The sequence below is a fragment of the Pantoea sp. PGP6 genome (assembly GCF_053474785.1).
On record NZ_JBQBMA010000001.1, the window covers coordinates 3,192,336 to 3,303,467 of the forward strand.

Below are 111,132 nucleotides of genomic sequence, written 5' to 3' on the forward strand. Positions count from 1 at the left end.
GGCAGGGTGTCAGTAGCCTGCGCCAGGCTGGCGGTCAGACTCAGCGCCAGCGTTAAGGCGGTTACGCGGTTAATCATGGTTCGTCCTCCAGGGTCAGGGGTGTCAGTTCAGCTCGGGACGGGCGAAACGACGATTCTCCAGCACCGGCAGCACGCGGCGGGCGTAGGCGATGCGGTCAGGATCAATATCGGCAAACATCAGCGTCGGCGATTCTGCCGCATTAGCGATCACCACGCCCAGCGGATCGACCACCAGACTGTTGCCGATATTGCGCGGACCACATTCCCCGACAGCCACCACGTAGCAGGTATTTTCCAGCGCCCGGGCGCGGTTCAGCAGTTCCCAGTGCATCTCTTTCAGCGGTCCTTTTACCCACGCGGCAGGCAGCACCAGCAGGTCTGCACCATCCAGCACCAGCCGGCGCGCCAGCTCCGGGAAGCGCACGTCATAACAGGTCATCAGACCGACTTTTAACCCCGCCACCTCGACCAGCGGCGGAATGACATGGCCCGGATTCACCCGCTGCGACTCCTGCATGGCGAAGGCATCGTAGAGATGCAGTTTTTCATAGGCCGCAATGATTTTGCCGTTGCGAATAGCGATCAACACGTTGAGGGCTTTTTGCTCTGCGGCGGGAACATGCACGCTCATCATGGTGGTGAGGGCGTTATGCTGGCTGGCCGCCAGCAGCTGGCTGACAAACGGGCCGTCCAGCGGTTGCGCCGCCTTTAACACTAAATCGGGATCGGTAATATCACGCGCCAGTACCCCTTCCGGCAGCACCAGCAGATCGGCACCGCCCGCAGCGGCCCGCTGCATTAACGTCAGGCAGAGGGTGGCGTTCTCCTGCCATTCACGGCTGACGGCAAATTGTCCCATCGCAACTTTCATCATTTCTCTCCTCCTGCCAGCGGAAATATCGCTTCCGGCGTCAGTAATCTGTGGGTTAATCCCTGCTGGAACAGTTCACGGCCAAAATCCGCAATCATCTTTCTATTAGCGGCAAAACCATTCTCATTCCAGCTGGCCGGTAATTCCTGCGCGGTCCGTCGCAAATCGTCCAGCAGCCACGGCGTGGTGTCGGCATATTTCTCCCTTTTCTGCATCCACAAAGCATAGGAGCGATCGATCACCTCACTGAGTGCGGCAGGCAGCCACGGATGCTGCGCCGCCAGCGCCGGTTTTATCGCCAGAATATGAATGCCGGGCACATAGCCGACGCGGTTGAAGTAGGCCCGCTCAGCCTGATAGAAGTCAGGCTGGAGCTGACGCAGACCGGACGCCGGCAGAAAAAAGCCTTCCGGCATAAACGGGGTAAACACCGCATCCAGCTCACCCGCTTTCAGCAGCTCAATCAGGGGGCGCTCGCCTGGCGCAGGCTCAATCCGGCCCGGTCGGCCAAACCCCGCCAGCCGGTCGACAATCGGATGATCGGCTGTCAGCCGCCCGGCAAACCAGCGGACGTCATCAATCCCGACTCCCGCTTCGCGCAGCACCGTACGCGTCCAGGTATTGCCCGAATCCTGCCAGCCGGTAACACCGATTCTTTTGCCCTTCAGCTCTGCAGGCGTCGTGATGGGACTCTCCGCCGTGGTAATGATGCAGCGCTGACGAAAACCGCGCATCAGGAAGTGCGGTAAGCCCAGCAGTGACGCATCGTCTCTGGCCCGCGCCTGGGCGTAACGGCTGAATGACACCTCACCGGCGTCATAATCGGGGCTGCTGGCGAGGTCATTAACCAGCGTTCCGACCCGATCGATCTGCAGATCAAAGTCGTCCGGTGTGATATCGCCCAGCGCCAGGGGCGTAAAGTAGTCCCAGTCGCGCACTGCCAGTCTGATACTCAGCCTTGCCATGATCTCTCCGTTTACGCCGTGCCGCGAGGCCGGGCGGGTTAATGCATCAAATAGTGCTTGAATTTGATACTAGATCCGGAATACTGACCTGAACAATCATTAATTTGTTACTGAACAAAGTATTTTCTTATGACGCAAATGGTCGATCTGAACTGGTTTTGTAACCAGATAACTACTCCATCAGTAAAAGGGATTGCTCAGGCGGCATCAGGCCTGATTCGTGACGGGCAGATTGCTGTCGGGATGCAGATGCCGGCGGTACGGGAGATCGCGGAGCGGCTGGGGATCAGTCCGGCAACCGTTTCTGCTGCCTGGTCGCAGCTAAGGAAGCATAAAGTGCTGGCGGGTAAAGGACGCAGCGGTGTCTGGGTCAGCGGCAATAGCGTCATGCCGCGACCGATCCGCTTTGAAAAGATCGGCAATTATGGCGAACACATTCGCGCCGATCTGGCGATGGCCTCCCCCGATCCTGCTTTGTTACCTGAGCTGCAAAACGCACTGCAGGCGGCGTTGCGATCGTCACAGCTGAACAGCTACACCCGTGAAGCCATTTCAGCGCCGCTGCTGCAGGCGATAACGCCGCGCTGGCCTTATCCGGCGGAAGCCTTCCTGGCAACCGACGGCGGCTTCGATGCGATGAATTTGCTGGTGCAGACGCTGGTTTCCCCTGGCGATCGGGTGATCATTGAAGATCCCACCGCCACCCGCCTGCTTGATATGCTGGATAATGTCGGCGCTGAGATTTTGCCACTGGCCTGTGATGATGAGGGGCCGTTGCCTGAGGTATTAAGCACCCTGCTGACACGCGCGCCGGTGATGCTGATTTATCAGCCGCGCACCCATTCCGCCACCGGACGGACAATCAGTGTGGCGCGGCGTCAGGCGCTGGCACAGGTGCTGGCGAACAGCAGCACGCTGATTGTGGAAGATGATGGCATTGGTGATCTTTCGGCCGCGGAGAGCTGGAGTCTGGGGACGCAGTTTCCCGAGCGTACCCTGCACGTCCGCTCCTTTTCCAAAGCCTACGGACCCGATTTGCGACTGGCGGTATTATCCGCCACGGCGGAGATGGTAAAGCGTATTCAGGCGTGGCGAAACTTTGGCGTTAGCTGGACCAGCCGTATTTTGCAGGATGCGGTAGCGTGGTTGCTGGAGGATGAGGTGACCCAGCAGCAGATAGCCACGGCACGACAGGTTTATCATCAGCGTCGCGAGCAACTGCGGCAGGCGCTGGCGCAGCGTGGACTGATGCTGCCGCCACAGGATGGACTGAGTCTCTATATTCCGGTGGCCTCAGAGCAATTTGCCATGATTACGCTGGCCGCGCGCGGTATCGCCGTGCTACCCGGTGAGCGTTGCCGGCTGGGACCGACGCAGTTTATCCGGGTCAGTATTGCCAGCCTGAAAGATGAACAGCGTGAGATGATCGCTGAAGCGCTGGTCATCGCGTCCGGCCGTGAAGCTAGCGCGCGGGCAGATCTTTAACGTGGTAGCGCGGCGATTCAACATAACCCTCACGGGCATAAAACTGATTCGCCTTGAGGCGGGATTGATGACAATGCACTTCCATCCGATCGCATCCGCGCTGAGTTGCCAGTGATTCGGCGTGCTGTAACAGCTGCTGGCCGACCCCTTTGCTGCGCTCACCTTCCGCAATGCAGAAGTAGCTGATGCGGGCAAAATCCCCGGCCAGCGCCAGTTGCGGGATAAAGTGCATCGATAAAAAGCCGAGCACCTGATTGCCGAACTCGGCCACCAGCAATACTTCACTGGGATCGCTGCTTAACTGCGCCAGACGCTGCTCAATGAAATTTTCGGTGCCGCCATAACCTAACTCACTCAGCAGTGCACTGAGCGCAAAACTGTCTTTTAAATCCGCCTGACGTATATTCATCCTGTTTCCTCAGTCGCCCGCTGCCGTCACCTTGTTATATAGCGTTGGACAATAAAAAGCTGCAAGTAAGGTTGTTAGGATTATGTTACGAGGATTTATTGTGAAGCGCCGCGCAGTTTGTGCGGCCAGCACGCCGCTGCAGGGGCTTTTGATGCGGAGGTGTCGCGGATGGCAGCCATAAAAAAACCCGCCATAAGGCGGGTTTTTAGAATTCTGACTGTTAACTTACAGACTGATAACGTTAGCAGCAGATGGGCCTTTCGCGCCGTCGGTGATTTCAAACTCAACGCGCTGACCTTCAGCCAGAGTTTTGAAGCCGTTGCTCTGGATTGCAGAGAAATGTACGAATACATCTTTGCTGCCATCTTCAGGAGTAATGAAACCGAATCCTTTAGATTCATTAAACCACTTAACGTTACCTTTGATCTTAGACATCTATATTACCTTTACATGAAAAATGGACACTAAACTGTGTCGCCATCTAGTACAGCAATTGCGGAGGGATTTGTCCAGTGCGATTTGATGAAAAAGTGATAAATTTCGACTTTCTGCTTACCCATCACACTTTCCTACTTTTTACCTTGCCAAAAAAACCCTTTTTGTTGCAGGGGAATAGTCATCAAGCCGGCGGTAACCCGCTGGAAACTGGATGATTTTTCGCTCAGGGTCCCAGGTTGAGTTCAGGCTTAGCTCAGGTTAAGCATTAAAATCCATTTTGCTGATAAGCAGACCATCCGGCGATAAACATCGCATTGTCGCCGCCATTTCAGCCGATGACATCGCTGCCGGTCAGGCCGTTTTTGTCATTTTTATCCGCTTTTCAGCCCATTTTCCTCTTACGGCCCGCCTGCGGCAGCAATCACCTGCCAGAGATGCGACTTAAGCGCTGGCGTCACTGTCAGTTAAATCTGCTTTTTACCTGTTCCAGATCAGGCTGTGGTGCCGCAGGAGACCCCACAGACCGCCTGCCTGCTCATATTTCAGGCTAAAGATTAAAAACATTGATTCAAATCAAAGAAATGCCTTTCTGCTATTCAATACGCATTTGGCAACAAACAATAGCGGTCATAAGACACTATTTTTTTCTGCACCCGGCAGGATAATATTGGCAGGGAATAAATAAGGAATGTTTACCTGTCGGATTGATCAGCGGCTAAATCCACCTTTGTGACTAACAGGGAGAAGAGCATCAGGATGGTAATGAAAATTCGTTGTAACCAATGCGGAAGTGCCCGGTTTATTTTTACTGAACGCGATGGTGAAGCTTTCACTTTCCACGGTGCCTGTTGTGCACACTGTAAGAAGCGACTGGAGGCGAAAGATCTGCTGCCTGAAACGCCGATGGACCCGATCGCCCATTGCCTGATTGATCAGCATAAAAATGCCTCGGGCACCTGAGTAAGGTGCCCGCTGAAGCTGAAACCGAAAAGCGCGATCAGAAAATCAGTTTGAAGACCCCTGTCAGGGTGAGCAGACCCACGATAAAAATGATGGCAATAATCCACAGAATAATTTTCATTTCCTTCTCCCTCACCAATAAAAAAACCTTTCCCGTAAACAGTATAGCCAAAAAAATGACCTTTGCCGCTTCCCTTGCCCGGCCTTCATTCTGACGGCGGCTTATCGCTGCTTTAATCGAAATTCTGCGGAGCGGATCGCAACGCGAAATTTTTGCGGCGGCTGTTTTTCGATTTGCAGATAAATCCTGGCTAAAATTTAACCGGCAAGGCAGGCCTCTTTGGTTATCACCTGAATATGCTTAGCAAGGAGATCTTATGACCACCATTAATACCAGCATGGGCCGCTACAGCCTAAAGGCAAAAAACAGCGGCGATCACATCAAAGGCTCTTTCGCCATCAATGATGAAGGCGGCACTCAACTCACGATGCAGGAGTTTGAGGAGCATTACCTTGATGATGTGGTGAACAACGTGATTTATCCGGTCACTGGCGGCAACCGCGAGATTGCGCGTGCGCTGCGGGAACAAATGATTAAAGCTGGTTTTGAACAGCCACATTAAGCTGTTCTGCCGCATTCTGAGAGAAATTCCGGGCCGCACACTGCGGCCCTTTTCCGGCTTAAAAACTGACTTGCCGTTGTCCCTTTTTCGCCGCAGGATGACCTATCCCACTGAAAAGGAGTACAACGTGAGCACCCTACTTCACATTAATGCCACGCGCCTGCATCAGTTCACCGAAGCGATCTGGCTTGCTGCCGGTAGTCAGCAGGAAGAGGCGCGTCTGGTGGCCGATCATCTGGTGGCCGCCAACCTGGCCGGACACGATTCGCACGGCGTCGGCATGATCCCCAGCTACATGGCGTCACTGAAACAGGGACATCTGCAACTCAATCAGCGTCCCACGCTGGATAAAGACAACGGTGCGGTGCTGACGCTGAATGCCCATCAGGGCTTTGGTCAGGTCGCCGCCTGGGAAGCGATGAAGCTCGGTATCGAACGGGCGGAGAAACTGGGCATCGCCGCAGTCGGTCTGCACCATTCGCACCACATCGGCCGTATCGGTCACTGGGCCGAGCAATGCGCGGCGGCGGGTTTCGTCTCCTTCCATTTCGTTAACGTGATGGGCGACCCGATGGTCGCGCCATTCGGCGGCAGCGATCGGCGCTTTGGCACCAATCCATTCTGCGCCATTTTCCCGCGCCCGCATGCCCGGCCGCTGCTGCTCGATTTCGCCACCAGCGGCATTGCCTATGGCAAAACCCGGGTGGCATGGAACAAGGGTGTCGAAGTCGCACCGGGTTACCTGATCGATGCGCAGGGTCAGCCGACGACCGACCCGGGCGTGATGCACCAGTCACCGCATGGTTCGCTGCTGCCCTTTGGTCTGCACAAGGGCTATGCGCTGGCGACGCTGTGTGAAATTCTCGGCGGAGCGTTGTCGGGTGGACGCACCACGCATCAGGCCACCTTGCAGAGCGGCAATGACGCCATTTTTAACTGCATGACCACCATTATCCTCAATCCGGCGGCGTTTGATGCGCCCGCGATGCAGGATGAGGCGGAAGCTTTTCTTGACTGGGTTAAAGCGTCGCCACCCAGTGGTGATGCGCCGATTCAGGTACCGGGTGAATGGGAAGAGGCCAATCGTATTGCCCGCGATCGTGAGGGCATTCCGCTGGATAGCACCAGCTGGCAGCAGATCTGTCAGGCAGCAACAGAGGCGGGGATGTCGGCGGAGGAACTGGCGGCTTTCCGCGCGCTGGCGGTGTAACGCAGGCGGGAACAGCACGCCGCTGGCAGATTGTCTGCCAGCGGCTGCGGGTTAAATCACCATCGACAGCAGTAAGCAGCCAATCAGGCCGCAGACGGAAATGATGGTTTCCAGCGCTGACCACGACCGAATGGTTTCACCGATCGTCAGGTTGAAATACTCCTTAAACAGCCAGAAGCCAGGATCGTTGACGTGAGAGAAAATCACGCTGCCTGAACCAACCGCAATCACCATCAGTTCCGGGCTGGCACCGCTGGTGACAATCAGCGGCGCAACAATACCACCGGCGGTGATCGCCGCAACCGTTGCCGACCCCAGCGCAATGCGCAGTACTGCCGCAATCGACCACGCCATAAAGATCGGCGAGAGCTGGGTAGAGTGCATCATGTTAGCGATATATTTATCCACGCCGCTGTCGACCAGCACCTGCTTAAAGGCACCGCCACCACCGATAATTAACAGCATCATGGCGATGATTTTGATCGAATCGCTCAGGGTCTCCATCACCTGATCCATGCTGCGGCCGCGGTTCAGACCGAAAGTGAAGATCGCAATCAGTACCGCAATCAGCGTAGCCATCACCGGATCGCCGAAGAACTCGGCGTAAGGCAGCAGCACATGGCCTTTCGGCAACAGCATCTCGGCCACCGCACGCAACGCCATCAGCACCACCGGAACCAGTGAGGTCCAGACGCTGACGCCAAAGCCCGGCATCTCTGCTTCGGTAAAGGTTTTCGGGTTGTAGAGCCCCTGCGGGATCGGTTTATCAATGCCTTTCAGGAAGCGGGCATAGACCGGACCGGCCAGAATTACGGTAGGAATGCCGAGCAGCGTACCGAACAGCAGCGTTTTTCCCATATCCGCATTGAACAGCGTGGCAATGGCGGTCGGACCCGGATGCGGCGGTAAAAAGCCGTGCGTCACTGAGAGCGCGGCGGCCATCGGCACCCCGACATAGAGCAGCGGGACGCGCGCCGATGCGGCCACGCTGAACACCAGCGGCAGCATCAGTACAAAGCCCACTTCATAGAACAGCGCAAAGCCGACAATAAAGCCGGTCAGCACCAGCGCCCACTGAATATGCTTTGTGCCAAACTTTTCGATTAAGGTGGTGGCAATCCGCTGCGCGCCCCCGCAATCGGCCAGCATCTTACCGAGCATGGCACCAAAGCCCATGATCAGCGCCAGGCTGCCGAGCGTGCCGCCCACACCGGTTTTAATCGAGGTAATCACTTTATTGACCGGCATGCCCTGCATCACACCGACCGCCAGCGCCACCAGAATGAGCGCGATAAATCCATTAAGCTTAAAGCGAATCATCAGCAGCAGCAGTAACGCGACGCCGATCGCCACATAGAGTAATGGCATAGGTTTTCTCCACCTTGCGCACTGAACGGCGTTCAGTGCCGGTTTGTTATCATCATCCCCTGAGGGCTACAAAACAGTGCGCTTGTAAGAGTTTTTAACATTCCGACAACCGCTGTTACCGATAACATGTTAAGGGTAACATCCGCAGGAAAGCACCACCCCGCCGCCAGTGAATTTCTGTTTTGCGAAGGTGATCAACTTTTTGCCGCGGCGTTATCAGAAAGTTTGCCAGCGCTGGCGGCGCGCTTTTCGTTACACTCTGATTTTAGCGAAAATGTAAAAGGATGCGCTGGTGAGTGAGAATCTGAGTGAGCTGTACAGTAATCAACGAACCCTGTTCGGACGCGGCAGTCTTGATAAGCTGGTGCCGCTGCTGGCTGCGCAGTCTCAGCCTACCCTGCTGTTTTGTGGACAATCGTTTTTACAGAGCGCGGCCTATGACCGCCTGAAAGCGGAGCTTAACCGTCAGATTATTGGCTATGAGATTGTCAGCCATGAAGCTTCGCCTGCTGACATTGACGGCTGGGTCGCGCGCTGGCGCGGCCATGTGGACCGGGTGGTGGCGATTGGCGGCGGCAGCGTACTGGATGCGGCCAAAGCTTTCAGTGCCATGATGCAACATCCGCTGCCGACCGCGCGTTATCTGGAAAAAGTCGGCGACACGCCGGTCCAGCCGGTGACGCTGCCGCTGATCGCCATCCCGACCACCGCCGGTACCGGCAGTGAAGTAACGCAAAATGCGGTGGTCACCGACCAGCACGATATCCAGGTGAAAGCCTCGCTGCGCCATGCGGTGTTTGTGCCGCAGGTGGCAATTCTCGACCCGGACCTGCTGAAGGGGGCACCCGACCCGGTACTGGCGACCTGTGGCATTGATGCCTTTACCCATCTGTTTGAAGCCTGGCTCTCCAGCAAGGGCAATCTGTTTACCCGCCAGCTGGCGCTGACCGGCTTACGCCAGTTTGTTCAGGCCTGGCCCAACCTCAACCGACAGGATGTCGACGGCGACCGGGCGCGTGAAGCGATGATGATGGCGTCATGGCTGGGCGGCGTCAGTCTCAGCAGCGCCGGACTGGGAGTGATCCACGGTATTGCCGGCGAGCTGGGAGCAATAAAACCGTTTCACCATGGCGAAGTGTGCGGACGCCTGCTGTTTCCGTTCCTCGACCAGCTGGCTGACAGTACGCATCCGCAGCAGCGTGCGTTGATGGATGAGCTGCATCCGCAGCTTTTCAGCGAACCGACCGATTCACCGGCCAGCTACCTCAAGCAGTGGCTGCAGCAGCAGGCGATTACCCCGTTCTGGCGTGGTGGGCCCAGCCTGACCGCCGACGAGGTGGAGTGGATCCTGGCTCGTGCTAACAGCAAAAATTCGCTGGTGAACTACAGTCGCGAACAGATGCACGCCATGCTTACGCAGGCGTGGCCCCTGACCCACTGATCCACGCGACGTAGCTGGCCTTGCCCGGCCGCGCCGCGCCGGGCATATCCGACCGCGCCGGGTCGCGACCTTAATCCGCCGGAGCGGCGAACGGCCCCTCGCCTGCCAGCATCTGCTCAATCACCTGCAGTACCCCCTGCTGATTATTGGTCGGGGCCTGATAGCGGGCAGCCTGCTTTACCCGCTCCGGCGCATTGCCCATGGCAAAGCTGAAGCCTGACTGTTTCAGCATCTCCAGATCGTTACCGCCATCGCCAAACGCCAGCACCTGGTGGTGGCCGATGCCCCAACGCTGTGCCAGTAAGTCCAGGCCATGAGCTTTATGGTTGCCCGGCACAATCAGATCAACAGAACCATGTCCGCTGGAGGTCGCTGCGACTTTGCCCTGATGCAGCCGTTCGATATCGGCCATCAGCGGTTCGATGTAGTCATCCGACAGATTAAGCGCGAACTTAAACAGCCGGTCATCCTGGGTCTCCTCCAGGCTGCGAATCGGCCTGAGCCGGTGACAGTAGTGCCGCATCTTAACCAGCCACGTCTCTTCCATGCCCTCAAAGTAATAAGCGCTGTTACGCCCACACAACAGATAACGCAGGCCGGGATAGTGACCGTTTTGCAGCGTGTCGATCACCGCCCCGACATCGTGACGGTCAAAAGCGCCGCAAAACAGCTCTTCATCCCGATCGATAATCCACGCGCCGTTCTCCGCCACAAAGGCGATGTCGCTGGCGATCTGCGGGAAGAAGGATTTGAGCTGGTAGTACTGGTTGCCGCTGGCAACGACAAATTTAATCTCACGGGCGGTGAGCTGCTGATAGCAGTCGAGAAAGCGGGATCGATTGTACTGCTTCTGGTCATCCAGAAAGGTGCCATCCATATCTACCGCAACCATCTTAACCGTCGTCATCATGACTCCTTACATGCCGGGGTTCTGTGAGTGGACTGTCAGGATAGCCGCTGACGCGGCAAAACGGAAAGTGTAACGGAAGGCCAGGGCCAACCGCTGGACGCCCTTCCCTGGGCGAAGTGGGGTGCAGCATGTTCGATGGGCGGGTGTCGTTGCGTGACTTTTGCTACGCGCTTTTCGTTACGTAATTAGTTCAGCGCGCTGCTCAGAATCAGCGAGGTAATCACGCCCGTGGCAGCAGCGATCAGCACATAGTTGCCGTCGATGTAGGCCCAGTGTTCGCCACGCGGCGGTTCACGTAAACCCCGGTCATGCCAGTCGTTGATGCGGTAACGATCGCCACGATATTCTGCCGGAATCGGATGGCCGCGACGGAAATCGTGGCCGTTCCAGGCGAAATGATCGCGATCGGCACGCGGGCCATCGTTATGCCGGCCATTATTGCCGCGGTTGTCGTGTCCTTTATCGCGGTCGTGTCCCTTGTCGCGGTCGTGGCCGCGATTGTCAGCGTGCGATTGATCGCCTTGCTGCCATCGCTGACCGTGCCCGTCGCCCGGACCATCCGCCAGTGCGGTGTGAGAAAAAAGCGTGCTGCATGCAAAAAGTGAAGCGATAACGGTTAAGGTTGTTTTTTTCATGGTACTGCCTCCGAAGATAACGGTTATTCAGGCACCGTTGAGCATCATAGTGGCAATAATCTGGCGGGTCAGCATCAGTAAAAGTCTTAAAAACCGGTAACTTACACACTATTACGCTTGCTTAGCGCTTTCTTAACACTGGCCCGATTTCTCTCCATATTCTGGCCCCGAGCTGGCTAACGCTGTATTAACTGGCAAACAGCGGATATCCAGCGCGGCTCGGGCTTCCTTGAGAATATTCTTAATTCATCGCCCGGTGACAAATTGGATCGTTATTTAACGCGCGCGATCAAACTGAAGCGGGAATCAGGCCAGCTGGCTAACGCCATATATAAAAAAAACCGATCGAAAGCGATCGGTAATTAACACGCCACACCAGCAGATGAGGTGAAAACCTTAATAAAATCAAGCAATAACCAGAGCACGCAACACCACATCACCAGTGCTGCCCGTCAAACATAGCATTGTCTGGCTATTTTTATCGTGATGATAAATCCTGTTTTGCAGAATATTATTTACATTCCTCGCCACTTCTTAAATTAATCTTTCGGCAAGCGAAAAAGTCAGGAATAAGGACAAACGTCTGGCAGAGAGGATGGTGGAAATAGATCGCAATGCTGACCGGTTCAGGCCCACTGATAAGCAGGGCACTCACCGGTGCCCTGCAGCGTGCAGCGTCAGGGAGTACTCAGCACGATCGGCGCGTCGGGTAAGCGGGTAAAGTGGCTCACGATATGATGATAATCCGCGGTCGGATCGAGATCGCTGAAGGTCTGCGGATAGAGATCTTTCGCCAGGATCTCCATGCCAATAATGTTATACGGATGGTTATAAAAATGATGATACACACCGTAAACCCGCTGTTGTTTCACCGGGGCGATCTGCGCCAGCCCGGTACGGGACAGCAACCGGCTGAAGGTGGCATTAATCTCTGGCTGGCTGGCCGCGTAACCAAACGGCAGTACGTTGCTGTTGGACCGTTTTGAGCCGGTCATGATGTAGACATCCGGCTTCATGGCGATGATTTTTTCCAGTGAGACGAAACCGGAACTGCCTGGCAGCAGCGCTGAGCCGATATTTTTGCCGCCCACCGCTTCCACCAGTGCACCCCAGCCGTTATGACCGTGAGTGAAGCAACAGTTATCGCTGTTACCGGCTATCGGCTCGATAAACACCGTCGGCTTGTGCTGCACCTGCGCCACGCCCTGCTGAATCCGCTGCCAGCGCTGCTGATAAAAATCGGTATAGGCTTTGGCCTCGGCTTCGCGGTTCAGCACTTTACCGAGCAGGGTGATGCCCGGCACCGTGTTCTGCTTCGGCTGCAGCTCATCGTCGAGGAACAGCACCGGAATATGCAGATTTTTTAACGTTGCCAGCACGCCCGATTGGGTCAGCGCCGGTTTAGCACGCAGCTGAGCAATCATCAGATCGGGCTGTTTCGCCAGCACGCTCTCCAGATCAACCTGCCCCTGATCGTTAAAGCCCATGTCAACGATGGAAGAAGCCTGCGGCCAGCGCTGCTTCAGCAGATCCCAGGTCTGGGTATCCTGCTTTTTGGGCAGGTTATTCCACGCCACCACCCGCTGGAACGGATTTTGTCGGTCCAGCAAGGCCAGCGCCAGAATGTCGCGTCCATCCTGCAAAATCACATGCTGCGGCTCTTTTTGCAGCGTAATGGTTTGCCCATCAAGATCGGTCACCGTGACCGGATACGTAGTGGCCGCGCAGGCGGTTGACAACAAAATTGTGGTGGCAGCAAGCAGCCTGGTTTTCATTTTTCAGCACCCGGTTAAGGAATAATAATTATTCGCGTTAACTCTAACATGCTAATAAGTAACAAAAGTAAACCATTGCTGAATAGATACGTCAGCCCGGAGGCCGCTGAGCATGCAGAAGCGCGGTGAGAAGATATTGATTAGCGCCTGCCTGATGGGCTTTCGGGTGCGCTACAACGGCAGTGACAAAAAGCAGGTGCTGGCCGCGCTGACGCAGTGGCAGCGCGAGCAGCGGCTGGTGCTGCACTGCCCTGAGCTTGCTGCCGGTTTACCCACTCCGCGCCTGCCGGCTGAGATTGTCGGCGGCAGCGGTGCCGATGTGCTGGCGGGACGGGCCAGGGTAGTGGAATCAGACGGACGGGATATGACGCAGACTTATCTGCTCGCCGCGTGGCTGGCACTCGAGACCGCGCAGCAGCAAGGATGCCGCTTTGCCCTGCTCAGCGATGGCAGCCCGACCTGCGGCAGTCAGGCCATATACGACGGCAGCTTCAGCGGCCAGCGTCAGCCCGGTGCGGGTGTCGCCGCCGCCCTGTTACGCCAGCACAACATTGCGGTGTACGCTGAACAGCAGGCGGGCGAACTGCTGGCCCACCTCAACCGGATTGCGCCGCGGCTACCCGGTTAAACCGCTCAGTGCGCCAGTGAGTAGAAGATGGCAGAGATGGCGATCAGGCCGGTCAGCACTACAAACAGGTTACTGATTTTGCCACTGTACTGACGCATCGCCGGGACTTTCTGAATCGCGTACATCGGCATCAGGAACAGGATCATCGCAATCACCGGGCCACCGAGCGTCTCAATCATCCCGAGAATATTGGGATCGAGGGTCGCCACCAGCCAGGTAGTCAGCAACATAAACAGTGAGGTCAGGCGGTTCAGCCGGGCGGGCGCGATCTGTTTGCCGCGGCTGCGCAGCGCCTTATTTACCATGCCGTTAAAGCCTTCACGCGCGCCAAGATAGTGCCCGAGGAACGATTTGGTGATCGCCACAATCGCAATTATCGGGCCAAGCCAGGCGATGACCGGCACCTGAAAGTGGTTAGCCAGATAGGAAAGAATGGTGATGTTCTGCGCCTTGGCCGCGTGCAGGTCGGCGGGCGACAGGCTCAGCACGCAGCTGAAGACAAAAAACATCACCGTCACCACCATCAGCAGATGGGCACAGGCAAGAATGCGGGAACACTTTTTCTCTGCCGCCTCGCCATACTCTTCACGCTTCGCCACGGCAAACGACGAGATGATCGGCGAGTGATTGAAGGAGAAGACCATCACCGGGATCGCCAGCCACAGCGTCATCCATAAACCGTTGCCGCCAGGCGCAGCGCTGTTCAGCGTGGTCAGCGCGGCGCCGTGCCAGTGCGGGATCAGATAGCAGGCCATCAGCATCAATACCGCCACAAAAGGATAAACCAGCACGCTCATCGCTTTGACGATCATCTGCTCACCAAAACGCACAATCATCATCAGGCCGACAATCAGCAACAGCGACAGCAGGATGCGCGGTGGCGGCACCAGTCCCAGCTGATTGACCATCAGGCTCTCAACCGTGTTGGTAATGGCAACGCTGTACATCAGCAGAATCGGGTAGATGGCAAAGAAGTAGAGCAGCGTAATCAGCTTACCGGCGCCGGTGCCAAAATGCTCTTCGACCACGTCGGTGATGTCGCCCGCCGGATTTTTTCCGGAGAGCACAAAGCGCGTCAGGGCGCGGTGCGCAAAGAAGGTCAGCGGAAAAGCCAGTATCGCCATAATGATCAGCGGGATCAGTCCACCCACGCCGGCATTAATCGGCAGAAACAGTACGCCGGCACCAATCGCGGTGCCGTATAAGCCCAGCATCCATAGGGTATCGGTTTTACGCCATGCCGTATCGACGTCACTTTCAAGCGCGCCCAGCGTGCCTGTTTGCGTGGTTTTCATCTGCCCTTCCCGTTTAAAAGCCGCCAGTCATCTGACTGCCAGAGCAGAAAGCGCCAGCTTGCCGCGTCCGCTCCGGGCCAGACATCACTGCGTCAGCTTGTTTGCCAGGATGGCTTCCTGACCCGCCGACGCACAGGTAATCGATTGCGTGCGCCTCTTTTTACACTACCTGACGATAAAAGTTCAAGTTATGCGGATTAATGCGCATAAATCGCTGAAAAAACCGTCAGGTTGTGCGCCACGTCACTGCCCGATAATGCCACTTTTACGCCGCTTTTACCGCACTGACGTCGCCGGGCGGCGCGATGAGTGAGCCTGCCGGGCTACGCTTTGGCTATGCTTGAGGCATCGGCTGACACACGACACAGGAGAACAGAATGAAAATTGCCTGCCTTGGATGGGGATCGCTGATTTGGAAATCGGGTGCGTTGCCGGTGGCCAGCCCCTGGCATTGTGATGGCCCGCGGGTGCCGATTGAATTTGTCCGCATCAGTGAAGGCGGTGAACTGGCAACGGCCATCTGCCTCAATGCCACACCGGTACCGGTGTTGTGGGCCTGGCTGAATACCGCCTCACTGGAGACCGCCTGTCGCGCGCTGCGTGAGCGGGAAGGCATTCCGGACAGCCGGGAGGATGGGCTGGGCATTCTGACGGTCACCGACACGTCGGCGGGACCGCTGGCGGACTGGGCGCGTGCCAGAGGCATTGAAGGCCTGATCTGGACCGCATTACCCGCCTGCATGGCGGGCGTTGAAGGCCGTATTCCTGCCCTTGATGAGGCAGTGGCATACCTGCAGCGGCTGGAGGGTGACACGCGTGAACATGCGCGTCGCTACATTGAACAGGTGCCGGCCCAAATCGACACTGCTTACCGACGGGCATTTGCCGCCCTGCCCGGCTGGCAGCGTATCATTCCGGACTGATCGGCCATCTCCCGGCGCAATCTGTCACCTTATCAACCAGGCTGGTCCGTTTCATCTGAGCCTGCCGCTCTGCTTACTGCCTGCAGGCTGGCTACACTTCAGGCAGGTTTCGGTTTCAGGTTTCCTGAATCTCTCCGCTTTGTCGCCGCGTGCCAGCACATGGCCACAGTCCACTAATCCGCAGGAGTGCAACAGATGAAAGCATTAACCTATCACGGTCCGCATAAAGTCAGCGTTGATAACGTGCCCGATCCGGGACTTGAAGCCGCCGATGACATCATTTTGCGCGTCACCGCCACCGCCATTTGTGGCTCCGACCTGCACCTCTATCGCGGCAAGATCCCCGGTACCGGCCATGGCGATATTTTCGGTCATGAGTTTATGGGTGAAGTGGTGGAAACAGGCAGCGCCGTCACGGCCGTCGCCAAAGGCGATCGGGTGGTGATCCCGTTTGTTATCGCCTGTGGCGACTGTTTCTTCTGCCATCTGCATCAGTACGCTGCCTGCGAAACCACCAACAGCGGTCGGGGCGCCATTCTCAATCGTAAAAACATCACCCCGCCCGCAGCGCTGTTTGGTTTCAGCAAACTGTATGGCGGCGTGCCGGGCGGACAGGCGGAATATGTCCGGGTGCCGAAAGCCAATACCGGCCCGTTCAAAGTGCCGACACTGTTGTCGGATGAGAAAGTGCTGTTCCTCTCCGATATCCTGCCTACCGCGTGGCAGGCGGTTAAAAATGCCGAAGTTAAACCGGGCTCCAGTGTGGCGATTTTTGGTGCCGGTCCGGTGGGATTACTCAGCGCCGCCTGTGCCCGCCTGGAAGGTGCCGAACAGATCTACATGATCGACCATAACGACTATCGCCTGAACTTTGCCCGCGATCGCTACGGGGTGATTCCGATCAACTTCGATCAGATCAACGACCCGGCCGGCTGGATCATCGAGCACAGCGAAGGCCACCGTGGCGTTGATGCGGTGATTGATGCGGTCGGGTTTGAGGCCAAAGGCAGCCTGACGGAAACCGTGCTTAGCAATCTCAAGCTGGAAGGCAGCAGCGGTAAGGCGCTGCGTCAGTGTATTGCGGCGGTGCGTCGTGGCGGGATCGTCAGCGTGCCGGGTGTCTACGCTGGCTTTATTCACGGCTTCCTGTTCGGCGATGCGTTTGATAAAGGACTGACCTTTAAGATGGGCCAGACCCACGTTCACGCCTACCTGCCGGACCTGCTTAAACTGATCGAACAGGGTCACCTTAAGCCGGAAGAGATTGTTACCCATCATCTGCCGCTGGAAGACGCCGCCCGGGGTTATGAGATTTTTGAGAAGCGACAGGAAGAGTGCCGCAAAGTGATTCTGGTGCCCGGCATGACGGCTACTCAGGCCACACTGTAACCTGTACGCCTCGGCGCACCGGCTGCTTTCTCCGCCGGTTGCGCCGGACGCTACATCCGCCACGGCTTGCATTGCAGGCTGACCCGCCGCTCCGGCCGCTCCTGCAGATGTTCATCCGGGGTATCGGCGGTATCCGCCAGGCTCCCCTGCTCCAGTAACCGTGCGCTGTGTGAGTGAGGATGACTCTCGCTCATCAGCTGCTGTGAAAACGCGCCAAACGATAACAGCAAAAACAGTAACGCACTGGCCAGCCTGATGCGCATCGGTGACTCCTGCAGAGGGATGGAGGTCGCTATGCTGCCCGAATCTGTTTGATTTTCTGTCAGTGGCAGGCAAAGTTATGTGGTAACCGGAAACACCTCGCGACCGGTTTAACCGCCGTTCAACCACAGTAGATCCAGCAAAAACGTACCCTCAGCACCTGTTTCGCTGCGGTTCAGATCAGTGGCTGTAGCCCGACAGCGGCTAAATAAAGTCCCAGCCCATAAACCAGATGAGTCACAGCGCTATTCAGCCTGGCTTTGCCAGGCACGGGCGTCTTCGATGCGGCAATCCCCCACCCGAGGGCGGGTTGCATGATGAAAAAGGGAGCCATCAGGCTAAGAAGACCGCTTATCACTGCGCTTAATAGATCGGGATGTTCTGGCCACTGCTGGCCTCGCCATAACAGTGGAATAAAGGCAAAGGCCATTCCTGTGAGGTAGTGGACGGCCCATCCTGTAAAGGTTTCGCCTTTGACTGCAGGCGTATCGTGAATGGTGTGGTGAAAGTAACGTCCTTTACTCATCCACAGTATCCAGCGGCCAACGAGGGCGTAATTAAGGGAAGGTACCGCGAACAGGTAGCGTCGGGCCAGGCTCCAGCCATCCATAATCAGGGTCGCCAGCAGCCCGGTAAGCAGTATCTCAGTCACGTGAATTCTCCTGTGATAATCGTTAGATGGTATGCTGATTCAAAGGATGCAACGTGAAGTGAGGTTTAAGTCAATGATAAAAGAACTCGATATTGCTGATGTCGCCGATCGCAGCGGGCTTGCGCCTTCAGCGCTGCGTTTTTATGAAAAGAAGGGGCTGATCAAATCGATTGGCCGCAAAGGATTACGTCGGCAATACTGCGCCAGCGTGCTTGAAAAACTGGCGCTGATCACACTGGGCCGCAGCGCCGGTTTTACTCTGGATGAGATTGCCAGTCTGTTTGATGCACAGGGTAAACTCTCGCTGGATCGACTCTTGCTCATCGCTAAAGCCGACGAGATCGATAACACGATTCGTCAGTTGAAAAAGGTCCGTGATGGTTTGAGACACGTCGCGCACTGTCCTGCCAGCGATCACCTGCTATGCCCGGAATTTCAGAAAATTGTCCGGCGTATGCAATCCCGGTCAGATCGCACAACGGGTTATCACTCCAATTCACCCGCAGCCCTGACCTGACCTGACCTGACGCCCGTCGTCAGTGCAGGCGGCGGGTTTGCAGCGCAACCGACCAGCGCTGGCGCTGGCAACGCGGGCAGACCGCTTGCTGCTGACCGGCGATCTGCTGCGTCTGGCCGCAGTGGGTACAGGCATAGAGTCCGCTGTGCGGCACGGTATCGAAATCCTGGCGGTGTTCGGGCGGTAATACGCTTAAACCGGCACGCATCTCATCGTCGTTGTAAAAGTAGATGCTCAGCTGACCATCTACTTCCACCAGCGCCAGCCGGATCTGCCCCAGATGCTCTACCCCACTCTGTCGCAACTCCATGTAGAACTCATCTTCCGAAATGTTCAGATGATCGAGACTCTCCAGCACGTACAGCCCCTGTTTGATCAGCGTAATCACATCGCCCTGAATCAGACGTGAAAAGCGCGGGCTGCGCGCAGTCAGCATGGTGGTCAGCCGGTAGAGCGTCAGCAACACCACAAACACCATGATCACCGGCAACACCGGCACATCGTCATAGAAAGTGACATCACCTGAGGCGGACCCGAGCGTCAGAATGACCACCAGTTCGAACAGCGACAGCTGACGCACTCCGCGGCGACCCGAGACTTTCAAAAAGGTGAACACCACCAGATAAGCGATCAGCACCCGCGCTACCACCTCAAACAGAAAAGTGGCGGGTTGATCGTTGAGTAAGAAACGGTGCCAGTCGAATGAGAACATAAGCTGTGAAACATCCTGTCAGTCAAAAGGAGCCGCGATGCCGTGGCCGGTCGGTTAACCGCCTGCCGATCGAGGCCAGTGATAAATTAATCTTGCTGGTGGAAGATGAAAAGGCAAGCGAAGCAGCACCTTCCCCGGCCGCTGAGTCTGCCCGCTTTGCATCTCATGGAAAAGGTTCACAAAGCTTAAAATCGCCCGTTACCGGTGACGTTTCGCTTATCGTCTTACGCTAAATTTCAAAGCTTAAATTTTCCTGATTTATAATGGCTATATTCTGCCGCTGTGCTTTTTCTTTTTACATCAATACATTGCGAAGAACCTCGCCTTACCTATACTTTCCAGTAAGGCTTCCATAACCCTCAGTAACACTACGAGAAGCCAGCAGTTTTCCCGCCGATAGCGCTGCGTGTTGTTACCCGCTATCCCTCACTCGTCGTCAATGCGTCAGGCCCTGCTGCCTGCAACGCTGCGACGGCTGATTCTGGCAAGGAGCGCCCGCCAGTGCAGAGTGGCCACACCGGCCAGTCTGTTTTACATACTGCCCCCCTCACCTGACCCGTTCTGCTACGGCTTGTCAGCGGGATAAGTGTTGCTGTTTTACGGGAGATGCCATGACCCCCTTTACCAGTTTCTGGCAGGCCGGCTATGAAGGTGCCGATCACATCAATCCTGCGGGCGTCGCGCTGTCGATGAACGACCTGAACCAGCATCAGGCGCGTGCGGCAGAGGATTATGCCGCGCTGGCACCGTTCGCTATCCGAACCGTGCGCGAAAGCGTCGGCTGGCGACTGTGCGAACGGGATGGCCGCTATGACTTTTCAACCGTCGCCGCCCGGATGCAGGCGGCCCAACAACAGGGCATCCAGCTAAGCTGGACCTTCTGCCATTACGGCTGGCCCGACGACCTGAGCCTGTTTGACCACGACTTTGTCAGCCGTTTCGCCGCCTTTTGCGGCGCGCTGGCGCGCTTTCTGGCTCCCTGGTATCACAGCGCACCGGTCTATTCGCCGATGAATGAAATCTCTTTTCTCAGCTGGGGTATCTCGGTTGGCGTATTTGCCTGCGCCAGTTGCCCACAACCGGATTGCGCCGATGCCGCTAAACAGCAGCTGGTGCGGGCCACGCTGGCGGCCTGCGATGCGATCTGGCAGGCCGATCCGCGGGCGCGTCTGCTGCATTGCGATCCGCTGATCCATATCGTGCCCGATCCGGCCGATCCCGACAGCGTTCAGACCGCCGCGCTGATGCGTGAAACCCAGTATCAGGCGTGGGACATGCTGAGCGGCAGGCTGCATCCCGAACTCGGAGGTGCAGAACGTTATCTCGACCTGATCGGCGTGAATTACTACCACGATAATCAGTGGGAGCAGGGATCGAATCAGCGCCTCTATTGGCACCTTGGCGATCCCCGTCGAGCGCCGTTACATCAGCTGCTCCGGCAGGTGTCTCAGCGCTATCAGCGCCCGCTGCTGCTGGCGGAAACCAGCCACGTCGGCAGCGGACGCGGTGCCTGGATCGGCCAGATTGGCGCCCAGGTCGCGCAGGCGCTGCTGGCGGGCGTCGACCTGCTCGGCATCTGCCTCTATCCCATCCTTGATCGTCCTTTATGGGAGTACCCCACCTTCTGGACCCGCAGCGGCCTGTGGGATCTCGATTGGCTGGGACCCGATCCTTACGCCCGCCAGTTACAGCACCCTTACGCTGACGCTTTGCGCCAGGCGCAGCAATCCTTGCAACACATCCAACTATCACAACGGCATTGTCAGGAGTCCGCTATGAACAACCCACCAGTACTCATTGTTTTCAGCCATTTACGTTGGGGCTTTGTTTTTCAGCGTCCGCAGCAGTTGCTGACGCGCCTGGCGCAGCACTATCGGGTGCTGTTTGTCGAAGAGCCGGTCTGGCAGGCCGGGCCGCCAGGACTGCATCAGAGTCAGCCGGCCGCCAATATTACGGTGATCCAGCCGCATACCGATATTCAGGCTGCCGGGTTTCACGACAGCCAGATCGCCCCGCTGCAACTGCTGCTGGCTCCGCTGATGGACGAAGATCAACAACCACTGGTGTGGTTTTATACGCCGATGGCGCTGCCGTTGCTGACGCCGTTTAATCCGGCGCTGGTAATTTACGACTGCATGGATGAGCTTTCCGCCTTTCACAATGCTCCGCGCCAGCTGCAGCAGCGCGAGTCAGCGCTGATGACCCGCGCCGATCTGGTGTTTACCGGCGGCTCCAGCCTGTATGAAGCCAAACGTGATAAACATCCGCAGGTGTACTGCTTCCCGAGCAGCGTGGATGCCGTCCATTTTGAGCAGGCGCGCGATCGCAGCAACCGCCATCCGTTGCAGGATTCGATTCCCGCCCGGCGTCTTGGCTACTATGGCGTGCTGGATGAGCGCATCGATCTGCCGCTGATCGCCGCGCTGGCTGACAGTCATCCCGACTGGCAGATTATTATGGTCGGCCCGGTGGTGAAAATAGATCCGGCCAGCCTGCCGCAGCGTGCCAATATTCACTGGCTCGGCCAGCAGCCTTATCAGGCGCTGCCGCAGTTCCTCGCGGGCTGGGATGTCTGCCTGATGCCGTTCGCGCTCAACGCCTCGACCCGCTACATTTCGCCGACCAAAGTGCTGGAGTATATGGCGGCGCAACTGCCGATTGTCAGTACCGCCATTACCGACGTCGCCCGCCACTATGCCGATGAGGTCGCCGTCGCCGGTGATCATCAGCAGTTTATCGCCGCCTGTGAACGGGCAATCGCCCTCAGCGCGGCCGACCGGCTGGCGCTGGCGGGAAACATGCAGGCAAAAGTCGCTGCCACCTCGTGGGACAGCACGGTGGAACAGGTACACGCGCTGATCCAGCAGGCGCTGACCCGCAAACAGACACTGACCACGGCCAGCCCGCCGCTGACCGAACCGCAGCAGGCTAACGTCAGCGCGTTAACCCCGGCGATGCTGGAGAGTGCCGCGGTGGAGTGCCTGATTATCGGTGCCGGGCCGACCGGCCTGAGCGCCGGTTATCACTACGGTGAAGGCGCGGTGCTGCTGGAAAAAAATGCCACACCTGGCGGCTGGTGCCGGTCGGTTGAGGATCAGGGATTCACCTTCGATTACGCCGGCCACATTATGTTTTCGCAGGACCCTTACGTCCTGCAGCTGTATCAGATGCTGCTGGGCGACAACCTGCACTGGCAGGCGCGTGAAGCCTGGGTCTATACCGACGGCGTCTTTACCCGCTATCCGTTCCAGTCTGCGCTGCATGGTCTGCCGGTTGAGGTGGTGAAGGAGTGCGTGCTGGGGGCGATTGAAGCACGTTATGGCGAAAGCGCGCCCGTAGCCGTACCGCTGGAACGGGCACGTCAGCGGCGTGACTGCTGCGCCGACGGTGCGCTGCCTGATGAGGGCAACGGCGTTGGCGAGGTGCAGGATCAGGAAGATTTCCATCACTTTATCCTGCGCACCTGGGGCAAAGGCATCGCACGACACTTCGCCCTGCCCTACAACCAGAAGCTGTGGAAAGTGCCGCTGACCGATATGGAAACCTCGTGGCTGGGCGGACGGGTGCCGTTACCGGATCTGGCGCAGATTATTGATGGCGCGCTACAGCCGCTGGCGAAACCGGTTGGTCCGAATGCCCGCTTTGGCTATCCGCTGCGGGGCGGCTTCCAGGCATTGATGTCCGGTTTTCTGCCACATCTGAAGTGCCAGCTCGAGACCGGGGCGCGCTTAATCCGGCTTCATCCGCAGGCGCACGTCGCGCTGCTGGCCGACGGACGCCACTATCGCTATCAACAGCTGATCAGCACTATGCCGCTGCCGGAGCTGATTAAACTGATGGGTGATGAGGTACCGGACACGGTGCAGCAGGCGGCGGCGCAGCTGCAGTTTGTCTCAGTCCGCTGCGTCAATCTGGGGATCGGTCGCACCGGGCTGACGGATAAACACTGGATTTACTATCCCGGCGATACCCTGTTTCATCGCATCTTCGTGCAGGGCAATGCCAGTCCGCACTGTAATCCGCCCGGCGGTTTCGGCTTAACCTGCGAGATCACCTACAATGCCGCTAACCCGCTGCCGCTGGAGGGTGAGGCGCTGATTGAGCGCTGCCGTCAGGACTGCATCCGGGTCGGGATGATTCGCGATGACGATCGGCTGCTGTGCGCGTCGCAGGTTGATATGCCCTACGCCTATGTGGTGTATGACCATGCACGCAGCCGTAACGTGGCGCTGATCCGGCAGTGGCTGCTGACGCAGGATATTCACTTATCCGGCCGATACAGCGAGTGGGAGTATTACAACTCTGACCACGCCTTTCTCGCCGGTAAACGCGCGGCTGAAAATGTCAGGATGCAGCATCTCAGCCAGCGCACGCGCGGTTAACCCCGGTCAGGCAGCCAGCGGCTCAGGCCACGCGCTGGCTGCACTTCGCCGCTTTCAGCGACTGCAACTGCTGCAGTCGCGAATCCGCCTTATGGCTGGCGTTGAGCTTCGCAATGCCGTTACCGATACCAAAATCCCCGATGAAGCCCATCACGGTCAGCGCATCGAAGCGGCCGGTTTGATCAATCTCACTCTGCACGCTGTGGGCTTTGACGATCTCCTGATCCAGCAGTCTGCAATCCAGCACCGCCGTCTCTTCAGGCGTTACCGCGGACGCCTGCGGATACTGTTTGGTGGCGCAGCCGCTTAACAGCATCACCAGCACGCCTGACATCACTATTCTGTTCATTATTCACCGCCATCGTTTCATTGCGCTCAGGGATATATCGGCAGCGCAGCCAGCGATCGTGAATCTGTTTGCTACCAATAATGGGCGAAACCGCTACGCTAAGGTAGGATTTAGCGCGCCGCAACAAAGCCAGGCCCTGCCTGCAGCCCAGGTCAGGCTGCGAGCGGCATCGGCGGGTTAAGTATTTGCGCCTTATCTTTCAATTTGTTAGTCAGAATGGTGCTGTAGCTGGCACCCTTAACAGAGTAAAATCCTGACGCGAAAGCTGCCCGATAGCGCTCGTCTGAACGAGGCTACGCGCAGCACACGCGGCAATCAGGATTATCAGGGGACGTTTACCATGAGGTTTTTCCATGCGTTTTAAAGGATTGAACATCGGTTTTTTCATTCTGATTCTGGCGATTGCTACCCTCGCCTTTTTTGAGGTGCTGTCACCCTATTTTTCGCCGATTTTATGGGCGGCGATTCTGGCGGTGATTTTCCATCCGCTAAAAACCTACCTGCGGACCCGAATGGGCGAGCGCAATGGTCTGGCGGCGTTGCTGACCCTGCTCTGTATCTGCCTGATCGTCTTCACGCCGCTGGCGATAATCGCCTCCTCGCTGGTGGTCGAAACTAACGCGGTTTACCACAAGCTCCAGACAAACTCGGCGCAGTTCCCGGTGGTGTTTGCTGACCTGTTGCAGCATTTGCCGCGCTGGGCGAAACATTTCCTCGCCGAAAATAATCTGGATAACGCCACGCAGATTCAGGAGAAACTCTCCTCATTCGCCCTGAAGGGAGGCCAGTACGTAGCAGGCAGCGCCTTCATCATCGGTAAAGGCACCTTTAGCTTTACCGTGGGCTTTGGCGTGATGCTCTATCTGCTGTTTTTCCTGCTGAAAGATGGCTCTTACCTGGTGCATCTGATCCTGGAAGCGTTGCCGCTGTCGACCTACGTTAAGCATCACCTGCTGGTGAAATTTGCTGCGGTCGCGCGTGCCACGGTGAAAGGCACCGTGGTGGTCGGGGTGGTTCAGGGGATACTCGGCGGTCTGGCGTTCTGGTTTACCGGCATTGACGGCAGCCTGCTGTGGGGTGCGCTGATGGCGTTCCTGTCACTGATACCGGCGGTCGGTTCCGCCATCATCTGGGTGCCGGCAGCGGTATTCTTCTTTGCCACCGGCGCGCTGTGGAAAGGTCTGTTCCTGGTGGGCTTCTTTGTGGTGATTGTGGGCCTGGTGGATAATATTCTGCGTCCGCTGCTGGTCGGCAAAGATACCAAAATGCCTGACTACCTGATCCTGATCGCCACGCTGGGCGGTATGGAAATCTACGGCATTAATGGCTTTGTGATCGGTCCGGTGATTGCCGCGCTGTTTATCGCCTGCTGGAATCTGCTGTCAGGCCGCGATAACCGCGAAAACATCGAAGAGATTGATGAAGAGGTGATCGAGGAAGGCAAGAAACAGTCAGACACCGCAGCCGAAGCCGCGGCTGAAGCCGCCGCTGCGGCTGCGGATGCGGCAGCTGAAGCCGAAATCAAAGTCTCGGCATTAGCCGCCGCCGAGGCGGAGAAAACGGCCAGCGCCAGCAAAAAGTAAATAAAGAAACCCACCTGACGGTGGGTTTCTTTTTTAATCTGACAGACTGTTTAATCTGGCAACAGGCGGCTTAGTTAGTCGCTTTGTTTTTCAAATCTTCAGCACCCTGCTTGGTTTTATCCCAGCCTTTCTCGGTGCCTTCTTTGGTCTTGTTCCAGCCTTTCTGCGCGCCTTCAGTCACTTTGCTGCTGGTGGCATCGCTTTTGCCTTCAGCCGCATGCTGAGACTTGAGCTTTAACTCTTCGCCCTGATGCTGCGTCTGATGCAGTTTTTCTTTTGCGGTATCCGCGCCTTTATGCGCTTCTGCAACGGTGTTGTCTGTGGTGGTCGCGGCAAAGACTGGCGAAGCCAGTAAAATAGCAGACAGTGCAATAATTGTTTTCTTCATAATTCCCTCTGTATTGAATAGTTGCCGTGTCAGGTTTTAATCCTGGCATAGCGCGGCCAGGAAAGATTTAAGAATAAACCAGGAATGAAAAAGGGCCAGTTTGCGCCAGAAAAATCGCTATCCGCCCGATATTCACGCCCTCACCATAACGCCAGCTGCGGATCGTCATCCGGTTTTGCCTTCGCTTTTTGCGGCCGGGCAGGCGGTGCCGGTCGCTGCATCTGCTGGTCAATCCACTGCAACAACACCGCCACCAGATACGCCTGCTGCCCGGCGTTCAGCGGCTGGTCCGGCGCAATGTGGTGCCATTTACTCAGGCAGCCGCGGCAACAGATGGCGGTCGCATGCTGGGCGATAAACACCGGATGCCCGCGCATCGGCGTCTGTTTGCCGTCATTGGCCGGCCGGGCCGGGGCCAGCCGCTGGGCAATAAACTCCGCCGCATGCTGGCGCAGTACCGCTTCGCCTTTGCTGCTGGCGTAGTCATATTCTGCCCGTCCCAGCCGGAAACGCTGGCGAAACGGCGACTGTGCCAGACGGGTAAAAAGATCGTCAGAAGAGGTCATAAAGTCTCAGATCGGGCCTTAATCGTATTTGCGCCCCGCCAGATAACGCACGCCCTGCGGGCCAAACGCCTCACGGTGCAGTTCGTTGGATTGAAGATGGAACGTCTCTCCGGGGTGATAGGTGATGTCACTCTGCTCGGTGCTGATGGTGATGTCGCCACTGAGAATCAGGGCCAGCGCCTCAAAGGGATGGACATGATTATCGAGCTGGGTGGCGGCTGCGCGCTCGACCAGTACCGGTTCATCAAAACCCTGTTCGGCTAACAACGTTCTGAATTCGTGTTCCGTCATTGTTCCTCCTGCGTGTGGACCTGAACATTAGCAGTGTAGACGATCTTTATTATCTGTCGGTATGCCTGTCGCGCTGCGTAAAGTAGCGCAAGGCCGGTTGTGAGCCGGTGGTGCCAGTGCTGTACTTGCCGCTCCGTCACCACCAGGAGAGACCACAGGTATGCCTGCACCGCTTAATACCGCCCTGCTACTGATCAATCAGCGCTCGCGTAAAGGGCGGACCGACGCCAGCCGGGCGAGAACGCTGCTTACCGATAGCGGCATCGCCCTGCTGCAGCCGCCCGACGAGAATGCGCGCAGCTACCCTGAGCTGATTAACGCTTACGCCGATCGCGTTGATGCGGTCATCGTCGGAGGCGGCGACGGTACGCTCAATGCTGCCGCGCCCGGCCTGATGCAGACCGGTCTGCCGCTCGGTATTTTACCGCTCGGTACCGCCAACGATTTTGCCCGCACCCTGGGCATCGGTGCCAGTCTGGAGCAGGCGGTGAAGGTTATTGCTGACGGTAACCTGCGCCCGGTCGATCTCGGCAAAGTGAATCAGCACCTGTTCCTCAACGTCTGCAGCATCGGCTTTTCAGCGGAACTGGCACGGAATCTGACGGCGGAATCGAAAAAACGCTGGGGTATCGGCGGCTATGCGCTGGCCGCCCTGCGGCTGTTACGCCAGAGTCGCCCGTTCAGCGCCACGCTGATCCATCAGGGTGAGCGGACGCCAGTCAAAACCGTGCAGGTTTCGGTCGGCAATGGCCGGTTTTATGGCGGTGGTATGACGGTGGAACAGCGCGCGACTCCGGATGACGGCCTGCTGGATGTTTACAGTCTGGAGTTGCAGCGAAGCTGGCAGCTGATCGCCCTGCTGCCTGCGCTGCGACGCGGCACCCACGGGCGCTGGCGTAACGTGCGGGCGTTCAGCACCACTGAATTGATCATCGAGACGCGTCGTCCTCATTACATCAATGCGGACGGCGAGATTATCGGGCAGACGCCAGCGCATTTTCGCCTGATTGCGCAGGCACTGCGGGTTTATGCGCCATCCGCTGGAGCGGGGAAATAGGGAGTCACACTTAATCGCCTGCAGCCACCGTCCGAATCAGGACTCTGTTGCGTGTTGCTCAGCATAATCAATGTGTTCTGACAGATTAACCACCAGCTTTTTCGCCATCTCCAGGGTCATGCCGAAATAGAGAGACTCCTGCTGGCGTTTGGTGAACGGGGCTTTGGGATCGTGGTAACCAAACTGCAGCACCAGCGCCTGATGACCGGTAAGCGGCCCGATGTGCCAGCCGGTGACCGGATAGAAGGTAAAACTGTTAAATTTATTCACTTTGAACCTGACCGTGAAAGCATAACGCTGATTGGGAGTCAGGCCAGCTCTGGTTATAAAAACGTGAGTGGAGAGCTGAGTCTGAACTAAATCCGCAAAATCACAAGGGGAACGGCAGAATAAGCGAAGCGTGATGCTCGCCGGGCAGGTATACGCTAACGCGCTGACCGAACAGGAAAAATCACCTGCAGACACCGGACCGCAACGCCTGCAGGGCCTGACAGCGCGCTGCCAATTATTTTTGCGGCAGCGGAATAATTGAAATGTGGCCGTTTACCTCCAGCACCGCATATTTAATCTGGTCAAACCGTTCCAGTCCCTGACTCGATCGCGCCGCTTCCAGCACATCATCAGGGCTGATGCCGGTCATTTTCATCCGTTCAGTCAGTAAATTGCCATTCTCAACCAGGATCACCGGACCGCCATCAATCGCCTGCTCGACCACCGGGAAACGGTTTTTCAGTTTTCCCAGCACGATATCGATGGTCACCAGCGTAATGATGGTCAGGGCGGCACCGGTAACCGAAAAGTCGTCGCCCAGCAGCGCCTGCTGGGTCGCTTCACTGATGATCAGCAGCAGGATTAAATCAAACGAGGTCATCTGCAACAGCGTGCGTCTGCCGGCGATTTTGATCACCACCATCAGCACCAGATAGATACCCGCCGCACGTAGTACCGTTTCCATAAAGCGCTCCTGTCAGGGATAAATCCATTGGGTAAAACGGGCCGGCGGATGCTCGCCGCTGCTGACGCTGACGGCAATGCGGCCTGGACTGCGTGGCTGCAGGCCGAGCCAGATGGCGTGATCCGGGCCGGTATCGCGCGACGAGAAGGTCAGCCGCAGATCGCTGCCGAGGGTAATCGCCTCCAGCGGCTGCGGCTGCAGCGTCTGAATTTGCAGATTATCCAGCGCCCCGTGGCCGAGGGTGACGCTGAACCGCTCCGCCGTCGGTGATTTGATGCGGATCGTCATGTCCATATTGCTCTGGACCCGGCCAAAACGTTCATACTCCACCCGAATCGCGCCATCCGGCGACACGGCGCTGCCGTTACTCAGCACCCCTTTTGAAAACAGCCCGCACGCGCCGAGAATCACCAGCAGGATCAGGAGATACTCGCCGACGCGCTGAATCAGCCATTCACGGCGTATCCAGCGGACATCTTCTTTTATCGGGTAATCCCGACTGCTGATTTGCTCTTTTTTCACCGTTGCCTCGCCTCCTGTCAGTACCACCCGCCAAACTGCATCCTGTCTAAAGCATAGCGGGCGTCGGTTTATTTACCGCGTCGTTCAATCCAGAACGACCAGCTGTGATAAAGCAGCGTCAGCGGCATGGCGATGGCCGCGCCCACCAGCACAAACCCCTGGGTGACCGGTGATGACGCGCTCTCACTGAGGGTAAATTGGTGCGGCACTAACCACGGATAAAGACCACACAGCAGGCCGATAAACACTGCGCCGATCAGCATCAGCGTCACCAGAAGCTGCACCAGCGGCCGGGCGCGCCACAGCGCCAGCGGCAAGGCGATCCACAGGATGACGATCGCCGCACCGGCCACTTTCCCCAGCGGGCGCTGCCAGCTTTGCTGCCAGAGGTCGGCGTTAAGATAGAGTTCGATCAGAAACACCAGCAGCGCCAGCAGCCACCACAGCCAGCTCTGTGCTTCGGCCAGCGGCTGCACCTTGTCGCCAATCCGCCAGCCGATCCAGCAGCAGGCCAGCAGCGAATTGATCGCCATTAAGCCCACGCCGCTGATCAGCGGAACCATGCTCAGTCCATCGGGCAGGCCGGTGTGCGGCTGGGCGCTGATGATCATTCCGGCGCACCAGCCCTGAATAAAGGTCGCCAGCGCCGAACTGCTGGCCATAATGCGGTCCAGCCAGTGACGTAAGCGGGTGCTGCTCTGGGCGCGATACTCCAGCGCCATCGCCCGCACCACCAGCGCCAGTAACATGGCGAACAGCGGCGCGCTCAGCTCGCTGAGCAGCAGGCTGTAGACCGGCGGAAACAGCGCCAGCAAGCCGCCCGCGGCCAGCACCAGCCAGGTTTCATTGGCATCCCACACCGGCAAAATGCTGTGGGTCATCAGTTCACGCTGCTGGTCGTCGTGAAACCAGAAAAACAGCATCCCCACGCCGAGGTCGGTGCCATCCAGCAGCAGATAGAGCAGCAGCGAAAGACAGATGATCAGCGCAGAAAGATCGGCCATGGCGGACTCCTAATTGGGCGTTTTCAGCTGAATAACCACCGGTTTTCCCGACGGCAGTTCACCCTTAATCCGGCGCAGCAGATAGTGTAAGCCGAGGGCGAACACCAGCCCGTAGATCAGCAGTACCGCGAGGAAAATACCGAGCGTGGTGCTGAGCGCCAGCGGCGACACGCTCTGTGCGGTGCGCACCATGCCATAGACCGTCCACGGCTGACGCCCGACTTCGGTTACGACCCAGCCTGACAGCAGCGCGACAAAGCCGGCTGGCGAGAGCCAGGTCAGCCAGCGCAGCAAGCGCGCTGAGACCGGTAATCGCCCGCGCCAGCGCTGCACATTGGCCACCAGCGTGGTCAGCAGGATCACCCCGCCTAAGCCCACCATCAGGCGAAAGGCGAAAAAGACCGGCAGCACCGGCGGGATCGCATCGGCGGGAAATTCGCTGAGACTTTTGATGTGGCCGGTAAGATTGTGCCGCAGATAGAGCGAGCCGAGATTGGGCAGGCTGATCTCCAGATGGTTGCGCTGCGCCTGCTGATCCGGCAGCGCAAACAGCCGCAGCGGTTCGCCCTCGCCGGGTGCCGGCGGATGCCAGCCGCCTTCGATGGCCGCCAGTTTGGCTGGCTGATAGTCGCGGGTATTTTCACCGTGCAGATCGCCCAGAACGATCTGCAGCGGCACGGCAAACAGCAGAAAGGTCAGCGCACTGTTGAGCATCAGGCGTGAAGCAGCCTCAGCTTTAAAATGGCGCAGCCGCCAGGCCGCCACGCCCATCACCAGCACCGCCACGGCAATCAGTGATGCCATCACCATATGGCTGAAGCGCCACGGAAAGGAGGGGGATAGTAAGATCGATCGCCAGCTTTCGGCCAGAAACACGCCGTTCTCATCACGGCTGAAACCGACCGGCGTATGCATCCACGAATTAGCGGCCAGAATCCAGAAGGCGCTAAGAAACGCCCCGGCCGCCACCAGACAGGTCACCGCGAAATGCACCGCCGGACGAATTTTATTGAAGCCAAACAGCATTACGCCGGTCAGCGCCGATTCGAGAAAAAAGGCGATCAGCACCTCATAAAACATCAACGGCCCGATAACGCCGCCGACCTGATGTGAAAAGCGCGCCCAGTGAGTGCCGAACTGAAACTCCATCACCACGCCAGAGACCGCGCCGATTGCCACCGTCAGGGAAAAGATTGTCAGCCAGAAGTGCAGCGCATCGCGGGCGGCCTGCTGTTTGCCCCACAGCCAGCGCGCTTCAAACCACACCAGAAAAGGGGCCAGCCCCAGCGTCAGCGCCGCGAGGGTAATGTGCATGCCCATGGTTAGCGCGAACTGCGTCCGGGCTATGATTAAAACCCAGTCGGCGTCAGTCACGATCGGGCTTACCCTTAGCGCCCCGCACAGGACGCGGTGGATGAGCGTCAGACGTTAATAAGCGCGGAGGGTTAATCCGTTCTGTCATCTGAATTTCTCCGGATGTAAATGCGTCGCCGCATATCAGCGCTGCAAATCAGCAGTGCAAACTCTATTTCGCCAGGGCGGCGGTGTTATACGATTGTATTATCAGCGTAGCGAACAAATAAAAAAGCGGCCAGTTAAGCCGTGCGCCGGATATAGAAACAGGACCAGGCCAGGCTTATTTCCACTGCAGAATAATCTGGCCTTACTGAAAAAATAGTTATTATTCGCCGTGGTTGTCGCTGCGCTTAAATAAGGATAAGCGCAGCGCGTAAATAAACTACCGGGTAATTGTCCGCAACGTTACAGCCAGCCTGAACGGCGTAATTTCGCCCACAGTCCGCCGCAGGCCAGCAGGGTTATGCCGACCGCCAGCGGATAGCCATACAGCGACTTAAGCTCGGGCATATGTTCGAAGTTCATGCCGTACATGCTGAATATCACGGTCGGGATCACCAGTATCGCCCCCCAGCCCGCCAGCTTTTTCACCACCTCATTCTGCTGTACCGTCACCAGCGCCAGATTGACCTGCATGGCGCTGGTCAGCATCTCGCGCATATCCTCGGCGTCGGTCACCACATGACGGGCGTGATCCTGCACGTCACGGATATAGGCCCGCAGCGGGCGCGGGATCAGATCTTCATGCAGGTGAATCAGCTGATTACAGATCTCCTCCAGCGGCAGCGCGGCATTGCGCAGCGTCAGCAGATGACGGCGCAGAGTGTAGACCGCCTGCACCGACTGACGATCAAATTCGCTTTTGAACAGATCGTTCTCCATCTGGCCGACCCGTTCATTCAGTGAGGTCGAGAGTTCCGCATAGCGATCGACAATAAAGTCGAGCAGGCAATAGAGCGGATAACCCGGTCCGAGCTTAAGCAGCGCCGGGTTTTCTGCTGCCCGCTCACGCACCGGTGAATAGCTTTCTGACGCGCCGTGACGGATGCTGATCAGGAAATTTTTCCCGACAAAGAAATGGGTTTCGCCGAGTTCGCAGCTGTCATCTTTTGCCCGCACCGTCTTAACCACAATAAACAGCGATTCGCCGTAATGCTCAATCTTGGGCCGCTGATGGGCATAGAGAGCATCCTCGACTGCCAGTTCGTGCAGCCCGAACTCCTCTTTGATTTTCTCCATGAACGCCGGATCGGGCTGCCACAGGCCAAGCCAGATAAACGCATCCGGCTGCTTAATCACCTCACTGATTTTCTCGACATCCACCTCTTCGCCCGCACATCCCGGACGATAGACCCTGCTGCTTACGATCATCTTCTGCACTCTCCCTTTGTCGGTATCAGCAGCTTAGTCAAAGCCGTGCCGGGATCGTAAGAAAAACGGTAAAACTTTGCTGCAATCTCCCCTGCCCGATGCCTTACCACTTCACGCCCAGGCCGGTTGAGAAAGTCCCTTCGTTGAGGGTATCCGGCGTGCCGTCCACCAGGTTGCGGTGATAGCCGAGATGCAGGGTTGACCACGAGGTCAGGGTGTAACGCAGGCCGACTTCGGCATCCAGGGTAAAGACGCCATCGTCATCCAGCGAATGGCCAACGTCACCGTTGCTGTAGAGCGTGACCGATTTGCCTAACAGATAACGCTGATAGCTCCAGCGTACCGAGGCACCAAAGTGTTTCTCTTCCCGCCCGTCGCTGTAGCCATAACCAAACGCCCCGCCCAGTATCGATACCGAGAAGGAACTGAGTTCGGTATCCCACAGCTGGTAGCCCGGTCCGGTGCCTATCAGCGCCTGACGCGACAGATCTTCGACCCAGTCGCGTTTGTAGGTAGCGCGGGTTTGCCAGAAAAATTGCTCCCGGAACAGGTAATCAAAAGCGTAACGCAGGCTGTAGTTGTCGGTATTGACGTCTTCATTCTCCTGCTCGCGGTTATAGGTCGCGCCGATATCGTGACGCCATTTGCCCTGCGCCAGTTTGGTATTGAGGGAGAAATTGTAATCGTCGGTTTTGGTCGAGGCTTTTTTGACCTTCATGCCGGCGTCGATGTTGCCGGTCCACGACAGCTGATCGGTGCGGACTTTGGCTTTCATAAACTCGTCGATACGCTTTACCGAGATCTTCTCTTCACGCTCATTGCGCTCCACCCAGATATAGCCGGGATCGGAGGCGGAGAGCCGGACCTGATAGCGCTCGCCGGTTTTCTTGTTTTCGACATTGACCGGATTTTCGCTCGCCAGGGTACTGACCACGTTCCAGTCGAGGGTGACCGTTCCGGCATAGGCAGTTTCTATCGCCAGTTTGCCATCGCTCAGGTAGCGCACCGTGCCGGTCAGCCGGTCGCCATTGTTCAGCCAGACGGTATCAGCAGCGGCCTGGTCTGCCCATCCGAGAGCGAGGCCCACCGTCAGTAGCGGACTGATCAGGTGTCGTATCGGGCCGATGGTGCGATGCATAGCGTTCCCTGTTAAGGCGTCGGTCGTCTTCCACGGGCAATAAGGCACCGCTGATTGAGGCTTAATAATTAAGACTATAACGGGCAGATATGCAATGCCGGTCAGCGCACACCGGCTCAGAATGCTGCCCGCGCGCTGGAATAAGCGAAGTGCGGAAAAGATGATTAACTTATTCGCTGTTTGCATAATCAGCGTTCTTTTCCAGGCTTAAACAGGCAAACCCACATAAGGAGGCAACATGAACGACGAATTTAAAAAGTGCATTGAGGCCTGTTATCTGTGTGCCGCAGCCTGCGATCACTGTGCGGCATCCTGCCTGCAGGAAGAGAACCTTGAGATGATGCGCAACTGTATCCGGCTGGACATGCAGTGTGCCAGTCTCTGTCGGCTGGCAGCGCAGTTTATGACGCTGCAGAGCGAATCAGCCCGCCCGCTTTGCCAGTTGTGCGCCGACCTGTGTCAGCAGTGCGGCGACGAGTGCGGTCAGCACCAGCACGACCACTGCCAGCAGTGCGCTAAGGCCTGTCATCACTGTGCTGAAGCGTGCCGCCGCATGGCCGCCTGACAGCCCCGACATCGCCCCCGGAGCCCGCCAGCCGGGGGCGAAAATCCCTGCCCGTTCCCGCAAAGGCGAAACCGCACAAATTACCTGCTGACAGCGCTTTAATCGCGGCGTCGCTTGTCCTACACTTTTATCTGTTGCACTAGATAATCAAACACAAGGTAAATCATGAGTTGCGAGTCACGTGCCGACATCGGCAAACAACTGTCGTTCGCCCTGTATGGCGCCGCCAGCCGGATGAACCGGATGCACAAACCTTTTCTGGATCCGCTGGGCCTGACCTTCCCGCAATATCTGGTAATGCTGGAGCTGTTCAGCGAGACGCCACGCAGCGTCGGCGATCTGGGGAACCGGCTGGGCATGGATACCGGCACCATTACGCCGGTTCTCAAGCGGCTGGAAGCGGCCGGACGGATTGTCCGCACCCGCGACCGTAATGATGAACGACGGGTGTTGATCACCCTGACCGCGCAGGGTGCCGCCCTGCAGCAAACCTTGTGGACGATTACCGACAGCATTAAATCCGCCTGCAACCTGTCGGATCAGGAGCTGGCCGCGCTACGCGACACCCTGCTCGACTTCGCCCATCCGGCGCAACAATAACGCCCATCGACAAAGAGGTAACAGATGAATATCAGCATCATTGGCGCAGGCAATATCGGCGCAACCCTGGCACGCAAACTGGCCGCCGCCGGTCACACCATCCGACTGGCAAATTCACGTGGTCCTGACTCGATTCAGACGCTGGCCAGAGAAGTGGGTGCCACGGCGGTAACCCGCGAAGACGCCGTTCAGGACGCCGAAGTGATCATCCTGGCGATACCTTTCGATAAGCACCCGGCGCTGGCCAGCCTGTTAAACGCTGCACCTGCGGACGCCATCATCATTGATACCAGCAACTACTATCCGTTCCGCGACGGCGATATTGCGGCACTGCAGCAGGGGCAGACAGAAAGCCAGTGGGCCAGCGAACAGCTGCACCGTCCGGTGATTAAAGCGTGGAATGCGGTACTGGCGGCGACGCTGGCCGAAAAAGGCCAGCCGGCGGGTCAGCCCGATCGCCTGGCGATACCGGTTGCCGGTGACGATGCGCAGGCGAAAGCCGTGGCAATGACGCTGGTCGACGTGACCGGTTTTGATGCGGTTGACGCGGGTTCGCTGAGCGACTCATGGCGTCAGCAGCCGGGTACGCCCGCCTACTGCACTGAACTGTCCCAGCCCGCGCTGATTAGCGCGCTACAGGCGGCCGACCGCGACCGCGCACCGCACAACCGCGATGCGCTGATCAACGAGTTCATGTCAGCCGGAGAGCTGACGCATGCGGCGATCGTGGCGCGCAACCGTGCCGTCACCGCCTGAAAAAGTGCTAAGAAGCAGACTCCTGCACACCGTCCGACGCCGGTGAGCTGAGTTTCAGGCAGACGGTGCGGCAAGGTCGCTGTTACCGTCGATCCCTGCCAGCGCCGGTGCCTCAGCAGACGCTGCGATCGGTGCCGGAACAGGCCCGGCGCGCGCCGTCGGACAGCAATACTCAGCGGTGGCAGGTGATCTCAGCCAATCGATCACCTTTCACGGCCAGGCGCCGTTTATGGCAGATGTTCAGGACAAATCGTGCAGCTCTTTGCCGAGTGGCGGGCTGAGCGTGAAGTGTGCGATGCGAATCGCCAGCCCGGCACGTTCGGGTGAGCAGCCCATCACCCCGACAAAGCGCCGCCCACGGCCGGGCCACGGACAGAGGCGTAACAGCGGCCACTGCTCGCCGTCGGTTGAGTACTGAATGCGCAGCGCCTCATTAACCAGCGTAGCCCGCAGCCAGAAGCTGCGCGGATCGCCGGGAAACAGGCCGGTTGACCAGTCTGATTTCTCGCGCGTAACCACGCAGCCTAACGCCGGCTGGTCATCATTAAATTCAATGCCCGCCTTAACCCAGTGCGTCTCATCATCCTGAATAAACAGCCCGGCCTGATCGTACAGCTGGCTGAAATCCGCCCTGACCTGCACCTGTACCGTAAAGTCCTCATCGATCCAGAATCCATAAGCGTGTCCGCTGTGCCGGGCAAAACCGTACCAGGTGCGCTGCCAGAAATCGCTGTTAAACGCCGTCTCAAAGCGTAATTCACCCTGCTCAAGATGATGTACCGGCGGCGGATTGATCCAGACGCCGCCGTCGGTGGAAATTGAATCGATCGCTGACATACCTTCTCCTGTAGACGTTGCACTTGTTGCCGTCGGGTGCGGCCTGATTTGACCAGCATAGCGCGCTTACTGGAGATGCGGCGACGACAGGCAGCGTATTTAATAGCGAAACGCCTTCTGGCAATAATTTAAACCCGTGCCGATACACAGCTATTCAGGCCGGGAAACAGGCGGCGCGCCCGGCAATATAATCGGTTTATTAACGCTATTTTTGGATAACAAGACATCCAGACTTTAATAAAAACCATACCGTCATAAGTCATAACTACGGTAAACGAGGCCGCACCCCACAACGGATTAAATAAGTCGTTCACTGCCCACAGGTTATTTTCACTCAACTTAACCGGGCGGCGGCGCTCTATCTTTGCATTCTCGCCTGGCAGTTCTGGCATTATGTTCCGCATGCCATCAATATTGGCCAGCGGGCGAGTCGAAAAGCGCTGATTTCGGCATGGCTTTCAGGCCTGACTATTACGCTGGGTAATCCCAAAACCATTGCCTTTTATCTGGCTATTTTGCCGCTGGTGATCTCCGTGGATAGGGTTTCACTGCAAACCTGGGCCATGATGCTGGTGCCGTTGACTATTCTGGTCCTGCTGCTGGTGGGCGCGATTTTTATTCTGGCTGCGCTGCGGATTCGGCACTTTTTAACCCGCCCCCGCGCCCAGCGCATATTGTTCCGCTCGGCGGGTAGCATTATGTTGCTGGCGGCCATCAGCATAGTCGCAAAATCCGTCTGAACGCTGACCGGGCCTGCTTTTCAGCGAACTGTGAGTCCGGGAGGCACGGCAGTCAGCAAGGGCAGCGACCGATATTCTGGCGCTACGCCGATCAGGACCATAATTAACTGATTTATTCAGCTAACTGACGAAGCCGTTATTTTCTCCGGCAGCCCGTAAAATATTTCATTTTGTTAATATGCTGGCGTAATTCAGCTTCAGCAACCAGGATTAATCGGTCTGAGGCAATGACCTCACAAATGAATAAGGAGGAAATTTCCATGGTAGATAAATCACAAATTTTAGACCACGCTCAGGTCGTTGATGTTAATGGTGAACACGTAGGGGTTGTTGATCATTTTGAAGGTGACGATAAAATCAAGCTGGCAAAAAGCGATCCTGAAGCGGGCGGGCAACACCATATTATTCCCTTTAGCTGGGTAAAAGAGGTGGATGATAATAAAGTCATTCTCTCTAAAGCGAAGGCAGATGTTGAAAGCGAGTGGCAGACTGCATAATTTTCTGGCCGTGGCGCACGCCACGGCTCTGTTTTATCCGTTAACTTGCTGCTTATTGTCGCTCACGTTCCAGTTTGATAAATAATCCCACCCTCTAGAAAACCCAGCATGATTCACGGTATTTAGCCAGGATAAAACACAGTTTACTCAACCATTTTTTGCTAATGGAAAGTGTTCAGTAATAAACAGCCATGCTGTCTAATTTTTTATCAAACCTGCACCGCAACAAACCATCATTCAGAGCAGTCATTCCTGCGGAAAAATATCCCTGTACCAACCAAAGCGGAAAGCAGGATATCTTCATTGCGTCCAGCATTCTGAATGCCGCTGAATGTACCGTCAGGTTTAACGGCTAGCGGGTCCTGTCACGCCCGTTCTGTCCGCCAGACACCCATGCCGGGCTGTCAGTAGCGCGGCCGGTTACCAAACCCGGCGGAATCTATCAGACCCGCTGCCGGCATCGCTCCGGTATCACCTGGTGCCCCGCTCAGCTGGCTCAGGAAGCGCGCTGACCACCAGTGGCTGTCATGAATATGCAGTTCCTTTATCAGCTGCTGGTGATACGCCTGCCTGACGGATAAAGGCAGGCGCAGCGCGGTATGAATAGCCGCCGCAATCTCATCAGAATCATACGGATTAACAATAATCGCCCCCTTCATCTGTTCAGCCGCGCCGGCAAAGCGAGAGAGTATCGATTGCCCGCTGATCCGGGCGCTGCATTTGAATGCTGACAGGGCGACCGTAAAAACGGTATCCCCCCTCGCCTTCTCCGATCTCAGCCGGTCTTCAGCGTGACTGAATCGTGAAGGTTACTGAGCAGACAGTTAACCGGATGGCAGATAAAAAAGGCGTAAAGAGTGCGAAGCGGAATATAAAAATGCAGTAAATAGGGTGCAGTCGATCGTGGAAATGATCAGGCGGGAAAGTGATAAACCGGGGAGCCGGCCACGTCGGCCAGGTTGTGCAGCGGTGATGCGGACGGTTGAGAAAAGAGAGGATGAACGCTGCCCGCAGATGAACGGGCGACACCCGTGATGAACGGCAGGCGCCTTGCCCGCTCCGGCAGAACACTCACCTGCTCTGCCGGACACGGCGCGGCGTGATGTTGGTCGAGACTCTTGCCTGAACGGCATTAATACCGGCTGTCCGTCAGCGGCCTCCTGACCGGCCGTAAAACCGGCTTACCCGCGCTCCATCACTTTAATCCCTTCTTCAGGCTCCCATACCGCCCAGATTTCCCAGAATAAATCGTTAACCGTTTCTTTAAGCGCTTCCGGGTGAAAGCGGGTGCTGCGATAAACTGAACCGAGTCTGGCATCAATGTGTGCGTCACCGTTAGCGGTACCGATATTCATCGCAAAGGCATCGCAGTTCATCGAAAGCCAGATAATCCGGGCACAGGTACAGGAGGGAGGATTGTGCAGCGTAATATGACTAACTACTGCGTCTTCAGAAGTGTTCATAACAGGACCTATTGGCAAGTTAAATAGCGGTCAGAAGCCGGCAGGATCGCGTCTGACATCCGCTGCACCGTGGGAAGCGTGCAGCGGTCTGGTGTATCGTGCCGGCGTTACCGATGCGGTTAAGTGGCTGCTGGGGTGTTTAACGCCTTCAGCAGGCTGAAAGCCACCTTCATGTGATCTTCACTGACCACAAAAGCGCGCATCACCCCGTCCGGGTCATAACCTTTCGCGATCACGCCGTCTGAAGAGAACGCCATCTGCCAGTTGTAGGCCGGATTAGCCGGATCGCCCGCCAGCTGAAGCGGCATATCCGGTGTTTTGACCTTGATCAGCATCGGAGGCAGCGTCAGGTTAGCGGCCTGTCCGGTCAGATTTTTGGCCAGGGTGATCGCCGCCAGCGTCGCCGGCTGCAGGTAAGGCATCAGTTTTCCCTCTATCTCTGCGCAGTCGCCCAGCGCATAAATATCGGGAACCGAGGTGGCGAGCGTGCGATCAACGACAATGCCATGACGCACCTCGATACCCGCTCTTTTTGCCAGCCCCGAATCGGGACGTAAGCCGATGGCGCACACCACCGCGTCAAAACACTTTTTCTCTCCGTCGCTGAAGGTAGCTGCAACAGAATCTGCCTGGCGGGCAAGTTCAGTCACTTCAGTCTGGAACATCATCTGCACGCCGCTGTTGATTAATCGGTGTTGCAGACGACCGCTGATTTCCGGCGGCAACAGCGCGGCGAGCAGACCTGCACTGCGATCAATAATCGTTACCTGTTTACCGGCACGATTAAGATCCATTGCCAGTTCGGTACCGATCAGCCCGGCTCCGATGATCAGCACCCGTGCCGCATTCATCAGCCCGGTGGCGCACTGGCGATATTCCTGCTGACTGTTGAGCGTGTAGATCAGTTCACTGCCCGGCATCGCCGGAATCACAGGCCGGGCACCGGTGGCCAGCACCAGCTTTCCGTAAGCAAAATCGCCTGCGCTGCTGTTCACCCTGCGCGCCAGCGTGTCGATGTCGCTAACCACAGTGCAAGGATGCAGCATGATGTTCTGGCTTTCGGCCCACTCCGCTGCCGTCTGACGGGTTAAGTCATCGGCCGCGCAGCGCAGGCTGATCACATGGCTCAGCTCAGGCTTGTTGTACTCATCGCAGCTGTCGGCCGCGAGAACCCGAATCGGTACCGTTTTATCCTGCTGACGAAGGTGCTTAACCAGCTGCCGGGCGGCGAACCCGGAGCCGATAATCACAATATCTTCAGACATTCGCTTAGCCCTCGAAAGGATCAAACACAGATTTACCCAGTGCGCATCCCGGACATAAGAAATCGTCAGGTACCTCTTGCCATGCGGTGCCAGGTTCAACGCCCTGATTTGGTTCACCGTCTGCCGGGTCGTACACCCACTGGCAGACGGTACAGATCATTTTCTGTTCGGCGCCTTCGCCCGCTTCTGCCATCGCCACGCCATCACGGTTTACCGCTGCGGCGGCTGCAATCGCGGCTGGCACTGCTTCCTCAGCGGGCTTTGGCGCTGAGTCAGGCAGCGGAGAGAGCGCCCATTCACGGGCGATTTTGCGGCCGTGTTCGCGACACGCTTCCAGCGCGGAGAGATCGGGACGCCACTTCGCTTTAAGCGCGATGGTCATATCGAAACCGGCATCCTGCAGTCGGGTGGCGACCCGGTCCACGGCACCGCCGGTCCAGCCATAAGAACCGAACGCTGAGGCGCGTTTATTGCGGAATTTCAGGCCAGTCATCTCTTCCAGCATGCCGGCGATTTTCGGCATCATCACGTTATTCATGGTAGAAGAACCGACCAGAATGCCTTTTGAGCGGAAGCAGGAGGTGATGATTTCATTTTTGTCGTGGGTGGAGACGTTATAAACCTTCACTGCCACCCGCGGATCGGTCTCGCGGATGCCTTCGGCAATCGCATCGGCCATCATGCGGGTATTATTCGACATCGCGTCGTAGAACAGCGTGATGCGATCTTCCTGATAATCGGCCGCCCATTTCAGATACAGCTCAACGATCTGTACCGGGTTGTCGCGCCACACCACGCCGTGCGAGGTTGCGATCATGCTAACCGGCAGGCCGAAGCTGAGAATCTCGGTGATTTTCGCGGTGACCAGGCGAGCAAACGGGGTCAGGATGTTAGAGAAGTAACGCTGGCACTGGTCGAATAATTCGTTCTGATCAACTTCATCGTTGAACAGATGTTCATCGCAGTAATGCTGACCAAAGGCATCGTTACTGAATAACACCGCATCTTCCGTCATGTAGGTCATCATGCTGTCTGGCCAGTGCAGCATCGGAGTTTCAATGAAGATCAGCTTTTTACCGTTGCCGATATCCAGTGAGTCACCGGTTTTAACAATGTTGAAATTCCATTCTGGATGGTGATGATGCCCGTTGATGGAGTCGACGCCGTTTGCCGTACAGTAAATCGGGGTGCCGGGGATCAGCGCCAGTAACTCGGCCAGCGCGCCACAGTGATCTTCTTCAGCGTGGTTAATGACGATGGCGTCGATTTTTTTCAGATCGATCTCTTCAGCCAGGTTTTTGACAAAATCGGAGCGGAATCTGAGATCGACCGTATCGATCAGCACCGTCTTTTCTTCACGAATCAGGTAGCTGTTATAGCTGGTGCCACGCTGCATTTTGTACTCTTTACCGTGAAAATGCTCGACTTCCCAGTCACGTTTACCCACCCAGGAAATGTTATTTTTAACATGGATATTCATCAGAAATTCTCGCAGTGTAAGTGATAGTCCCGTATCTCTTTGCATCTGCCGTGCCAACTTTTAACCCATTGTTTTATATAAAATTAAATTATAAACATTGTTTTAAAGACATGGGTGTAAATTGTTTTGTTCACAATGCATTGTTTTAATGACAAGGCTACGGGCAATAAAAAACCCGCCGCAGCGGGTTTGAAGAAAATTAATTTTTTGTCCTGGGTGGGATATGTACCTCACGCTCAAATCCGTTGCCGGTTAAGGCGACATCCGGATCGGCAAAAAAATCGATATTGAAGTAAGTGTCGTCAGTTAAAAGCTCAATCCGATGCCAGTATTGCGGCGGGCTGATACCAAACTGCCCGGCGTTGATGGTGACTTCCATTTCGTGGGTTGTCTCATTTTCACTGGCAAACCCAAAATATTTTACCGCGCCGCGCATCACCGATAGCCGGCCATAGACGCCTGCGCGGGTGTTGTGATGGGTTAACAGTGCTTTTGGCACACTTTCCCGGTTCCAGAAAGGCGTGGAGCGGGTATGAACAAAATGTTGTGGGATGCTCTGGGTCATCGTCAATCTCCGGTTAGCCAATGATTCCGCCGCGAGTAAGCCAGTTACGGCGTTGTTCAGCGAGTTCCTGTTTTTCGGTACTGTGTTTAAACACCGCCATCCGCAGGCGCTGTTGCTGGCTATAGCGCTCTTCCCGGCTCAGTTCGGGATCTTCACTCAGCGCGCACAGCAGCGTATTCATCTCGCGAATGACATTGTTCGCTAAGGCGGCCTCGACCGCCCTGTTCACCTCTTCTCTATGGTTCATGGCATTACCCCATATAAGTATTAAGCTGTTGGAGCAGCAGTGCGCCTGCGACGATAAGGGAGACCGGGGTGTAGGGAATATCTAAATCGACCCAGGCTTTGCGTCCGTTATACACCGTTTCGAAATGCAGCCGGTCCGGGGCACTCTGTCGGTAAGTAAACACCGGTCCACGCGGACCGCCGAACGCCGCCCAGCGCAATGAATCGGCGGCGGTTTCGAGCTGTTCTGTGGTAAGCACGTGCGTCGTTTTCAGGTCGGACATGGTTCTGCTCCTTAAAAAAGTCTCTGTATGAGATAGAGCAAACTTTGTGCCATTTTTTAAGTGCTTGATATTCCTCATCAGGTCAACGTGATATTGTGTTTATAACAACGTAATACATTGTTATTAAGACAACCCGTGTGCAGGTGACTATATGGCTTTATCTGTTGAGACGCTGGCTGGGCTGGCAGTGGATATTCAAAAAGGCGTAAGCGGCCGCGATCGCTTTAGCCAGATGATTAAGAGTATCCACGCCGCGCTGCACTGCGACGCTACCGCGCTGTTACGCTATGAAAAACAGCAGTTCAGACCGCTGGCCACCGCTGGCCTGGCACCTGATGTGATGGGACGCCGGTTTAAACTTGACGCCCATCCCCGGCTTGAGGCGATTGCGCGCGCCGGTGATGTGGTGCGTTTCCCGGCCGACAGCACGCTGCCCGATCCCTATGACGGCCTGATCCCCGAACAGGGTGAATTACATGTGCATGCCTGCGTCGGGATGCCGCTCTTTTCGGGACAGCGGCTGATCGGGGCGCTGACCCTCGACGGCATTAACGCTACCCAGTTTGATAATTTTAGCGATGAAGAGCTGCGCGTGCTGGCAAGCCTGACCGCCGGTGCGTTAAATAATGCTCTGCTGATGGAACAGTTAGAAAAGCCGGCCTCCTCTTTTACCCCGCTGCCCTTCCGCCCTGAAGAGGATCAGGAGATGCAGATCATCGGTGAATCTGCCGCGCTGCTGCATCTGAAAAAAGAGATCGGCGTGGTTGCGCCCTCTGACCTCAGCGTGCTGATCATGGGCGAAACCGGGACCGGCAAGGAACTCATCGCGCAGGCGATCCATCGCCATTCTCATCGCGCGGCCCGGCCGCTGATCTATCTCAATTGCGCAGCGCTTCCGGAAACCGTAGCGGAAAGTGAGCTTTTTGGTCACGTAAAAGGGGCCTTTACCGGCGCGATTCACGATCGTCCGGGTAAGTTTGAGCTGGCGGATAAAGGAACCTTATTTCTGGATGAAATTGGCGAACTGTCGCTTTCGCTGCAGGCCAAGCTGCTACGCGTGCTTCAGTACGGCGACCTGCAGCGGGTCGGCGAGGACAAAGCGCTGACCGTTGATGTGCGGATTATCGCTGCGACCAACATGGATATGCGTAAAGCGGTCACCGAGGGGCGATTCCGGGCGGACCTGTTCCACCGCTTAAGCGTTTTCCCGCTGTTTGTTCCGTCGCTGAATGAGCGCCGCGACGATATCGTGCTGCTGGCCGGTTACTTCTGCGAGCAATGCCGGATGAAGTTCGGGCTGATGAGCGTGGCCCTGAGTCCGGCGGCCAGCAGCCTGCTTGAAGCGGCGGACTGGCCAGGCAACGTTCGCGAACTGGAGCATGCAATTTATCGGGCGGCGGTTATCGCCCAGGCTGAATCGCCAACCGGCGAAGTGATCCTGTTTCCCCAGCATTTCAGCTTCGAGAATCAGGCGCCGCCTGAGTCACGATTGACCGAATCGGTTAACAGCATGCCAATGATGAGTCTCAACGATGCCACCCGTAAATTCCAGTATGACTACATCCGTCATGTCTATGAAAGTAATGGCAAAGTCTGGGCCAGAGTGGCGCGCCAGCTGGAGCTTGATCCCGGTAACCTTCATCGTCTGGCCCGCAAGCTGGGCCTGAAATAGCAATAACGACGGCTGAGTGCCGGCAATTTTCTCACTATGGTATCTGCCAGCGCACCTTGCCATGAAGGCACGCTGGCACAGCCATAGCCGCTGCTGCTGTTGTTGTTGTTGTCGTTGTTGCCACTTTTGCCGCGGTTGTCGTTGTTGCCACTTTTGCCGCGGTTGCCGCTGCTGCTGTTGTTGCCACTGCTGTCGCTGTTGCAATACAGCTCCCCGCCTCGCCTCAGCCTGAAAAGTCAGTTTCCCCTGTTGCTCCGCCGCCTGCTTCAACTCAACGGTAAAACGTGAGGCATGAGGTTGGCCTGATGTCATCGTTTAATGGCTGGCGGGCAACTCACGCCACTGCACGGTACGCTTTACACTCTTCGCTATACCAGACAGGTCGGCTCGGTTCATCCGGCGGGATGCGGCTTTCTGCCCACGGACCGGCTGTCAGCCTGCCTGATCTTCTGTTGCGGAGCGTTAATCACAATGAAAAATATCCATCGCCCGGTGCTGATACTGGCTGGCTCCCAGGCGATATTTCAGACCATTTCTATCCTGACAATGACGATTGGCGGTCTGGCCGGTGACCTGCTGGCCCCTTCGCCCGCCCTGATCACCTTGCCGTTGTCGATGGCCAGCCTCGGCACCGCTCTTGTCATGTTTCCGGCGTCATTGTGGATGAGCAAAGTCGGCAGAAAAACCGGCTTTATCAGCGGTGCGCTGAGCGGGATTGTTGCCGCCGCCGTTTCAATGACAGCAATGGCACTGCACTCTTTTCTGCTGCTGTGTCTGGGCATGTTTTTCCTCGGCGTTTATCAGGCTTTCGCACAGTTTTACCGCTTTGCGGCAAGCGAAGCGGCGCTGCCCGCGTTACGGGCGAAAGCGATTTCGCTGGTGCTGGCCGGTGGTGGCGTCGCCGCCCTGCTGGGGCCGCTGCTGGCGCGCAGTGGCAGCGCCCTGTTCGCGATCCCTTACCTCGGCTCGTTTCTTTTTATGGGGATTATGGCGTTACTCGGCGTGGTGGTGCTTTCCGGTCTGCAGATGCCGCCGCCGCAGAGCGCCGTGCCGGATCCGGTCGCAGCCCGGCCGTGGAAAACCGTGCTGTCCCAGCCCGCGTATCTGGTGGCACTTTTCTCCGCCGCCTCCGGATTCAGCATTATGGTACTTGCGATGACGGCGACGCCAATTGCAATGCATCATCATGCGTTTGACCTTAGCCAGAGCGCTGAAGTGATCCAGCTGCACGTGCTGGGTATGTTTCTGCCCTCCTTCTTTACCGGCAAACTGATTGCGCGCTTTGGTGTGATTAGCATCATGCTGACCGGCGTCCTGCTTATGCTGGGTTACATTGGGCTGGCCTGTACCGGGGTCAGCTGGGGAGGATTTGCCGGTGCGTTAATCCTGGTCGGCACCGGCTGGAACTTTCTCTACATCGGCGGAACCACCCTGCTTGCGACGACCTATACCACCAGTGAAAAAGGGGTGGCGCAGGCGGTCAACGACATGAGCGTGTTTATCTTCTCTCTTATTTGTTCACTGAGTGCCGGATCGCTGCTCAGTCTGTACGGCTGGAAAACCATGAACCTGCTGTTACTGCCGTGGGTGCTGCTGCTTGCGCTGCCGCTGCTGTGGCTGGCCTGGCATCAGAAACGGCTGACGGCTGCAACTACGTCATAATATGACAATGGATGAACGCGCCATTCAGCCGGCCGCAGGGGTAAGCGACCAGCAGCCCGCAGGCTGGCTGAGGCCACCGAGTAACGCGTTACGCCTGCCCGATCAATGAGCAGGTAATGTGATCGGGTCGCCGATAAGGATATTCATAACGCAGATGATCGTGATATGGCTGACTGACGATAACACCACGCTCTTCCTTCCCTGTTAATAAAGGATCCACCATGAAAAATGCCCTGATCGTGATTGATATTCAGAATGACTACTTCCCCGGCGGGGCCTTTCCGCTTGAAGCAGCAGATGAGGCGTGTAAGGCGGCCGTTAAAGCGATTAACGACGCGCAGCAAAAAGGATGGCTGATTGTCGGCGTTCAGCATATCGCCACCGCTGAGGCACCTTTTTTCCGCCCGGAGAGCGAAGGCGCAGCGTTTCATCCGGATATTGCTGCGGCGCTGGGCAATGCGCCGGTGGTGGTTAAGGCTGAAGCGGACAGCTTTTTTAACACGAATCTCGAACCGTTACTCAGCGAGCACGGTATTACCGATATCTATCTCACCGGCATGATGACGCAGCACTGTGTCACGCATACGGCGCTTTCTCCCCAAAGCCAGCCAATGAAAGTCCACATTATCGCTGCGGGTTGCGCAGCACCGACCCGTGCGCTGAGCGATCTCGCCCTCTCCGGCCTGCGGGTGCGCTGTAGCGTGGAACAGGCAATCCTGAACTAAGCGGCGCCCTTTACCGCCTGCAGAGGCCGGTAAGGGTAATCGTCGCGGCGCGTCATAAGCCCCGATATCGCACCGATCAGACTGCCGGCTTTGTCGTAGCCGGCTTTATCTCTCCCGCTGAAGCGGCCTCTTTTTACAACAGTTCGGCCGGCTGACTCAGTGGTTATCCGCCGCTTCAGGTACCCGCGCAATCACTTTGATTTCAAAATCAAAGCCCGCCAGCCAGTTGACGCCGACCGCCGTCCAGTTCGGGTAAGGCGCCTGCCGCCATATTTCATTTTTAATCGCCAGCACCGTGGCGAACTGGTTTTCCGGATCGGTATGAAATGTGGTGACGTCTATCAGATCATCCAGCGTACAGCCCGCTGCAGCCAGCGTGGCTTGCAGGTTACGAAACGCCAGTCGGACCTGCTCAGCCAGTTCAGGTTCAACCGAACCGTCGGCGCGACTGCCAACCTGTCCGGAAACAAACAGCAAATCACCGGATTTAATCGCCGCAGAATAGCCATGCTTTTCGTATAGCGCATGACGCCCTGCCGGGAAAATCACTTCACGCTGCATCATAAAATCGCCTTATTGTGGATTGACGTGACGGCGCATGGAAAACCACGCCCCCGATTCAGATACGAACCGTATATGAATAAATCATGCATACGCCTCGTATGTCAATTAATATACGCAGCGTATCAACGAGGGAGGAAATATGGCTGCAGGTCGTCGTGCTGAAACAATGAAAGAGAATCGCAGTAAACTGATCTTTGCTGCCCGCAAGGCCTTTGCCGAGCGGGGATTCGCCGAGGCATCGATGGATGACCTGACGGCCAGCGTCGGGCTTACCCGGGGGGCGCTGTACCACAATTTTGGCGATAAAAAAGGCTTACTGGCTGCGGTAGTGGCGCAGGTGGACAGCGAGATAGCGCTGCGTGCCAGAGACGTTGCCGCCGCCGCTGATACCGCATGGGAAAAGCTGATGCTGGAGGGGGCCGCGTACATTGAAATGGCGCTCGACCCGGAAGTGCAGCGTATCGTATTGCTTGATGGGCCGGCCTTTCTTGGCGATCCCACCCGCTGGCCCAGCCAGAATGCCTGCCTGGAAGCCACCCGCAGCGCCTTAGCGCAAATGGCGGCGAGCGGCACGCTCAGGCCGGTCGATGTGGAAGCTGCGGCACGCCTGCTCAACGGCAGCGCATTTAATGCTGCGCTCTGGGTGGCAGCCAGCGATAACCCCAGACAAACGCTGCCCAAAGCAATTGAGGCGTTCAGGCTGCTGGCAGGTGGATTGCTGTCGGCAGGTTAAGGCCGGTTCCGAAACAGACCGGCGACCTGAGCCGCCGGGTTTAACTGTTTTCCCGATGATCCGGCTGAGTGGATAGCGCCTCGCCAGCGTAACCGATCGATCCTTGCCGTTACACCACGGGCAAACCCAGGTTCTCGCGTAGCGTGGCAAACGGGTAATCGTCACGGAACAGCCCACGGCGGCGCCGTTCCGGGATCACCCGTTCGACAAACAGGTCGAGCTGTTCCGGCATGATGGCGGGCATGATGTTAAAGCCATCCGCGCCGCCCTGTTCCAGCCACAGCTGGAAATCATCAGCAATATCCTGCGCGGTACCGACAATCACCCGGTGCCCACGTGAACCCGCCGCAATGGCTGCCAGCTCACGCAGCGTCAGGTTTTCACGTTTTGCCATTTCGGTCATCAGCTTAACGCGACTCTGATTCCCTTCACCCGGCGGCACCTCCGGCACCGGGCCATCCAGCGGATACTGGCTGAGATCCATGCTGAATCGCAGCGAAAGCTGACGCAGCCCATTATCAATATCCACCAGCGTATTCAGCTCCTTCCACAGCGCCTGCGCCTCTTCGCGCGTGCGGCCGACAATCGGCATCACGCCAGGCATGATCACCACATGATCCGGATTACGTCCGGCAGCAACCACCTGCTCTTTCTGGCTGCGGTAGAAGGTTTGCGCTTCCTCAAGGCTGGCGGCGGCGGTGAAGATCACCTCTGCGGTCTCAGCCGCCAGCTTCTGACCATCGGCAGAGGAACCGGCCTCAATAATCACCGGACGCCCCTGCGGAGAACGGGTGATGTTAAGCGGGCCCTGTACCTGGAAATGCTCGCCCTGATGGTTGATCGGCTTGATTTTGTCATCGACAAAATATTCACCGGTCTGCTTGTTGGGCTGAACCGCACCCTCTTCCCAGCCTTGCCATAACTTGTTGGTGACCTCGAGGAACTCGCGCGCCCGGGCATAGCGTGCGGCGTGGTCGGGCATATCGCTGCGACTGAAGTTACGGGCAACATCGTCTGAAAACGAGGTCACGACGTTCCAGGCTGCGCGCCCCCGGCTGATGTGATCCAGCGATGAGAAGCTGCGCGCCAGGGTAAAGGGATCGCTAAAGGTGGTAGAGGCGGTCGCCGCCAGGCCAATGCGACGGGTATTGACCGCCAGCGCGGAGAGCATCGTCAGCGGTTCCAGTCGGGCCATGGTCGACGGCAGTCGGTACATGCTGGTTGCCAGCGCATCGCCGACAAAAAACAGGTCGAACTTACCCGCTTCCGCTTTTTTGGCGAGGGTGATCAGCCAGTCGATGTCCGTGGGATCGCCGAGCTGCTGGGTCAGACGCCAGCCGCTGACGTGTTGTCCCACCGGCTGAACGAAAAGACCGAGTCGCAGGCGACGTGATGATGTTGGCTGTTGCATAAAAGATTCCTGGTCGGTAAAGGTGAAAAGTCGGGCCGCAGCCCGGCTTAAACAAGGTGGTCAGTCGCCAGCAGTGCCTGCTCCAGCGTCGCCGCGGTCAGGGTAAACGGCAGGCGTTCTGCACTGGCTTGGGGAAACTTAATCTGCTGCGCGAGAGTGTGCAGACGTGCAGCGCGATCGCCACTCAGGGCCGGCAGCGTTAGCGGCATCGCATATTGACGTAACAGTGCCAGCAGCCCGGCATCAGGCTCACCGTGATGTTCAATCAGCGACTGCACCAGCAGGCTGTACCCGACTTTCTCGCCGTGCAGCCAGTGGTGCAGCTCCGGCTGGTGGGTCAGTTGATTATGAATGGCATGGGCAACGCCCGGCGTAGGCAGCACGTCACGCACGCTGTTCGCCAGTCCGGCCAGCACGATACTGGCATCAATCACCCTGACCAGTGCCGGCGTGACCTGCTGCTGCTGGTTGGCTGCCACCGCCGCGTCACCCCACTGCTGAAAGGTCTCCAGCGCCCGCCGTGCGGTCATCACTTTAAGCTCCAGTGCCAGGTCGTCCGGGTTGTGACGCTGATACGGCTGGAATTCGTAATATTTTGCCAGCGCATCAACAATGCCCGCTTTCAGGTAACGCACGTCGCTGCGCGCGATCACTTCGCTGTCTACCAGCACCAGCTCGGGCATTTTCCCCAGCGGCTGACTGCGCAGATGCTCTCCCCGATCGCTGTAGATGATGGCAAGCGGCGACCAGGCGGCGCAGGTGGCGGCCAGGGTGGCAAAGTTAACCAGCGTGACGGCCGGGAGCTGGCTGGCTGCGGCTTTAGCGGCATCCAGTACCCGTCCACCGCCAATCGCCAGCAGCAGCTCAGCCCCCTGCTGTTCGGTATTGTGTTTTAAGTGGGCGATCGCCTGTTCAGTACATTCACCGGGTAAATACTCCAGCTGCCAGCTAATTCCGCTAGCCTCAAGACTCTGGCTTAATTCCGGATTAACCGCCTGCCAGGCGTGCGGCGAGGTAAATATACGAATATGCGTGGCGTAAGGTTTAATAAATTCACCGGCACGGGCGCGCAGGCCAGCCTCATGCGCGTAGGCGCGCGGAGATTTAATCGCTAACACGTTTCTATCCTGTTTATAGGTAAGGCCGGTTACAGGTAACGCCGGTTTATAAGGGAGGCTATAACCGATAAAGTTAATTTATTACATGGAGTTAATGGCGTTTTGTTATAGCGGCATTTGTTTTTTTCATACTACGGCAACCACCGATTTAAGCAATCAAAAACCGGCCAATTCAATTTCACAAATAGGCATTAGGATAGTTATTTTTCAGATATAGCCACCGGGTTTTAACTGTTAATCTCATTAACCTTAAACGCTGACTTAATTATCCGCCCGCCGGGTGGCTATTCCGGGAAATATTATGCAACTCGACTTTCGTCAGGTGAGAGCAGATGAAATCACTCTCTATCTGGCGCTGATGCACGCCGCTTATGCGCCGGTAAAAGCACTCGGCATCCATTTCGATGCCGCCACGGCCGATCGGGATAAGGCGCTGCGCCATCTGCAAAGTCACGGAGTTTATGCGCTGTATGCCGACGGTGTAATGGTCTCCTCAGTGACCCTGCGTTATCCCTGGGGGCTGCTGCCCGGTCCGTTTGGCCTGCCGCACATCGGCTGGTTTGGCGCGCATCCGGATTATGCTGGCCAGCATTTTGGCCGGCAGATTCTCCATCGGCTGGAGCAGGAGATCCTGATTGGTCAGCTGCGCGCACCGGCCGTCTCTCTCGGTACCGCCCTCAGCCATCCGTGGCTGCAACAGCTCTACCTCAAGCGTGGCTTCCAGCCGATGCATACCACTGACCTCGGTAAAGGCCACATCACCCTCTATATGAAGAAAGTGCTGGATGAAGCGGCACACCATGCCTGGCTGAGCCGTCAGGTACCACCACAAGGGAACATCGCATGAGCACCTTAGATCAGGCGGCGCTGGGCGAACGGTTGATCGCGTTGCGCCATGAACTGCATCGTTTTCCGGAACTGTCGAACCAGGAATTTGAAACCACCGCCCGCTTGCGGCAGCAGCTGGAGCAGCATCAGATCCGCATCCTCGATCTACCGCTGAAAACCGGCCTGGTGGCGGAGATAGGATCGTCATCGGGACCGCTGGTGGTGCTGCGATCTGATATTGATGCGTTGCCGATTGAGGAGCAGTCCGGCGTCAGCTTTCGATCGGAACGTGCTGGAGTCATGCACGCCTGCGGCCATGATTTCCACTGCACCGCGGCGCTCGGCGCGGCAATCCTGTTAAAGCAGCAGGAAGCCAGCCTGTCCGGCCGGGTACGCATTTTGTTCCAGCCGGCGGAAGAGACGGGCCAGGGCGCGCCAGCGGTGATCGCTACCGGTGCCCTCGCCGATGCGCGGGTGATTTTTGGACTCCATAACGATCCCTCGCTGCCGGCGGGAGTGATCGGCAGTAAAGCGGGTCCGCTTACCGCCGCAGTAGATCGCTTTGATATCGGCATTACCGGCATCGGCAGTCATGCGGCCAAACCCCATCAGGGTAACGATCCGATTGTTATTGCGGCGCAGATTGTCGCCGCTGCCCAGACGCTGATCAGCCGTAACGCCCCGTCCGCCGATAACGCGGTGGTCTCGATTACGCAGATTCACAGTGGCAGTACCTGGAACGTCATTCCGGAAGGTGCCTGGCTGGAGGGGACGGTGCGATCGTTTTCGCAGCCTACCCGCGAACGTCTTGAGCAGCGCTTCCGTACCCTGGTGGCGGGCATCGGCGCGGCGTTTGATGCGCAAATCAGCTTTAACTGGCAGGCCGGACCGCCGTCCGTGGTGAATGATGCCTACTGGACAGAGGTTGCACTGCAGCAGGCCAGCGCCAGCGGATTTGAAGCCCGGGTGGTGGAAGCCAGCCCGATTGGCGAAGACTTTGCCTTTTACCAGCAACAGCTGCCCGGCGCTTTTATGATGATCGGTACCGGTGAACCCTATGCGCTGCATCATCCGGCATTTCGTATTAATGATGCCGTGCTGCTGCCCACCGCACGCTATCTGGCCGATCTGGCGCGGACAGCACTCACACTGCCGGAGCCGTCCTGATGAGCGGGACCGCCGCGCTGGCTGAGCGCATCGTCCACAGTCAACCGGATGCGCGGGCACGCGACCACGCGCGACAAGGGATAGCCGATTTTCTGGCGGTGAGCTGGCCGGTGTTACAGGGTCAGGTGCCCGATAGCGGCTTACCGGCGCTGCGTACCGTCTACGGTGATGGCGGCATCCGTTCGCAGGCATTGCTGCTCGGCTACGCCGGTCATGCGCTCGATTATGATGATTTCCATGCCGATTTCCGCGGTCACCCCAGCGTGGTGATCCTGCCGGCGCTGTTTGCCTGGCTGTCAGGCCAGCCCGCCGCCAGCGTGGAACAGTTCTGTGATGCCTATGTGGTGGGGGTGGAAACGGCCGGCCGGCTGGGACTGGCGGCCAGCCAGCAGCACTATGCGCTGGGCTATCACAACACCGCGACGCTGGGCACCCTTGCCGCCGCCGCGGCGCTGGCTCGTTTCCTCGGCCTGTCCGCTGCCGCCACCGCCAGCCTGCTGGGGATCGCGGCTACCCAGGCCAGCGGTTTACGCGCTCAGTTTGGCTCGGCGGTAAAACCGCTGCATGCCGGCCTGGCGGCGGAACGTGCGGTGACCTCGGCCCAGCTGACGCTGGCTGGCATGACGGGCCGACCAGAAAATGTGATTGAGTCCTTTCTGGCCGCCAGCAGTGATGGCCAGGCGCAGCCGGAAAAGTTGACGCAGAACTGGGGTCAGCCCTGGCGTATCAGCGCCCCCGGGCTGGAGTTTAAGCCGTTCCCGACCTGCGCCGGTACCAACAGCGCGGCGGAAGCGGCGGGTCTGCTACGCCAGCAGTGGCTGTCCAGCGGCCAGCCGCTTGATGCACTGCTGCGCCAGATCGTGGCTATCGCCGTCGCCTTTCCGCCCGGCGGTGACATTGCCGCCCCGGTCACGGTACCAGCCAACGGTATCGAAGCGCGCTTTAGCCTCGAATATGTGATTGCCGCGATGTTGATTTACGGCGATCTGCGGTTGTCAGATTTTGCCGAAGGCGATGTTAATCCGGAGATTATGCCGCTGGCCGCCCGCGTTCGCCGTATGCCGGATCCTTCTGCGCCGCCGGATGCCCTCAATCCGGCACAGCGCTTTCACCGCGTGACGCTGTCGCTGGCGGATGGCAGCACACGGCATCAGCAGCGCACGCGGCAGGAATTGCTGGCGGAGGGCGTTGATGTCGGGCGTAAACTGCGACTGGCACTGGGTGACAGCTCACCGGAACTGCTGGCGCACAGCGCGCTGCGCTCAACCGCCGATTTGCAGGCAGTGACAGACGCACTGCTGCAAAGTCTGCGGCCATAGCGGCTTAGTGTGGCGGAATAAAAGCCCGCACCGGCGGCCGTTCGCCCCTGAATTTCCGCACCTGCACCACCGTAATCTGTCCGCTGCAGCCCTGGGTCAGGGAGGAGGTGCCGATGTCCAGCGTCAACACGTTCGGATTACCGTGACGGCATAACGGGCGGGCGGCGGCAGGATCGACCGGATCGTACCAGGCACCGGTAGGCAGCTGCAGCACGCCAGCCATGATGCTGTCGGTGACGCGGGCACTGGCAAGCACGTGGCCGCGATCGTTGTACAGCTCAATCAGATCGCTCTCGGCGATAGCCAGCCGGGCCGCATCCTGCGGATTGAGGCTGCACACTTCCCGTCCGTCGCGCTTACCGCTCAGGCTAAAGTCGCCAAAATCGAGCTGGCTATGCAGGCGCGTCGCTGGCTGGTTGGCAATCAACCAGAAGGGATGATCAGCCGTCGGCTTTTGCTGCGGCTCACGCCACACCGGATGACCCGGACAGTTTTGATAGTTAAAGCTGGCGATGGTGGCGGAGAAGATCTCAATTTTTCCGCTTGGTGTCGGCAGCGGTGCGGCATCAGGATCGGCACGAAACGCGTTGATCATCCGGCCACCATCCTTTAACTGCGGCAACGTCAGCACGCCCTGCTGCCAGAACGTGTCGAAATCCGGAATCGATACCTGATGTGCCGCCAGTTTTTGCTGTAGCTGATGGTAATGATGTTGCAGCCAGCCACGCGCATCACGCCCTTCGGTAAACGCCTCTTCCCTGCCGAGCCGCCGCGCCAGTTCACTGAAAATCGTGTAGTCATCGCGCGCTTCAGCATAAGGCGCAGCCACCGGCTGCATCGCGATTAAATGCCGATCGGTTGGCGCACCGCCGATATCTTCCCGCTCCAGCGTCATGGTGGCGGGCAACACAATATCGGCGTGGCGAGCGGTGGCGGTCCAGGCGCTCTCATGCACGATAAAAGTATCGAGCTGACAAAAAGCCTGACGCAGGCGCGCCAGATCCTGATGATGATGAAAAGGATTGCCGCCCGCCCAGTAAGCCAGACGGATATGGGGATAGCGCAGCTGACGACCGTTGTAATCAAATCGGGTGCCCGGATTCAGCAGCATATCGGCAATCCGCGCCACCGGAATAAAGCGGTCGATGCCATTTTTACCCTGCGGTAAGGCCGGAAAGCTGACCAGATTATGGTGTTTGCCATAATGGCCCAGCGCGCCAAGCGCATAGGTGTAGCCGCCGCCGGGCAGGCCGGGTTGGCCGAGTGCCGCCGCCAGCACCAGGCCGAGCCACACCGGTTGTTCGCCATGCTCGGCGCGCTGTAACGCATGCGCCACCGTCACCAGCACCCGTTTGCCGTGCAGCTGACGGGCGAACTGTCTGATAACGTCGTGGCTGACGCCACAGATGCTGGCCGCCCAGTGCGCATCGCGCACTACGCCATCCTCTTCACCGCGCAGATAAGCCACCATCTCTGGCCAGCCGACGCAATAACGGGCCAGAAACGCCTCATCGGTTAACGCCTCTTCGATCAGCACTGCCAGCAGACCGAGCATAAACGCCGCATCGGTGCCGGGTCGCAGTGCCAGCCACTCGCCCCGCGCGTCGTCCGGCAGATCGCTTTTCAGGGGACTGACCGAGATAAAGCGGGTTCCGCGCCGCGCCGCCTGCTGCATAAAATCACGTTCGGTATGCTCACTCAAACCGCCACTGGCGACCTGGGAATTTTTCAGCGCCAGTCCGCCAAAGGCCAGCACGATATCGCTGTGGCTGGCGATCTCTTCCCAGCTCACGCCACGGCGGGCAATTTCGTTCATCTCACCGACGATGTGCGGCAGCAGCACCGAGGCCGCGCCGGAACTGTAACTGTTGACTGACCGGACATAACCGCCGAGCGTGGTGTTAAGAAAGCGGTGCACCTGACTTTGTGCATGATGGAAGCGACCGGCGCTGGACCAGCCATATGAGCCGCCAAAAATTCCCGCCGGCCCCCAGGTCTGCCCGACCCGCGAGAGTTCCTGCGCCACCCGTTGCAGGGCGTCGTCCCAGTCGATGGCGATATAGTCATCGACCCCGCGACGCGAGTCGGGACCCGGCCCATTCTCCAGCCAGCCACGCCGCACCATCGGGCGGGCAACCCGCGCCGGATGATTGAGTGCCTGCTGGAAGTTTTGCAATAAAGGACTGGGATGAGGATCGCCCTCGAACGGATCGATAATCAGGCGATCGCCTTCGCGCCGGGCATGAAAAGCCCCCCAATGCGCGCTGTGCATTACCGGTTTCTGCGTCATCACGTTTCCTGGCTTACGGGCAACAAAAAACGCTGCTTACAGCACCGTTGCAATAAAGTTTCTGACCCGTCCGTTGGCCGGATCGTCGAGCACCTGTTGTGTCGGACCCGCGGCGATAATTTTGCCGCTTTCCATAAACACAATGTTGTCCGCCACTTCGCGAGCAAAGCCAATTTCGTGGGTCACCACCACCATGGTGATCCCGGAGTGCGCCAGCTGCTTTATCACCTGGAGCACTTCGCCGACCAGCTCAGGATCGAGCGCGGACGTCGGCTCATCAAACAGCAGCACGCCGGGGTCCATCGCCAGCGCACGGGCAATCGCCACACGCTGCTGCTGACCGCCGGAAAGATTTTGCGGCCACTCCTGCTCGCGTCCGTCCAGACCCACCTGTTTCAGCAACGCCAGCGCTTTGCTGGTCGCCTGCTGGCGATTCTGTTTTTTCACCCGCATCGGTGCATCAATGATGTTTTGCAAGACGGTGCGGTGCGGGAACAGATTGAACTGCTGGAACACCATGCCGATTTCAGCGCGCTGGCGGGCAATCGCCCGGCTGCTGAGTTCATGCAGCGCCTGGCCCTTTTGCTGATATCCCACCCTCTCTCCGCCAATGCGGATGGTGCCGCCATCGAGCTTTTCGAGGTGGTTGATACAGCGCAGCAGAGTCGATTTACCCGAACCGGACGGACCGAGGATAACGGTCACCGAGCCGGCGGGAATATCGAGGTTAACTTCATCGAGAATGGTCACGCCGGAGAAGCGCTTGGTGACCTTGCGCAGTGCGATCGCTTCAGCCATTGCTGGTGCTCCTTGCGGTTTTCAAGCCAGAAAAGCGCGCCAGTGACGGCCATAAACGGCGCGTTTCACGGCGGGTGACGCCGCGGCCAAAATAACGTTCGACGTAATATTGTCCCACCGACAACACCGAGGTCATCAGCAGATACCACAGCGTCGCGACCAGCAGCAGCGGGATCACTTCATAGGTGCGCTGATAAATAATCTGCGCCGAGAACAGCACGTCCTGCAGTGAGATCACCGATACCACCGCGGTGGTTTTTAACTGGCCGATAATTTCATTACCGGCGGGCGGCAGAATGGCACGCATTGCCTGCGGTAACACGGTATAGCGGAAAATCTGCGCCGGGCGATAACCGAGGGCGCGTGCGGCTTCAACCTGCCCATTACCCACGCTCTGGATGCCGGCGCGCACAATCTCTGCGGCATAAGCAGACTGATGCATCACCAGCGCGATCACCGCGGCGCTGAACGGACTGACCAGCGCATTGGACTGGGCGCTCCAGATCTCGCCATAACCGGGGATCGACAGCGCGATTTTGGGATAAAGGGCCGCGATGTTGTACCAGAGAAACAGCTGCACCAGCATCGGCACGCCGCGGAAAAACCAGGTATAGGCCCAGCTTACCGCGACCAGCACCGGGTTGGCGGAGAGGCGCATCAGCGCCAGCACCGTGCCGAAAGCAAACCCCAGCACCACCGAGATCGCCGTCAGTTGCAGCGTCATTAACACACCCTGCAGAATGGAGGGCGCGGTAAAGTTCGCCGCAATCACGTCCCACTCAAAGCGCGGATTGTTAATCATCGAGTTCGCCATCGCCACCACGCACAACAGCACGACCAGCGCACTCAGCCAGCGTCCATAGTAGCGTTTACCGACAATTCTCAGATCGTCGGTGTGGTCATCAGGCGCACTCATTTGAAAATGTCCTGATTACGTCTGGCTTCGGTCACCGCACCAAAGCCAATTCCCCAGTTATCGAGGATTTTCTGGTAGCTGCCATCTTTGATCAGTGAATTCAGCGCCGCCTGAACTGCCGGTTCCAGCGCAGAGTCTTTCGGGAAAGCCACCGAGACCGGCGCATCATTAACGCTGATCTCACCGCTCATGGTCAGCGGTTTAATCACCTTCACCTGCCACAGCAGCCCTTCATACGGCCCGAGGAACATTGGCACCCGACCGCTGACCACCGCCTGCACGCCGGCCGGACGATCCGGGAAGACAGAAACCTTGATCGGCTGTTTGCCTGCCGCCTCACAGGCTTTGCTGGCCTCCTCCAGCCGGGTCACCTGAGTAGTGCCCGAACCGGCCCCCACCTCTTTGCCACACACGTCGCTGAGTGAGGTGAACGGGGCGATCGCCGCGTCTTTCTTTGAAATGATGCCGAGCCGGCTGGCATTGTAATAGCCGACAAAATCGATCTGTTTCAGGCGGGTTGGCGTGGCGTTGATATTTGACAGCGCCACGTCGTAACGGCCAGTTTTCAGGCCCGGAATGATATTGTCGAAGCCGCCGGTGTCGCGCCACTGTACTGCAATCCCCAGACGTTCACCGACGGCATTCATGATGTCGATTTCACGGCCAGCCAGCGTTTTATTATCGTCTTTATAGAAGGTGGTTGGCGGCGTGTTGGGATTGGTTCCGGCCACAATAAAGCCTCGCTGCGCAATATCGGCCGGTATCAGACTTTTCAACGCCGGATCGGCTTTCACATGCACTGAGCTGTCAGTCGGCACCGATTGTTCGGCAGCGACCGCGCTGTGCGCACTCAGCGCAAGGGCAATAAAGGTCATTCCGGTTATAAATTTCACTGGCATCTTTCTCCTGATATTTAAAAACTTTCCCGGAGGAAAAAAGTATTGAGGTGGCGATGTTTTGTTAACCTCAGAAAGCCAGATAAATCACGCGCTTTAAGGGTGTTATCATCCTCGTGATGGTGTGAACTCATTCTCAGTGAATATATGCAGCGATCACAAATGCTTAAAACAGGAATATTTTGCCGGAATATGGCAATAGTCATTTCGGTGGGCGTGAAGCTGCGAGGTCGTCAGGAAATATTGCGCTGGATGGTGATGGATTAAAAAGTCACGGTCTGGTGACGGAGAAACAGCTCGCCCGGCACGCCCGCAGTTTCAGGGCGTGCCAGTCATCGGGTCGGAACTGGCCGGGCAACAGCCAATCCGGCCAGGGTTAATCATCAGCCCGAACCGCCAGTGAGTGCGACATAATCACGGCGCGGGTCGCACCGGCGCAGGCTTATTTATTCGCGGTTAAATGGCTGAATAGAGCAGCGCGGAAACGGTCAGCAGCCCGCCCATAATGACGATGATAGCCTTCGCGCCACGCAACGGACGCAGTGCTTCACGGGTATAAATCAGATAAGCCGGTATCACGAACAGGAAAATAGCGATTAGCGGCCCGCATACGGTTTCAATCAGGCCGATAACGTTGGGATTAAGGTACACAATCGCATACGACAAGCCGAACAATAGCGCGAAAGCGATCCGTCTGGCCTTACGCTGACCGGCCGCGTCGGTCGCCCTGATTGCGTCGGCGGTCAGGGTGGTTAACGTCTCTGCCACCGGCAGCGAAATGCCGAGAAAAGATTTGGTCATGCCGATTAGCGCGATGAAGGGCGCAATCAACGCCAGCAAACTAAAGCCGCCTTTGCCCTGCATAATTGACATGATATTCAGATTATCCGCTTTGGCTCTGACAAAGGTTTCATGCGGATAGCTCAAAACGCAGCTGAGTACGAAAAAGACAATCGAAACAAAAATCAGGCCGTAGGCCGCCCGCACCACAAACACCGATTGCTTCTCACCACCGTTGCCCGCCTGGCGATACCACGACGCCAGCGGGCTAATCATCGGCGTAGAGCAGAAAGCGAAGGTAATCAGCGGCAGCGTTAACCACAGATTTTTGAGCGTCTCACCGGCAGGCGCATGGCGGGTGGCGCTCAGCTGCCGGAGAAAGTTGGATATGTCCCATGCCGGGATCTGGATAATGGCAATCAGCAGAATGGTTAAGGCGAACGGAATAGCTAACACACTCAGGGTATTTACCACCTTTTCACGCCCTTTGCTCAGCATCAGGAAAAGCAGGCCCAGAACCACAAACACCAGCGCGCCGCGATTCAGCGTGCCGAGATGCAGATGATTGCTGTAATAGTCGTTGATGGTGCTCACCAGCGAGATTCCGTATACCAGCGTAATCGGGAAGTGCGCGGTGCAGAAAAACATCTTGATGGCCTGTTTGCCTTTGGCACCAAAGTAAGCACCAAACAGCGGCAGGGACTTATCCGCCGTCTGGTTGTCCCGCATGAAAACCCGGCAGATCAGCACATGAGGGATCACTGACAGCGGCAATCCCAGCAGTAACATCATGATGAAGACAATCGGGCCGAGCGTGCCGATTTCAACCGGTAAAAATAGCGTACCTGCTCCCACCGTAGCGCCATAAACGCCCATCATCCAGACGGTATCTTTAATCGTCCAGCGCGGACGCGAGGGGGTCAGGGTCTCTACGTTCTGCATGGTCATTACAATTCAATGCCTCCCGGCTAGTCGGTGATGTGTTGCTCTGCGATCCCGCATGCTGTGGCGCAGCTTCAGCGCGCTGGCTGGTTGCGCTTTACGCCGTTTTCCCGGTCTGGCTGTTGCTGACGCGCTGAGGGTAACCCTCTTCCCTGATCCATCCTGAGGCGATGGCATGACAGATTACGCAGTAACAACGGAGGGCTGTGGCAGTAATCAGCGTGATCGATCCATGACGTTAATGGCTCTCATTGCTGGTCCCACGTGTTGCATGAAGGCAGTTGCGCGGTAAACAGGCGGTTGTCATAAAGGCTTATCGCTGTCGCGACGTTCAGCACAGACTACGGTAGCCTGGCTGACGCATCTATGATCTTTGTCAGGGAATATGGGGCAGCAAACCGGTGAGCACAGCCGGTTAATGCGCGCACTTTGGGGGTTTAACCGGCGGGTTATGTCGCCTGACGGGCTGCATTGTGCTGATCCAGCATCGATACATTTTCCGGGCCAGCAGGGCCGCAATCTCCCGGTTAATCGCGTCGCGGAAAGCGTAGCGTAAACCGGGTGATGCCGTGCGCGCTGCTCACCTCACAGCTCCCGTGGTGTAAGCGCATAATGCTGCGCACAATAGACAACCCTAACCCGCTGCTGCCCTGATGCCGTGACGCCTCAGCACGCCAGAAACGATCAAAAACGCGCGCCTGCTGTTCGGCGCTCAGCGTCGGGCCGTGATTTTCCACCACCAGTTCGATAGCCGTCGGCTGGACCTTGCTGCAGACGCTCACCGGCGTGCCCGCATCGCCGTAGCGCAGCGCGTTGGCCATCAGGTTGGCCAGCGCGCGTTGCACTAACTGCGGATCGGCCCGCAGTTCGCCCTGCAGTTGCATCTCCAGCCGCATCGCCTTTTCCTCTGCCATATCGTCAAAATAGCTCTGCAGTTTGCCGCCAAGCTGCGCCAGATCGAGAGGTTGTTCATTTAATGCCTGACTGGCATCTTCGGCTTTGGCAAGAAACAGCATGTTGTCGATCATCTTTGCCAGCCGTTCCAGCTCTTCATAATTGGAGCCGAGCAACGCCTGATAATCGCTCTGACTGCGCGTCTGGCTCAGCGCGACTTCGGTCTGGCCTAACAGCGTGCCGATCGGCGTCCGCAGTTCATGTGCCATATCAGCAGAAACCTGGCTCAACTGTTGATAACCGACGTCGAGGCGGCTCAGCATCTGATTAAAGGCGGCCACCAGCGGCTGTAATTCAGCCTGCGACTGTTGCGGCATCCGGCGGGACAAGTGACGCACATCGATCGCTTCCGCTTCCGCCGTCAGGCTGCGCAGCGGTGACAAACCGCGCCGCACCAGCCAGACGCTGATCGCCGCCACCAGCAACGCCGCCAGCGCAGTCGCCAGCAGGATCTGGTGACGATAATGGCTCAGGGTTTGTGTCCGGTCACGCATCAGGCGGCCGGTGAGGATCTCAATCTGCCCGCTGCCATCCCGGGTCGGCGTCAGTGCCGCCGCCGAGATAAACGGCGTGCCGTTGGCGCTGACCAGATGATGCACCGACGACAGCGTCAGCGGCTGGTCAGCGGCAACCGGCGTAATTGCCGGCAGAGGACGCTGGCCGGGATTCACCACGATCAGCGGTGGCTGACCGGGAAAACGCAGCACCAGCAACGACTCGGTATTGCCAAGCATATTGGCGAACAGTCGCGGTTTCTGCTGAATCAGCGTAATCGCATCTTCATCGCGCAGCAGCGTACGGATTTGATCGATGCGCGTCAGCAGTGCGGCATCGTCCCGCACGCCAATCTGCTGGGCCAGTGAGTGATAAAGCGCAAATCCGCAGAGTGAAAAAATAGCGATCACCGTGACGCTGAGCATCAGCGACAGACGCAGCGCCAGGGAGCGTCGCTTCACGCTTCTGCTTCGCAGCGATAACCCACACCGTGTACCGTGTGGATCAGCGGATAGGCAAACGGGCCATCAATTTTCTGCCGCAGACGTTTAACCGCCACATCGACCACGTTGGTGTCGCTATCAAAATTCATGTCCCAGACGCGGGAAGCGATCACGGTGCGGGTCAGCACTTCGCCAGGATGCAGCAGGAATAGATGCAGCAGGTTGAACTCTTTGTTGGTGAGATCGATACGCTGCCCGCCACGCTCGACGCGCCGTTTAAAAACGTCGAGCTGTAAATCGGCCAGCGTGAGAATATCCGGCAGCTTCTGCTGGCTGCCGCGCCGCAGTTGAGTACGGACGCGCGCCAGCAGTTCGGCAAAGGAAAAAGGTTTGACCAGGTAATCATCCGCGCCCAGCTCCAGCCCTTTGATGCGATCTTCCAGCGTGCCTTTAGCCGTCAGGAAGATGACCGGCGTGTGGATCTGCTTATCCATCGCCGCCATCACCTGCCAGCCATCAAGGCCGGGCATCATCACGTCGAGTAAAATCAGATCGTAATGATGCTCGCGGGCATAGAACAGACCATCAACGCCATTTTCCGCCACGTCGACGATAAAACCGGCTTCGGTCAATCCCTTGCGCATGTAATCACGAGCTTTGGCCTCGTCTTCAATCACCAGAATTTTCATGCGCCTCTTCCTGCTGGTTATTTTCAGGGCTGCGCCTGTTGCGCGGCTTGCTCGATCAATTTTACGACATCATCAGGATGTGACTGATACACCGAATGGCTGGCACCGGCAATTTCTACCGTATGGCTGTGCGCGCGTCTGGCATACATGCGCTCCAGATCGGGACTGATAATTTTGTCAGCTTTCGCCACCATGTACCAGCTGGGGTGGGTTTTCCACGCCGGATCGGCAATGTTAGCGGTGAACACCGCAGCGTTGGTTGGCATCTGCGCATGCGCTTCAAAATCGGCCTGCACAGCAGGCAGGTCGGCAGCGAAATCGCTGTGATAATACTGTGGTGCAATGGTCAGATAGCCATCGGCCGAGCGGGCAAACGGATGTGCGCTGTTGGGATATTTTTTACCGTTGCTGGCCTCGGTTTCACCGTTATCCGGCGCATGGGCGGCAATGTAGACCAGACCCGCCACTTTGCTGTCGTTACCGGCTTCACTGATGATCGCCCCGCCGTAGCTGTGACCGACCAGAATCACCAGGCCATTCTGCTGATCGATAATCCGTCGCGTCGCCGTCACATCCTCTGCAAAGCTGGTCAGCGGCTGTTGCACCAGCGTCACGTGATATCCATCCTGGGTCAGCCGGTCATAGACCGGACGCCAGCCCGCGCCACCAACAAAAGCGCCGTGTACCAGCACAATATTTTTTACCGGCTGCGACTGTGCCTGCGCCTCAGCGCCAGCGATAGCCAGCAACATGCCCACGGCCAGAGTAATGCTGTTCAGTTTCATCTTCGTGCTCCTGTTTGGGAAGGTTCGCCTACAGGATATGAAACCCACTCTGACATCAGGGTGAGCGAGTTATGACAAAACCATGACAGCGGCTGCGGGATGAGGCCCGCTCAGTGATTGAGTTGTGGCAGGGTGCAGGCAACTCCCTTTTGGCAGGACCTGCCCGGAAGAGGCCAGGGAAAGGCTGTCCATCGCTCCGGCCAGATCGGTGACCCTCCCCACAATGTTCAGGATGCTCTGTGCGGTGCCGGGAGATGCTGCGGATAATCCCCTGATTAGCGGATGGCTAAGGATGTGTCAGCAGCCGGAGCAGATCAGTCATCGAGTTCGTACTGTACCGATAACTGACCTTTCTTCTCTTTAACCTTAACGATGCGAACCTTACCGATTTCGGTGGTTTTGTTCACGTGCGTGCCACCACAGGCGTAGGGCGTCAGATCGCCCCAGGTGACGCTACGGCGCCCCTCTTCGGCCGACAGTATCCGCTGAAGATCGCGCGCCACTATCTCTGCTACCTCCGCAGCCAGGTTTTCCACCGTTACCGTAGTGGTCAGCCCAATCGCTTCAAACACAACCCGGCCCTCGCCCGGGCGGTGATTCCCTTTGATACCATGCCAGCCATACTTTTCGGCCGCCACGCCGATGATATGCCCGGCGGAATGATAGCGGGTGTGGATAGCGCGAAGCTCAGGCGCGACGGCGAGATGAACCGGCCCGGCGGCAACCGGCGCATCGGTAAGATGTATCACTTCATCACCTTCCTGCACGGCCTGAAGCACCGCCACACCGTTAAGGGTTCCCTGATCAGAAGGTTGTCCCCCGCCCTGCGGATGGAACAGGGTTGCCGCAAGAATGACGCGGAAACGGCCATCCGGCCCGGGCGTACAGCTGATGACCTGGGAATTCATCTCAAGTGAATCGCTGTGATAGTAGGTTTTCTCAGTCATAAATTATCCACTTTAGTGCCCGGCTCGCGTCGGCGAACTGCGGGCTGAAGCCTGGCGCTACAGGTCTTTTGTCAAAATCTCACGATTGTCCGCCAGGATAGTCAGCATGGCATTAACGTACCTATCCCTGTTTCCCTGGTGCCACATCACACACAGCGGCAGCCCTTCAATTTCCATATCATCGACCGGAGCCAGCGGCAGATACTTTACGCCATCCGCGTTCATGTTGCGGTAAGAGGAAGGAACCAGCGCCACGCCCAGTCCGGCGGCAACAAAGCTCAGGATAGTCTGTTTTTCCTCGGCATATTGCGCAATCACCGGGTACCTGCCGGCCGCTCTGAACAGGTTCATCGTCTGGTCATGGCTGTGAGGACGGGTGCGTCTTTCCGGCACGATGACGGGGTCATTGCAAAAATCCTCTATGCTCACCCGGTCGTAATCCACCAGCCGGTGATGTGCCGGCACCGCCAGCACACAGGTTTCATGGGCAATAAAGCGGGTGGTCAGGGTGACGTCGGTCTGTTCTGGCGGCCGGACAAAGACCAGATCCAGCCAGCCGGAGGTCAGTCGTGGGATCAGACTGTGCGATTTATCTTCGCTGATATGGATATCCGCATCAGGAAAAGCGCTAACGAACAGGTTGAGCAGTTTCGGCAGTAATCCCCTCGCCGCACTGTCAATGGCACCGATCCGCAGCGTTTTTTTCTGCGATATCATATTTTTACGAAACTTAAGCCGTAACGCATCAAAATCTGCAACAACGGATTTAGCGTCAATCAGAAACTCCGCGCCTTCCCGGGTCAGGGAGACGTTTCGGGTCGAACGATTCAGCAGGCGTATACCCAGATCCTCTTCCAGTAACCGGATAAAACGGCTCAGTGATGCAGGCATCATTTCAAGCTTGCGGGCAGCCCTGCCAAAGTGAAGCTCATCACCTACTACCACGAAGCATCTCAGCTGATTTATATCCATTTATTGCCCGCATTCAGATTATGCAAATTATTTATATAAACCCTTGCCGATGATAACGCCAGTTAAAACAGCATACTGAGTTCACAACAAAACGATAACAACCCTACCTGACTGTGGAGCATCCTGTTATGCACAATGACCTCGAAAAAAAGGTGATGCGCAAAGTAACGCTGCGGATTATTCCTTTTATCATGCTGCTGTATTTCATCGCATTTCTCGACCGGGTTAACATTGGCTTTGCCGCCCTGACCATGAATCAGGACCTGGGTTTTTCGCCGATGGTCTTCGGGCTCGGTGCCGGGATTTTTTTTCTCGGCTACTTTCTGTTTGAAGTCCCGTCTAACCTGATTCTGCATAAAGTGGGTGCCCGTATCTGGATCGCCCGCGTCATGATCACCTGGGGACTGGTCTCGGGTTGTATGGCGTTTGTGCAGGGCACCACCAGCTTCTATATCCTGCGCTTTCTGCTCGGCGTGGCCGAGGCCGGTTTCTTTCCTGGCATCATTCTTTATCTCAGCTACTGGTTCCCGGCGGTAAAACGTGCGCAGGTCACCGCCATTTTCATGGCCGCAGCGCCGCTCTCCACCGCGCTTGGCTCTCCTATCTCCGCGGCGTTGCTGGAAATGCATGGGCTGATGGGCTTCGCCGGCTGGCAATGGATGTTCGAGCTGGAGGCAGTCCCGGCCTTACTGTTGGGCATAGTGGTGCTGTTCTGGCTCACTGACCGACCGGCCAAAGCCAAATGGCTGACCGAAGAAGAGCGGACCTGGCTGCAAAATACCATGCAGGCTGAAGAGCAGGCGCGGGCGGTGGGCCAGAGCCACAGCAGCGCATGGCGCGGTCTGGCAGATAAGCGGGTGCTGGCACTGGCGCTGGTCTACTTTGGCACCTCAGCCGGTCTTTATACCCTGGGTATCTGGGCACCGCAGATTATTCACAGCTTCGGTGCCTCATCGTTAGAGATCGGTTTTCTTAATGCCTTCCCGGCGGTGCTTGGCGTTCTCGGCATGATCCTCTGGGCCCGCCACTCCGACCGGACCCGTGAGCGCAGCTGGCACGTTATCGCTGCCTGTCTGCTGGCGGCAGCCGGACTGATTTACGCCGGCAGCGTCACTACCCTTTTCTCAGTAATTATCGCCCTGACGCTGGTTACGGTCGGGATCAGCGCATCCAAGCCGCCGCTCTGGAGCATGCCTACCCTGTTTCTGAGCGGACCGGCGGCGGCGGCGGGCATCGCTGCCATCAACTCGATTGGCAACCTCGGCGGATTTGTCGGCCCGATGATGATTGGCATCATCCGCCAGCAAACCGGCAGCTATACCTGGGGCCTCTATTTCGTGGCCGGACTGCTGATGGTTTCAGCCCTGACGGTACTGATTCTGGCCGGAAAAGCGAAAAAGCCACAGACCACAGAACTTCATCAACCTCACACTCATTAATCGACACGGAGAAACACCATGCGTAACTATTCTATTGCCGCTATTCCTGCTGACGGTATCGGTCCTGAGGTCATCTCAGCCGGCATTGACGTCCTCAGGGCGCTGTCACAGCGCGATCCGCAGCTGAAATTTGATATTCAGACTTTCGACTGGGGTTCTGACTACTACAAACGCTACGGTGTGATGATGCCGGAAGATGGCTTGCAGACGCTGAAAAAATTCGATGCGATCTATTTCGGCGCGGTGGGCGCACCGGATGTGCCTGATCACATCACCCTCTGGGGACTGCGCCTGCCGATTTGCCAGGGATTCGATCAGTACGCCAATGTGCGGCCGACCAAAATTCTGCCCGGCGTCACCTCGCCGCTGCGCAACCGCGGGCCGGGCGATCTCGACTGGGTGATCGTGCGCGAAAACTCCGAAGGCGAATATTCGGGCAACGGTGGCCGCACCCATAAAGGTCTGCCGGAAGAAGTCGGCACCGAAGTGGCAATTTTCACCCGCGTCGGTGTCACGCGCATCATGCGTTATGCCTTTAAACTGGCGCAATCCCGACCGCGTAAGCTGCTGACGGTAGTAACGAAATCCAATGCGCAGCGTCATGGCATGGTGATGTGGGATGAAATTGCCGCTGAGGTGGCGCAGGAGTTTCCGGATGTGCAGTGGGACAAAATGCTGGTTGATGCCATGACACACCGCATGACGCTGCATCCACAGAGTCTGGATACCATCGTCGCTACCAACCTGCACGCCGATATTTTATCTGACCTGGCGGGCGCGCTGGCGGGCAGCCTGGGGGTAGCGCCTACCGCAAATATCGATCCTGAGCGGCGCTTTCCTTCCATGTTCGAGCCGATTCACGGCTCGGCCTTTGATATCACCGGTAAAGGCATCGCTAACCCGATCGCTACCTTCTGGACGGCGGTGCAGATGCTGGAGCATCTGGGCGAGCATCAGGCCGCCGCGCTGATCATGGAAGGCATCGAACACGTCTGCACCCACGGCATCCTGACGCCCGATGTGGGCGGCACGGCAACAACGGCCGATGTCACGCGTGCCGTGGTGCAGTTCATCGAATCCCATTCAACCGTTGCCGAGAGTGCCTGACAATGAGAAACGATCGGGCCGCAGCGATCCTGGAGAAAATCTTTAAGCAGGCGGTTGACAGTGCCCGTCCCGGGCCTGTCGTACCGGCTGCGCTGCCGCAGAAGCCCGCCGGCCGCTGCGTAGTGGTCGGGGCGGGCAAGGCGTCGGCCGCGATGGCAGCGGCGGTGGATGCCGCCTGGCCAGACGTGGATGTCAGTGGCGTGGTGGTAACGCGCTACGGTCACGCCGTGCCTGCCGGGCGTATCCGCATTCTGGAGGCTTCACATCCGGTTTCAGATGCGATGAGTGAAACGGCGGCGATGCTGATTCTGGAAACGCTGCGCGGCCTGACTTCCGACGATCTGGTGCTGGCGCTGATATCCGGCGGTGGCTCTGCCGTGATGGCCTTACCCGCGCCGGGTATCACGCTGGCCGATAAACAGACGGTTAGCTGCGGAGATGGATTAAGAAAGCAGATAACTGAACTCAAAGCGGAGCGTAACGCGCTGGCGGCTGAGAATGCACGATGCAAATTCGAAATATCACGGTGCCATCAGGCTGTGGATGAAATGTTTAAACAGCGTGAAAAATGGGTTGATGCAGAATGGTTGTCTGCTGTCTGGGCCACTTCGAAACGCCTTAAAGAAAATACCTGAGATTAAGGATAGCTTTCCTCTGATAACGGAAAAATGTCCAAGATTTAGCCCCGTAATTCAGCACTGGGATGAATTGACTGGATTGCTGCGGAAGGAGTTAAAGAGACCAGATAAGCGCGCCCCTGAAACCTATGCTCGGATGAAAGAGCTTTTGCGTGAATGACCACCACCTGCGACGACATCACCCCGGCAGACATCATCACTGATATCTGCCTTTTTATTGCCCTAATCATCGCATTTATCCGCGGTAAGCCGCCAAAGGAGTAGATATGGAAACCTATGCCCTGTCTATGGAAGAGGCGTGCGCGTTCCTCGGCATTTCCCGGCCTACGTGTCAGCAATGGATACGGACCGGACGGCTGATGGCGACGCGCAAAGACCCGTCCAAACCAAAGTCACCCTACCTCCTCACCCGGCAGGCCTGTATTGCCGCTCTCAACAATCCAATGCACACTGTCGCCGTGAGCGCGGCAGATGCACATGAGGAGAATAAATCATGTCGATCTTCCGCAGAGGTACCGTCTGGTACGGGAGTTACACGACGCCAGGCGGGAAGCGCATTAAGGAATCTCTTGGCACAGAGGACCGAAAGCAAGCACAGGAGTTGCACGACCGGCGAAAGGCTGAGTTATGGCGAATAGAGCGGCTGGGTGATTTTCCTGACGTAACGTTCGAGGAAGCATGCCTTCGCTGGCTGGAAGAAAAGGCGCACAAGAAATCACTCGATGCAGATAAGGGCCGGATCGGATTCTGGCTCATGCACTTTGAAGGTGTATTGCTGAAGGATATCAGCGAGGCGAAGATTTATGCCGCAGTCAGCAGGATGACTAACCGCAAAGCAAAAGAGAGATGGGAGCAGCGCGCCGTATCAATGGCGAAGAAGGGGCTGGATATCGGGGAGTACAAACCGGCTGCCGTTTCCACCTCAACCAAAGCTAAGCACCTGGCATTAATGAAAGCGATGATGCGTGCAGCGGAACGGGAATGGAAATGGATCGAGAAGTCGCCTGTTATCAAAGTGCCTCAGGAAAGAAATAAGCGGGTGCGGTGGCTCGAACCCGCTGAAGCAAAGCGACTGATTGATGAATGTCCGGAACCCCTGAAGTCTACCGTAGAGTTTGCGCTGGCGACAGGATTGCGCCGTTCAAACATCGTTGATCTCAAGTGGCAGCAGATTGACCTGCAGCGAAAGGTGGCGTGGATTTACCCGGAAGAAAGTAAGTCAGGCAGAGCTATTGGCGTAGCGCTGAATGAAATGGCTGAATCAGTCCTGAGACGACAGATTGGCCGGCACAACAACTGGGTATTTGTTCACACCGAATCGGTGAAGAGAAATGACGGGACCACAACTGCCAGCGTCAGGAAGATGCGGGTCGATTCAAACACTGCGTGGCGCGCAGCACTGAAGCGAACCGGTATTGAAGACTTCCGGTTTCACGACTTGAGGCATACATGGGCGAGCTGGTTAATTCAGGCTGGCGTGCCGTTATCTGCGCTGCAGGAAATGGGCGGCTGGGAAAGCATTGAAATGGTACAGCGATATGCGCACCTTGCACCTAATCACTTAACGGAGCATGCACGGCAAATTGATGCCATTTTTGGCAGTCGTGTCCCAAATCTGTCCCATGTGGAAAATCTGGTAGTCGGAGGGAAGGGGTAAGTCGTTGTTTTTATTTGGCACGCCCTACAGGATTCGAACCTGTGACCTACGGCTTAGAAGGCCGGTGCTCTATCCAGCTGAGCTAAGGGCGCATGGAGATGGCGTGGATTATACGTCGGGAAGCGGGTACGTCAACGTTTTTGCCGTTCCTCCGCAGCGAAGTGCTGCGGTAATGACCAATTGGCGTCAGTGACGCCTGCGCCATTCGCTGAGCGACACGAGTTTACTGTTGTCGGTAAATTCTCCTTCCAGCTCAATCCCTTGTGGTGTGAAACGCGCATTGTATTGCTCACGAAGTGCATGTAGCGCCGGGATGTCCGGCTCCAGCTGGCGCAGAAAGCCCAGCGCGAGCAGCAGCTGCTGGCGGCTAATAAGCGGTGGAAAACCGGCACGACTGAGAATCGCATGCCAGCGCTGGCTGTTCTCCTCGCTGCCGTCAACAATCAACACCTGCCAGATCAGCAGTACCGCTGCGCCATTATGCAGATGCGTTTCATTATCGTTGCTGAGATAGTCGGTAAACTCTTTCGCCGCCTCTTTCCCCATCATAGAGATCATTGATTCCACCTGTACCGGTGGCAGCTGCAGCCGTTTGCTGAGCCGCTGAGCGGCGTGACGTGAGCCAGCGGTGAGCAGCTGAAATCCAGCGACAAACACCACCGCCAGAGTAGCAAGCATTATCCAAATCATTACATCGTCCCCTGATTGTCCTGCAGATATCATACGCATGCAGGCCGGCACTCGTCGCGACGAAAAAGCCGGAAAGCGCGTACGCGTCTGAAACTGTAACTGACAGCGCGCCACGCTTCTGACAAAATAGCCCCCTTCCCCCGATTCAACACAACACAGTGGATTTCCTCTCTGATGGCAGCAAAAATTATTGACGGTAAAACGATTGCGCAGCAGGTGCGTCTTGAGGTTGCGGAAAAAGTAAAGCAGCGTCTGGCAGCCGGCAAACGTGCGCCAGGTCTGGCCGTGGTTCTGGTAGGTGAAAACCCGGCATCGCAGATTTATGTGGCCAGCAAACGCCGCGCCTGTGAAGAGGTCGGTTTTCTCTCCCGCTCCTACGATCTGCCCGCGACCACTCGCGAAGCTGAGCTGCTGGAGCTGATCGACCAGCTCAATCAGGACAACGACATTGATGGCATTCTGGTGCAGTTACCGCTGCCAGCCGGCATCGACAACGTCAAAGTGCTGGAGCGCATCACGCCGGATAAAGATGTCGATGGCTTCCACCCGTATAATGTCGGTCGCCTGTGCCAGCGTGCGCCAAAACTGCGCCCCTGCACCCCGCGCGGCATCGTGACGCTGCTGGAGCGCTACAATATCGATACCTATGGCCTGAATGCGGTGGTGGTTGGCGCGTCCAATATCGTCGGTCGTCCAATGAGTATGGAACTGCTGCTGGCGGGCTGCACCACCACCGTCACCCACCGTTTCACCAAAGATCTGCGCCATCACGTTGAGCATGCCGATCTGCTGGTGGTGGCGGTCGGTAAACCGGGCTTTATTCCGGGCGACTGGATTAAACCCGGTGCTATCGTGATTGATGTGGGCATTAACCGGCTGGAAAGCGGCAAAGTGGTTGGCGACGTCGACTTTGATTCCGCATCACAGCGCGCGGCCTATATCACGCCGGTACCAGGCGGTGTCGGACCGATGACGGTCGCAACCCTGATTCAAAACACGCTGCAGGCGTGTGAAGAGTTTCACGATGGAGAGGTAGAATAAATGGCAACTTTTTCGCTGGGAAAATTCCCGCACGTCGATCTGTGCGATCTGCTGAAACTGGAAGGCTGGGTTCAGAGTGGCGCACAGGCTAAAGTCGTGATTGCCGAGGGTGAAGTGAAGGTCGATGGCGCGGTGGAAACGCGTAAACGCTGCAAAATCGTTGCCGGTCAGACCGTGGAGTTTTCAGGCTTCCGCATTACTGTGGTCGCGTAAACCTCCGGCGTCCCTGCGGGGACGCTGTTACTCCGTTACCTCCCCCACCACCCGCGTCTCTCCTTCCCGCTGTTCAAGCGCAATATGATTCACCGCCGTATGCTGCGCGATCAGTGCTGCAAGCCGGGGTGAATGGCTGGTGATCCAGAGCTGGCTGAACTGGCTGGCTTCTGCGATTAAGCGTGCCAGCGCCGGCAGCAGATCTTCATGCAGGCTGTTCTCCGGTTCATTCAGCGCCATAAAAGCCGGTGGACGTGGACTGAGCAGCGCCACCACCAGACAGAGAAACCGCAGCGTACCATCAGAAAACTCAGCGCTTTCCAGCGGGCGCAGAATGCCACGTCGCGACATCAGCATTTGAAAGCGGCCATTCTGCACCTCTACCTCAAACTGACTGTCGGGAAAAGCCTGCGCCATCACCTCATACAGTAGTTCCGTCTGGCCGCGTTCAACGATCGTCGCCCACGCCGCCGCCAGATTACTGCCGTCATGTGCCAGCACCGGGGCGCGGACCCCAATCTGCGGTGCACGAATCGGCGAGCCCGGCCAGACGGCGAACTCATGGTAGAAGCGCCACTGGCGCAGCCGTTCACGCAACTGGGAAAGTTCAGGATAACGATGGGGTTCGCCGAGCTGACCAAACAGCGACTCTTCCGGATGCAGCACCGCCGGATAGGCGACACGTTCGCCCTCAACGTTGTGCAGAAAGGCGGTCTGATTTTCACGCTGCAGGATGCATGAAGAAGGACGGCGCTGTTGTCCGCTCAGCCACAGCCGCTCCTGCTTGACCAGCGGATCGAGATTAAACAGGCTGGTGACCAGCGGTTCGGGAAAACCGATCTCCAGTTGATAATCGATATCCTCCATCACCACCGCCAGCATCAGTCGCTTCGGATCATGACGGCGATCGCCACGCCGTAAGCCACCCGCCCACATCGCTTTCTGGATGCCGCCTTCTTCGGCCAGCGCCAGCGCCAGACGACCGCTGGCTGCCTCATGCAGCAGCCGGACCGCTTTATACAGGTTGGATTTGCCGCAGCCGTTAGGGCCGCTTACCACGTTGAGCTGCTGCAGCGGCAACGTCAGATCACGAATTGATCGAAAGCCACGTATCTGAATCTGTTCAATCGCCATAATAAAAAAGGGCGATTGCTCGCCCTCTCCGGTTTATTTGCGGCGCCAGCTGGACCCCTGCGGCCCATCTTCAACGATCACGCCGAGCGCATTCAGCTTGTCGCGGGCGATATCCGCCTGCGCCCAGTCTTTGGCGGCACGCGCATCAGCACGTGCTTTCACCCAGTGTTCAATCTCAGCGACTTCTTCATCATTCACCTGAGCGCCGCTTTGCAGGAACTGCTCCGGGTCCTGTTGCAGGATGCCCAGCACGTTGGCGATCTCACGCAGCTTCGATGCCAGGCCGTTCGCTGAATCACGGTCTTCGCTTTTCAGTCGATTGACTTCGCGCGCCATATCGAACAGCACCGAATAGGCTTCCGGGGTATTGAAATCATCATCCATTGCGGTGCGGAAACGGGCTTCAAACGCTTCGCCGCCGCGGGCTGGCACGCTGCTGTCAGTGTGACGCAGCGCGGTATACAGACGCTCCAGCGCCGCACGCGCCTGATTCAGGTTATCTTCGCCGTAGTTCAGCTGGCTGCGATAGTGACCGGACATCAGGAAGTAACGCACCGTTTCAGCATCATAATGTTGCAGCACGTCACGCACCGTGAAGAAGTTGCCAAGCGATTTCGACATCTTCTCGCGGTCGACCATCACCATGCCGGAGTGCATCCAGTAGTTAACGTACGGACCGTCATGCGCACAGGTCGACTGGGCGATCTCGTTTTCATGGTGCGGGAACATCAGGTCTGAGCCGCCACCGTGAATATCAAAATGGGTGCCCAACTGCCGGCAGTTCATCGCCGAACACTCGATGTGCCAGCCGGGACGACCATTGCCCCACGGTGATGACCAGGCGGGCTCGTCCGCTTTGGACATCTTCCACAGCACGAAATCCATCGGATTACGCTTCACGTCAGCCACTTCAACCCGCGCGCCCGCCTGCAGCTGCTCCAGATCCTGACGTGACAGCGCGCCGTAATCGGCATCGCTAAGCACATCAAACATCACGTCGCCATTGTCCGCCACATAAGCGTGACCGCGGGCGATCAGGGTTTCCACCAGCTCGATGATCTGGGCGATGTGGCGCGTGGCGCGCGGCTCCTGATCGGGCGGCAGAATGCCCAGAGCAGCGAAATCGTTGTGCATCTCACCAATCATCCGGTTGGTCAGGGTTTCGATGCTCTCGCCGTTTTCATTGGCACGCTTGATAATTTTATCGTCGATGTCGGTGATGTTACGCACGTAGTCCAGCTGGTAGCCGAGGTAACGCAGGTAGCGTGCCACCACGTCAAACGCCACGAACGTCCGCCCATGACCAATGTGACAGAGGTCATACACCGTGATGCCGCAAACATACATCCCGATTTTACCGGCATGAATGGGTTTGAATTCCTCTTTCTGTCGACTCAGGGTGTTATAAATCTTAAGCATTGAACGGTTCCGTATTGGCGTGTGGTTGACACTTTTAAGTATCCAGACATTGTGCCGTATTTTTATCGCTCGCGCGACGCAAAGCAAGCCAACTGCGCCGCGCTGCTGACGCGTCATCAGAAATTATGATATAAGAACGGTCGACAAAAAGGGGCACGCCGACCGATGAAGCGGCCTCAGCAACTGACGACAACCTTTACAGGACGACAAAAATGGTAACTTTCCAGACGAACCATGGCGATATCGTAATCAAAACCTTCGATGATAAAGCGCCGGCAACCGTAAAGAACTTCCTGGATTACTGCCGTGAAGGTTTCTACGACAACACCATTTTCCACCGGGTGATCAACGGCTTTATGATTCAGGGCGGCGGCTTCGAGCCGGGCATGAAGCAGAAAGCCACCAAAGATGAAATCCAGAACGAAGCCAACAATGGCCTGAAAAACACCAAAGGTAGGCTGGCAATGGCACGTACCTCTGCACCGCACTCTGCGACCGCACAGTTTTTCATCAACGTGGCTGACAACGACTTCCTGAACTTCCGTGACGAAAGCGTACAAGGCTGGGGTTACTGTGTGTTCGCTGAAGTGGTTGAAGGCATGGACGTGGTCGAGAAGATCAAAGGTGTTTCAACTGGCCGCAGTGGCATGCACCAGGATGTGCCAAAAGATGACGTTATCATCCAGAAAGTCACTGTCAGCGAGTAATGTCGCGCACCCTGTTTATCGCAGATCTCCATCTGTGTCAGGAAGAACCGGCGATCACCGCCGGTTTTCTGCATTTTTTACAGCGCGAAGCGCCACACTGCGACGCGCTCTATATTCTTGGCGATCTGTTTGAAGCCTGGATTGGTGACGACGATCCCAATCCACTGCATCAGCAGGTTGCCAGCGCCCTGCGCGCCCTCTCCGTTCCGGTCTACTTTATTCACGGCAACCGCGATTTCCTGATTGGCCAGCGCTTCGCCCGCGCCAGCGGCATGACGCTGCTGCCTGAAGAACAGGTGCTGACGCTCTACGGCCACCGTCTGCTGATCATGCACGGCGATACGCTCTGCACCGACGACGTCGGCTATCTGCGCTTTCGTGCCAAAGTCCATAACCGGTGGATCCAGCGACTGTTTCTGGCGTTACCGCTGCGGCTGCGCAAACGCATCGCCGCCCGGATGCGCGCCGACAGCAAACAAGCCAATCAGCATAAGTCCCAGACCATCATGGATGTGAACCACGACGCGGTGATCGCTACCCTGCTGCGCCAGCAGGTACGTTTGCTGATCCACGGTCATACTCACCGTCCGGCCATTCATCAGCTGACGCTGCAGGGTGAAACCGCGCAACGGGCGGTGCTGGGGGCCTGGCACAGTCGGGGATCGATGATTCAGCTCGACGCCAGCGGGATTCAGCTGATCGATTTTGACTTTTAATCGTCGGGTAAATCCGCGTGTTTAGCCCGACGCAACCGTTTTCCTTGCTCTCTTCTCATGCTATTCTCTGTGCCCTTCAAAACCTGTCCGCCCGGCCAGGTCTGTTTGTTCATTCACAGGAGTTGACCGCATGTCATCCAACGCCGCCCCGGCCCGCATCGCGATTGTTATGGGTTCCAAAAGTGACTGGTCCACCATGCAGTTCACTGCTGAAATTCTTACCAGCCTCGACGTGCCCTTCCATGTTGAAGTGGTTTCTGCACACCGTACGCCGGATAAACTGTTCAGCTTTGCCGAAACCGCCGCTGAGCGGGGTTTTCAGGTCATCATTGCTGGCGCGGGTGGCGCAGCACATCTGCCAGGTATGCTGGCGGCTAAAACCCTGCTGCCGGTACTGGGCGTGCCGGTTCAGAGCGCGGCGCTGAGCGGCGTCGATAGCCTCTATTCGATTGTGCAGATGCCGCGCGGAATTCCGGTCGGTACGCTGGCGATTGGTAAAGCCGGTGCCGCCAATGCCGGGCTGCTGACTGCGCAGATTCTGGCGATTCATGACGACGCGCTGCGTTCACGACTGGCGAACTGGCGTCAGAGCCAGACCGATGAAGTGCTGAATCATCCTGATCCACGGGAGGAGGCATGAAGCCGGTTTGCGTCCTCGGTAACGGTCAGTTAGGCCGTATGCTGCGCCAGGCGGGTGAACCGCTGGGGATCGCGGTTTATCCGGTAGGTCTGGATGCCGATCCGGCTGCCCTGCCAATGGCCGACAGCGTGATCACCGCCGAAATTGAGCGCTGGCCGGAAACCGCGCTGACCCGCGAACTGGCGAGTCATCCGGCGTTTGTGAACCGCGATATATTTCCGCGGCTGGCCGATCGCCTGACCCAGAAACAGCTGCTGGATCAGCTCCATCTCGCCACTGCGCCGTGGCAGTTGCTGGCCGACAAAGCCGAATGGCCGTCGGTATTTGCCTCGCTCGGCGAACTGGCGATTGTGAAGCGCCGCACCGGGGGTTATGACGGTCGTGGTCAGTGGCGTTTGCGTGCTGGCGAAACCGATGCACTGCCGGAAGAGTGCTATGGCGAATGCATCGTCGAACAGGGCATTAATTTCTCCGGCGAAGTGTCGCTGGTCGGCGCGCGCGGCCATGATGGCAGCACGGTGTTCTATCCGCTGACGCACAATCTGCATCAGGACGGCATTCTGCGCACCAGCGTGGCGTTGCCCCAGGCGGATCAGGCGCAACAGCAGCAGGCGGAAGCGATGCTGAGCGCCATCATGCAGGAACTGAACTACGTCGGCGTGATGGCGATGGAGTGTTTTGTCACCCCGGACGGATTGCTGATTAACGAACTGGCTCCGCGGGTGCATAACAGCGGCCACTGGACGCAGAATGGTGCCTCCATCAGCCAGTTCGAGCTGCATCTGCGGGCGATTCTGGCGCTGCCCCTGCCGCAACCGGTGGTGTTTGCGCCGTCGGCGATGGTCAATCTGATTGGCACTGCCGTCAACCCTGACTGGTTGCAGCAGCCGCTGGTGCACCTGCACTGGTATGACAAAGAGGTGCGCCCGGGCCGTAAGGTCGGGCACCTCAATCTGACCGACAGCGATACAGATCGACTCAGGGCTGCCCTCAACGCGCTGGTCCCTCTGCTACCGGCAGAGTACGCCAGTGGCATCGCCTGGGCGATTGAAAAACTGTAATCCTCCGCACCAAAGCCTGCTGATGGCATTGTCAGGCGGCTGAGAAGCGCAACGCGAGCGGAGCGGCCAGTGACAAAAACGCCGGATGCGTTTTTGAACAACGCAAAGCGTTGGCCCGGCTACGGGCGCACCTCAGAGATGAGGAGCGTAATCGCCCGCGCTGAGCCTGCCAGGGATGGCATTTTTGCGTCTTTGCGAAGGGCGGATGCTCCCTGAGCTAACACCTTATCGTCGCGCGCTGTGAGCGCTAATGCGTTCTGGATGACGACCGGATGCAGGCTGAACGCCCTGCACCCAGCCCTCCCCTTATGCCGCATCAAACTTCCTGAACAGCGCTTTGCCCTTCAGTAACCGCACCCCGAGCCAGCCACCGCACAGCGACAATAACAGCGCGCCGGATAACGGCAGCGCCAGCCACAAGGTCCAGTCAGGCTGCCACGGGAAATCAAAGATTTTACGCTGCAATCCCCACAGTGCGGCTTCCGCGCCCATCGCGGCGGCCACCCCGGAAACCACGCCGAGCAGCGCAAACTCGCACCATAAGGTGGTGCGCAGCAGCCGTTTACTGGCACCCAGCGTCCGGTAAACCACCAGCTCCTGACGACGCTGACGCATCCCCACCTGAATCTGCGCCAGCAACAGCAGCACACCGCAGGCGGTGACCAGTATCACCATCACCTCCAGCGCCTGGCTGACCTGCGTCAGCACCTGGCCGATCTGCCGCATAATACTGCCGATATCCAGCAGACTCAGCGTCGGAAAACTGCGGTTCAGCGCCGCCAGCAGCGCCGGATCGGCCTCCATTCGGAAGCTGGTGAGCCAGGTCTGCGGCTGACTATCCAGCGCGCCCGGCGGGAAGATGAAGAAAAAGTTCGGCTTCAGACTCTCCCAGTCCACTTTACGCAGGCTGGTGATTCTGGCGCTGAACTTTTGCGTATCGCCATCAAAGGTCAGGGTGTCACCGAGCTTCACCCCTAAGCGGGTAGCCAGCTCCGCCTCCATCGAGACTTCGCCCGCTTTGGGCGGCCAGCTTCCGGCGACCAGCGGATTGTGGTCTGGCCGCTCCGCCAGCGCGGTCAGGTTAAGTTCACGGTTCAGGGCGTTATCCAGCGTCGGATCGGCCGGTTTGCCGTTGAGTTCGCTGAGCCGCACCCGCGCAATCGGGTAGAAGGTTTCCGGCTTAATCTGATGAGACTGCAGGAAGTTGCGCACCTGCGGCACCTGATCGGCAGTCATATTCAGCAGGAAGAAGTTCGGGCTGTCGGCCGGTAACTGCTGCTGCCAGCGATCGAGCAGATCGCCGCGCATCACCAGCAGCAGGGCCAGCAGCATAAACGACAGCGAAAAAGCAGAGAGCTGACTCAGCGTGATGCCCGGCTGGCGCAGCAGACGGTTGATCGCCAGCCGTAATGCCAGATTGCGCACCACCAGCCGACGCAGCAGCAGCAGCGTGCCCCAGCCCAGCAGCGCCAGTAATCCGGCCAGCACCACCACGCCTGCCAGCAGCGCCCACAGCATTTTACTGCCGCCCACCAGCAGCGCTAACAGCGCCACCACCACGGCTGCCATCAGCGGAATATAGAATTTCAGCGGCCACAGGTTAGCCACCGCATCACGCCGCAGCACGCGCAACGGCTGGGTCGCCAGCAGCAGACGATAAGGTCGCAGTCCCACCAGCAGCGAGATAATAAACAGCGATCCGACCGCCCAGATCCACGGCCAGAAACTGGCAGCCGGCAGGCTGGCTGGCAGCACCGGCTTCAGCATCACCATCAGCGCCGCTTCCACCCCCTGCCCGACCAGGCTGCCGGCCATCGCCGCCAGCAGCAGCACCGCCAGCCACTGACCGATGATTAACTTCTGCAACGCGCCGTGGGTCGCTCCCAGCGTCTTCAACACCGCCACCAGATCGTAACGGCTGCGGCAGTAGTGGCTCATGGCAACGGCCACCGCAGCAATCGCCAGCATCAGCGTCAGCAGCGCAGATAACAGCAGGAACTGCTGCGCGCGCTGCATCGAACGCCCCAGCGCATCCTCTGAGTTTTCAATGCTGATCCAGCGCTGGTCAGCCTTGAGCTGCGGTTCTATCCAGCGGTCATAGCGCGCCAGCTGCTCCGGATTACCGGAAAACTTATAGCGCCAGCTGATGCGGCTACCAGGCTGAATCGCACCGGTGCTGGCCGCATCGGCCAGGTTGATCAGCAGTCGAGGCGCCATCTCAAACGGATTAAAACCGCCATCCGGCTCCTGAATCACTTCGCCAGTAATCCGCAGCCGGGTATCACCGACCTCAAGCAAATCGCCGACCTTCAGGTTGAGCAGCGCCATCAGCCGCGGTGCCGCCAGCGCAGTGCCCGCCTGCGGCTTCAGGCCCGCCGGTTGGGTTTGCAGGGTGCCAAACATCGGATAGCGGTCATCTACTGCCTTTACCGACGCCAGCTGTGGCGACTGATCGGCAAAAGTCATGGTCATGAACGTCAGCTGGCGGCTGACCGTCAGCCCGGTTGCCTGTGCCTTGTCCAGCCACGCCGCCGGGACGGCATCACTGCTGCGCAGCGTTCGATCGCCCGCCATAAAATCACGGCTCTGCTGACTGAGACCTTTCTCCATCCGATCGCTGATCGAACCCAGCGCCAGCACGCAGGCCACCGCCAGCGTCAACGCCAGCCAGACAATTAACAGCGAGGGCGAGCGCCACTCGCGCCAGAACCAGCGCCAGATCATTGTTCCTCCCACAATTTACCGTCACGCAGCCGCAGGCGACGATCGCAGCGCGCGGCCAACTGCTCATCGTGGGTGACCAGAATCAGGGTGGTGGCAAAATCGCGGTTCAGTGAAAACAGCAGGTCAGCAATCCGATCGCCGGTTTTGCGGTCAAGATTACCGGTCGGCTCATCGGCAAACAGCAGGCCCGGGCGGCCACTGAAGGCGCGTGCCAGCGCCACGCGCTGCTGTTCGCCACCGGAAAGCTGCGCCGGCAGATGATGCAGGCGTTCACCCAGTCCCAGCAGGGTCAGTAGCTCCCGCGCCTGTTCACGGCTCTGGCGATCGCTGTCGCCGCGCAGCAGTGACGGCAGCTGCACGTTCTCCAGCGCATTTAGGGTCGGCACCAGCATAAACGACTGAAACACAAACCCTACCTGGCGGGCGCGTAACGCCGCACGCTGCTCCTCATTCATCTGGTGTAACGGCTGGCCCAGCAGATAGACTTCACCGCTGCTGCCATCATCCAGCCCGGCCAGAATCCCCAGCAGGGTTGACTTTCCGGAGCCCGACTCGCCGATCAGCGCCAGAGTCTCGGCTGGTTTGACAACTAACTCAACTCCGGTAAGGATGGTTAACTGATGCTCTCCCTGACCGACGGACTTAGTAAGATGATGAACTTCAACAATGTTTTCCGCTGGCATTATCCCTTCCTGTTATTGATTCTTTTGCTGGTGTCGCGTCTTGCCGCCGCTGATACCCTGATGGTGCTGGGTGACAGCCTCAGCGCGGGATACCGCATGTCCGCCACCGCGGCCTGGCCGAGCCTGCTGGATAAACAGTGGCAACAGCAGCCCAGAGTGATCAACGCCAGCATCAGCGGCGATACTGCCGCACAAGGCCTGGCGCGTTTGCCCGCGCTATTAAAGCAGCATCAGCCGCAATGGGTGTTAATCGAATTGGGCGGTAACGACGGCCTGCGCGGTTTCCCGCCGGCCGACATTGCACAAAATCTGCGTAAAGTGATCGATGATGTTAAAGCCGCTAATGCGAAGCCGCTGCTGATGCAGATTCGGCTGCCGGCCAATTACGGACGCCGCTACACCGAAGCGTTCAGCGGCATCTATCCCGACTTAGCGCAACAGTACAGCATCCCGCTGGTGCCCTTTTTCATGGAGCAGGTTTACCTGAAACCGGAGTGGATGCAGCAGGACGGCATTCATCCCAATCCTGATGCCCAACCCTTTATCGCCGGATTGATGGCAAAAGAGCTGGCTCCCTTAGTTAAGCAGCCGTAGCGCGAACAGGCGCGCAAAAAGGGTAAAGAAATGCAAAAAACCATCCTGATTACAGGTTGTTCCAGCGGTATTGGCCTGGTCGCGGCGCACGATCTTCAGGCGCGCGGCTATCGGGTGATCGCCGCCTGTCGTAAAGCGGATGATGTGGCGCGCATGGAGACGCTGGGTTTTATCGGCCTTCAGCTGGATCTCGACGATCCGCAGAGCGTCGATAATGCGGCCGATAAGGTCATTGCGCTCAGCGATAACTGTCTGGCAGGCCTGTTTAACAATGCCGGTTTTGGTCTCTACGGACCGTTACGAACCCTTTCCCGTCAGCAGCTGGAGCAGCAGTTTTCCAGTAACTTTTTCGGCGTTCATCAACTGACGCTGCGGCTGATCCCCGCGCTGGCGGCCAGTGGCGACGGCCGGATTATTAATACCAGTTCAGTGCTCGGGCTGATCTCTACCCCTGGCCGGGGCGCTTACGCCGCCAGTAAATATGCGCTGGAAGCCTGGAGCGATGCGCTGCGGCTGGAACTGCGCACCAGTAACATCCGCGTCAGCCTGATCGAACCGGGGCCGATTCACACCCGTTTCACCGATAATGTGACGCAGGGCGAGCAGGATAAGCCGGTGCGTAATCCGGGCATTGCCGCACGCTTTACGCTGCCACCGGAGGCCATTCTGCCTAAACTTCGTCATGCACTCGAGAGCAAACATCCGCGTTTACGCTATCCGGTGACGCTGGTCGCACATGCCATGAGCCTGCTGAAACGCCTGCTGCCAGGCTGGATGCTGGATCGCATTTTGCGCAGCCATTGAGCCTGCGGCCTGATTAGAACTTGAAGCGCGGCCAGTTGGCCCCATATTCTTTAAACACTTTTTGCAAAGAGACTTATCCATGTCACCACATGCTTCGATAATCGACATCAACGAATCTAACCTGCAGCAGACGCTTGAGCATTCGATGCAGCTGCCGGTGCTGTTTTACTTCTGGTCTGAGCGCAGCCAGCATTGTCAGGAGCTGACGCCGGTGCTGGAGCGGCTGGCGCAGGAATATGCCGGCCAGTTTATTCTCGCCCGTCTGGATTGCGATAGAGAGCAAATGGTGGCATCGCAGTTTGGTCTGCGTTCTATTCCAACGGTTTATCTGTTCCAGAACGGGCAGCCAGTCGATGGCTTCCAGGGACCGCAACCGGAAGAGGCGATCCGCGCTCTGCTGGAAAAAGTTCTGCCGCGTGAAGAAGAGCTGAAAGCACAGCAGGCGATGGCGCTGATGGAAGAAGGCAAACCGCTGGATGCGCTGCCGCTGTTAAAGGAGGCCTGGCAGCTGAGCAATCAATCGAGCGAGATTGGTTTCCTGCTGGCTGAAGTGCTGATCACCCTGAGCCGCAGCGATGAAGCGGAAGCAGTGCTGAAAGCGGTGCCGTTACAGGATCAGGATACCCGTTATCAGAGCCTGATGGCGCAGATCGATCTGCTGAAACAGGCGGCCGATACCCCGGAGATCCAGCAGCTGCAATCCCAGCTGGAGGCCGATCCGTCGAACGCCGGGCTGGCTGCTAAACTGTCGTTACAGCTGCATCAGGTCGGCCGTAATGAAGAGGCGCTGGAACTGCTGTTCAGCTTCCTCAAAACCGATCTTAACGCCGCCGATGGCCAGGCACGTAAAATGCTGCAGGAGATTCTGGCTGCGCTGGGCACCGGCGATGCCCTCGCCGCGCGCTATCGCCGCCAGCTTTACTCGCTGCTCTACTAACGGCGGGACCACGGGCCGAAGCGACTCGGCCCGTTCATCTGACAACGCGGAGGTTGTATGATAACTGTAATTCCTGCCCTGATCGTGCTGGCGCTGGTGGCTGTCTGGGCGACCGTCAAGATTGTGCCACAGGGTTTTCAATGGACGGTTGAACGATTTGGACGTTATACCCGCACGCTGCAACCCGGCTTGAGCCTGGTGGTGCCGTTCATGGATCGTGTCGGTCGTAAGATCAACATGATGGAACAGGTACTGGATATTCCCTCGCAAGAGATCATCTCCAAAGATAACGCCAACGTTACCATTGATGCGGTCTGCTTTATTCAGGTCGTTGACCCGGCACGCGCCGCGTATGAAGTCAGCAATCTTGAGCAGGCTATTCTGAACCTCACCATGACCAATATGCGCACCGTGCTTGGCAGCATGGAGCTGGACGAAATGTTATCGCAGCGCGACAGCATTAATACCCGGCTGCTGCATATCGTCGACGAAGCCACCAATCCGTGGGGCGTTAAAATCACCCGTATTGAGATCCGCGATGTGCGTCCGCCGCAGGAGCTGATCGGCGCGATGAATGCGCAGATGAAAGCGGAGCGTACCAAACGCGCCGATATTCTGACGGCGGAAGGAGTACGACAGGCAGCGATCCTGCGCGCCGAAGGGGATAAACAGTCACAGATCCTTAAAGCCGAAGGGGAACGGACCTCGGCCTTTTTGCAGGCCGAAGCGCGGGAACGTCAGGCGGAAGCGGAAGCCAACGCCACCAAAATGGTGTCTGAAGCGATTGCCGCCGGTGATATTCAGGCGATCAACTACTTCGTGGCGCAGAAATATACCGACGCACTGCAAAAAATTGGCGAAGCCAATAACAGCAAAGTGGTGATGATGCCGCTGGAGGCAAGCAGCTTACTCGGCTCAATTGCCGGCATCGGTGAACTGCTGAAAGAATCCCGCACCGAGTCGAAACGCTGATGCTGGTCGATATCATTGCCCATCCGCACTGGTTCTGGCTGACGCTCGGCGGCCTGCTGCTGGCGGCGGAAATGCTGGGCACCAGCGGTTATCTGCTGTGGAGCGGCCTGGCCGCGGTGATGGTAGGCATTATCGAATGGTTTATCCCGTTCAGCTGGACCGCTCAGGGCACAATGTTTGCCGTCCTGACGCTGGTCTGCGTCTTTTTCTGGTATCGCTGGATGCGCTACCGTGAAGCACGCCAGGTTCCGAACTCGCTCAATCAGCGCGGCAGCCAGATGATTGGCCTGCAGTTAACCCTCGATAGCGCGCTGCAGAACCGCACCGGGCATGTGCGGATTGGCGACAGCAGCTGGCGAGTTCAGGCTGAACAGGATCTGCCGGCGGGAACGCCGGTCGAAGTGGTGGCGGTTGAAGGCATTACCCTGCGCATTCAGCCGCGCTTACCGCCCGGCTGAGAACAGCATCCGGCCAGATTGTTGATGATTGGGCATTCTGCGCTGTCGTCGCCCGGACAGGCCTCGGCCAGCGCCAGCAAACGTGCGCGCATCGCGTGCAGCTCCTCAATATGCGCCGCAATCTCATCGGCTTTCTGCAGGGTCCGCGCCTTAACGTCGGCACTGTGGCGCGCCGGATTATTAAACAGCGCCACCAGTTCACGACACTCATCCAGCGTAAAGCCGACCTGACGCGCCTGGCGTAACAGATTGAGTTCATCCAGATGACGCACGCTGTAGCTGCGATAGCCATTTTCACTGCGCAGCGGAGGCGTCACCACCCCCTTCTCTTCATAAAAACGAATCGCCTTGCTGGTGAGTCCGGTCTTTTTCGCCACATCGCTGATGTTCATTTTGCTCCCCTTGACCTTCCCCTTGATGGAAGGTTTATGCTTAATCATGAATCGAAACTGACCACCTGGTCAAATCTGATCACACAAGGAGTTCATCATGTCACATACCATTTCTCTGGCCCTGGACGGTCTGTCCTGCGGCCATTGCGTTAAACGGGTAAAAGAAGCGCTGGAACAGCGGGACGATGTTGAGCAGGCTGAGGTCACGCAGCAGGAAGCACGGGTTTCCGGTGCGGCCGATGCGGCAGACCTGATCGCGACCGTCGAACAGGCCGGTTATCACGCCACGCTGAAAACGGCTGACAGCTCCCCAAAGCCTGAGCCGTTGACAGCATCGGAGCCGCCGCCGGAGGCGCTGACAACGGAATCGCTTTCCCGTCCGGCAGAAAAAACCGTTCCTGCTCACATGTTGCTGATTGAAGGCATGACCTGTGCCAGCTGCGTAAGTCGGGTAGAAAAAGCGTTGCAGCAGGTGGCTGGCGTTAGCCAGGCCCGGGTTAACCTGGGCGAACGCAGCGCGCTGGTGCTGGGCGAAGCCGATCCGCAGCAGCTGATCGCGGCGGTGGATGCCGCCGGTTATGGCGCGCAGGTAGTCGATGATGAGCAGGAACGGCGTGAAAAACAGCAGCAGAGCGCCCGCAGCGCAATGCGCCGTTTTAGCTGGCAGGCCGCAGTGGCCTTAGCCTTTGGCGTGCCGCTGATGATCTGGGGCATGCTGGGCGACAACATGATGCTGACCGCCAGCAACCACAGCCTCTGGCTGACGCTGGGGGTGATGACACTGCTGGTGATGGTGATCACCGGCGGACATTTTTATCGCAGCGCCTGGCGCAGTGCCCGCAACGGCAGCGCCACCATGGATACGCTGGTGGCGCTGGGTACCGCCGCGGCCTGGATCTACTCGTTCGGCGTGGTGCTGTGGCCCGACTTTTTCCCGTCGCAGGCGCGGCATCTCTATTTTGAAGCCAGCGTGATGATCCTCGGGTTGATCAACCTCGGGCATGCGCTGGAGCAGCGGGCGCGTCAGCGATCGTCAAAAGCGCTGGAACGCCTGCTCGATCTGACTCCGGCGCAGGCGCGACTGGCCGATGAACAGGGCGATAACTTAATTCCCCTTAGCGCGGTGCAGCCCGGCATGATGCTGCGTCTGGTGACCGGCGATCGGGTGCCGGTTGATGGGGAGATTACCGCTGGTGAGGCCTGGTTTGATGAGGCGATGCTGACCGGTGAAGCGGTGCCGCAAAGTAAAGGCCCGGGTGAGGCGGTGTTTGCCGGTACGCTGGTGCAGGATGGTTCAGTGCAGTTTGAAGCCCGCGCAACCGGCAGTCACACTACGCTGTCGCGCATTATCCGGCTGGTACGCCAGGCCCAGAGCAGCAAACCTGACGTCGGCCGCTTAGCCGATCGCATCTCTGCGGTGTTCGTCCCGGTGGTGGTGGCGATTGCGCTGATCAGCGGCGGCATCTGGTACCTGTTCGGGCCACAACCGCAAATCGCCTATATGCTGGTGATCGCCACCACCGTGCTGATTATTGCCTGTCCCTGCGCATTAGGACTGGCGACGCCGATGTCGATTATCGCTGGCGTGGGTCGGGCCGCCGAACTCGGCGTGCTGGTACGGGATGCCGATGCGTTGCAGCGTGCCAGTCAAATCGACACGCTGGTGTTCGATAAAACCGGCACCCTGACGGCCGGTACGCCGCAGGTCAGCGAGGTTCGGGTCTGGGGTGATGCCAGCCGCGAGTCGGTACTGCAGACCGCCGCCGCGCTGGAATACTCCTCCGGCCATCCGCTGGCTAAAGCGATTGTTGCCGCGGCTGACCTCACCCGTGCGCCGTCACTGGCACAATTTCGTACAATACGCGGCAAAGGGGTCAGCGGCATACTGGATGGCAGAGCGTTACTGCTGGGTAATGCCGCCCTGCTGCAGGAGAATGGGGTCGATTATCAGCCCGCGATGGCGGATATCGAACGTCTGACGCAACAGGGTGCGACGCCGGTGTTACTGGCTGAACAGGGCCAGCTGATTGGCCTGATCGCCCTGCGCGATGCGCTGCGGCCGGAAAGCGCCACCGCCCTGAAACGGCTGCATCAGTCGGGTTATCGCCTGATTATGCTCACCGGTGACCACCAGAATACTGCGCAGGCGATTGCGGCTGAGGTGGGAATTGATGAGGTGATCGCCGGCGTGCTGCCAGAAGGCAAGGCAGCGGCGATTGCGCAGTTACAGCAGCAGGGCCGGCGCGTCGCCATGGTCGGTGACGGCATTAACGATGCGCCCGCACTGGCCCAGGCTGAGGTAGGGATTGCCATGGGCGGCGGCAGCGACGTGGCGGTAGAAACCGCCGGCATTACGTTAATGCGCGCCGATCTCAACAGCGTCGCCGATGCGTTAGCCATCTCGTCAGCCACGCTGCGCAATATCCGCCAGAACCTGTTCGGGGCCTTTATTTATAACAGTATTGGTATTCCGGTAGCGGCTGGCGTGCTCTACCCGCTGACCGGCACCCTGCTCAGCCCGATTGTGGCAGGCGCTGCGATGGCGCTCTCCTCGATTACGGTGGTTGCCAACGCCAATCGCCTGCTGCGCTATCAGCCGCCGCGCCAGCAATAGCCGTTTCGGCGCTGTTTTTCGGCGACTGAAGCCGCTAGCATGGGGTTTTAAATAGCGAAGGACCGGGAATGACAGGCAACGTTTGGCGCTCACTGCGCGGCTTCATCAGCCAACTTTTTCCCGCCAGCTACCGCTGGCCTGCCATCGATGTCCGGCTCGGCGAATGTCATCTGCATCTGGTGGGCAGTATTCATATGGGAACGCGGGATATGCAGCCGCTGCCGGCGCGGCTGCTGCGTCAGCTGCAGAAGGCCGATGCGCTGATCGTCGAAGCGGATATTACCCAGGGCAGCTCGCCGTTTGATGGCAGCGCGGATCGTCCCCCGCTGGCGACCCGGCTTGAAGACGAGGCTTTGCAGACGCTCACCGCGCTGTGTCACGAAATGAACCTGTCGATCGGTTCATTTGATACCCTGCCCGCCTGGCAGATTGCGCTGATGTTGCAGGCGCAGCAGGCGCAACGGCTGGGATTGCGGCCCGACTACGGCATTGATTATCAGCTGTTGCAGGCGGCAAAGCGCTGGAACAAGCCGGTGATTGAGCTGGAGGGCGCTGAAGCGCAGATTGCGCTGCTGAATACGCTGCCGGATGACGGCATGGCGCTGCTGCAGGATACGCTGACCCACTGGCATACCAATGCGCGGCTGCTGCAAATGATGGTCAGCTGGTGGCTGGATACGCCGCCCCGCCAGCCGCAGATTGCTCTGCCGGCCACGTTTAGTCAGGCGCTCAACGATACGTTGATCGGTCAGCGTAATGCGCAGTGGCGGGATAAACTGCAGGCCTTAGCGGCGGGAGACTACGTGGTGGCAGTCGGTGCGCTGCATCTCTACGGTGAGGATAATTTGCCCGGGATGCTGAAGACGCGCTGAAAAAAAGAGAGCCGATAATACTACCGGCCCGTCAAAGAGGAATTTGTTTATGATTTTGGTTATCGCTCAGCAATCAGATTGCTGGCGCGCGGCCAATTCTCGCGCAAAGCACAAAATTTCGCCACCTTTATTCAACGATCGGGCGCAATAAGATTTTTCTTAGGAAGGGACCGGTATGACACCTGCAGTAAAACTACTGGAAAAACAAAAAGTCAGCTTCACTCTGCACCCCTATGAACACGACAGCAGCGAAACCCATTTTGGTGATGAGGCAGTGCGTAAACTGAATCTGGACGCGCGTCAGGTCTATAAAACGCTGCTGGTGGCGCTGAATGGCGAGGCAAAACAGCTGGCGGTGGCGGTCACGCCGGTATCAACCCAGCTCGATTTGAAAAAAGTCGCCAAAGCGCTGGGGGCTAAAAAAGTCGATATGGCCGATCCGCTACAGGCGCAGCGGGTGACCGGCTACCTGGTCGGCGGCATCAGTCCGCTGGGGCAGAAGAAACGGCTGCCGACGGTGATCGATATTTCTGCTGCCGACTTTGCCACTATCTTTATTTCCGGCGGCAAGCGCGGGCTGGATATTGAACTGGCACCGCAGGAACTTGCCCGCCTGCTGGACGCCCCTCTGGCGGATATCGCCCGCCACGATTAAACCCGCGGCTGGGCGCATAGCTGATCGATCATCCAGCGTCCCGCCGGACCCGGTGGGTTACGGCGCGACCAGATCACCTCAACCGCAATATGCTGCGGCCAGCCCGGCAGCGGCAGCTCCTGCAACACGCCATGGCCAAACTGCTTTACCAGCCAGCGTGGCAGGATGGTCCAGCCAAAGCCCTGCTCTGCCATCTCCAGCAGCAATAAATAGGTGGGCGCTGACCAGATGCGCCCCATTGAGGTCGGTTCGCGCTGCTCGACCCAGGTATTCAGTCGCAGATGGCGCACCTCTTCAAGCTGACTCTCACTGAGGGTTTTAAGCATCGCCAGCGGATGCTGATGGTGCAGATAAACCGCCATCTGAGCCTCCACCTGCAGGCGTGCCACCGCAATATCGGCTGGCAGCGCGGGCTGCGCCCGCACCACCCCGAGATGGACCCGCCCGGCCTGCAACAGATCCAGCACATCGCCATCTTCCGCCATCATGCACTCCAGCTCGATCTCCGGAAAGCGTGCGTCAAACTGCTTTAGCAGATGCTCGTGATGATCGGTTTGCCAGAAATCAGAGACGGCAAAACTTAACCGCGGCTCTACGCCCTGCGATAAACGTATTGCCAGCGCATCCAGCCGCTCACTGGCGGCGAGAATTTGCTGCACCTGCGGCAGTGCGCGTCGTCCCTGCTCGGTTAATACCGGCTGGCGTCCGCCACGATCAAACAACACCAGGCCGAGGTCGTCTTCTAAATTCGCCACCGCCGCACTGATGGTGGACTGACTTTTTCCCAGCGCCCGCGCGGCAGCAGAAAACGAGCCGCTGGTCACGGTCTGGACAAAGGCCTCAAGGGATTCCGGGGAGTAACGCATCTTATCCATCGCTTTTTTCGATAGGTGTTCATTTCATTTTAGCATTCTGCGGTGAGAGAATGCCTGGCATAACCCGAGGAGAGTTAAGTCATGCGTACCCGCTCACTAAAAGAACGTATTTTACATGCCGTCTGTTTTGAAACACTGGCGATTCTGACCGTATCACCGCTGGCCGCATGGGCGATGAATAAGCCACTGTTTCAGATGGGATCGCTGGCGATTATGTTGTCTACCGTCGCGATGCTGTGGAACATGATCTACAACAGCGGATTTGACCGGCTGCACCCGCCAGGGCAGAAACGCAGTGCTGGCGTGCGCGTGATGCACGCACTGGGTTTTGAAGGGGGATTTATCCTGATTGGCCTGCCGATTGCGGCCTGGATGCTGGATATTTCGCTGTGGCAGGCGTTTCTGGTGGAAGTCGCCTTCTTCCTGTTCTTCCTGCCCTACACCATGGCCTATAACTGGGTGTGGGACAAACTGCGCGAGCGCTGGATCAGCCGCAAATCCTGTCAGGCATAAAAACAATCGGGAGGCGCATGCGCCTCCCGATGCGTTCAATGCGCCCGGGCTGTTTCGTTCCCCCACGGCCAGATCCACGCCAGAATCATTTTAGGGTAGTTGCGTTTACGCGCTTTCTCCGCCGCCTCATCACGCTGCCTGATCTGCTCGTCGGTGAGATGCACTACCTGTCCCTGCGGCTGGTAGTCGCTGGCCTTGATCGGCGAATGCGCCTTGATCCAGTCGCGCAGCACCTGCGCATCTGGCACGCCGCTGTTAACGTAGCCAGCATGATTATCCAGCCGTGGATAGCCATCGCCGCCCGCGGCATTAAAACTGTTGGTCGCCATGCGATAGTGCTGCGTCTCCTCGAGCGGCTTACCGTTGATGCGGATATCGCTGACCTCTTTGCCGTCGGCCGTCAGGCTGATGCCGGCAAACTGGGCGTAGCCGCCTGAGTCAGGCTGGATATTGGCCACCACCGCCAGATATTTTTTGATCTCGGCACCGGTCAGGCTTACCGACACCACCTGATTGCCGAACGGCTGAACCTGCAGCAGATCGCGCCAGCTCAGTTTGCCGGTTTTAAGGGACGCGCGGATACCGCCGCCGCTCATCACCGCAAAGTCAGCCTGGGTATGCGCCATCTGTGCCCGTAAAATCAGCTGGCCGAGATTGGTTTGCTCAAAGCGCACCTGCTCTTTTTCGCCCCTGAAATCCCCCTCTGCGCTGCCGACATTGACGGTCAGCTTTGCTTCAGCCCGTTTCTGAAACGGCATCAGCAGCTTCATCATCGCACTGTTTTTCGGGATCTCCTGCTGCCAGGTGAGCCAGGTTTCACTGCCGTCGGCATTCTTCACCAGATGCTTAAGGTTAACCGGCACCAGCTGGTACGCCTCCAGCGTGACCTGACCATTACGGTAGGTGAAATCGCCGCGCCCGACATATTTGCCCCATTTATCCGCCTGCATGATCCAGATGCCGTTCTGTTTATCGGGCTGACACGGCTGGCCAGGCTGATAATTTTTCACGCTGACGTTCTCTTTTTCCATGCAGACTGCATCGTGCGAGTGACCGCCGACGATCAGGTCGAGGGTGCCGGCCGGCAGGCTGCGTGCCAGCGTGACATCACCGATGCCGTTACTGCCGTGCTTGCCGTCGTCGTAGTGGCCCAGATGCGTCAGCGCAACAATCACGTCCGGTTTCTCACTGGCGCGTAACTCTGCCACCGCTTTGATGGTTTCGGCGATCGGATCGCGGAATTCGACATCGGTTAAGCCCGCCGGGTTGGCCAGCCGGGCAGTATCGGGCGTAATCAGCCCCAGTACCGCAATTTTCAGGCCGAGACGATTGAACACCGCCCACGGTTTAAACATCCGCTCGCCGCTGCTTTTCTGATAGACATTAGCCGCCAGCAGCGGGAATCGTGCCCACTTCTCCTGCTTACGCAGCACCGCAATCGGCTTGTCGAATTCATGATTGCCGAGCGCCATTGCATCGTAACCAATCAGGTTCATGGCGCGAAAATCGGGTTCAGCATCCAGTTCATCCGATTCCGGCACCCCGGTGTTGACGTCGCCCGCCGAGAGGATTAATGCGCCGCCGCCTTTGGCCTGCACCTCATAGCGCAGCGTATCCATCAGCGTTTTTTGTGCTGCCAGACCATATTCACCCTGCGGATTGAACCAGAAGTGACCATGTTCATCATTGGTGTGCAGCAGGCTAAAGCGGTACGTGCGGTCAGGCTCTGCAGCCTGAGAAAACAGCGGCATCAGCGCCAGTACTAGCGCAACGCTCGATCCTGCCCATCGTGATAACAACACCGTTAATCTCCTTATTTCTGTCTGGCCCGTTTATCTCTGCGGGTTCGCTCACCGGGCTGCCCCACTGTTTCGCACATTCTTCTGATGAACTCAAGGCTAAAGCACGCGGCAGGCGTCAGTGACGATGAATTACGCCCCGGCGGGCAGCATAGTGAATGCCAGATGAAAGTGGATTGCGCCAACCTGACGGCTGACGGCCTGTCAAAACTGTGCCGGGCGACGGTTTAGCTGACGAATAGGGTCATTAGCCATTGATTCGCGTCACGCTTAGGGCATTTATCCGACGTAATCTTTATTTATCCGGCCTTTAATAATGCGCCAGCACGGCCGATATTAACGATAAGCAACCAAAATGGCCTTTCGGTTACGTTTTTCTCTCATTTAACCGATTTTTTCTGCTCTTCCCGCAAATTGCTCAGCGAAAGCGTCCATTTTGCATTAAACTTCTTTGTTACAAGCAGATACATTTGCATACAAGGAGACAGGCATGCATCACACCACACCGTTGATCACCACCATTGTCGGAGCACTGGTTCTGGCATTTCTCCTTGGGATGCTGGCAAACCGCCTGCGCATTTCACCGCTGGTCGGCTACCTGCTGGCTGGCGTGCTGGCCGGTCCCTTTACGCCAGGTTTTGTCGCCGATACTAACCTCGCGCCGGAACTGGCGGAGCTGGGGGTGATTCTGCTGATGTTTGGCGTTGGCCTGCACTTCTCGTTAAAAGACCTGATGTCGGTAAAGTCGATCGCCATTCCCGGTGCGGTCGCACAGATAGCGGTTGCGACGTTACTGGGAATGGGTCTGTCATGGACGCTGGGATGGTCGTGGATGACCGGCCTGGTGTTTGGCCTCTGTCTCTCCACCGCCAGTACCGTGGTGTTACTGCGGGCGTTAGAAGAGCGTCAGTTAATTGATAGCCAGCGCGGCCAGATCGCTATTGGCTGGCTGATTGTTGAAGATCTGGTGATGGTGCTGACGCTGGTATTGCTGCCGGCGATTGCTGGCATGATGGAACAGGGTAACGCCAGCGCCGGACTGCTGGCGTGGGACCTGCTGTGGACCATCGGTAAAGTGGCCGCCTTTATGGTGCTGATGATGGTGGTCGGACGGCGTGCCGTTCCGTGGATCCTCGCCCGCAGCGCCGCCACCGGCTCACGCGAACTGTTTACGCTGGCGGTGTTAGCGCTGGCGCTGGGGATTGCGTTTGGCGCGGTTGAATTCTTCGATGTCTCATTCGCGCTCGGCGCCTTCTTTGCCGGCATGGTGCTGAACGAATCTGAACTGAGCCACCGCGCCGCCCGCGATACCCTGCCGTTGCGCGATGCTTTCGCCGTGCTGTTCTTCGTCTCGGTCGGCATGCTGTTTGATCCGTCGATTCTGGTGACGCAGCCGCTGGCGGTGCTGGGTGCGCTGGTGATTATCGTGGTGGGCAAATCCGTTGCCGCCTGGCTGCTGGTGACGCTGCTGGGCCACTCCCGCCGTACCGCATTGACTATCTCGGTCAGCCTGGCGCAAATTGGCGAGTTCGCCTTTATTCTGGCCGGACTCGGCATCTCGCTCGGCCTGCTGAGCGATGAAGGCCGCAATCTGGTGCTGGCAGCGGCTATCCTGTCGATCATGATCAACCCGATCCTGTTTACCCTGCTGGAGCGTTTCCTGGCGAAAACCGAAACCATGGAAGAGCAGACGCTGGAAGAGGCGATCGAGGAAGAGAAGCAGATCCCGGTGGAGTTCTGCAATCACGCGGTCATCGTCGGCTATGGCCGGGTCGGCAGCCTGATCGGCCAGAAGCTGATTGAGGCCAACGTGCCGCTGGTGGTGGTTGAGAATTCCCGTCCACGCGTCGAAGCGCTGCGTGAGCGAGGCATTAAAGCGGTGCTGGGCAATGCAGCCCGGGCTGAAACCATGGAGCTGGCACGGCTGGATTGCGCCCGCTGGCTGTTGCTGACCATCCCGAATGGCTATGAAGCGGGTGAAGTCGTGACCGCCGCGCGCGAGAAGCACCAGAATATTGAGATCATCGCCCGGGCGCATTACGACGATGAGGTGGAGTACATCATGGAGCGCGGCGCGACCCGGGTGGTGATGGGCGAGCGTGAAATTGCCAGCAGCATGCTGCAGATTCTGCAGGATGAGATGAAGCAGGGAACAGATTTACATGCCTGCGACGTGGTGCGTTGATTCAGCCAGGGCCGGATAGCGGTGAGAGCGAGCCGGCACAGGGAACACGGCCAGATCGGTAAGACGCAAAAGCCCATCCCTGACTCGCCCGGCCCACGCGATTACGCACCTCATCCCTGAGGTGCGCCCAGAGCCGGGCCAACGCTTTGCGTTGTCTAAAAACGCGCCCGGCGTTTTATCCGGGCGACGGAACGCTTTCCTCTTCTGACCCTGTACCCTGTGCGTTGAGCTAATCCATTGCTGCCAGATTCAGCCTTATTTGAGTTTGTCAGCTATCTGACGCCCTGTGGCTGGCAGCTTAACGATCCCAGTAAGACTCTTCCAGACTGTCTTCCCGCTCCGGTAACCCGCGGGTTAAGCGCGGCGAATGCTGATTCAGAACCTGATAGCTTACGCGATTGGCATATTTACACACCTGCGCCAGCGATGAATAGGTCAGATAAGGGCGGGCGTGCTTGCTGGAATTGGGCACGTTGAGGCGATGGTAGTTGTTGGCGGTAATATCATGCAGTAACGCCGCCAGCGCGCCATCTCCGGCACCGTTGGTGTTCATGATCTTCTCCGGTCCGCCCATGTAGGGCGCAATGTGCGAGAAAATCCGCAGCGGCTGCTGACAATCCTGCTGGCGCATTACCCGGCTGAACTCATACTGGTTAAACTCAGCGATGGCACCCGGCAGCAGCGGATGGTTGGTTTTACGTTTGAACTCTTCTTCGGTATAACCCGCCATGTAGAGCCCGGTCGGCCCGGCAGTGCACAACACCAGATCCACCCACTCCAGCGCCATATCCGAGGCCAGCAGCGGATCGGCTTCGCCGGTCAGCGCCAGTGCTTCCTCTTCATTCATTGCCACGATAGTGACGTGCTCGCGCAGGAAGTCGCGCCAGAACTGGGGGTTATCGCCGATCACGTGTTTGGTGCCGAGCGTCAGCACCACCGGTACATTGTGACGTTTGGCGTACTCGATCGCCCGCAAGGTGGCCTGCGGCATCGGTTCACCCTCAGCGCAGCGCACCAGGTAGGAGGTCAGCACCAGCGCTGAAGCGCCGGCAATCACCGACTCCGGCACGTTATCGGGCTTGAGCTGGTTCATCTGGCCCGGGCTGATGGCAAACGTCCGCTCGCCATTCTCACCAATCAGCGTAAAGCAGCGGCCAATCGCACCATCAACCCCCTGCAGATAGTTGAGATCCATCCGGCTGGAGGTATTGCACAGATAGCGATAGGCGTAGCCGCCGATCTGGATGTTGTTGCACATCACGCCCAGCAGCACTGAACGGTCATCGGCCAGCACCGAGAAGTTATGCAGCGTGTTGCCAATGGTGCCACCGGCAAACTGGTGAGTGATCAGCGCATCGCGCATCAGTTCGTTGTAGAGCGCTTCCGCGACGGCATCGTCGATCACCAGTGAATGACCGGCACTCAGGCCATAACGGGTCAGGAAAGCCTCGTCGACTTTCGCTTCGATATCGACCAGCGTCTGATCGATGCCGACTACCCAGCTTCCCGCGTCAACATCGTGTTGAGCAGGCTGTAACAGGGGATCGCGTGCGCTGACCGGGAAGTAGTGTTTGGATTTGCGTTTGCCGGGAAATTTCATCGGGAATGCCGTCTGGAAAAACAGGCAGAGAATGATATCACACTCTCTGCCTTCGCTTTAACGGCGTGCGTTGACCAGCTGCACCATCATTTCGATGTGGGCTTCGTCGGCGTTGAGCGCCGGAATGTACTCAAACTTCTCGCCACCGGCGTGCATGAAGATTTCACAGTTTTCACCGCTGATCTCTTCCAGCGTCTCCAGACAGTCTGAAGAGAAGCCGGGGCTCATGACCTGCACATGCCTGATGCCTTTGGCCGGCAGGCTTTTCATGGTTTCGTCGGTGTAAGGCATCAGCCAGGGTTCGCGGCCGAAACGCGACTGGAAGGTCAGCATAAACTGGTCGTCACGCAGACCCAGCGCTTTGGTCAGTGCCGCAGTGGTATCGGCACAGCGCTGAGGATAGTCATCGCCTTCATTCGCGAAACGCTGCGGGATGCCGTGGAACGACATCACCAGCAGATCGGGCTGACCATGCTGCGCGAAAGATCGCTCTACTGACGCTTTCAGCGCGGCGATATAGGCCGGATGTTCGGCGTAATCGCGAATGAACTGCACCTCAGGCAACGAACGGTAATCTTTAAATACTGCGGTTAAACCATCCCACACCGCCGCCACCGTCGAGCAGGAGAACTGCGGATAGAGCGGCAGCACGATCAGGCGCGTTACGCCCTGCGCTATCAGCTTATCTACCGCACTTTTCATGCTGGGATTTCCGTAGCTCATGCCAAGCTCAACCGGCATATCGACACGTGCCGCCAGCGCATCACGCTGACGCTGGCTGTAAACCAGCAGCGGCGAGCCGCCTTCCATCCAGACCGAGGCGTAGAGTTTCGACACGCGCGGCGAGCGAAACGGCAGCACCACGCCATTGAGGATCGGCCACCAGAGCCAGCGCGGCGTATCGACCACGCGAGGATCGCTTAAAAACTGTTTCAGATAGCGTTTAACAGCAGGTGTGGTTGGGGCGTCTGGCGTACCTAAATTAACCAGTAACACGCCGGGCTTATCTTGCCTCATTGTGATTCCTTGATGACGACGGGGATGCGTGAAAACGAGGAAATTGTAGCGGAATTAGTGGGAGGTAAAAGCAATTACTGCAAAAGGGGCCAGTAATACCGGCCCCCTGGTGCTTAGCCGAGGATCTTCGCCAGCTCGGCACTCACTTCGGTCACTTTACGGGTGCCGTCAATTTTGTGATAGGCGGTGTGACCGGCTTCCGCTTCTTTGCTGTAATAGGCAATCAGCGGTGCGGTCATCTGATGGTATTCCACCAGGCGCTTACGCACGGTCTCTTCCTGATCGTCTTTACGGGTGGTCAGCTCTTCACCGGTAACGTCATCTTTACCTTCCACTTTCGGTGGATTGAAGGTGACATGGTAAACCCGGCCAGATGGCGTATGAACACGACGACCGACGATACGCTCAACGATCAGTTCATCCGGTACGGCGAACTCCAGCACGTGATCAACGGTGATCCCGGCTTCTTTCATCGCATCCGCCTGAGGAATGGTGCGTGGGAAACCGTCCAGCAGGAAACCGTTTTTGCAGTCTTCCTGAGTGATACGCTCTTTAACCAGCGCAATCACCAGCTCATCGGTTACCAGTTTGCCGGCATCCATAATGGCTTTCGCCTGGTTGCCCAGCTCGCTGCCTGCTTTTACCGCTGCACGCAACATGTCGCCGGTGGAGATTTGCGGAATGCCATATTTCTCCATGATGAATTGGGCCTGAGTCCCCTTACCTGCGCCCGGAGCTCCGAGCAGAATAATACGCATTGCGTAAATCCCCTTGCGAATCGCATTGATCTATCTGAGAAGGCGAAGAACATACCATTATGACCCGCTCATCACAAGGAAGGGCGCGGATCGCACCCGTCTACTTTACTGCCTTTCCGGCCCGATAGCAGCGCCTGTCGAGCGGCCCGCGCCTTTTTCAGATTTACCGCCGCACCCCAATAAGGTCTGCAATCGCTTGCCCAGCTGGTGGGTCATATTGATGCTCTTTTTGCCGCTGCCGCGCACGTTGGCATTAAGCTGCAGCCGCGCCTGCTGTGGCCATTTCACCACATCCTCCGCGTCACACAGGGTGGTGATGATCGCCGGCGGCAGATTAAAACTGGCAAAAGGCAAGCCGGGCTGATGGCTGGAATGCAGTGACAGCGGGCCGGGAAGCGACAGCGCATCCACGGTCGCGGCGTTATACGGCCGCCACTGCGGATCGTCAAAACGGCGCAGCGCCGCGTCGACGGCCGTCAGACTCAGCCCCTGTTCAAACAGGCGCAGTTCGCTGCGCACCAGCGTACTGAAATCACAGGTGCGCAGCGCCACCAGCACCAGATCGCCACAGATCTCAGCGTGACGATCCAGCCGGGTGACAAACAGATGCGCATCATCGATCAGATTATGGTGCAGCACGCTGGCAAAGCTTTCGCTCGCCTCAGTGACGCCCTGATTCTGGCAATCGCGCAGCGGGCGAACCCGCGCGTTGGGCAAATCGACGTGTGGCACCAGCATGATGTTACCGGCCATCAGCGGGATCGCCGGCAAAATGTTGAGTTCAGTCACCGGATAGTGTGAGGCGTAGCGTGTCTGATTGCGCGCCTGCTCCTGGCGCAAAAACAGCTGTGACAGTAGCACCCGCGCTATATGCAGCGAAGGGGCGAAGAAGAGATCGAACTGCTCCAGCTTGTAAAAACGTGAGAGTGCCAGCCGCAAACGGTCGCGCGTCTCTGACGGCGTGGCAGAGGAAGATGGAGCATATGCCATGAGCGTCTCGTTTTCGTTGTAGTGCAGCATAAGAGAAGGTGAAATGCGGCGGAATATCAGGAGGACACATAGATAATATGCTGAGTCAACCCGCCAGAATCTGCCCTGTAGAGTAGGTCAATGCGGCTGGACTTTAAAATGATATAAATGAACAATCCTTGTTAGATTTTTAAACAGGGGATGAGGATGACCGGACTGCCACCGCTGAGGGCGCTGCACTATTTTCACCAGGCGGCATTACACAGCAGCTTTAGCGTGGCGGCGGACCGTCTGCACGTCACGCACAGTGCGATCAGCCATCAGATACGTCAGCTGGAAAGCTGGATGGGCAAACCGCTGTTTGTTCGCAGCAACGGCCGCGTAAAGTTAACCTCACACGGTGAACGCCTGCTGCAGAGCTGTCAGCAGGCGTTCAGTGAACTGCGCAGCAGCTGTGAAACCATCCGCACCGGCCTGCGCCAGTATATCAGCGTCTCCTGCGCCCCGAGTTTTTTGTCACAGTGGCTGATCCCACGCATCGCCAGCTTTTACCAGCGCTACCCCGGGATTGAGATCCGCTTCCAGCCGCTGGCGGATCTGTCGCAGCTGCGCAGTGAACATGTCGATGTGCTGATTCTGAGCCACAGCGCGCGCCCTGAAAGCGACATTGACGCCATGCTGATCAGTGAAGATGAGATCGGTCCGCTGTGCGCACCGCAGTTTGCCCGTCAGTTACAGAGCGGCAACGATTTGCGCTCCCTGCCGCTGCTGCATGCCGATACGCGGCTGCACGCCTGGTCAGAATGGGCGGAAAAAGCCGGTATCAGCGGCAACTTTAGCGGGGGTCAGCATTTCGATAGCCTGACTCTGGGTATCCAGGCAGCGCGCAGTGGACTGGGCGTGTTAATGGCGCCCCATTTGCTGGTGCGGCAGGAGCTGGAGGATGGCACGCTGATCGCACCGCTGGGGTTTGTTCGCGTTGAACGTGCGACCTGGATGTTGACCCGACAGAGCCGCTCTCCTGAGCCGGAAATTAGTCTGTTTCGGGACTGGCTGCGTGAGGCCGCGCAGCCATAAAAAAAGCCGGTGAGGGTCACCGGCTTTTTGGGTTATGCCGTCAGCAGCTGATTCATGCGACGGATAAACTGGTTTGGATCGTCGAGCGTGCCGCGTTCTGCCAGCAGCGCCTGATCCAGTAACAGTTCGATCCACTCGCCGAAGCGCGCTTCATCCTGGGTGTCCGCCACGCGTTTCACCAGCGAATGATCCGGGTTGATCTCGAAGATGTACTTCACTTCCGGCACTTCCTGACCGGCCGCAGCAAACAGCTTCGCCATCTGGGTAGTCATTTCGTTGGCATCGGTGGTGACGATCGCTGGCGTGTCGGTCAGACGATGAGTCAGACGCACCTCTTTCACCCGCTCGCCCAGCAGGGTTTTCACCCGCTCAACAAACGGCTCCAGCGCTTTTTCCGCCTCTTTCTGCTCTTCGGTCTCTTCATCCGCCAGTTTGCTCAGCGAATCATCCGCTTTGCTCACCGACTGGAAAGTTTTACCGTCGAACTCAGTCAGGTAGCTCATCATCCACTCATCGATGCGATCGGAGAGCAGCAGCACTTCAATGCCTTTCTTACGGAACAGCTCGAGGTGCGGGCTGCTCTTCGCCGCGGCATAGCTATCTGCGGTGATGTAGTAAATCTTCTCCTGTCCTTCCACCATCCGGCTGACGTAATCTTCCAGCGAAACGGTTTGCGCCGCGCCTTCGCTCTGGGTAGTGGCAAAACGCAGCAGTTTCGCAATCGCTTCCTGGTTAGCGTGATCTTCAGCCGGGCCCTCTTTCAGCACCAGACCGAACTCTTTCCAGAATGTCTGGTATTTTTCGCTGTCGTCTTTCGCCAGTTTTTCCAGCATCTGCAGGGTGCGTTTGGTCAGCGCGCCGCGCAGGCTCTGGGTGACCCGGCTATCCTGCAGGATCTCACGGGAGACGTTAAGCGGCAGGTCATTCGAGTCGATCAGACCGCGGACGAAGCGCAGGTAGTTCGGCATAAACTGTTCGGCGTCGTCCATGATGAAGACGCGCTGTACGTAAAGTTTCAGGCCATGCTTGTGCTCGCGGTTCCACATATCAAACGGTGCGCGCGCCGGAATGTAGAGCAGGCTGGTGTATTCCTGCTTACCTTCCACCCGGTTATGGCTCCAGGCGACCGGATCGCTGAAGTCATGGGCAATGTGCTTGTAAAACTCGTTGTACTCTTCGTCGCTGATCTCTGACTTGTTGCGGGTCCACAGCGCCTGGGCTTTGTTAATTTTTTCCCAGTGGGTGCTGTCGCTCTCTTCATCTTTGCTTTCGATTTCAACCGGCAGCGCAATGTGATCGGAATATTTGCTGATGATGTTGCGAACGCGCCACGCGTCGAGGAATTCATCTTCGCCTTCGCGCAGATGCAGGGTGATTTCGGTACCGCGATCGGCTTTCTCAATGTCCGCCAGGGTATATTCACCCTCGCCCGCCGATTCCCAGAATACGCCTTCGTCAGCCGAGGCACCGGCCGCACGGGTCCGCACGGTGACCTTATCCGCCACGATGAAGGCAGAGTAGAAGCCCACCCCGAACTGTCCAATCAGCTGGCTGTCTTTCGCCTGATCGGAGCCCAGCGATTCAAGAAACGCTTTAGTACCCGATTTTGCGATGGTACCGAGGTTCTCAATCACCTCGTCACGACGCATACCGATACCGTTGTCGCTCAGGGTCAGGGTGCGGTTGTCCTTGTCAACAGAGAGACGGACGCGCAGTTCACCGTCGCCTTCATACAGGCTGGCATCCGACAGCGCACGGAAACGCAGTTTGTCTGCCGCATCCGAGGCGTTGGAAATCAGCTCACGCAGGAAAATCTCTTTGTTTGAATAGAGAGAATGGATCATCAGGTGCAGAAGTTGTTTTACTTCCGACTGAAAGCCACGGGTCTCTTGTCCTTTCATGGTCATTGCTACCTCAACAAAACAGGTTGAACAAACGTTGAGGTTGATGTGGGGATGACGGCGAGGTTTTCAAGCCGGTGTCTGTCACAACACCGGCAAGCGGTTAAAATTTAATCTTGTGGCGGCCCGCCAGCGAATGGGAGAGCGTGGTGCCATCGACCATTTCCAGCTCACCGCCAACCGGCACTCCGTGCGCGATGCGGCTGGCGTCTACGCCATACTGACCGCACAGCTCGGCGATATAGTTAGCGGTCGCTTCCCCTTCCACCGTCGGGTTGGTGGCGAGGATGACTTCCTGAATGGTTTCGCTTTCCAGTCGCTGCTCAAGGCGATCCAGACCGATATCGGCCGGGCCAATGCCGTCAAGCGGTGACAGGTGCCCCATCAGCACGAAGTAACGACCGGCAAACTGGCCCGTTTGCTCAATGGCGTGGATATCCGCCGGGCTCTCTACCACGCAGATCAGACCATTCTGCTGACGCCGTGGATTGGCGCAAATGGTGCAGATCTCCTGCTCGGTAAAGGTACGGCAATCGGCACAGTGGCCGATTTCCGACATCGCCCGGGTCAGTGCCTGCGCCAGGCGCATCCCGCCGCTGCGATCGCGTTGCAGCAGCTGAAAAGCCATGCGCTGCGCCGATTTCGGCCCAACGCCGGGCAGACAGCGCAGCGACTCCATCAATGATTCAAGCAGTGGGCTGGTTTGCATCAGAACGGCATCTTGAAGCCTGGTGGCAGCTGCATACCGGAGGAGACAGACGCCATCTTCTCTTTCTGGGTTTCATCGATGCGGCGTGCAGCATCGTTGAACGCCGCAGCGATCAGATCTTCCAGCATATCTTTGTCATCTTCCAGCAGGCTGGGATCGACTTCGACGCGGCGGCAGTTGTGAGCACCGTTGATGGTGACTTTCACCAGGCCTGCGCCTGATTCACCGGTCACTTCCAGCGCGGCGATCTCTTCCTGAACCTTGGCCATTTTGTCCTGCATCTGCTGGGCCTGTTTCATCAGGTTGCCCAATCCGCCTTTACCAAACATATTTTTCTCTCTCAGCTGAGGCCACAACGCTATCGTTGAGATAGCGGCAGCGTGTTCAAACAGGTCGGATACTCTCTTCATCCAGATCGGCATCGAAAAACCGCTGTAACGTCTGAATGTGGGTATCGCAAGTGATCGACTGACGCGCCTGCGCCAGTTTCTCTTCGTAAATGGCCTGACGCCACTCAAGTGGTGTCAACACCGATGAATTATCGTCTTCAACCACCGAGAGTTCAACTGCCTGCCCGGCAGCCTCACTCAGGGCGGCGCTTAACACCTGCTGAGCAGATGCCGAATTAAGGTGGCGCTGGCTGGAACGCAGATGCAGACAGACACCGGTTTCGGTGGTCTCTTTCCAGGCATTCAGCGCCAGCTGCTGCACCAGTTTAGGCAGCGGCAGCGAAGCAATTTCAGCCGCCCACGGATCGCGCTGCTGCGCTTCTTCCGCCAGACGCGCCGCCAGCTCAGGGGTTTTCTCATGCTCCAGCGCAGAACGCAAGGCCTTTGGCGTGGCAACCGGTTCCGCCACCACCACCGGCTGGGTTTGCGCCTTCCAGCGATACGCCTCTTCTTTTACCGGCGCAGCAGGCTCACGCTCGCGGATACGCTGCTGGCTGCGCTCGGTAACCGAGGCCAGCCGCTCCAGCGCGGAGTTGGCCGGCCGCGCACCTGGCGCCGCCGGCTCACTCTTTTTTGGCTTGTTCGCTCCCTGACGCAACAACTGGGTGCGCGCCTGCAGGAGCTGACTGGTGGAACTGGAAAGGGCATTATCCGCGGCGGCGGCAGGCGGTGGCGTCGCGGCCTGCGGCGCAGGATCGGGCGCGGCCATCTGCGGCTGCGCAGCAATCTGCTGCTGGCTGGGCGACGAGGCAACCGGCGACGGCGCGGAGGCGGCTGGCCGGGCTGGCGGCTGAGCCTGCGCGGAAGACGACGGCGCGGTTACTGGCCGGCCAGCCGGCGGAGCCGAGGATGCCATTCCCTGCGACGACGCGTGTTCCACCGGCGCGACCGGGGCCGACTGTTGCGTTAACGTCGGCCGGGCAATCGGTTCCGCCACTGCGGTTTTAGGGTGGAAGGCCAGCGCCCGCAGCAGCGTCATCTCAACGCCCATCCGGCGATCTGGCGCAATCGGCAGATCTTTACGGCCCATCAGCAAGGTCTGATAGTAGAGCTGCAGATCGGCTGGCGGCACCACGCGTGCCAGTTCACGCAGCCTGAGCGCGTTACTTTCGTCGTCGTCATTCAGCGAGGCTGGCAACAGCTGCACCATGGCAATCTGGTGCAGTAAGCGCAGCATTTCAACCAGCAGCGCTTCCCACTCCACACCGCGCGATGCGGCCTGACTCAGCAGCGACATCACCTGCTGACCATCGCCGTCAACCAGCGCTTCCAGCAGGCCGAGCGGCTGTTCGTCATCCAGCGTGCCGAGCATGGCGCTGACCGTGGTGCTGGTCACTGCGCCCTGCCCCATCGCAATCGCCTGGTCGGTCAGACTCAGCGCATCACGCATGCTGCCGTCAGCCGCGCGCGCCAGCAATTGCAGCGCCCGCGTTTCGCTGTCGATGTGCTCCTGCTGCAGAACATGCTCAAGCTGCTGTCGGATCTGATCGACATCCAGCGCTTTGAGATGAAACTGCAGGCAGCGAGACAGGATAGTCACCGGCAGCTTCTGCGGATCGGTGGTCGCCAGCAGGAATTTAACGTGTGATGGTGGTTCTTCCAGCGTCTTCAACAGCGCATTGAAGCTGTGACGCGACAGCATGTGCACTTCATCAATCAGATAGACTTTGAAGCGGCCGCGCGCCGGTGCGTACTGCACGTTATCGAGCAGATCGCGGGTGTCTTCGACTTTTGTACGCGACGCGGCATCGATCTCAATCAGATCGACAAAACGGCCCTGCTCAATCTCCCGGCAATTATCACACTGACCACATGGCGTGGCGGTGATACCGGTTTCGCAGTTAAGGCCCTTGGCCAGCAGACGCGCAATGGTGGTTTTCCCTACGCCGCGTGTGCCGGAGAAGAGATAAGCATGGTGGATACGTCCCAGAGACAATCCATTCGCCAGCGCCGTCAGAACGTGTTCCTGACCGACAACATCAGCAAAAGCCTGGGGACGCCATTTTCGCGCAAGTACCTGATAGCTCATGTGGATTCGACGAAGTTGGATGGAAAAGGTGAGCGCAGACGCTCTGCAACCCCTGTACAGGATTGCAGTAGTCTAACAGCTACGCTTTTGCCTGGCACTCGTTATCTTGAACGAGAAGGCGTGACGACCCTGCCGCCTGGCAAGGCCGAAAAATGGCTTAATGGCCGGGGAAATTGACCAGGCTGTAGCTCTCAACGCCAAGGGCTTTCAGGCGCGTTTCACCGGTCAGATCGAACAGGTTGATAATGAACGCGGCATCCCGGACTTCGCCGCCTGCGCGACGAATCAGCTTAACGGTCGCTTCAATGGTGCCGCCGGTTGCCAGCAGATCGTCCACCACCAGCACCACGTCACCTGGCTGAATCGCATCTTTATGCAGTTCCAGCCGATCGGTGCCGTACTCCAGCTCGTAAGATTCGCTGTACGTTTCACGCGGCAGCTTGCCTGGCTTACGCACCGGAACAAAACCTACGCCCAGGCCTAACGCCACCGGCGCGCCGAACAGGAAACCACGTGCTTCAGTGCCCACCACTTTGGTGATGCCTTTGTCACGGTAGCGCTCCACCAGCAGCGCGATAGCGGCGGCATAGGCTTTAGGATCTTCCAGCAGGCTGGTGACATCACGGAACAGGATGCCCGGCTTGGGATAATCAGGGATGCTTTTAATGCTGTTTTTAATGAATTCAAGCTGCTGCGCAGTGTCGGTCATAATGATACGCCTGGTAAAAAATTCTGTTTCGCGCAGCTTCAATAGCGCCAATACCTGGTAAAAGGCTCAGCGGAAGTCAATTCACAAAGGGAAGCCACGCACGAAGACGCCCAAATCTAAGCAAATGACCGGATAATTGCAACTTTATCGCGGCGGCGGCGGCGCGTCCGCTGTTTCTGCCACCACCGGTATCCGCCACATAAACAGCAGCAGTGCCGCCAGCATCAGCAGCAGCATAATCCGCACCCACCAGAGCGAGACCAGCATGATGGAAATCGCAAAGGTCACCACAATCAGGCAGATAGCCCGCCCTTTCGCTCCAGGCGGCATAGCACGATGCTGCTGCCAGTGGCGCAGGTAACGGCCAAACGGCGAGCGCCACAGCAGCCAGTGATGAAAGCGCGGCGAGGAGCGGGCAAAGCACCAGGCGGCCAATAGCATAAATGGCGTGGTGGGTAATAATGGTAATACAATGCCCAGGGTTCCCAGCACAACCGCCAGCCAGCCGAGGGTTAATAACACAATGCGTTGCATGAATGCCGCCCAACTCTTTCCTGATCCCCTTACGTTAGCACAACTGAGCCTGACGCCATGAGCCTGATCACCGCACAACAGCGTCTGCAACATCTCCTTATTACGCTGCGTCAGGATATTGCGACCCATCCCGACGGACAGTGCCGGCTTCCCCGCTTCGACAGCCAGCTGTTTCGCAGCAAAGGCACCCGCCTCGCCGATTATCTGGCGGAGGTGGAACAGAACTTTACCCGGCTGTGCGACAGCGCCGGCGATCCGGACCGCAGCGCCTGGCTGGCTGAGCGGCTGGTCGATCAAATTGCCGCGCTGCAACGGGAAGCCAGCACGCAGCAGCTGCGCACCCGCCGGGAAAAGCCGCTGAGCAACCCACGAGTCTCGAAGTATCAGGAGTATCGTGAATATGAGCGGCGCCTGCTGGCGATGATCGATCAGCGCGAACAGCGGCTGGCGCTGGCGGAAACCCTGGCGGTTCAGCACCAGCTGAAACACGATCTTGAGACGTTAGAAGGCCGTCTGGCACGCTGCCGGCAGGCGATTCGTTCGGTAGAGTGGGCATTATCGCTGCGCGGCGACCAGCAAGAGGAATAAAGCGCAGCGGTAAAAAAGCGCTTCTATACTCGATAGGGTTCGGTACGGAGGAGAATAATGGGTTTATTCATCTGGCTACTCAGCGGATTGCTGTTAGGGTTGCTTAAGCGCATTGTGATGCCGGGCCGACCCGGCGGCCTGTTCGCGACCCTGACGCTGTCGATGATTGGCGCGCTGATTGGCGGCTATATTGCCAGCTATTTTGAATTGGGTAGCCTGGCGACGCTGCATATGGGCGCTTTAGCTATGGCGATTGCCGGTTCACTATTAATGCTGCTGGTGGCAGCAAAATTACGTATATAGGAGGAGAGATGTCGCTGGAGAATGCCCCGGATGACGTTAAACTGGCGGTCGATTTAATTCAGTTGCTGGAAGAGCACCAGCTGCCGGTGGAGACGGTATTATCCGCGCTGGCGATGGTGCAGCGCGATTTCGAAAATAAACGCGATCGTCAGCCGCCGGTTTAGGCGCGAGCGGTCAGGGTCGGGCTGAGACGCAGCATATCGATAAAAGCGTCGACCAGCGCCGGCGCGTCACCGGCTAAATCAAAGCTTTCGGGCGTAAATAACCAACTTTCCATCATGCCGTTAACGTAACCGCGCATAATCAGCGCGGCCTGACGGGTATTAAGGCTGCCGGGAAGCTGTTCCGCTTCGATACACTGACGCAGAATATCTTCAATTTTGTCGTAGCATTCGAGCAGTAAGCTTTGCTGGATATTCTTCAGCGACGCCATTTCGCCAACAAATTCGCATTTATGGAAAATGATCTCCATCAGAGCGCGGCGTTGTGGATCGTTTGCTGTCGCGTCAAAGATATAGACCAACATGGCGCGTAAAACAGAAAGTGGATCGCCCGGGTATTTTGTTTGATACTCAAGTTCCACGTCATCCAGCCCGGCATCACAACGAAGCCAGATTTCATGCAGAACATCGGCTTTATTTTTGAAATGCCAGTAGATGGCCCCGCGCGTGACGCTGGCCGCCGAAGCAATATCCGCCAGTGAAGTGGCAGAAACGCCCTGTTGCGAGAACAGGACAATGGCGGCATCAAGAATTTGGTGCCGCGTTTCAAGTGCTTGCGCTTTGGTTTTTCGTGCCATAAGGGACTTTTTTTACAAACGGGTAAGTTTACATACATTTGTGAATGTATGTACCATAGCATGACCCGCGATTTGACGCAGCAATGGGTTCTTCGGATTGTGATCCATTGATCAATTGATATCGGACACTAGAGGTTTATTTATGAATAAAATCAGAGGATTATCGCCTCTGGCGGCCGTCCTGATGCTATCAGGCAGCTTTTTGTTAACAGGATGTGATAACAATAAATCCGAACAAGCCGCCCAACAACAGGCGCCAGAAGTGGGCGTAGTCACGTTAAAAACCGAGCCACTGAAAATTTCCACCGAATTGCCTGGCCGTACCTCTGCATATCGCGTGGCCGAAGTGCGTCCTCAGGTTTCCGGTATCATTCTGAAGCGTAATTTTATTGAAGGCAGCGATGTCAAAGCGGGTCAGTCGCTTTATCAGATCGATCCTGCTACCTATCAGGCCGCTTATGACAGTGCGAAAGGCGATCTGGTGCAGGCAGAAGCTAATGCCCGCATCGCTCAGCTGACCGTTAAACGTTACAAGCCACTGCTTGGCACCAAATATATCAGTCAGCAGGACTATGACACCGCCGTCGCTACGGCCGCGCAGAACGATGCTGCGGTTCAGGTGGCTAAGGCTAACGTCGAAACCGCCCGTATCAATCTGGCTTATACCAAAGTCACCTCGCCGATCAGTGGTCGCATCGGCAAATCATCGGTCACCGAAGGTGCCCTGGTGCAGAGCGCGCAAACCACCGCGCTGGCCACCGTGCAGCAACTTGACCCGATGTACGTTGACGTGACCCAGTCGAGCGAAGATTTCATGCGCTTACGTTCCGAACTGGAATCCGGTCAGCTGAAGCAAAACGACGGTAAAGCCAATGTGACGCTGCTGATGCAAAACGGCAGCACTTACTCTCAGCCAGGTACGCTGGAATTCTCTGACGTCACCGTCGATGAAACCACCGGCTCTATCACCCTGCGCGCTATCTTCCCGAACCCGAACCATGCGCTGTTACCGGGCATGTTCGTGCGTGCGCGTCTGGATGAAGGCACCAACCCTAATGCGCTGCTGGTTCCGCAACAGGCGGTAACCCGTACCCCAACCGGTCAGGCGACCGTGATGGTGGTCGGTGCAGACAATAAAGTGGAAGCGCGTACCGTTACGGCCGCACAAGCGATTGGCGATAAGTGGTTAGTGACCGACGGCGTGAAAGCGGGTGAACGTGTGATCAGTACTGGTCTGCAACGTGCTAAACCTGGCGCGCAGGTCACCCCACAAGAAGTCTCAGACGATGCTAAAGCTGCACCCGATTCAAAGTCGCCAT

At 57.6% G+C, this 111,132-nt stretch carries 114 protein-coding genes, 1 tRNA gene, 3 pseudogenes and 1 other annotated feature (2 of these 119 running past the window's edge); of the genes and pseudogenes, 51 read left to right on the plus strand and 67 right to left on the minus strand.

Going from position 1 to position 111,132, the window contains the following annotated elements:
* The 3 genes in view from ACLIBF_RS15545 to ACLIBF_RS15555 are tightly spaced (at most 25 nt apart) and all read right to left on the minus strand, a layout consistent with a single transcriptional unit that may run on beyond the window.
* Positions 1-77 carry the 5' portion of an ABC transporter substrate-binding protein gene (locus tag ACLIBF_RS15545; protein ID WP_279809460.1) on the minus strand. Its footprint begins 811 nt before the window's first position, so the window shows 77 of its 888 coding nt (coding positions 1-77); the start codon lies at positions 75-77; its stop codon lies off the left edge, out of view.
* Positions 78-102: 25 nt separating this feature from the next.
* A complete protein-coding gene (locus ACLIBF_RS15550; protein ID WP_031377753.1) occupies positions 103-891 on the minus strand; it encodes a deaminated glutathione amidase in 789 nt (262 codons plus the stop codon).
* Positions 891-1,856 carry an ABC transporter substrate-binding protein gene (locus ACLIBF_RS15555; RefSeq protein ID WP_031377752.1) on the minus strand — a complete coding sequence of 322 codons (966 nt, stop codon included), beginning with the start codon at positions 1,854-1,856 and terminating at the stop codon, positions 891-893. The genes ACLIBF_RS15550 and ACLIBF_RS15555 overlap by 1 nt, the downstream gene beginning before the upstream one ends.
* A 129-nt stretch (positions 1,857-1,985) precedes the next feature.
* Between ACLIBF_RS15555 and ACLIBF_RS15560 the strand changes: the two genes are divergently transcribed.
* Positions 1,986-3,341 carry an aminotransferase-like domain-containing protein gene (locus ACLIBF_RS15560; protein ID WP_279809462.1) on the plus strand — a complete coding sequence of 452 codons (1,356 nt, stop codon included), beginning with the start codon at positions 1,986-1,988 and terminating at the stop codon, positions 3,339-3,341.
* Here the strand turns inward: ACLIBF_RS15560 and ACLIBF_RS15565 are convergent.
* Together ACLIBF_RS15565 and cspE are read right to left on the minus strand one after the other, a co-directional pair.
* A complete protein-coding gene (locus ACLIBF_RS15565; protein ID WP_069728015.1) occupies positions 3,319-3,750 on the minus strand; it encodes a GNAT family N-acetyltransferase in 432 nt (143 codons plus the stop codon). The two genes, ACLIBF_RS15560 and ACLIBF_RS15565, sit on opposite strands and share 23 nt — an antisense overlap.
* A 225-nt stretch (positions 3,751-3,975) precedes the next feature.
* Positions 3,976-4,185, minus strand: a complete 210-nt coding sequence (gene cspE, locus ACLIBF_RS15570; protein ID WP_006118399.1) for a transcription antiterminator/RNA stability regulator CspE — start codon at positions 4,183-4,185, stop codon at positions 3,976-3,978.
* A 765-nt stretch (positions 4,186-4,950) separates the two neighbouring features.
* On the opposite strand from cspE, the gene ACLIBF_RS15575 reads away from it, so the two are divergent.
* A complete protein-coding gene (locus ACLIBF_RS15575; protein ID WP_227021875.1) occupies positions 4,951-5,148 on the plus strand; it encodes a hypothetical protein in 198 nt (65 codons plus the stop codon).
* Positions 5,149-5,185: 37 nt separating this feature from the next.
* On the opposite strand, the gene ACLIBF_RS15580 is transcribed toward ACLIBF_RS15575, so the two are convergent.
* Entirely contained in the window at positions 5,186-5,269 is an 84-nt protein-coding gene (locus ACLIBF_RS15580) for a membrane protein (protein WP_019105993.1), read from the minus strand.
* A gap of 256 nt (positions 5,270-5,525) precedes the next feature.
* Between ACLIBF_RS15580 and ACLIBF_RS15585 the strand changes: the two genes are divergently transcribed.
* Positions 5,526-5,771 carry a hypothetical protein gene (locus ACLIBF_RS15585; RefSeq protein ID WP_031377748.1) on the plus strand — a complete coding sequence of 82 codons (246 nt, stop codon included), beginning with the start codon at positions 5,526-5,528 and terminating at the stop codon, positions 5,769-5,771.
* 127 nt (positions 5,772-5,898) lie between these two features.
* Entirely contained in the window at positions 5,899-6,981 is a 1,083-nt protein-coding gene (locus ACLIBF_RS15590) for a malate/lactate/ureidoglycolate dehydrogenase (RefSeq protein ID WP_094106465.1), read from the plus strand.
* A 51-nt stretch (positions 6,982-7,032) separates the two neighbouring features.
* Here ACLIBF_RS15590 and gntT read toward each other — a convergent pair whose 3' ends face one another.
* Complete coding sequence (gntT, locus tag ACLIBF_RS15595) at positions 7,033-8,349, minus strand: gluconate transporter (protein WP_031377746.1); 1,317 nt, start codon at positions 8,347-8,349, stop codon at positions 7,033-7,035.
* A gap of 292 nt (positions 8,350-8,641) precedes the next feature.
* Between gntT and ACLIBF_RS15600 the strand changes: the two genes are divergently transcribed.
* Entirely contained in the window at positions 8,642-9,790 is a 1,149-nt protein-coding gene (locus ACLIBF_RS15600; protein WP_279809466.1) for an iron-containing alcohol dehydrogenase, read from the plus strand.
* A 70-nt stretch (positions 9,791-9,860) separates the two neighbouring features.
* Here ACLIBF_RS15600 and ACLIBF_RS15605 read toward each other — a convergent pair whose 3' ends face one another.
* The 3 genes from ACLIBF_RS15605 to ACLIBF_RS15615 form a co-directional block, all read right to left on the minus strand.
* Positions 9,861-10,697: a Cof-type HAD-IIB family hydrolase gene (locus ACLIBF_RS15605; RefSeq protein ID WP_089561150.1), complete on the minus strand. Its 837-nt coding sequence runs from the start codon at positions 10,695-10,697 to the stop codon at positions 9,861-9,863.
* A 188-nt stretch (positions 10,698-10,885) separates the two neighbouring features.
* On the minus strand, positions 10,886-11,335 hold the full coding sequence (locus tag ACLIBF_RS15610; protein WP_069728012.1) for an RcnB family protein: 450 nt from the start codon (positions 11,333-11,335) through the stop codon (positions 10,886-10,888).
* A gap of 677 nt (positions 11,336-12,012) precedes the next feature.
* Positions 12,013-13,110 carry an ABC transporter substrate-binding protein gene (locus ACLIBF_RS15615; RefSeq protein ID WP_279809467.1) on the minus strand — a complete coding sequence of 366 codons (1,098 nt, stop codon included), beginning with the start codon at positions 13,108-13,110 and terminating at the stop codon, positions 12,013-12,015.
* Between the two features lie 112 nt (positions 13,111-13,222).
* Here ACLIBF_RS15615 and ACLIBF_RS15620 point away from each other — a divergent pair, with 112 nt between their 5' ends.
* Positions 13,223-13,738 carry a DUF523 domain-containing protein gene (locus tag ACLIBF_RS15620; RefSeq protein WP_069728010.1) on the plus strand — a complete coding sequence of 172 codons (516 nt, stop codon included), beginning with the start codon at positions 13,223-13,225 and terminating at the stop codon, positions 13,736-13,738.
* Positions 13,739-13,743: 5 nt separating this feature from the next.
* Here the strand turns inward: ACLIBF_RS15620 and ACLIBF_RS15625 are convergent, their stop codons facing one another.
* A complete protein-coding gene (locus ACLIBF_RS15625; protein ID WP_159223772.1) occupies positions 13,744-15,033 on the minus strand; it encodes an HAAAP family serine/threonine permease in 1,290 nt (429 codons plus the stop codon).
* Between the two features lie 377 nt (positions 15,034-15,410).
* Here ACLIBF_RS15625 and ACLIBF_RS15630 point away from each other — a divergent pair, with 377 nt between their 5' ends.
* Positions 15,411-15,956, plus strand: a complete 546-nt coding sequence (locus tag ACLIBF_RS15630) for a hypothetical protein (RefSeq protein ID WP_031377739.1) — start codon at positions 15,411-15,413, stop codon at positions 15,954-15,956.
* 195 nt (positions 15,957-16,151) lie between these two features.
* On the plus strand, positions 16,152-17,345 hold the full coding sequence (locus ACLIBF_RS15635) for a zinc-dependent alcohol dehydrogenase (protein WP_031377738.1): 1,194 nt from the start codon (positions 16,152-16,154) through the stop codon (positions 17,343-17,345).
* 50 nt (positions 17,346-17,395) lie between these two features.
* Here the strand turns inward: ACLIBF_RS15635 and ACLIBF_RS15640 are convergent, their stop codons facing one another.
* Positions 17,396-17,608, minus strand: coding sequence for a hypothetical protein (locus ACLIBF_RS15640; protein ID WP_031377737.1), 213 nt, complete (start codon positions 17,606-17,608; stop codon positions 17,396-17,398).
* A 173-nt stretch (positions 17,609-17,781) separates the two neighbouring features.
* Positions 17,782-18,258, minus strand: a complete 477-nt coding sequence (locus tag ACLIBF_RS15645) for a DUF2938 domain-containing protein (RefSeq protein ID WP_031377736.1) — start codon at positions 18,256-18,258, stop codon at positions 17,782-17,784.
* 76 nt (positions 18,259-18,334) lie between these two features.
* Between ACLIBF_RS15645 and ACLIBF_RS15650 the strand changes: the two genes are divergently transcribed.
* Positions 18,335-18,775 (plus strand): helix-turn-helix domain-containing protein, encoded by a 441-nt coding sequence (locus ACLIBF_RS15650; protein ID WP_162287702.1) that lies wholly within the window; start codon positions 18,335-18,337, stop codon positions 18,773-18,775.
* 19 nt (positions 18,776-18,794) lie between these two features.
* Here ACLIBF_RS15650 and ACLIBF_RS15655 read toward each other — a convergent pair whose 3' ends face one another.
* A complete protein-coding gene (locus tag ACLIBF_RS15655; RefSeq protein ID WP_031377734.1) occupies positions 18,795-19,487 on the minus strand; it encodes a DUF421 domain-containing protein in 693 nt (230 codons plus the stop codon).
* Positions 19,488-20,098: 611 nt separating this feature from the next.
* Between ACLIBF_RS15655 and ACLIBF_RS15660 the strand changes: the two genes are divergently transcribed.
* Positions 20,099-23,869, plus strand: coding sequence for an FAD-dependent oxidoreductase (locus ACLIBF_RS15660; RefSeq protein ID WP_448310076.1), 3,771 nt, complete (start codon positions 20,099-20,101; stop codon positions 23,867-23,869).
* Between the two features lie 22 nt (positions 23,870-23,891).
* On the opposite strand, the gene ACLIBF_RS15665 is transcribed toward ACLIBF_RS15660, so the two are convergent.
* Entirely contained in the window at positions 23,892-24,218 is a 327-nt protein-coding gene (locus ACLIBF_RS15665; RefSeq protein WP_069728005.1) for a hypothetical protein, read from the minus strand.
* A 353-nt stretch (positions 24,219-24,571) separates the two neighbouring features.
* Between ACLIBF_RS15665 and ACLIBF_RS15670 the strand changes: the two genes are divergently transcribed.
* Positions 24,572-25,801 (plus strand): AI-2E family transporter, encoded by a 1,230-nt coding sequence (locus ACLIBF_RS15670; protein ID WP_031377285.1) that lies wholly within the window; start codon positions 24,572-24,574, stop codon positions 25,799-25,801.
* Between the two features lie 70 nt (positions 25,802-25,871).
* Here the strand turns inward: ACLIBF_RS15670 and ACLIBF_RS15675 are convergent, their stop codons facing one another.
* The 3 genes from ACLIBF_RS15675 to ACLIBF_RS15685 form a co-directional block, all read right to left on the minus strand.
* A complete protein-coding gene (locus tag ACLIBF_RS15675; RefSeq protein ID WP_031377286.1) occupies positions 25,872-26,189 on the minus strand; it encodes a hypothetical protein in 318 nt (105 codons plus the stop codon).
* A gap of 140 nt (positions 26,190-26,329) precedes the next feature.
* Positions 26,330-26,755: a DUF4186 domain-containing protein gene (locus ACLIBF_RS15680; protein WP_031377287.1), complete on the minus strand. Its 426-nt coding sequence runs from the start codon at positions 26,753-26,755 to the stop codon at positions 26,330-26,332.
* Positions 26,756-26,773: 18 nt separating this feature from the next.
* Positions 26,774-27,046, minus strand: a complete 273-nt coding sequence (locus ACLIBF_RS15685; RefSeq protein WP_031377288.1) for a cupin domain-containing protein — start codon at positions 27,044-27,046, stop codon at positions 26,774-26,776.
* 160 nt (positions 27,047-27,206) lie between these two features.
* On the opposite strand from ACLIBF_RS15685, the gene ACLIBF_RS15690 reads away from it, so the two are divergent.
* Positions 27,207-28,103: a lipid kinase gene (locus tag ACLIBF_RS15690; protein ID WP_279809469.1), complete on the plus strand. Its 897-nt coding sequence runs from the start codon at positions 27,207-27,209 to the stop codon at positions 28,101-28,103.
* 36 nt (positions 28,104-28,139) lie between these two features.
* Here ACLIBF_RS15690 and ACLIBF_RS15695 read toward each other — a convergent pair whose 3' ends face one another.
* The 7 genes from ACLIBF_RS15695 to ACLIBF_RS15725 form a co-directional block, all read right to left on the minus strand.
* The gene (locus tag ACLIBF_RS15695) at positions 28,140-28,373 is read right to left on the minus strand and encodes a hypothetical protein (RefSeq protein WP_031377290.1); all 234 of its coding nucleotides are present in this window, start codon (positions 28,371-28,373) and stop codon (positions 28,140-28,142) included.
* Positions 28,374-28,608: 235 nt separating this feature from the next.
* The gene (locus ACLIBF_RS15700; RefSeq protein ID WP_046288466.1) at positions 28,609-29,058 is read right to left on the minus strand and encodes a DUF421 domain-containing protein; all 450 of its coding nucleotides are present in this window, start codon (positions 29,056-29,058) and stop codon (positions 28,609-28,611) included.
* Positions 29,059-29,070: 12 nt separating this feature from the next.
* Complete coding sequence (locus tag ACLIBF_RS15705) at positions 29,071-29,580, minus strand: hypothetical protein (protein ID WP_031377291.1); 510 nt, start codon at positions 29,578-29,580, stop codon at positions 29,071-29,073.
* Between the two features lie 68 nt (positions 29,581-29,648).
* On the minus strand, positions 29,649-30,584 hold the full coding sequence (locus ACLIBF_RS15710) for a cytochrome d ubiquinol oxidase subunit II (protein ID WP_046288467.1): 936 nt from the start codon (positions 30,582-30,584) through the stop codon (positions 29,649-29,651).
* Between the two features lie 9 nt (positions 30,585-30,593).
* Positions 30,594-31,958, minus strand: coding sequence for a cytochrome ubiquinol oxidase subunit I (locus ACLIBF_RS15715; protein WP_031377294.1), 1,365 nt, complete (start codon positions 31,956-31,958; stop codon positions 30,594-30,596).
* Between the two features lie 387 nt (positions 31,959-32,345).
* Positions 32,346-33,311, minus strand: coding sequence for a magnesium and cobalt transport protein CorA (locus tag ACLIBF_RS15720; protein WP_031377295.1), 966 nt, complete (start codon positions 33,309-33,311; stop codon positions 32,346-32,348).
* Between the two features lie 103 nt (positions 33,312-33,414).
* Positions 33,415-34,449 (minus strand): DUF481 domain-containing protein, encoded by a 1,035-nt coding sequence (locus ACLIBF_RS15725; protein ID WP_279809470.1) that lies wholly within the window; start codon positions 34,447-34,449, stop codon positions 33,415-33,417.
* Between the two features lie 238 nt (positions 34,450-34,687).
* Between ACLIBF_RS15725 and ACLIBF_RS15730 the strand changes: the two genes are divergently transcribed.
* From ACLIBF_RS15730 to ACLIBF_RS15745, 4 genes are all read left to right on the plus strand, one after another.
* Complete coding sequence (locus tag ACLIBF_RS15730) at positions 34,688-35,014, plus strand: four-helix bundle copper-binding protein (RefSeq protein WP_279809471.1); 327 nt, start codon at positions 34,688-34,690, stop codon at positions 35,012-35,014.
* A gap of 165 nt (positions 35,015-35,179) precedes the next feature.
* Positions 35,180-35,614: a MarR family winged helix-turn-helix transcriptional regulator gene (locus tag ACLIBF_RS15735; RefSeq protein ID WP_031377298.1), complete on the plus strand. Its 435-nt coding sequence runs from the start codon at positions 35,180-35,182 to the stop codon at positions 35,612-35,614.
* Between the two features lie 24 nt (positions 35,615-35,638).
* Positions 35,639-36,370, plus strand: coding sequence for an NADPH-dependent F420 reductase (locus ACLIBF_RS15740; protein WP_069728000.1), 732 nt, complete (start codon positions 35,639-35,641; stop codon positions 36,368-36,370).
* Positions 36,371-36,435: 65 nt separating this feature from the next.
* Positions 36,436-36,651, plus strand: a complete 216-nt coding sequence (locus ACLIBF_RS15745) for a nitroreductase family protein (protein ID WP_353933830.1) — start codon at positions 36,436-36,438, stop codon at positions 36,649-36,651.
* Here ACLIBF_RS15745 and ACLIBF_RS15750 read toward each other — a convergent pair.
* Both ACLIBF_RS15750 and ACLIBF_RS15755 read right to left on the minus strand, forming a co-directional pair.
* Complete coding sequence (locus tag ACLIBF_RS15750) at positions 36,611-37,207, minus strand: DUF1349 domain-containing protein (RefSeq protein ID WP_069727999.1); 597 nt, start codon at positions 37,205-37,207, stop codon at positions 36,611-36,613. The two genes, ACLIBF_RS15745 and ACLIBF_RS15750, sit on opposite strands and share 41 nt — an antisense overlap.
* A 128-nt stretch (positions 37,208-37,335) precedes the next feature.
* Positions 37,336-37,599 (minus strand): hypothetical protein, encoded by a 264-nt coding sequence (locus tag ACLIBF_RS15755; RefSeq protein ID WP_152659095.1) that lies wholly within the window; start codon positions 37,597-37,599, stop codon positions 37,336-37,338.
* Here ACLIBF_RS15755 and ACLIBF_RS15760 point away from each other — a divergent pair.
* Both ACLIBF_RS15760 and ACLIBF_RS15765 read left to right on the plus strand, forming a co-directional pair.
* Positions 37,534-37,947 (plus strand): annotated as a pseudogene (locus ACLIBF_RS15760) (LysE family translocator); the annotation flags it as partial. The gene ACLIBF_RS15755 and the pseudogene ACLIBF_RS15760 sit on opposite strands and share 66 nt — an antisense overlap.
* 260 nt (positions 37,948-38,207) lie before the next feature.
* A complete protein-coding gene (locus ACLIBF_RS15765; protein ID WP_031377302.1) occupies positions 38,208-38,444 on the plus strand; it encodes a DUF2171 domain-containing protein in 237 nt (78 codons plus the stop codon).
* Positions 38,445-38,848: 404 nt separating this feature from the next.
* Here ACLIBF_RS15765 and ACLIBF_RS15770 read toward each other — a convergent pair whose 3' ends face one another.
* The 7 genes from ACLIBF_RS15770 to ACLIBF_RS15800 form a co-directional block, all read right to left on the minus strand.
* On the minus strand, positions 38,849-39,223 hold the full coding sequence (locus tag ACLIBF_RS15770; RefSeq protein WP_082097591.1) for a trehalose-6-phosphate synthase: 375 nt from the start codon (positions 39,221-39,223) through the stop codon (positions 38,849-38,851).
* Positions 39,224-39,625: 402 nt separating this feature from the next.
* Positions 39,626-39,907, minus strand: coding sequence for a hypothetical protein (locus ACLIBF_RS15775; RefSeq protein WP_128088281.1), 282 nt, complete (start codon positions 39,905-39,907; stop codon positions 39,626-39,628).
* A gap of 119 nt (positions 39,908-40,026) precedes the next feature.
* Positions 40,027-41,172, minus strand: coding sequence for an NADH:flavorubredoxin reductase NorW (norW, locus tag ACLIBF_RS15780; protein WP_031377305.1), 1,146 nt, complete (start codon positions 41,170-41,172; stop codon positions 40,027-40,029).
* 4 nt (positions 41,173-41,176) lie between these two features.
* Complete coding sequence (gene norV / locus ACLIBF_RS15785; RefSeq protein WP_069727995.1) at positions 41,177-42,652, minus strand: anaerobic nitric oxide reductase flavorubredoxin; 1,476 nt, start codon at positions 42,650-42,652, stop codon at positions 41,177-41,179.
* Positions 42,653-42,851: 199 nt separating this feature from the next.
* The gene (locus ACLIBF_RS15790; RefSeq protein WP_031377307.1) at positions 42,852-43,217 is read right to left on the minus strand and encodes a DUF1971 domain-containing protein; all 366 of its coding nucleotides are present in this window, start codon (positions 43,215-43,217) and stop codon (positions 42,852-42,854) included.
* Positions 43,218-43,230: 13 nt separating this feature from the next.
* On the minus strand, positions 43,231-43,464 hold the full coding sequence (locus ACLIBF_RS15795; protein WP_031377308.1) for a DUF2526 family protein: 234 nt from the start codon (positions 43,462-43,464) through the stop codon (positions 43,231-43,233).
* Between the two features lie 4 nt (positions 43,465-43,468).
* Positions 43,469-43,726, minus strand: a complete 258-nt coding sequence (locus ACLIBF_RS15800; RefSeq protein ID WP_279809472.1) for a hypothetical protein — start codon at positions 43,724-43,726, stop codon at positions 43,469-43,471.
* Between the two features lie 151 nt (positions 43,727-43,877).
* Here ACLIBF_RS15800 and norR point away from each other — a divergent pair, with 151 nt between their 5' ends.
* The 3 genes from norR (at position 43,878) to ACLIBF_RS15815 (ending at position 47,785) form a co-directional block, all read left to right on the plus strand.
* Positions 43,878-45,398: a nitric oxide reductase transcriptional regulator NorR gene (gene norR / locus ACLIBF_RS15805; RefSeq protein ID WP_031377310.1), complete on the plus strand. Its 1,521-nt coding sequence runs from the start codon at positions 43,878-43,880 to the stop codon at positions 45,396-45,398.
* A gap of 471 nt (positions 45,399-45,869) precedes the next feature.
* A complete protein-coding gene (locus ACLIBF_RS15810; RefSeq protein ID WP_279809473.1) occupies positions 45,870-47,060 on the plus strand; it encodes an MFS transporter in 1,191 nt (396 codons plus the stop codon).
* A 221-nt stretch (positions 47,061-47,281) separates the two neighbouring features.
* Positions 47,282-47,785: an isochorismatase family protein gene (locus ACLIBF_RS15815; protein WP_031377984.1), complete on the plus strand. Its 504-nt coding sequence runs from the start codon at positions 47,282-47,284 to the stop codon at positions 47,783-47,785.
* 156 nt (positions 47,786-47,941) lie between these two features.
* On the opposite strand, the gene ACLIBF_RS15820 is transcribed toward ACLIBF_RS15815, so the two are convergent.
* Complete coding sequence (locus ACLIBF_RS15820; RefSeq protein WP_031377985.1) at positions 47,942-48,349, minus strand: RidA family protein; 408 nt, start codon at positions 48,347-48,349, stop codon at positions 47,942-47,944.
* A gap of 139 nt (positions 48,350-48,488) precedes the next feature.
* On the opposite strand from ACLIBF_RS15820, the gene ACLIBF_RS15825 reads away from it, so the two are divergent.
* The gene (locus ACLIBF_RS15825; RefSeq protein WP_031377986.1) at positions 48,489-49,082 is read left to right on the plus strand and encodes a TetR/AcrR family transcriptional regulator; all 594 of its coding nucleotides are present in this window, start codon (positions 48,489-48,491) and stop codon (positions 49,080-49,082) included.
* A 109-nt stretch (positions 49,083-49,191) separates the two neighbouring features.
* Here the strand turns inward: ACLIBF_RS15825 and ACLIBF_RS15830 are convergent, their stop codons facing one another.
* Entirely contained in the window at positions 49,192-50,493 is a 1,302-nt protein-coding gene (locus ACLIBF_RS15830) for an LLM class flavin-dependent oxidoreductase (protein WP_448310084.1), read from the minus strand.
* A 47-nt stretch (positions 50,494-50,540) separates the two neighbouring features.
* A complete protein-coding gene (locus tag ACLIBF_RS15835) occupies positions 50,541-51,611 on the minus strand; it encodes an iron-containing alcohol dehydrogenase family protein (protein ID WP_279809474.1) in 1,071 nt (356 codons plus the stop codon).
* A gap of 301 nt (positions 51,612-51,912) precedes the next feature.
* Between ACLIBF_RS15835 and ACLIBF_RS15840 the strand changes: the two genes are divergently transcribed.
* The 3 genes from ACLIBF_RS15840 to ACLIBF_RS15850 are packed head-to-tail and all read left to right on the plus strand — an operon-like array spanning position 51,913 to position 54,925.
* Positions 51,913-52,458, plus strand: a complete 546-nt coding sequence (locus ACLIBF_RS15840) for a GNAT family N-acetyltransferase (RefSeq protein WP_279809475.1) — start codon at positions 51,913-51,915, stop codon at positions 52,456-52,458.
* On the plus strand, positions 52,455-53,606 hold the full coding sequence (locus tag ACLIBF_RS15845; RefSeq protein ID WP_279809476.1) for an amidohydrolase: 1,152 nt from the start codon (positions 52,455-52,457) through the stop codon (positions 53,604-53,606). Before ACLIBF_RS15840 ends, ACLIBF_RS15845 begins: the two co-directional genes overlap by 4 nt.
* Positions 53,606-54,925: an MmgE/PrpD family protein gene (locus tag ACLIBF_RS15850; RefSeq protein WP_448310087.1), complete on the plus strand. Its 1,320-nt coding sequence runs from the start codon at positions 53,606-53,608 to the stop codon at positions 54,923-54,925. Before ACLIBF_RS15845 ends, ACLIBF_RS15850 begins: the two co-directional genes overlap by 1 nt.
* A gap of 4 nt (positions 54,926-54,929) precedes the next feature.
* On the opposite strand, the gene ACLIBF_RS15855 is transcribed toward ACLIBF_RS15850, so the two are convergent.
* The 10 genes from ACLIBF_RS15855 to ACLIBF_RS15900 form a co-directional block, all read right to left on the minus strand.
* The gene (locus tag ACLIBF_RS15855; protein ID WP_046288472.1) at positions 54,930-57,215 is read right to left on the minus strand and encodes a molybdopterin-dependent oxidoreductase; all 2,286 of its coding nucleotides are present in this window, start codon (positions 57,213-57,215) and stop codon (positions 54,930-54,932) included.
* Positions 57,216-57,251: 36 nt separating this feature from the next.
* On the minus strand, positions 57,252-58,013 hold the full coding sequence (locus ACLIBF_RS15860; protein ID WP_031376963.1) for an amino acid ABC transporter ATP-binding protein: 762 nt from the start codon (positions 58,011-58,013) through the stop codon (positions 57,252-57,254).
* Positions 58,006-58,929 carry an amino acid ABC transporter permease gene (locus ACLIBF_RS15865; protein ID WP_031376964.1) on the minus strand — a complete coding sequence of 308 codons (924 nt, stop codon included), beginning with the start codon at positions 58,927-58,929 and terminating at the stop codon, positions 58,006-58,008. Before ACLIBF_RS15865 ends, ACLIBF_RS15860 begins: the two co-directional genes overlap by 8 nt.
* Positions 58,926-59,822, minus strand: coding sequence for an ABC transporter substrate-binding protein (locus tag ACLIBF_RS15870; protein ID WP_046288551.1), 897 nt, complete (start codon positions 59,820-59,822; stop codon positions 58,926-58,928). Before ACLIBF_RS15870 ends, ACLIBF_RS15865 begins: the two co-directional genes overlap by 4 nt.
* Before the next feature lie 459 nt (positions 59,823-60,281).
* Positions 60,282-61,484: an amino acid permease gene (locus ACLIBF_RS15875; protein ID WP_031376966.1), complete on the minus strand. Its 1,203-nt coding sequence runs from the start codon at positions 61,482-61,484 to the stop codon at positions 60,282-60,284.
* A 590-nt stretch (positions 61,485-62,074) separates the two neighbouring features.
* Complete coding sequence (locus ACLIBF_RS15880) at positions 62,075-63,457, minus strand: heavy metal sensor histidine kinase (protein WP_031376967.1); 1,383 nt, start codon at positions 63,455-63,457, stop codon at positions 62,075-62,077.
* Entirely contained in the window at positions 63,454-64,128 is a 675-nt protein-coding gene (locus tag ACLIBF_RS15885; RefSeq protein ID WP_069727984.1) for a heavy metal response regulator transcription factor, read from the minus strand. The genes ACLIBF_RS15880 and ACLIBF_RS15885 overlap by 4 nt, the downstream gene beginning before the upstream one ends.
* Positions 64,129-64,151: 23 nt before the next feature.
* On the minus strand, positions 64,152-64,913 hold the full coding sequence (locus tag ACLIBF_RS15890; RefSeq protein WP_279809479.1) for an alpha/beta fold hydrolase: 762 nt from the start codon (positions 64,911-64,913) through the stop codon (positions 64,152-64,154).
* 314 nt (positions 64,914-65,227) lie between these two features.
* Positions 65,228-65,860 (minus strand): alanyl-tRNA editing protein, encoded by a 633-nt coding sequence (locus ACLIBF_RS15895; RefSeq protein WP_279809480.1) that lies wholly within the window; start codon positions 65,858-65,860, stop codon positions 65,228-65,230.
* Between the two features lie 57 nt (positions 65,861-65,917).
* Positions 65,918-66,832 (minus strand): LysR family transcriptional regulator, encoded by a 915-nt coding sequence (locus ACLIBF_RS15900; RefSeq protein WP_279809481.1) that lies wholly within the window; start codon positions 66,830-66,832, stop codon positions 65,918-65,920.
* Between the two features lie 128 nt (positions 66,833-66,960).
* Here ACLIBF_RS15900 and ACLIBF_RS15905 point away from each other — a divergent pair, with 128 nt between their 5' ends.
* From ACLIBF_RS15905 to ACLIBF_RS15925, 5 genes and pseudogenes are all read left to right on the plus strand, one after another.
* Positions 66,961-68,271, plus strand: coding sequence for an MFS transporter (locus ACLIBF_RS15905; protein WP_448310092.1), 1,311 nt, complete (start codon positions 66,961-66,963; stop codon positions 68,269-68,271).
* A gap of 18 nt (positions 68,272-68,289) precedes the next feature.
* Positions 68,290-69,378 (plus strand): tartrate dehydrogenase, encoded by a 1,089-nt coding sequence (locus ACLIBF_RS15910; protein WP_069727981.1) that lies wholly within the window; start codon positions 68,290-68,292, stop codon positions 69,376-69,378.
* Positions 69,379-69,380: 2 nt separating this feature from the next.
* A pseudogene (locus ACLIBF_RS15915) lies at positions 69,381-69,809 on the plus strand (DUF4147 domain-containing protein); the annotation flags it as partial.
* 494 nt (positions 69,810-70,303) lie between these two features.
* A pseudogene (locus ACLIBF_RS15920) lies at positions 70,304-70,375 on the plus strand (helix-turn-helix domain-containing protein); the annotation flags it as partial.
* 134 nt (positions 70,376-70,509) lie between these two features.
* Complete coding sequence (locus ACLIBF_RS15925) at positions 70,510-71,673, plus strand: tyrosine-type recombinase/integrase (protein ID WP_448310094.1); 1,164 nt, start codon at positions 70,510-70,512, stop codon at positions 71,671-71,673.
* 15 nt (positions 71,674-71,688) lie between these two features.
* On the opposite strand, the gene ACLIBF_RS15930 is transcribed toward ACLIBF_RS15925, so the two are convergent.
* Together ACLIBF_RS15930 and ACLIBF_RS15935 are read right to left on the minus strand one after the other, a co-directional pair.
* Positions 71,689-71,765: transfer RNA gene (locus ACLIBF_RS15930), tRNA-Arg, on the minus strand.
* A 94-nt stretch (positions 71,766-71,859) separates the two neighbouring features.
* Positions 71,860-72,363: a DUF1198 family protein gene (locus ACLIBF_RS15935; protein ID WP_031376077.1), complete on the minus strand. Its 504-nt coding sequence runs from the start codon at positions 72,361-72,363 to the stop codon at positions 71,860-71,862.
* Between the two features lie 174 nt (positions 72,364-72,537).
* On the opposite strand from ACLIBF_RS15935, the gene folD reads away from it, so the two are divergent.
* Entirely contained in the window at positions 72,538-73,404 is an 867-nt protein-coding gene (folD, locus tag ACLIBF_RS15940) for a bifunctional methylenetetrahydrofolate dehydrogenase/methenyltetrahydrofolate cyclohydrolase FolD (RefSeq protein WP_031376076.1), read from the plus strand.
* Entirely contained in the window at positions 73,405-73,617 is a 213-nt protein-coding gene (gene ybcJ / locus ACLIBF_RS15945; protein WP_031376075.1) for a ribosome-associated protein YbcJ, read from the plus strand.
* 27 nt (positions 73,618-73,644) lie between these two features.
* On the opposite strand, the gene ACLIBF_RS15950 is transcribed toward ybcJ, so the two are convergent.
* The gene (locus ACLIBF_RS15950; protein WP_069727970.1) at positions 73,645-74,751 is read right to left on the minus strand and encodes an AAA family ATPase; all 1,107 of its coding nucleotides are present in this window, start codon (positions 74,749-74,751) and stop codon (positions 73,645-73,647) included.
* Positions 74,752-74,784: 33 nt separating this feature from the next.
* Positions 74,785-76,170, minus strand: coding sequence for a cysteine--tRNA ligase (gene cysS, locus ACLIBF_RS15955; protein WP_279809546.1), 1,386 nt, complete (start codon positions 76,168-76,170; stop codon positions 74,785-74,787).
* Positions 76,171-76,382: 212 nt separating this feature from the next.
* On the opposite strand from cysS, the gene ppiB reads away from it, so the two are divergent.
* The 4 genes from ppiB (at position 76,383) to purK (ending at position 79,294) form a co-directional block, all read left to right on the plus strand.
* On the plus strand, positions 76,383-76,877 hold the full coding sequence (gene ppiB / locus ACLIBF_RS15960) for a peptidylprolyl isomerase B (protein WP_448310097.1): 495 nt from the start codon (positions 76,383-76,385) through the stop codon (positions 76,875-76,877).
* On the plus strand, positions 76,877-77,593 hold the full coding sequence (gene lpxH, locus ACLIBF_RS15965) for a UDP-2,3-diacylglucosamine diphosphatase (protein ID WP_279809547.1): 717 nt from the start codon (positions 76,877-76,879) through the stop codon (positions 77,591-77,593). Before ppiB ends, lpxH begins: the two co-directional genes overlap by 1 nt.
* A 130-nt stretch (positions 77,594-77,723) precedes the next feature.
* Positions 77,724-78,233 carry a 5-(carboxyamino)imidazole ribonucleotide mutase gene (purE, locus tag ACLIBF_RS15970; RefSeq protein WP_279809548.1) on the plus strand — a complete coding sequence of 170 codons (510 nt, stop codon included), beginning with the start codon at positions 77,724-77,726 and terminating at the stop codon, positions 78,231-78,233.
* The gene (gene purK / locus ACLIBF_RS15975) at positions 78,230-79,294 is read left to right on the plus strand and encodes a 5-(carboxyamino)imidazole ribonucleotide synthase (RefSeq protein ID WP_089562577.1); all 1,065 of its coding nucleotides are present in this window, start codon (positions 78,230-78,232) and stop codon (positions 79,292-79,294) included. The genes purE and purK overlap by 4 nt, the downstream gene beginning before the upstream one ends.
* Before the next feature lie 306 nt (positions 79,295-79,600).
* On the opposite strand, the gene ybbP is transcribed toward purK, so the two are convergent.
* Both ybbP and ybbA read right to left on the minus strand, forming a co-directional pair.
* Entirely contained in the window at positions 79,601-82,018 is a 2,418-nt protein-coding gene (ybbP, locus tag ACLIBF_RS15980; protein WP_448310100.1) for a putative ABC transporter permease subunit YbbP, read from the minus strand.
* Positions 82,015-82,701: a putative ABC transporter ATP-binding protein YbbA gene (gene ybbA / locus ACLIBF_RS15985; RefSeq protein WP_316552041.1), complete on the minus strand. Its 687-nt coding sequence runs from the start codon at positions 82,699-82,701 to the stop codon at positions 82,015-82,017. The genes ybbP and ybbA overlap by 4 nt, the downstream gene beginning before the upstream one ends.
* Between ybbA and tesA the strand changes: the two genes are divergently transcribed.
* The 5 genes from tesA to ACLIBF_RS16010 all read left to right on the plus strand — a co-directional run bounded on the left by tesA (position 82,669) and on the right by ACLIBF_RS16010 (position 86,466).
* Positions 82,669-83,295 carry a multifunctional acyl-CoA thioesterase I/protease I/lysophospholipase L1 gene (gene tesA, locus ACLIBF_RS15990; RefSeq protein WP_152659097.1) on the plus strand — a complete coding sequence of 209 codons (627 nt, stop codon included), beginning with the start codon at positions 82,669-82,671 and terminating at the stop codon, positions 83,293-83,295. The genes ybbA and tesA overlap by 33 nt on opposite strands.
* Before the next feature lie 30 nt (positions 83,296-83,325).
* Positions 83,326-84,099, plus strand: coding sequence for an SDR family oxidoreductase (locus tag ACLIBF_RS15995; RefSeq protein WP_031376065.1), 774 nt, complete (start codon positions 83,326-83,328; stop codon positions 84,097-84,099).
* Between the two features lie 79 nt (positions 84,100-84,178).
* Entirely contained in the window at positions 84,179-85,036 is an 858-nt protein-coding gene (locus ACLIBF_RS16000; protein ID WP_448310103.1) for a co-chaperone YbbN, read from the plus strand.
* Positions 85,037-85,093: 57 nt separating this feature from the next.
* A complete protein-coding gene (locus tag ACLIBF_RS16005) occupies positions 85,094-86,008 on the plus strand; it encodes an SPFH domain-containing protein (protein ID WP_031376063.1) in 915 nt (304 codons plus the stop codon).
* Complete coding sequence (locus ACLIBF_RS16010) at positions 86,008-86,466, plus strand: NfeD family protein (protein ID WP_031376062.1); 459 nt, start codon at positions 86,008-86,010, stop codon at positions 86,464-86,466. The genes ACLIBF_RS16005 and ACLIBF_RS16010 overlap by 1 nt, the downstream gene beginning before the upstream one ends.
* On the opposite strand, the gene cueR is transcribed toward ACLIBF_RS16010, so the two are convergent.
* Entirely contained in the window at positions 86,442-86,858 is a 417-nt protein-coding gene (gene cueR / locus ACLIBF_RS16015) for a Cu(I)-responsive transcriptional regulator (RefSeq protein ID WP_031376061.1), read from the minus strand. The genes ACLIBF_RS16010 and cueR overlap by 25 nt on opposite strands.
* 97 nt (positions 86,859-86,955) lie before the next feature.
* Between cueR and copA the strand changes: the two genes are divergently transcribed.
* From copA to ybaK, 3 genes are all read left to right on the plus strand, one after another.
* Positions 86,956-89,472 carry a copper-exporting P-type ATPase CopA gene (gene copA / locus ACLIBF_RS16020; RefSeq protein WP_316552040.1) on the plus strand — a complete coding sequence of 839 codons (2,517 nt, stop codon included), beginning with the start codon at positions 86,956-86,958 and terminating at the stop codon, positions 89,470-89,472.
* Between the two features lie 68 nt (positions 89,473-89,540).
* A complete protein-coding gene (locus ACLIBF_RS16025; RefSeq protein WP_316552039.1) occupies positions 89,541-90,344 on the plus strand; it encodes a TraB/GumN family protein in 804 nt (267 codons plus the stop codon).
* Positions 90,345-90,519: 175 nt separating this feature from the next.
* On the plus strand, positions 90,520-90,999 hold the full coding sequence (gene ybaK / locus ACLIBF_RS16030; RefSeq protein WP_069727959.1) for a Cys-tRNA(Pro)/Cys-tRNA(Cys) deacylase YbaK: 480 nt from the start codon (positions 90,520-90,522) through the stop codon (positions 90,997-90,999).
* Here the strand turns inward: ybaK and ACLIBF_RS16035 are convergent.
* The gene (locus tag ACLIBF_RS16035; protein WP_031376058.1) at positions 90,996-91,865 is read right to left on the minus strand and encodes a LysR family transcriptional regulator; all 870 of its coding nucleotides are present in this window, start codon (positions 91,863-91,865) and stop codon (positions 90,996-90,998) included. The genes ybaK and ACLIBF_RS16035 overlap by 4 nt on opposite strands.
* A gap of 90 nt (positions 91,866-91,955) precedes the next feature.
* Between ACLIBF_RS16035 and ACLIBF_RS16040 the strand changes: the two genes are divergently transcribed.
* Entirely contained in the window at positions 91,956-92,387 is a 432-nt protein-coding gene (locus ACLIBF_RS16040) for a multidrug/biocide efflux PACE transporter (RefSeq protein WP_069727958.1), read from the plus strand.
* Between the two features lie 35 nt (positions 92,388-92,422).
* On the opposite strand, the gene ushA is transcribed toward ACLIBF_RS16040, so the two are convergent.
* The gene (gene ushA / locus ACLIBF_RS16045) at positions 92,423-94,189 is read right to left on the minus strand and encodes a bifunctional UDP-sugar hydrolase/5'-nucleotidase UshA (RefSeq protein ID WP_069727957.1); all 1,767 of its coding nucleotides are present in this window, start codon (positions 94,187-94,189) and stop codon (positions 92,423-92,425) included.
* 487 nt (positions 94,190-94,676) lie between these two features.
* Here ushA and ybaL point away from each other — a divergent pair, with 487 nt between their 5' ends.
* Positions 94,677-96,371, plus strand: a complete 1,695-nt coding sequence (gene ybaL, locus ACLIBF_RS16050) for a YbaL family putative K(+) efflux transporter (protein ID WP_031376056.1) — start codon at positions 94,677-94,679, stop codon at positions 96,369-96,371.
* A 298-nt stretch (positions 96,372-96,669) separates the two neighbouring features.
* Here ybaL and ACLIBF_RS16055 read toward each other — a convergent pair whose 3' ends face one another.
* The 4 genes from ACLIBF_RS16055 to ACLIBF_RS16070 all read right to left on the minus strand — a co-directional run bounded on the left by ACLIBF_RS16055 (position 96,670) and on the right by ACLIBF_RS16070 (position 100,736).
* On the minus strand, positions 96,670-97,971 hold the full coding sequence (locus tag ACLIBF_RS16055; RefSeq protein ID WP_046288478.1) for an inosine/guanosine kinase: 1,302 nt from the start codon (positions 97,969-97,971) through the stop codon (positions 96,670-96,672).
* 57 nt (positions 97,972-98,028) lie between these two features.
* Positions 98,029-98,988, minus strand: a complete 960-nt coding sequence (hemH, locus tag ACLIBF_RS16060) for a ferrochelatase (RefSeq protein WP_448310107.1) — start codon at positions 98,986-98,988, stop codon at positions 98,029-98,031.
* Positions 98,989-99,101: 113 nt separating this feature from the next.
* Positions 99,102-99,746: an adenylate kinase gene (gene adk / locus ACLIBF_RS16065; protein WP_031376054.1), complete on the minus strand. Its 645-nt coding sequence runs from the start codon at positions 99,744-99,746 to the stop codon at positions 99,102-99,104.
* Between the two features lie 105 nt (positions 99,747-99,851).
* Positions 99,852-100,736 (minus strand): DUF6024 family protein, encoded by an 885-nt coding sequence (locus ACLIBF_RS16070; RefSeq protein WP_279809554.1) that lies wholly within the window; start codon positions 100,734-100,736, stop codon positions 99,852-99,854.
* 186 nt (positions 100,737-100,922) lie between these two features.
* Here ACLIBF_RS16070 and ACLIBF_RS16075 point away from each other — a divergent pair, with 186 nt between their 5' ends.
* The gene (locus tag ACLIBF_RS16075) at positions 100,923-101,792 is read left to right on the plus strand and encodes a LysR substrate-binding domain-containing protein (protein WP_279809555.1); all 870 of its coding nucleotides are present in this window, start codon (positions 100,923-100,925) and stop codon (positions 101,790-101,792) included.
* A 32-nt stretch (positions 101,793-101,824) separates the two neighbouring features.
* Here ACLIBF_RS16075 and htpG read toward each other — a convergent pair whose 3' ends face one another.
* The 6 genes from htpG to ACLIBF_RS16105 form a co-directional block, all read right to left on the minus strand.
* Positions 101,825-103,699: a molecular chaperone HtpG gene (gene htpG / locus ACLIBF_RS16080; RefSeq protein WP_046288479.1), complete on the minus strand. Its 1,875-nt coding sequence runs from the start codon at positions 103,697-103,699 to the stop codon at positions 101,825-101,827.
* Positions 103,700-103,796: 97 nt separating this feature from the next.
* Complete coding sequence (gene recR, locus ACLIBF_RS16085) at positions 103,797-104,402, minus strand: recombination mediator RecR (RefSeq protein WP_031377861.1); 606 nt, start codon at positions 104,400-104,402, stop codon at positions 103,797-103,799.
* The gene (locus tag ACLIBF_RS16090; RefSeq protein WP_031377860.1) at positions 104,402-104,731 is read right to left on the minus strand and encodes a YbaB/EbfC family nucleoid-associated protein; all 330 of its coding nucleotides are present in this window, start codon (positions 104,729-104,731) and stop codon (positions 104,402-104,404) included. The genes recR and ACLIBF_RS16090 overlap by 1 nt, the downstream gene beginning before the upstream one ends.
* A 55-nt stretch (positions 104,732-104,786) precedes the next feature.
* On the minus strand, positions 104,787-106,880 hold the full coding sequence (gene dnaX / locus ACLIBF_RS16095; RefSeq protein ID WP_279809556.1) for a DNA polymerase III subunit gamma/tau: 2,094 nt from the start codon (positions 106,878-106,880) through the stop codon (positions 104,787-104,789).
* Positions 105,384-105,445, minus strand: a sequence feature (DnaX frameshifting element). (Overlaps the previous gene by 62 nt.)
* A 157-nt stretch (positions 106,881-107,037) precedes the next feature.
* Positions 107,038-107,589, minus strand: coding sequence for an adenine phosphoribosyltransferase (gene apt / locus ACLIBF_RS16100; RefSeq protein WP_031374646.1), 552 nt, complete (start codon positions 107,587-107,589; stop codon positions 107,038-107,040).
* Between the two features lie 144 nt (positions 107,590-107,733).
* Complete coding sequence (locus ACLIBF_RS16105) at positions 107,734-108,123, minus strand: DUF454 family protein (RefSeq protein WP_279809557.1); 390 nt, start codon at positions 108,121-108,123, stop codon at positions 107,734-107,736.
* A gap of 57 nt (positions 108,124-108,180) precedes the next feature.
* Here ACLIBF_RS16105 and priC point away from each other — a divergent pair, with 57 nt between their 5' ends.
* Genes priC through rsmS form a run of 3 tightly spaced genes read left to right on the plus strand, consistent with a single transcriptional unit; the run spans position 108,181 to position 109,178 of the window.
* Positions 108,181-108,711, plus strand: a complete 531-nt coding sequence (priC, locus tag ACLIBF_RS16110) for a primosomal replication protein PriC (protein WP_069727953.1) — start codon at positions 108,181-108,183, stop codon at positions 108,709-108,711.
* Positions 108,712-108,768: 57 nt separating this feature from the next.
* Complete coding sequence (locus ACLIBF_RS16115; RefSeq protein ID WP_031374649.1) at positions 108,769-109,014, plus strand: membrane protein; 246 nt, start codon at positions 108,769-108,771, stop codon at positions 109,012-109,014.
* Between the two features lie 8 nt (positions 109,015-109,022).
* Positions 109,023-109,178, plus strand: a complete 156-nt coding sequence (gene rsmS / locus ACLIBF_RS16120) for a pleiotropic regulatory protein RsmS (protein WP_069727952.1) — start codon at positions 109,023-109,025, stop codon at positions 109,176-109,178.
* Here the strand turns inward: rsmS and acrR are convergent.
* Positions 109,175-109,813, minus strand: a complete 639-nt coding sequence (gene acrR, locus ACLIBF_RS16125) for a multidrug efflux transporter transcriptional repressor AcrR (RefSeq protein ID WP_031374650.1) — start codon at positions 109,811-109,813, stop codon at positions 109,175-109,177. The two genes, rsmS and acrR, sit on opposite strands and share 4 nt — an antisense overlap.
* Before the next feature lie 142 nt (positions 109,814-109,955).
* On the opposite strand from acrR, the gene ACLIBF_RS16130 reads away from it, so the two are divergent.
* Positions 109,956-111,132, plus strand: the 5' portion of a protein-coding gene (locus ACLIBF_RS16130) for an efflux RND transporter periplasmic adaptor subunit (RefSeq protein ID WP_031374651.1). It continues 20 nt past the right edge of the window; the window shows 1,177 of its 1,197 coding nt (coding positions 1-1,177); the start codon lies at positions 109,956-109,958; the stop codon falls past the right edge of the window.

Coding starts and splice junctions, on each gene's coding strand:
- ACLIBF_RS15550 (WP_031377753.1), bottom strand. CDS start 891: ATGAAAGTTGCGATGGGACAATTTGCCGTCAGCCGTGAATGGCAGGAG.
- ACLIBF_RS15555 (WP_031377752.1), bottom strand. CDS start 1,856: ATGGCAAGGCTGAGTATCAGACTGGCAGTGCGCGACTGGGACTACTTT.
- ACLIBF_RS15560 (WP_279809462.1), top strand. CDS start 1,986: ATGACGCAAATGGTCGATCTGAACTGGTTTTGTAACCAGATAACTACT.
- ACLIBF_RS15565 (WP_069728015.1), bottom strand. CDS start 3,750: ATGAATATACGTCAGGCGGATTTAAAAGACAGTTTTGCGCTCAGTGCA.
- cspE (WP_006118399.1), bottom strand. CDS start 4,185: ATGTCTAAGATCAAAGGTAACGTTAAGTGGTTTAATGAATCTAAAGGA.
- ACLIBF_RS15575 (WP_227021875.1), top strand. CDS start 4,951: ATGAAAATTCGTTGTAACCAATGCGGAAGTGCCCGGTTTATTTTTACT.
- ACLIBF_RS15580 (WP_019105993.1), bottom strand. CDS start 5,269: ATGAAAATTATTCTGTGGATTATTGCCATCATTTTTATCGTGGGTCTG.
- ACLIBF_RS15585 (WP_031377748.1), top strand. CDS start 5,526: ATGACCACCATTAATACCAGCATGGGCCGCTACAGCCTAAAGGCAAAA.
- gntT (WP_031377746.1), bottom strand. CDS start 8,349: ATGCCATTACTCTATGTGGCGATCGGCGTCGCGTTACTGCTGCTGCTG.
- ACLIBF_RS15605 (WP_089561150.1), bottom strand. CDS start 10,697: ATGACGACGGTTAAGATGGTTGCGGTAGATATGGATGGCACCTTTCTG.
- ACLIBF_RS15610 (WP_069728012.1), bottom strand. CDS start 11,335: ATGAAAAAAACAACCTTAACCGTTATCGCTTCACTTTTTGCATGCAGC.
- ACLIBF_RS15615 (WP_279809467.1), bottom strand. CDS start 13,110: ATGAAAACCAGGCTGCTTGCTGCCACCACAATTTTGTTGTCAACCGCC.
- ACLIBF_RS15620 (WP_069728010.1), top strand. CDS start 13,223: ATGCAGAAGCGCGGTGAGAAGATATTGATTAGCGCCTGCCTGATGGGC.
- ACLIBF_RS15625 (WP_159223772.1), bottom strand. CDS start 15,033: ATGAAAACCACGCAAACAGGCACGCTGGGCGCGCTTGAAAGTGACGTC.
- ACLIBF_RS15630 (WP_031377739.1), top strand. CDS start 15,411: ATGAAAATTGCCTGCCTTGGATGGGGATCGCTGATTTGGAAATCGGGT.
- ACLIBF_RS15635 (WP_031377738.1), top strand. CDS start 16,152: ATGAAAGCATTAACCTATCACGGTCCGCATAAAGTCAGCGTTGATAAC.
- ACLIBF_RS15640 (WP_031377737.1), bottom strand. CDS start 17,608: ATGCGCATCAGGCTGGCCAGTGCGTTACTGTTTTTGCTGTTATCGTTT.
- ACLIBF_RS15655 (WP_031377734.1), bottom strand. CDS start 19,487: ATGTTCTCATTCGACTGGCACCGTTTCTTACTCAACGATCAACCCGCC.
- ACLIBF_RS15660 (WP_448310076.1), top strand. CDS start 20,099: ATGACCCCCTTTACCAGTTTCTGGCAGGCCGGCTATGAAGGTGCCGAT.
- ACLIBF_RS15665 (WP_069728005.1), bottom strand. CDS start 24,218: ATGAACAGAATAGTGATGTCAGGCGTGCTGGTGATGCTGTTAAGCGGC.
- ACLIBF_RS15670 (WP_031377285.1), top strand. CDS start 24,572: ATGCGTTTTAAAGGATTGAACATCGGTTTTTTCATTCTGATTCTGGCG.
- ACLIBF_RS15675 (WP_031377286.1), bottom strand. CDS start 26,189: ATGAAGAAAACAATTATTGCACTGTCTGCTATTTTACTGGCTTCGCCA.
- ACLIBF_RS15680 (WP_031377287.1), bottom strand. CDS start 26,755: ATGACCTCTTCTGACGATCTTTTTACCCGTCTGGCACAGTCGCCGTTT.
- ACLIBF_RS15685 (WP_031377288.1), bottom strand. CDS start 27,046: ATGACGGAACACGAATTCAGAACGTTGTTAGCCGAACAGGGTTTTGAT.
- ACLIBF_RS15690 (WP_279809469.1), top strand. CDS start 27,207: ATGCCTGCACCGCTTAATACCGCCCTGCTACTGATCAATCAGCGCTCG.
- ACLIBF_RS15700 (WP_046288466.1), bottom strand. CDS start 29,058: ATGGAAACGGTACTACGTGCGGCGGGTATCTATCTGGTGCTGATGGTG.
- ACLIBF_RS15710 (WP_046288467.1), bottom strand. CDS start 30,584: ATGGCCGATCTTTCTGCGCTGATCATCTGTCTTTCGCTGCTGCTCTAT.
- ACLIBF_RS15720 (WP_031377295.1), bottom strand. CDS start 33,311: ATGATCGTAAGCAGCAGGGTCTATCGTCCGGGATGTGCGGGCGAAGAG.
- ACLIBF_RS15725 (WP_279809470.1), bottom strand. CDS start 34,449: ATGCATCGCACCATCGGCCCGATACGACACCTGATCAGTCCGCTACTG.
- ACLIBF_RS15730 (WP_279809471.1), top strand. CDS start 34,688: ATGAACGACGAATTTAAAAAGTGCATTGAGGCCTGTTATCTGTGTGCC.
- ACLIBF_RS15735 (WP_031377298.1), top strand. CDS start 35,180: ATGAGTTGCGAGTCACGTGCCGACATCGGCAAACAACTGTCGTTCGCC.
- ACLIBF_RS15740 (WP_069728000.1), top strand. CDS start 35,639: ATGAATATCAGCATCATTGGCGCAGGCAATATCGGCGCAACCCTGGCA.
- ACLIBF_RS15750 (WP_069727999.1), bottom strand. CDS start 37,207: ATGTCAGCGATCGATTCAATTTCCACCGACGGCGGCGTCTGGATCAAT.
- ACLIBF_RS15755 (WP_152659095.1), bottom strand. CDS start 37,599: ATGCCAGAACTGCCAGGCGAGAATGCAAAGATAGAGCGCCGCCGCCCG.
- ACLIBF_RS15765 (WP_031377302.1), top strand. CDS start 38,208: ATGGTAGATAAATCACAAATTTTAGACCACGCTCAGGTCGTTGATGTT.
- ACLIBF_RS15775 (WP_128088281.1), bottom strand. CDS start 39,907: ATGAACACTTCTGAAGACGCAGTAGTTAGTCATATTACGCTGCACAAT.
- norW (WP_031377305.1), bottom strand. CDS start 41,172: ATGTCTGAAGATATTGTGATTATCGGCTCCGGGTTCGCCGCCCGGCAG.
- norV (WP_069727995.1), bottom strand. CDS start 42,652: ATGAATATCCATGTTAAAAATAACATTTCCTGGGTGGGTAAACGTGAC.
- ACLIBF_RS15790 (WP_031377307.1), bottom strand. CDS start 43,217: ATGACCCAGAGCATCCCACAACATTTTGTTCATACCCGCTCCACGCCT.
- ACLIBF_RS15795 (WP_031377308.1), bottom strand. CDS start 43,464: ATGAACCATAGAGAAGAGGTGAACAGGGCGGTCGAGGCCGCCTTAGCG.
- ACLIBF_RS15800 (WP_279809472.1), bottom strand. CDS start 43,726: ATGTCCGACCTGAAAACGACGCACGTGCTTACCACAGAACAGCTCGAA.
- norR (WP_031377310.1), top strand. CDS start 43,878: ATGGCTTTATCTGTTGAGACGCTGGCTGGGCTGGCAGTGGATATTCAA.
- ACLIBF_RS15810 (WP_279809473.1), top strand. CDS start 45,870: ATGAAAAATATCCATCGCCCGGTGCTGATACTGGCTGGCTCCCAGGCG.
- ACLIBF_RS15815 (WP_031377984.1), top strand. CDS start 47,282: ATGAAAAATGCCCTGATCGTGATTGATATTCAGAATGACTACTTCCCC.
- ACLIBF_RS15820 (WP_031377985.1), bottom strand. CDS start 48,349: ATGATGCAGCGTGAAGTGATTTTCCCGGCAGGGCGTCATGCGCTATAC.
- ACLIBF_RS15825 (WP_031377986.1), top strand. CDS start 48,489: ATGGCTGCAGGTCGTCGTGCTGAAACAATGAAAGAGAATCGCAGTAAA.
- ACLIBF_RS15830 (WP_448310084.1), bottom strand. CDS start 50,493: ATGCAACAGCCAACATCATCACGTCGCCTGCGACTCGGTCTTTTCGTT.
- ACLIBF_RS15840 (WP_279809475.1), top strand. CDS start 51,913: ATGCAACTCGACTTTCGTCAGGTGAGAGCAGATGAAATCACTCTCTAT.
- ACLIBF_RS15845 (WP_279809476.1), top strand. CDS start 52,455: ATGAGCACCTTAGATCAGGCGGCGCTGGGCGAACGGTTGATCGCGTTG.
- ACLIBF_RS15850 (WP_448310087.1), top strand. CDS start 53,606: ATGAGCGGGACCGCCGCGCTGGCTGAGCGCATCGTCCACAGTCAACCG.
- ACLIBF_RS15855 (WP_046288472.1), bottom strand. CDS start 57,215: ATGACGCAGAAACCGGTAATGCACAGCGCGCATTGGGGGGCTTTTCAT.
- ACLIBF_RS15860 (WP_031376963.1), bottom strand. CDS start 58,013: ATGGCTGAAGCGATCGCACTGCGCAAGGTCACCAAGCGCTTCTCCGGC.
- ACLIBF_RS15865 (WP_031376964.1), bottom strand. CDS start 58,929: ATGAGTGCGCCTGATGACCACACCGACGATCTGAGAATTGTCGGTAAA.
- ACLIBF_RS15875 (WP_031376966.1), bottom strand. CDS start 61,484: ATGATGGGCGTTTATGGCGCTACGGTGGGAGCAGGTACGCTATTTTTA.
- ACLIBF_RS15885 (WP_069727984.1), bottom strand. CDS start 64,128: ATGAAAATTCTGGTGATTGAAGACGAGGCCAAAGCTCGTGATTACATG.
- ACLIBF_RS15890 (WP_279809479.1), bottom strand. CDS start 64,913: ATGAAACTGAACAGCATTACTCTGGCCGTGGGCATGTTGCTGGCTATC.
- ACLIBF_RS15895 (WP_279809480.1), bottom strand. CDS start 65,860: ATGACTGAGAAAACCTACTATCACAGCGATTCACTTGAGATGAATTCC.
- ACLIBF_RS15900 (WP_279809481.1), bottom strand. CDS start 66,832: ATGGATATAAATCAGCTGAGATGCTTCGTGGTAGTAGGTGATGAGCTT.
- ACLIBF_RS15905 (WP_448310092.1), top strand. CDS start 66,961: ATGCACAATGACCTCGAAAAAAAGGTGATGCGCAAAGTAACGCTGCGG.
- ACLIBF_RS15910 (WP_069727981.1), top strand. CDS start 68,290: ATGCGTAACTATTCTATTGCCGCTATTCCTGCTGACGGTATCGGTCCT.
- ACLIBF_RS15925 (WP_448310094.1), top strand. CDS start 70,510: ATGTCGATCTTCCGCAGAGGTACCGTCTGGTACGGGAGTTACACGACG.
- ACLIBF_RS15935 (WP_031376077.1), bottom strand. CDS start 72,363: ATGATTTGGATAATGCTTGCTACTCTGGCGGTGGTGTTTGTCGCTGGA.
- folD (WP_031376076.1), top strand. CDS start 72,538: ATGGCAGCAAAAATTATTGACGGTAAAACGATTGCGCAGCAGGTGCGT.
- ybcJ (WP_031376075.1), top strand. CDS start 73,405: ATGGCAACTTTTTCGCTGGGAAAATTCCCGCACGTCGATCTGTGCGAT.
- ACLIBF_RS15950 (WP_069727970.1), bottom strand. CDS start 74,751: ATGGCGATTGAACAGATTCAGATACGTGGCTTTCGATCAATTCGTGAT.
- cysS (WP_279809546.1), bottom strand. CDS start 76,170: ATGCTTAAGATTTATAACACCCTGAGTCGACAGAAAGAGGAATTCAAA.
- ppiB (WP_448310097.1), top strand. CDS start 76,383: ATGGTAACTTTCCAGACGAACCATGGCGATATCGTAATCAAAACCTTC.
- lpxH (WP_279809547.1), top strand. CDS start 76,877: ATGTCGCGCACCCTGTTTATCGCAGATCTCCATCTGTGTCAGGAAGAA.
- purE (WP_279809548.1), top strand. CDS start 77,724: ATGTCATCCAACGCCGCCCCGGCCCGCATCGCGATTGTTATGGGTTCC.
- purK (WP_089562577.1), top strand. CDS start 78,230: ATGAAGCCGGTTTGCGTCCTCGGTAACGGTCAGTTAGGCCGTATGCTG.
- ybbP (WP_448310100.1), bottom strand. CDS start 82,018: ATGATCTGGCGCTGGTTCTGGCGCGAGTGGCGCTCGCCCTCGCTGTTA.
- tesA (WP_152659097.1), top strand. CDS start 82,669: ATGATGAACTTCAACAATGTTTTCCGCTGGCATTATCCCTTCCTGTTA.
- ybbA (WP_316552041.1), bottom strand. CDS start 82,701: ATGCCAGCGGAAAACATTGTTGAAGTTCATCATCTTACTAAGTCCGTC.
- ACLIBF_RS15995 (WP_031376065.1), top strand. CDS start 83,326: ATGCAAAAAACCATCCTGATTACAGGTTGTTCCAGCGGTATTGGCCTG.
- ACLIBF_RS16000 (WP_448310103.1), top strand. CDS start 84,179: ATGTCACCACATGCTTCGATAATCGACATCAACGAATCTAACCTGCAG.
- ACLIBF_RS16005 (WP_031376063.1), top strand. CDS start 85,094: ATGATAACTGTAATTCCTGCCCTGATCGTGCTGGCGCTGGTGGCTGTC.
- ACLIBF_RS16010 (WP_031376062.1), top strand. CDS start 86,008: ATGCTGGTCGATATCATTGCCCATCCGCACTGGTTCTGGCTGACGCTC.
- cueR (WP_031376061.1), bottom strand. CDS start 86,858: ATGAACATCAGCGATGTGGCGAAAAAGACCGGACTCACCAGCAAGGCG.
- copA (WP_316552040.1), top strand. CDS start 86,956: ATGTCACATACCATTTCTCTGGCCCTGGACGGTCTGTCCTGCGGCCAT.
- ACLIBF_RS16025 (WP_316552039.1), top strand. CDS start 89,541: ATGACAGGCAACGTTTGGCGCTCACTGCGCGGCTTCATCAGCCAACTT.
- ybaK (WP_069727959.1), top strand. CDS start 90,520: ATGACACCTGCAGTAAAACTACTGGAAAAACAAAAAGTCAGCTTCACT.
- ACLIBF_RS16035 (WP_031376058.1), bottom strand. CDS start 91,865: ATGCGTTACTCCCCGGAATCCCTTGAGGCCTTTGTCCAGACCGTGACC.
- ACLIBF_RS16040 (WP_069727958.1), top strand. CDS start 91,956: ATGCGTACCCGCTCACTAAAAGAACGTATTTTACATGCCGTCTGTTTT.
- ybaL (WP_031376056.1), top strand. CDS start 94,677: ATGCATCACACCACACCGTTGATCACCACCATTGTCGGAGCACTGGTT.
- ACLIBF_RS16055 (WP_046288478.1), bottom strand. CDS start 97,971: ATGAAATTTCCCGGCAAACGCAAATCCAAACACTACTTCCCGGTCAGC.
- hemH (WP_448310107.1), bottom strand. CDS start 98,988: ATGAGGCAAGATAAGCCCGGCGTGTTACTGGTTAATTTAGGTACGCCA.
- adk (WP_031376054.1), bottom strand. CDS start 99,746: ATGCGTATTATTCTGCTCGGAGCTCCGGGCGCAGGTAAGGGGACTCAG.
- ACLIBF_RS16070 (WP_279809554.1), bottom strand. CDS start 100,736: ATGGCATATGCTCCATCTTCCTCTGCCACGCCGTCAGAGACGCGCGAC.
- ACLIBF_RS16075 (WP_279809555.1), top strand. CDS start 100,923: ATGACCGGACTGCCACCGCTGAGGGCGCTGCACTATTTTCACCAGGCG.
- htpG (WP_046288479.1), bottom strand. CDS start 103,699: ATGACCATGAAAGGACAAGAGACCCGTGGCTTTCAGTCGGAAGTAAAA.
- recR (WP_031377861.1), bottom strand. CDS start 104,402: ATGCAAACCAGCCCACTGCTTGAATCATTGATGGAGTCGCTGCGCTGT.
- ACLIBF_RS16090 (WP_031377860.1), bottom strand. CDS start 104,731: ATGTTTGGTAAAGGCGGATTGGGCAACCTGATGAAACAGGCCCAGCAG.
- dnaX (WP_279809556.1), bottom strand. CDS start 106,880: ATGAGCTATCAGGTACTTGCGCGAAAATGGCGTCCCCAGGCTTTTGCT.
- apt (WP_031374646.1), bottom strand. CDS start 107,589: ATGACCGACACTGCGCAGCAGCTTGAATTCATTAAAAACAGCATTAAA.
- ACLIBF_RS16105 (WP_279809557.1), bottom strand. CDS start 108,123: ATGCAACGCATTGTGTTATTAACCCTCGGCTGGCTGGCGGTTGTGCTG.
- priC (WP_069727953.1), top strand. CDS start 108,181: ATGAGCCTGATCACCGCACAACAGCGTCTGCAACATCTCCTTATTACG.
- ACLIBF_RS16115 (WP_031374649.1), top strand. CDS start 108,769: ATGGGTTTATTCATCTGGCTACTCAGCGGATTGCTGTTAGGGTTGCTT.
- rsmS (WP_069727952.1), top strand. CDS start 109,023: ATGTCGCTGGAGAATGCCCCGGATGACGTTAAACTGGCGGTCGATTTA.
- acrR (WP_031374650.1), bottom strand. CDS start 109,813: ATGGCACGAAAAACCAAAGCGCAAGCACTTGAAACGCGGCACCAAATT.